Below are 114,971 nucleotides of genomic sequence, written 5' to 3'. Positions count from 1 at the left end.
AGGTAACGTTAACTTCACCGACGTACCTGCTGGTAGCTATTTCCTAAAAGCTGTAAGAAAGACAACTGGTTGTGCTTCAGGGCTGGCTCAGGTAACTGTGGGTACTGATGGATACGAACCTGTATTCCGCACTCCTATCATTGCTCACGACAACTTCTGTACAGGCGGAAATGGTGAGGTTTCGATTATTCTGGAAGACCCTGCTAACCTTGGCACGGACCTACCTGCCGGACAATATGCTAACTTCGACTTCGACTGGTCCTACCATGGTACTGCAATCACTAACCCAGCGGTTGCCCAGCCTGCTCTCAGCGGTAATGGAATGTTCTCTGCCACTGGACTGGCTGCTGGATTCTACACGATTGTCGTAACCTCAAACGTTCAGCCGGGACAAGGTTGCTCCGATCAAATCGTGGTGCAAGTAGAAGATAATCCTGACCAAGTACTCATTCGTGCTACCGACATCGCAAAAACCGATTCGCAGGATTGTGACCCGGACGAAAATGGCACAATCACCGTAAATGATGTATTCCTGAATGGTGCTTCCAATGGAACAGGTGGGTACACATTCAAGCTTTGGCAAAAATTAGGTAATGGCACATTCACTGATACATTCATTGGTACTGTTGTTCCCTTACCGACCTTCGCTGTTAATACTGTTTCAGATTTGCCTTCTGGTACCTACTTCGTGCAAGCCACCAGCACATCTGGTTCTGGCTGTACTTCCAACTTCAGGCAGGTGATTATTAACGACGTTTCGGTGAAGCCAACGCCATCAATTAGCCAGGTACGACCAAATACATATTGTGATCCTGCCAACTTTGACGGTAGCTTAACAGTGACTATCGGCAACAACGATGGTGGGGCATACCTCTACCAATGGCACAAAGGCTCGATTGGAGTTGTCAACCCAGTAGCAGTGGGCAATGGTGGCCAAACTGCTACCATCTCAAATGTTGAGGATGGACAATATTGGGTGCAGGTAACTGACAACCAGTCCACTGGTTTGAACTGTGCAGCTACGGCCGCTTTCAACCTCCAGTACGTGCCAGTAGTAATCACCCTGCAGGCAAGCAGCACTGATGATACGTCTTGTGATGTTGAAAACGGCTCTGTTTTCTTCAACGGCACGACGGACTTCATTACTATCACAAGTTCGGGCAACCCTGCGGACAATGCGACGGTTAATACTACAGCCAATATTGATGCGAACTATACGCTCCGTTTGTACAACGCTAGCTTCTCATTGCATGGAGCCGGCGTGTTCACAACGGCAGCGCTTGCAGCAGAGCCCCTGGCTCCTGGTCGCTACTATGTGACTGCCACACACAAAACCTTCCTGTGTGCCTCTGAGTTCTACCCTGTCGATATAGAAGATGCCAGGGAGATGCCTGAATTGGAGTCGTCTACTATCACAGCCGACATCAACTGCACAGGCGACAACGGAACCATCACCTTTGGATTGAAGACTGGTGCCAGCAATGCTGGGCAGACCTACGGCCTGACCTGGACATACCAGACAACTTTATCTGCCGCAGCTGGTGCCTTTGTTCCCGGTTCGATCAGCGGAGATGGTAACTCGGGAACTGAGTTTGTGGTATCCGACCTTGCTGTCGGCTTCTACACGGTAATTGTGGAAAATACTGCTTCTGGTTGCGAAACGACAGAGCGGTTCCAGGTTACTCAGAACCTCGTAACCCCAGCGTTTACTGCAGCGGCTTTGACACACTCTACATTGTGCACTACTCCGGCTGGTAACGGATCATTCGAACTGAGAAGCAATAAGATCACCAACGGCGTTCAGGATCTCCAGGCATATACCTGGAGATTGTACCAAAGCAACAAAACAACCCAGGTAGGTGCCAACTTGGATGTAAGCGGGTCAACCACTGTTTACAATCATACGAGAACGCTTGGCCCTGGCGAATACTATATTCAAGCAACCAGAAACTCGACAGGTTGTCCTTCGGCATTCATTAAGCTGACTATTGAAGACCACCACGTGAATCCTTCACTGACAGCCGTAGTTACTGAAGACCAGGGTTGTGTGGGTGGAACGCTTGGCGTGGGAGCAATAACAATCACTCTGGCTGCACAGGATACGGACGGCGATGCTACAACAGATGGCACTACCATCACTTGGGCCAATACTACCGGAGCACTGCCAGCCTTCAATGGCCTGACAAGCATCACCGGTCTCTCAGCTGACACTTATACGGTCACGATAGTTAACAATGTCTCGACATGTCAAGTGTCCCAGCAAATAGTTGTTGGTACGCAATCTCTCCCAGTCGTAGTAACCGCAAGAACAACTACTGACCAAACCAACTGTACGCCTAACGGTGCTGCTTCGGTAGACGTAGTTACTCTGGGTGGCGCTGCAAGTGCTTTGGCAGACTACAACTTCACTTGGAAGGATGTAGACAATGCCACTACCCTTGTCAACAATGTGGCTGGGCAGAACAGCATCAGCAACCTGAGCGCTGGAGCTTACACTGTCACTCTAACACATGCCGTTACAGGTTGTGCGCAGACACTTGAATTTGTGGTAGAAGAAGAAATCACTTACCCTGTGGCCGACATCACGTTAGTGCAAGTCGATCAAAGCTGCGATCCTTCCACTGCCAATGGCGAGTTGAGTGTAATAGTAGATGATCCAAGTGCTGTTGGCTACGATATCAACAACTATGTAATCACCTGGTACGAAGGCAGTGGTGTAACAGGCACTAACCTGGGCAACACGCAATCCATTAGTGGTTTGGCTGCCGGGCCTTACACCGTTGAGGTATTGAATAACCTTACCGGTTGCACAAGCACCGCAGAAATCACGTTAGAGAACGTGCCGGTAATACCGCAGTTGCTTTTTGATGACATTGAGGTGTTGCCAATGACAGTATGTGACCCTGCTGATGGCTCTATAGAGATCAACGGCATCACGCCTGGCGTATTGGCTGATTATACCTTCGAGCTTTGGAATGTAAACCCGGCTACGGCGGGTGCATCACCAATAGCAACAGCTGCCGACACTATCTTCACAGATTTGGAAGCTGGCATCTACTACATAAGAGCTGTGGACAATGCCTTCGGATGTAGCTCCATAGAAGTAGAAGTAGAAGTGGAAGACGCTTCAACACCGCCTGTAATCAGCCTGGTAAATGTTGAGGTGCAAACGAACTGTAACCCTGCCATTCCTAACGGCTTACTCGAAGTAACAGCTAATGGGTCAAATGACACAAATGCCTATACTTTCGCCTGGTACAGGGGCACTACAGCCACCGGCACGCCGCTTCTGACAAACAACCCTGTCCTCAGTGGTATTGCTGCCGGTATGTACACCGTGCTGGTCACAGACCTTGCCACAGGTTGCAGCTCTGTTGAAACTTATCCAATGACGGACGAGTCAATCAACCCACTGGAGGTAACAACTACGGCGACTGTGAACGACAGATGTATAGCACCATTCGATGGAGTGGTAGCCGCTAACCTGATCACCCTGCCGTTTGGTAAGGAGATTCAGGACTATAGATTCCTATGGAGAGCTGGTTTGGTGGCTCCTGGTTTCAACGCCGGAGAGTTCGACTTTGAAGGACAGTCGTGGGAGAATTTGAACAGCGGCACCTACACGTTGATGGTCTATAATATCGACGACCCGCTGTGTCAGTCACAACCTATTCAGGTGGTAGTGCCGGATGCAACTACCATTCCTGACGTGATCGTTGCTGAGACACAAGCACTGACGATATGCTTCGAAGACCAGCCTAACGGCGAATTGAGTGCCATCCTTGCCGACAGCACTGTAACCGGTCACACTTTCGAGTGGTACACTGGAACGTTAGTTGATCCAGCTGCTAAAATCTTCGACGGGCCTGTGGTTGGCAATCTGGCTGCTGGTCCCTATACACTGAGAGTGACCAACACAATTACTGGTTGTCAGTCTACCCAAACAGTAGAGGTGACTGATCAAACAGTAACGCCTTCTAACCCGACTCTGACACTTGTGAGTAATATGACAAGTTGTGCCGCTCCAAACGGTGAAGCAAGGGCGACAGTAGAAGGTAATATTGGCAACTATCAGTTCGACTGGTACGAAGCAACGGATACTACGACAATCATCCACACAGGCTTCGATCCTAAAGGGCTGGGAAGAGAAGGCGAAACCGTAGAGTACATTGTGATCGCTACTGATCTTCTGACAGGTTGTGTATCTGAAGAGTCAAGAATATCAATCAGCGATGCACGCACAGAGCCTCAGTTTGTGGTGGATGTGCAAGACTCACAGTGTCTGGTGCCAACAGGAGTTGCGCTGCTGGTGTTCCCTGAGCCAATAGAACTTGATAGCGTAGTCTGGACTCACCTTGCCACAGGCAACACAACTTTTGAAGGTGGATTGTTTGAAGCAACATTTGGTGACTATTCGGTGACCATTTGGGATGGCAACGGATGTACAGCGACACAGGAATTCACTATCGGAGCGGATATCGTGATCTACAACGGCGTCTCTGCCAATGGCGATGGACTGAACGACTTGTTCATTATGGATTGTATCGATCAGTTCCCTAACAACAATGTGAAAATTTTCAACAGAGCTGGAGCCATTGTGTGGGAAGGGGATAGTTACGATAACACAGATATATACTTTGATGGTGTCAGTAACAAGGGAATAGTAGCTGGAAGCAGGCTGTTACCTGCGGGTACCTATTTCTATCTCGTAGACAAAGGTGATGGAACTGATCCACTTTCTGGCTATCTTGAGCTCATAAGGTAATGTTAAGTATGAAGATTGTAACTAGATTATTGTTCTGTGTAGTGGTGTTGTTGGGCAACTGGGACGTATTCGCCCAGCAACGCCCGGTCATTTCGCAGTACATGTACAACGGAATGGTGCTGAATCCGGCCTATGCAGGAAGCACCAACGAATTCAGTGCTGCGGTTATACACCGGGATCAATGGGTCAATATTGATGGTGCACCATCATTCCAGACGTTCACTGGCCATACACCTTTGTTTAGTAATCAGATCGGCGTCGGTCTAACGGCAACGAGAGACCAGGTGGGTATTCATACTGATTATGGATTTTATGCCAGCTACGCCTACAAAATCAAGCTAGCGACAGGCTATTTGGCAATGGGGCTGCAAGGCGGGTTCAACGACAGAAGGTCAAATTTCGACCTGCTAACTATCAGGGATGAAAATGACAACATTCTTTCAGGAGTTGCCCGAAAGTTCAGCCCGAATTTTGGAACAGGTGCTTACTATTACAATAAACGAGTGTACCTGGGAGCATCGATCCCCCACATTGTAAAAAACAGGGTTGTCGATGTAAGCTTGGGTAAGGGGACGGAAGCCAGAACACCCCGTTACGTATATTTAACCGGAGGAATGGTTTTCCCGCTGACCGACAACATCAATCTTCTTCCGGCTGTGCTGATCAGGTACCAGGACAACCTGCCATTGGGTATCGACCTTAACTGCAATGTGATATTTGAAGACATTGTTTACGCAGGTCTCTCCTACCGTAGCGGTGATTCAATGACGTTGATCACCCAACTTGTATTGAACGAGAACATCCGGCTTGGCTATGCCTACGACATGGTTACATCGAACCAAAGGCAATACACTAACGGAACGCATGAGATCATGATCAACTATAGAGTATTAATAAAGGCTCTTTCTAAAGATCCTTTATGCCCGGTTTATTATTAATCAACCTAACTTCCTCGAAAAGCCAAACAGCATTGTTTGGCTTTTTTTTTGCCCGGGTTCACTGCCTTAAAAGTGATAGAGGTATTATTGAAGTCCAACTTAATCTCCGAAAGAAATCCCTAAGCCTCTTGCTGTTTTCACTAGGTAGGAATCAGTGTTAACATAGTTGTAGGTACTAATGGCCTCCAGCAAGGGAACGTCCACGATGTCGTTGTGTTTATAGGCCACCATCCTGCCAAACTTCTGTTCCAGCACCATTTCAAATGCCTTCACGCCAAATTGCAAGGCAAGCACCCTGTCAAAGGCTATAGGGCCCCCTCCTCTTTGGATATGACCCAATACGGTCTCACGAATGTCGGCCTCACAGCCCGCATCTTTCAATTCTTGAGAAAGCCGGTAAGCACATCCTCCCAACCGGATATTTTTATACCCCACCTCGCTGCTTTTAGTGGCGACCACATCACCCCCAATCGGCTTAGCACCCTCAGCCATCACAATATGAGCGAAACCCTTCCCATTATGGTAACGCTGATCAATTCGTTGCTTGATTTTCTCTACATCATAGGGAATCTCTGGAATAAGACAAACCTCTGCCCCACCAGAAATGGCTGTATGAAGGGCAATCCAGCCAGCTGCCCTGCCCATCACCTCCATGATCATTACCCGGTGGTGGCTTTCGGCAGTGGTCACCAGCTTGTCGAGGCTATCGGAAGCAATTTGCACCGCTGTTTGAAAACCAAAAGTAAAATCGGTGCCCGAAAGATCATTGTCAATTGTTTTCGGGACGCCTACGATGTCCAGACCCCGCTCATAAAGCTTCTGTGAAATGCGCTGTGAACCATCGCCGCCTATGCTAATTACCGCAGTTATGCCGAGGGCGTCAAGGCGGTTGAGTAGGTCATCGGAGCGGTCAATGCTGGACCAGCTTCCATCTTCATGCTTCACGGGCCAGGTAAACGGCCCTCCTTTATTGGTTGTTTTTATGATAGTGCCGCCCTTTACATGGATGCCGGCGATGGCCTTGTTGTCCAACCTGACAATCTCCTGGGGGTCGCTCAGCACGCCATTATAGGCTTCTATACTTCCGTACACCTCCCATTCAGGGTTTTGCTGCGACCTCTTTACAATCCCCCGCAACACGGCGTTGAGACCGGGGCAGTCGCCGCCGCCTGTTAGCACCAGTAGTTTCTTCTTGCTCATATTTCCAGATTTCAAATGAATCTAAGCAATCCACAGGAAATACAAAGCGGTTCTTTATTGAGCATGCCATTGGGAGGCCGAGTGGTCAGGCTTGTGAAAATCAATTCCGCTTAAAAAAGTCACCTAAATAGCTCAATAAAAAGACAGGCGGTGTTAGTACTCCCACACTTTCAATCCCATCCAGCCAGCATCATAAAGAAATAACGTGACAATGACACAGGAGAAGGCCAGCAAGATATAATACACGGAGAAAGCCTTCTTCTCCCCCAACTTAAAGTTCATAATGCCGAAGCGGGTGCTTAAAAAAGCACTGAATAATATGATCCAGCCTCCCAGGTAAATAAGCCAGCCATTCAAGGTCGGTTCGCCTGCTTCACTTAGCTTATTAATGGTTCCGAGGAGCCCGGTAGAAACCATAACCAAACCAACCACCACCAACGACGGCACCATTCTCCGAAAGAACTCCTGCCAGGGCAACGACTTTCTGATCGCAAAAATCAACCACACCAGCGTAGCAAAGCACGAACTGGCCAACAATACCAACGACACCACCAGCAGTACCCGCTTGGTGACAACACTCGAGTATTTCACTCTCTCAAGATAGTTGCCAACTACTGCCGTAGCCAACACAGGCTCACCTGTGTCGGTTGGTACAAATACATGACTGGGAACATAGTCTTTGAGCCCGGCAAAAAGATAGCCCTCCCCATTTGAATTAGTAACTGGCACCACTGGAAAGCGATCCTTCATAAACTGCTTCAGGTACAGGGTGTCGTTGTCGATGGTCACCTCACAGGTGCTGAATATCCGATCGATAAAGGCAAAAATCTGGTTACGGGAGGCTTTGAAGAGGTAGTAGCCTTCGTATTGTTTCATTGTTTCAACATCCAGTGCCTGAGCAGCTGGCTTTGCAACTGATATGTCCTGCACCAGAAACTGCTTGACAAGGTTGACCAAATCTCCCATGCCCTTGCCTGCATTGTTGGAAATGGCAAAGCCTATTCCATACTGACTGTTGTAACCGAAAGACGATGAAAAACCATCAATCCCGCCATCGTGCCCATGAAACGAAACAGGAAGCTGCGTATCAAAAGTATAGTTTCCCAGGCCATAGCCAACTGGTAAGCCGGCCTGATTGGCAATGGTGTAGACTGGTCTCTCCATCAGGTCAAGTACCTTTGAGGCAAAAACTTGCACAGAATCTACCCTTCCCCTTCTGATCCAAAAAGAAAGAAACCGTGCCATATCGTTGGCATTGCTATTGAAGGCTCCTGCAGGGCGATGATAGATGGGAAGAAAGGGCACTTCCTTTCCGGTTCCGTCATATCCTTTAGAATAAGCTTGTCCCTCAGGAACAGACTTAAAATTAGAGGTCTTCATCCCGATTGGGCTGAGTACCGTTGCGGTTATGAATTCATCGTAGGGTTGCTCTGCATACTTTTCGATAAGGTAACCGGCCACTGTCCAGCCAGGGTTGCTGTAGGCATAGCGGGTTCCCGGCTGCCACCGCACTTTAAGCGTTTTTTTGTGCTGCGCCAGCACCCTCCCTAGAGGGTAAACAACAGTATCTGAGGTGTTGTACACCTCATTCAGGTGCATGTCGTCGAACCCTGCTGTGTGTGAAAGCAGGTGTTTTACCCGCACAGGGTGCTCCGGCTCGAAGCTGTTCTCAAAGTCGATTTCCGGTGCCAAATCCTTCACTTCGTCTTCCAGTGTAAACTTGCCTTCTTCCACTAACCTGAGCACGGCCAACGCCACAAAGCTTTTGGTAATAGACCCCAACCTGAACAGGGTAGACCCATCAACCCCAGAATTTGCCTCTTTGTCTTTCACGCCCAGTCCGCCTGAAAAGATGGCGCTGTCATCTTTTACAATGGTCAGCATGATACCTGGGATGTTGTTCCTTTCCATCAGCAGTTCAAGGGAGTCTGTCAGCTGCCGGGGCGTTAGCGGCGTGGCGGAAGGCTGAGCTGTGGCAACAAAAAAGCTAAAAATAAGAGCGGCCGAGAGTTCAAACGCATGCTTCATTCCTTTTTTCTTTTTAGACGACTAGTCAAATGAGTTTCGAAATAGCAATTTAAGTCTGAAAAATGACTTCTCTGTCTGGCTAAACAATATCTAAGTATTTACTTTTGTTGATGGCACTTCGGTGAAAGGCGTTGACTTTACCCGGGGGTACCAATTGATTTACTATTCGCCAGCTCACATAGCTTTTCAACCAGTATTCAATGAGATTGTCCTTATTTATCCCTATTTGCCTCTTGACTTTTGGTCTAAAGGCACAAACCACTGAAAATCCCGTTGGGCTGGTCAATACGCTCATGGGAACAGACTCAAAAATGGAGCTGTCCAATGGCAACTCCTACCCGGCAGTTGCCGTGCCGTGGGGCATGAACTTTTGGATTCCCCAGACCGGCAAAATGGGCGACGGTTGGGCCTATACTTACGATGCCGACAAAATCAGGGGATTCAAACAAACGCACCAGCCATCGCCCTGGATGAACGACCATGGTCAGTTCAGTCTTATGCCAGGCACAGGAACGGTTCAGTTTGACCAAGACAAAAGAGCCAGCTGGTTCTCCCACAAGGCCGAGATAGCCCAACCACATTACTATAGCGTGTACCTGGCTGATGCCAACATTACCACCGAAATAACTCCCACTGAAAGGGCAGCTATTTTCAGGCTCACCTATCCGGAGGCAGACAGCGCCTGGCTGGTAATAGATGGCTTCGACAAAGGTTCTGAAGTAGTCATAGACGAAGAAAACGGCAGAATAACCGGCTACACAGTGAGAAACAGTGGTGGCGTGCCAGACAATTTTCGCAACTATTTCGTCATTGAGCTGGATAAAAAAGTGAATTGGAGCGTTTCCGACACGCTCAAGAAAGGGCATGCTGTGGGAGCCGTTGGCTTCCCAACAAAAAAGGGTGAAGTAGTTCACCTCAAGGTAGCCTCCTCCTTCATAAGCCCTGAACAGGCCGTCATCAACCTCAAAAGGGAAGTGGGCAGCAAAACCTTTGAGCAAGTAAAAACCGAAGGAGAAAAAGTGTGGAACGAAAAGCTTGGTGTAGTGGCTGTTGGGGGCGGTTCAATCGATCAGATGCGCACATTCTATTCATGCCTCTACCGCACACTCCTGTTTCCGCAAAAAATGTACGAATTGGATAAGCAGGAAAAAATCGTTCACTACAGCCCCTATAACGGACAAGTACTTCCCGGCTACATGTTTTCTGGCACCGGATTTTGGGACACCTTCAGGGCACTTTATCCCTTGCTCAATCTCCTTTATCCATCCATCAACAAGGAGATGCAGGAGGGGCTCATCAACGATTACAAAGAGGGTGGCTTCCTGCCCGAATGGGCAAGTCCGGGATACCGAAACGTAATGGTAGGAAACAATTCAGCATCTGTCGTGGCTGACGCTTACTTAAAGGGCCTCAGAGGATATGACATTAACACGTTGTACGAAGCGCTGAAAAAGGATGCCAATACCGAAGGGCCCATGGACGCTGTAGCCAGAAGGGGTGCTCCTTACTACAATAAGCTAGGCTACGTACCCTACAACGTAGGCATTAACGAAAATGCGGCACGCACTTTAGAATATGCTTACGATGACTTCACCATTTATCAGCTGGCAAAAGCACTGAATAAGCCTCAGAAAGAGATCGATCTCTACAAAAAGCGCTCGCAGAACTATAAGAACCTTTTTGACAGTGAGACAAAACTCATGCGGGGCAAAAACGAAGACGGCAGCTTTCAATCACCTTTTAATCCACTCAAATGGGGAGATGCATTCACCGAGGGCAACAGCTGGCACTATACCTGGTCTGTTTTTCATGACATTGAGGGGCTAAAGCAACTCATGGGCGGCGACAAAATGTTTATTAGCATGCTCGACTCCGTCTTTGCCATGCCACCGCTCTTTGACGATAGCTACTATGGCTTCACCATACACGAAATCAGAGAGATGCAAATCATGAACATGGGACAATATGCGCACGGAAACCAACCCATCCAGCACATGACCTATCTGTACAATTATACTTCCGAACCCTGGAAGGCACAGTATTGGATCCGGGAAGTAATGAACAAACTGTACACCCCTGCTCCGGACGGTTACTGTGGCGACGAAGACAACGGGCAAACCTCCGCCTGGTATGTATTCTCAGCTATGGGTTTTTATCCGGTATGCCCCGGCACAGATCAGTATGTATTGGGAACTCCGTTGTTCAAGGAGGTAATGATTTCTTTGGAAAACGGTAAAAACATTGAAATTCTTGCACCCGAAAACAATCAGGCGAATTTTTATGTTAATAAGGTGGTCTACAACGAAAGTGTATATGATAAAAATTGGCTCGCTCATGCCGAGTTGGTGAAAGGGGCTAAAATCTCATTTGATATGACGTCAAAACCGAATACAAAAAGGGGTTTTTCCGCCATTAGCTGGCCATTTTCAATGACTTTAGACAAGAAATAGAGTTGTTTTGCACCCTATTTTAAAAAGCGGTAAGAGCTCTAGATTAATAATAGGACTTAAGCAATAAAAAAAATAATTATAAGGGGTTACCTTTGTAGGTGATGTGATATCAACACTAGTGAACATTATAAACTTACACGAGTAATTTTAGTTATCCACTTTTGTTTTTTCTGTTGTACTAGTTTGTAACTGCGCCGCCTGAAATATTTTGTTTTACCGATTTATAAACATTTTGATCGAGCGACGTTGTATTTTTTTTTGAAATTGAGATTAACTGATTTAGTCGACCAGCATGATTAAGAAGCTATTAACCGTAGGAGTCCTCTTCGTCGTATTTTTTAATGGGGAATCGAAATCCCAGGAGAAAGCGTCCGACGCAGATTCAGCCCAGTATTGGTGGGGCAAAGGGTATGTTAGTGCCGTTAAGGGAGACTATGAAGCAGCCATTGTAGATTATGACAAATCCATCAAACTATATGGACTGAAGGGGGAAGTGTATTACGATAGAGGTAATGCTCGTGCCGAATTAAAAAACTACGTAGGTGCCATCGAAGATTACACCAACGCCCTGAAGTACCTGATTGACGACCCTGACAAGTTAAAGACTTACTATGTGAGAGGAATGGCAAAGATTGAGACGCTAGACCTCAACGGGGCCATAGAAGACCTCACCGAAGTAGTAAAACTCTCTCCGAACCACGAGGAGGCATTTTACTACCGGGCAACCGCCAAAGACAAACTGAAAGACTACAGAGGTGCCATAGAGGATTTCACAAAAGTCATTGAAATCAACCCTCAGTCGAGCAGGGCTTATAAACTTAGAGGCATCGAGAAGATCAGACTCCGTGACAAGCAGGGCGGCTGTAGCGATTTATCGATGGCCAGTGAGCTTGGCGACACCAAAGTGGCCAGCGTGATGGAAAAGCTCTGTGGTTCATCAAACTGACCTAACACCCGGCACGGAAAGGTAAACCCTGAATTGCTAAAAGCCTCGGGCAGCGTCATCTACCCTTCCTTTGAACGCCTCGTACGGCCAGGGCTGTCCAGGGGTCATCGGGCCAGGAATGCTTCGGATACCTTCTCTTAAGATCCTTTTTCACTTCAAAATAGGCATTGCTCCAGAAGCTTTTGAGGTCTGACGTTACCTGCACTGGCTTGTATCCCGGCGATAGCAGATGCAGCACCACCGCTGTTTTCCCGCCGTTTATTCTTGGGGTTTCAGCAAGCCCAAATACTTCCTGCAGCCTGACCGATAACACCGGGGACTCCCCGGCGGAAAAGTACTGAAGCTTAATTCTTGATCCGCTCGGCACCTCAATATGTGCTGGGGCTAATATCTCAAGCTCTTTTTGAGTGTCCCAGTCCAGCGAACTATAAAGCACCTCAACAAGGTCAATCTTTTTCAGATCCTCCGGCTTCTTTATGCCCGATAAATAGTGCCCAAGCCACTCTCCGTTTGTCGCCAACAGTGAATGAGTACTTACATCGGGCCAGCCCTGCTCCGGATTCCATTTCCTTAAGCTCATTACCCGGCTCTGCCATTGAACGAACTTATCGCCAAAGCTTAGAAGCGCCTCCCCTTCCTTAGCTATGACTTCACTTATCGCTTGTATCAACTGGCCTTCATCGGGTGTTGGCAATGGTTTCGAACGAAGGACGATGCTTCCAATCCTCAAATCGAGTGAGGCTATGAGGCCTCCCTTTCTGGTGTCCCAGGTCACTATTTCCTTTTCTTTCACCAGGGGTGTGAGATCTTTAGGATTAAGCGGAGCAGCCAGAAAAATCTTTCCCATACCATCACGGGCGTCGAGGTGAGCCACTGCCAGCCATGGTTCGTGAGCCAGATCGTCTTTATGTGAAGCCATGGCATACTTGCCGTTGGCAAGCTGAAACTGGGCATTATTGCCCGGCCTGGCGCAGGCAATTCTTTCAGGGTACGCATAAGCCAGCAACAAGCCAACCTCATAGGGGTCGAAAACGCCATTATCCACTTCAAGGTCAAATATTCTCCGATACGATTCCGCCACTTTTTCTATTCTCCCAAACTGTTTTCCCTGTCCGCCATTATCCCGAAACCTTCGCAAGGCCTCAATCCGCAGGGTGATATCGATGCCAGTCTCTCGTGGCAGGGGGTCTCGTTCTTCCAGCACGGCAGCCAGGTCGGTAGCCAACTCCACCTTCTCTGATTCTTTCGCCATTAGCAACATGTGGGCTATTCTTGGGTGACAAGGCAGCTCATGCATCTTCTTCCCATGAGATGTGATTTTGGTATTTTCAAGGGCATCCAAATGATGCAGGGTATCTGAAGCCTGGGCCAGAGCGCCTTTAGGCGGTGGTGTTAACCAGGTAAGCTGTTTAACATCCACAATGCCCCATTGTGCCATATCCAGCATGAGATTGGCCAGGTCAGCTTCCATGATCTCAGGCGTTCGGTGTGGCTCCAGCCGCTCCTGTGTGGTCTTGCTCCACATCCGGTAGCAAGCGCCTGGGCTCAGTCTGCCAGCCCTGCCCGCTCGTTGGTCGGCGGAATCTTTGGATATCTGTACGGTTTCCAGCTTTGAAAGTCCTGAGCGGGGGTCGAACTTCGACGTGCGGCCGTAACCCGTATCAACCACCACTTTGATGCCTTCAATGGTCAAACTGGTCTCCGCTATGGATGTAGCAAGCACCACTTTTCTGCGCCCGTCTTTACCGGGCATAATGGCGGCGAATTGCTGGCTTTGTGGTAGCTGACTGTAAAGCGGGTGGATGGCGAAATCAGCCATTTCCTTTCTGAGCAGCTCCTCGCATTTTCTGATCTCCCCTTCTCCAGGAAAAAAAGCCAGGATATCGCCTTCTCTTTCCCTCGATGCTTTGAGAATGATTCTGGCAGTCGTTTCCGGCAACATCATCAGGTCCTGCTCGCCGGTGTAGATCACCTCCACAGGATATTGCCGTCCTTCACTCACGGCCACAGGTGCTTTCATGAGCGCTGGCAGCCGTTCCATGTCCAGCGTAGCCGACATAATCATGATGCGCAGATCGGGCCGCAACACCTGCTGCACCTCTCTGCAAAGCGCCAGTGCCACGTCAGCATGGAGGCTCCTTTCATGAAACTCGTCGAACACGACCATCCCAACACCCTCCAATGCATTGTCGGAGTGGATCAATCGGGTGAGAATGCCTTCGGTAAGCACTTCGATTTGCGTCTGATCTGATGTTCTATTTTCGAACCTGATCCGGTAGCCTATTTTCTTTCCGAGCTCATCATTCAGCATGGAGGCCATTCTGGTTGCAATTGACCTGGCCGCCAGGCGCCGGGGCTCCAGCATCAATATCTTTTTACCAGCCAGCCATGGTTCGTTCATCAGCGCCAGTGGTAGCAGCGTGCTTTTTCCAGCTCCGGGAGGTGCATTGACGATCAGGGTGTTTTCCCTGTCCAGACTCTCCTTTATCTGTGGAATAATGTCGACAACAGGAAGATCGAATGCTAGTGGATCGAAAGACAAACTCAAGGATTTTGAGATATTCAGACTATTTAGACACAAAACTACACACCACAAGCCGATTTCCTTTTATCCAATTTCTAAGTTTCTACATTTGCGTCAAAAAAACATCCATGACCAAAATCACAGTAAACAATAATGGCTCTCTGAAAATTGACGGGGATTTTGAAATCGTAGACAAAGAAGGCAATGCATACGGCCTTCAGGGAAGAACGATTGTCTCATTGTGTCGTTGCGGAAAATCCGCCAATAAGCCATTCTGCGATGGGTCGCACAAAGAGCACTTTGAGCATGAGGCTGTTGCTTTTGACTTGCCTCCTAAAAAGGTATAAGGCTTTACATATTCCTCCTGTACTGCCCACCCACTTCGTACAAAGCATGGGTGATTTGCCCTAAAGAACAGTACTTCACGGCTTCCATCAGCTCCTCAAACATGTTTTGATTGCTGATGGCGGCCTGCTGAAGGCTTGAAAGCACCGCCTGAGACCTGTCTTCGTTGAATTTCTGCAGGCTATTCAAAGACTCAATCTGAAACTCCTTTTCGTCTTTCGTGGCCCTTATTACTTCCATGGGCGTGATGGTCGGCGAGCCTTTTGATGAAAGGAAGGTATTGACGCCAATGATCGGGAAGTCTCCGTTGTGCTTCATTGTCTCATAATAAAGGCTCTCTTCCTGGATTTTGCTCCGTTGGTACATGGTTTCCATAGCACCCAGCACTCCCCCTCTTTCAGTGATTCTGTCAAACTCGGCCATTACTGCTTCTTCTACCAAATCGGTCAGCTCTTCGATAATGAACGAGCCCTGCAATGGGTTTTCATTTTTGGCCAGGCCAAGCTCTTTGTTGATAATCAACTGAATGGCCATAGCCCGGCGCACGGACTCTTCCGTCGGCGTGGTGATGGCCTCGTCGTAGGCATTGGTGTGTAGCGAGTTACAGTTATCGTAAATAGCATAAAGAGCCTGAAGCGTCGTTCTGATGTCGTTGAAGTCGATCTCCTGTGCGTGTAGCGACCGACCACTGGTTTGGATATGGTACTTCAGCATTTGAGAGCGCTCATTAGCACCGTATTTCAGCTTCATAGCTTTCGCCCAAATCTTCCTGGCCACTCTGCCAATCACGGAATATTCCGGATCGACCCCATTACTAAAGAAGAAAGAAAGGTTAGGAGCAAAATCGTCGACATGCATGCCACGGCTGACATAGTATTCAACAAAGGTAAACCCGTTCGACAACGTGAAAGCCAGCTGAGAAATAGGATTGGCACCAGCTTCAGCAATGTGATAGCCCGAGATAGATACGGAGTAGAAATTCCGAACATTCTGATCGATAAAATACTGCTGCACGTCACCCATTACTTTCAGGGAGAATTCCGTGCTGAAAATGCAGGTATTTTGTGCCTGGTCTTCTTTGAGGATGTCGGCCTGTACTGTGCCTCGCACTTTTGAAAGGGTATCAGCTTTGATCTTTTGGTACACATCAGCAGGCAGCACCTGATCTCCCGTTATGCCCAACAGCATTAACCCGAGCCCATTGTTGCCTTCGGGAATCGCCCCACTGTACACAGGCTGTGTCATTCCTTTGGCCTTAAAGAGTTCCGTGATTTTCTCCTTCACCTTCGCTTCAATGCCCTGCGCTTTGATGTATTTCTCGCAGTTCTGGTCTATGGCGGCATTCATGAAAAACGCACAGATCGTAGCTGCAGGCCCGTTGATGGTCATTGAGACAGATGTAGTTGGATCAATCAGGTCGAAGCCTGAGTAAAGCTTCTTGGCATCGTCCAGCGAGCAGACACTCACGCCGGAATTGCCAATTTTGCCGTATATGTCGGGCCGGTGATCGGGGTCTTCTCCGTACAAAGTCACCGAATCGAAAGCAGTCGACAACCTGGCAAACGCATTGTCTTTCGACACATAATGGAAGCGCTTATTGGTGCGCTCGGGGCCGCCCTCTCCGGCAAACATGCGGGTAGGGTCTTCAGTGGTGCGCTTGAACGGAAACACGCCGGCGGCGTAAGGAAACTCTCCCGGCACATTCTCCTGCAAGTTCCACTTCAGCACGTCGCCCCAGCCGTCATACCGGGGCAAGCTTATTTTTGGCACTTTGGTGTGTGAGAGCGACTCCGTATGAGTAGGCACTTTAATCTCCTTCCCTCTTACCGAATAAACATATTCTCCGCTTTTATACCGCTGTACTTTTTCAGGCCATTCCTCAATCACTTTTAAGTTTTTGGGGTCAAGGTCAAGCGACGTCTTCTCGAAAAGTCCATCGAGCTTCTCTCCCAACACCTTGTCCTCTCCGGCTTTCTTTGCGGCGGCTATGGTTTTTTTGATGCCGTAAAGCGTTTGGGCCACTTCCTTTTGCTCCTCCACCCACTCATTGTAGTGCCTGATGGTCTCAGTAATCTCCGACAAATAGCGGGTACGCTTGGGAGGAATGATGAAAATCTTTTCTGAGAGTTCGTCCGACGATGTAGAAGCAGACGCCAGCCCAGCACCTGTTTTCTCTACAATCTTATCCATCAGCTTCCTGTACAGCGTGTTCATGCCGGGGTCATTAAACTGGCTGGCAATGGTGCCAAATACTGGCAATTGGTCGTCTGGTGTTTCCCAAAGGCCATGGTTGCGCTTATACTGTTTCTTCACATCCCGCACGGCATCGAGGGCGCCTCTCTTGTCAAACTTGTTGATAGCGATCATGTCGGCAAAGTCGAGCATATCGATCTTCTCCAGCTGAGTAGCTGCACCGTACTCCGGCGTCATCACATACAACGACACGTCGGAATGATCAGTGATTTCTGTATCCGACTGACCAATGCCAGAGGTCTCAAGAATAATCAGGTCAAACTCGGCGGCTTTGAGAATGTTCACAGCTTCCTGCACATGCTTCGACAGTGCCAGGTTCGACTGCCGGGTAGCCAGCGACCGCATGTATACCCTGGGGTGATGGATGGCGTTCATGCGAATCCTGTCGCCCAGCAAAGCACCCCCGGTTTTTCTTTTGGAGGGGTCAACCGACACCACTCCGATATGCTTGCCCTCGAAATCAACTAAAAACCGACGCACAAGCTCATCAACCAAGCTGGATTTGCCAGCGCCGCCAGTGCCTGTGATACCCAACACCGGCACCTTGCTTTTTGCAGCCTCAGCATCTATCTTTTGTAGCAGCGGCTGAGCAACGTCTGGAAAATTCTCAGCGGCCGATATCAGCCTGGCCACCGACTTTACATCTTTCTTCTTCAAGCTACCAAGCTCACCGTTGAGGTGATCGCCAATAGGGAAGTCGCTCCCGGCAATCAGGTCATTGATCATTCCTTGCAGACCCATGGTGCGCCCGTCGTCCGGCGAATAAATGCGATTGATGCCATAGGCATGCAGCTCTTCTACTTCCGTTGGCAGGATGGTTCCGCCTCCCCCCCCAAATATCTTGATATGCCCGGCTCCTTTCTCCCTGAGCAGGTCGTACATGTACTTGAAAAACTCTACATGCCCACCCTGGTAACTGGTGATGGCAATCGACTGCACATCTTCCTGAATAGCGCAGTCGACAATTTCCTGCACTGACCTGTTGTGGCCCAGGTGAATCACCTCTACACCTGTGGCCTGAATAATCCGGCGCATGATATTGATGGCAGCATCATGGCCGTCGAACAACGAAGCAGCAGTGACTATCCTTATGTGATTTTTCGGCTTGTAGGGTGATTCGGTATGTGACATAAAAGTTAACGAAATGGATATTGGGTCAATGATTTCTTAAAGTTAACCAAAGTGATCGACATGCTCGCCCGTTTCTACCCAACTGATATTGGCCAAATAAAGCTGAATGAAGAATTTTATTTTTAAGGTTGATTCATATAATTTCCAGATGGCAATCGCAAATGCGAATAAGGGAATCATTCTTTGGTTTTTCTTAAGCATTTTTAACATAAAAAGCAGTGCCGAAGGAAGCATTAAATCTGAAATCAGCAATATCAAATCAGTAATTCGTTTGAATGAAAGACTATAAAAAATACTACATCGTACCGGCTCTACCAGAAGAAGTATTCGCCGCTCTTACACACCCCGCCTCCCTTCACGCCTGGACAGGTGAAGAAGCAGAAATGTCGACCGAGCCAGGCTCAGAATTTTCTCTTTGGGAAGGAAGCATTGTTGGGAAGAACCTGGAGTTTGAGCCTGGAAGAAAAATTGTGCAGCAGTGGTATTTTGGCGAGCAGGCAGAAGCGTCGATTGTCACCATTATTCTTCACCCACACAAAAACGGTACCTCAGCCGAGCTGCGCCACAGCAACATTCCCGATGACGACTACGACGACATTGTGGAAGGTTGGAATACGACTTATTTTGGAGCGTTGATTGACTTTTATGAATAAAAAAAGGGACTTAATCCCTTTTTGATGCTTTCTTAGCTTTCTTCTCGGCCCTCTTCTCTTTCAGGTTCTTGGTGGGCTCCTTTTTCTCGTTACCTTTTTGGGGTGATGTTCCTTTTGCCATGGCTATTTGCTTTAGTTGTTGAAGTCTGCAAGAAATGTAGTGTTAATGCCAATAATATCCTTCAAAAGAATGAGATTTTAATTGCCGGATGAAGACTGAAGTGTGGATGTTCTCACTTGGGCTCCGTTCTGGTGAGTGTCTTCACTCACCCGTCCCCGCCGCCTTGGCGAGTGTCCTCACTCGCCAACTGACACCGCCACATACCCTACCGCCTTCTCAGCGCATTTCTCTCCATCAATAGCAACTGAGATAATGCCTCCTGCGTAGCCAGCACCCTCTCCGCAAGGATCAAGGTCTTTCACTGATTTAGGCCCCAGAGTCTCTTTCAAATGATGGATGAGGCCGTATCCAAAAAGTAAGCTGCCAAGGCAACTCTGAGTAACCTACCTAGATAACTGGCAGGTACTGAGACATTGAAGAATGAGGGCCAGATTGCCTATGGAGAGATACAGAAGCGTTACACTGTCAGGAAAAAGGGATATATTGAGTTCTCGCTATCGTATCATAGCGGGCAACGACCGAATGAATTTCGTTTTAATTAAACCAACGAATAGAATGGAAGAGAATTATGAAAAACCGCTTGTGCTTGTTGGCAAGATGCCGATAGCGAAGCTTTATGATCATTTGAGTGTTGAGTTACAGGAAGAGCTCAATCTTAAAGAAGGGAATCACGAGATGGAGTTCTTTACTGATATCAATGCAGTGAAGTTTGCTCATGCGATTCCTGGAGAGCCAGATAAATGTGTTATCGTTCTGGAGCAGGGAAAGTATGAGGTAGACATTCCTTTTAGTTTCTTTCTTCAATGCAAAGCAAAGCGTGCCAATATGAGGTACTTCACGGAGTCAGATCAGAAATTACATGGTGATAAGTAACGGCCGGGCCGTTTCTTTTGCAAGGAAATATAAATTATCAATTTTATCAAACCACCGCCCTGGCGAGTGTCTTCACTCGCCAACGGCCGCCGCTACATACCCTACCGCTTTCTCAGCGCATTTCTCCCCATCAATCGCAGCCGAAACAATGCCGCCAGCGTAGCCTGCCCCCTCTCCGCAAGGATACAGTCCTTTGACGGAAATATGCTCCAAAGTTTCAGGATCACGGGGAATGCGCACCGGAGATGAAGTGCGGCTTTCAGGCGCATGTACCACCGCCTCATTAGTCAGGTAGCCCTTCATGGCTTTACCAAACTCCCTAAAGCCTTCCTGAAGGGTTTTGTAAATAAAATCTGGCAGCACACTCCCCAGCTCTACCGAAGTGACACCAGGCTTGTATGAAGTTTCCGGTACATCGGCCGATCGTTTACCATTGGTAAAATCAATCAGTCTTTGTCCGGGTACCCGCTGCGTCTGCCCGCCTTCTTTCCAGGCAAGTTGCTCAATGGATTGCTGAAAAGCCATGGCTGCCAACGGCCCTTTGCTGGCAAATGCCTTAAAATCTTCCGGCCTAAGCTCCACCACAATGCCCGAGTTGGCACTTGGCTGATCTCTTTTCGAAGGTGACCAGCCGTTCGTCACCACCTCGCCTGGGCTTGTAGCACAAGGGGCAATCACACCTCCCGGGCACATACAGAAAGAGTAGACCCCACGGGTGTTGGTACCGCTACCTACCTGCTTCACGATGCTATAGGGAGCAGGGGGCAAATAAGTCCCCCTATCGTCGCATTTGTACTGTATCGTGTCTATCAGAGATTGCGGATGCTCCACCCTCACTCCCAGGGCGAATGGCTTAAGCTCGATGCTAATTTTCTTTCTATCCAGCAGCTCAAATATATCCCTGGCAGAGTGACCGGTGGCCAGAATAACTTTTTTCGCCTTAATAATATCGCCAGAAGCGGTACTAACACCCTCAATGGAATCGCCTTTGAGCAGGATGTCGGTTACTCTGGTATTGAATTTCACCACACCACCATGGGCAAGGATGCACTCCCGAATATCAGTAATGATCTCCGGCAGTTTGTTGGTACCAATGTGTGGATGGGCCTCCACCAGAATTTCTTTTGTTGCACCAAAGCCCACGAGGAGCTTCAAAATGCGCTGTACATCGCCCCTCTTCTTGCTCCGGGTATAAAGCTTCCCGTCGGAATAGGTACCGGCTCCTCCCTCCCCAAAACAGTAGTTGGAGTCTTCATTGACAATATGATCGATGTTAATCGCTTTCAGGTCACGGCGGCGGTCACGTACGTCCTTTCCTCTTTCAAGAATGACAGGCTTTTTACCTAACTCAATGCACCTCAGCGCTGCAAATAGCCCGGCGGGCCCGGCACCGATGATGATTACTTCTTCCGCTGTGGATACATCAGGATAGTCTGGCAGCCAGACAGGCTCCTCCTTAAAATCTTCGTTGACGTACACACGAACGGACAGATTGACTTTGATGATTCTTTGCCTTGCATCGATGGATCGCTTGAGCACCTCCACATGCCTGATGTCCGTGAATGGAATATAGGACTTTTGACTCGCCAGCTTATAGAGTGCTTCCTTGTCGGCTGCTTCTTCGGGCAGTACCTGAAATTGAAATTCTTTTTGCAATGAGTATCTTCTTTAGCCCCCAAAGATAGGGAATTAGACCCAGCGAATTGAGTTGGCGATGTTGCCTTCAGCTTTGCTTTCAGGTCAAAAGCCCAATAAGCAGGAAGGAAAGATCATCTATTTCGAAATCGTCCTGTCAGGATTCAGCCAATTTCCACCCAAAGGAAAAGATCATCCCAATATTGGTCAAATCAACCACTGGCTTGGGAAAGGGTTTTAAATTAAGCGCCAGGTGCTTATTATTCACTATATTGTTTGCACCCTACTCACCTGCTTAAATGACCGACAACTCCTACCTCATCAGTGCGGCGACGATCAAAGAACCGCCCACCACCTTCTTTCAGCGTCTTAAATTCCTTGGGCCGGGCTTTATCCTGTCAGCTTCTATCGTTGGATCAGGCGAGCTGATCGCTACTACAACCCTTGGTGCGTCGGCGGGTTTTACTGCCTTCTGGATCATCATCGCCAGCTGTCTCATCAAAGTGGCTGTGCAATTAGAGTTCGGCAAGCATACCATCCTAACCGGGGAAACCGCCATGCAGGCGTTAAAGCTGCTGCCGGGGACAAAGGCTGGTAAGGGCAAATGGTCTGTTGTGACCATACTCGGCCTGATGTCGCTCAAAGTATTCCAGATTGGGGGCATGATGGGCGGCTCCGCTCTGGTGCTGAGCATGCTTTTCCCTTCGGTAGCCACCATGATCTGGGTCATTTTTGTTGCTTTGCTGGTGGCCAGCATCATTTTCAAGGGCTACTACCTACCTGTGGAAAAAGCCTCACTGGTGATGACGGTGCTTTTCACCTGCCTTACCATTGCCTGCCTTATTTTCCTTTCCGAAACCCAATACAGCATCTCCATGGCCGATATATGGAGTGGCCTGCAGTTCGACCTGTCACCTGCCCTGGTGGGCGTAGCCATTGGTGCCTTTGGCATTACGGGCGTGGCCAGCGACGAAATACTCGCATACACCTACTGGTGCAGGGAGAAAGGCTATGCTGCCTACACTGGCCCTCGTGATGACTCCGACGACTGGCTACGCAGAGCAGAAGGCTGGACCAAAGTCATGTACCTCGACGCCACTGTTGCCATGATTATTTACACGTCAGTAACTGCTGCTTTCTACCTACTGGGTGCTGCCGTGCTTAATCACAGCGGCAATGTGCCTGAAGGGCTCAAAATGGTGGAAACCATTGCCACCATTTACACAGAGTCGCTTGGGCCTGGCTTCAAAACGATCTTCCTTGTTGGCGCCTTCTTCGTACTGTTCTCCAGCGTTTTCGCCACCCTTGCCTTCTGGACGAGAATGTATGCAGATATCTTCGGACAGCTTGGCTGGATTGACTTTTTTGACATGGCAGCCAGAAAAAGAACCATCGCTATGCTGGCGTGGGTTTTCCCTACTGCCTGGGCTCTTGCCTATTTCTTTGTAGAATCTCCTGTGCTAATGATTCTTTCAGGTGGCATTGTCGGCTCTGTTTTGCTGCTGCTGGTGGCTTTTGCAGCCATTCATTTTAAGTACAAAAGAGAGCAACCCATCACCTCAGGAAAATTGTACAACATCACCCTCTGGGTCAGCATCGTAGCCATTGTGGCCGTTGCTATATATGGTTTGGTCAAGCTGATCTGAGATCAGGCCAAACCGTTTCTCATGCAAACTGAAATGTGACCGGTGGCGGCAATGCATGTGCATTTATTCATTATATTGAGTAATCACTAACCCTCATTTCTCATGGGTACAGTTGTGCTACGTTTTCTTTGTTGCATCTTTCTCCTGGTTCCTCTCATAGGTAAATCAGCGTCTATTCTCATACCTATGGATGCCCGCCAAAAAAACCATCTCAAGGCCTACGGCATCGCCTACCTGTCTCTCCAAAGTGAAATACCGATCAACTGGCTGCTCAACTACCGGGGCGGCAGCTTTCTCTTTCCCTACGACCCTCTAGTGGAAAATGAGTGTAGCATTAGGGGCGTGTCGTTCGACGTGATCAGCGATGGAGAAACCGCCCTGCTGATGAAAGAAATTGAGAGCCCTAGAGTGAATATGAACTCGGTGAAAATGGAAAAGGAACCCCGAATCGCCGTTTACTCTCCCAAAAATGACATGGTGGAAGACAATACCGACGCTGTGATCACCGCCCTCGATTACGCAGAAATTCCCTACACCATCATTTACGACACGGAAGTGCTCTCCGACAGTCTGGTACATTTCGACTGGCTGCACTTGCATCATGAAGACTTTACCGGGCAATTTGGCCGGCATTTAAGAAGACAGTCGTCGCAGATTGAGGCGAAGATACAGGAAGCTACAGCGGCCTCTTTTGGGTACAGCAAAGTATCCGACATGAAGCTGGCAGTAGCCAAGAAGATTCAGGGGTTCACACTGACCGGCGGCTACCTTTTTGCCATGTGCTCCGGTGCTGAAACCTTCGACATCGCTCTTGCAGCTGAAGGGGTAGATATTGTGGAAAGCATGTACGATGGCGACGGAATGGATCCACAGGCACAGCAAAAGCTTGACTTTAGCAAAACCTTCGCTTTTACTGATTTCATTCTTGACCCGCCCAACTCGAGAAGGTTTTCAAATATCAACACCTCGGAAGGCCGTCGCTATTACTACGACGAAAGCTCGGGCTACTTTTCACTGTTCGATTTCTCAGCCAAGTGGGACATTGTACCTTCCCTACTTACCCAAAACCATACAGCTGTTGTTAAATCCTTTTTTGGCCAAACCACAGCATTTGCGGCCCCCACCGTTAAGTCCGATGTGCTGATCCTGGGCGAAAATGCGGATGACGGGGAGGTGCGCTACATCTACGGCGAAATGGGCTACGGGCATTGGACGTTCTACAGCGGCCACGACCCTGAACGTTCCCCCGGTGGCTGGCGGGAACAGACCAACCTCGACCTCTATCCCAACTCGCCAGGCTATCGGCTCATCCTGAACAACGTGCTGTTTCCTTCGGCACAAAAGAAGAAGCAGAAGACGTGAGTGTTCCTTTCTAGCTTTGCGCCTCTGCGTCTTTGCGTGCTTATTCCTCCTCTTCCTCCTCCGCCTCCAGCAATTCCTTCAACCTCATCAGCGCCTGCTGGTTGCTTACCAAATTGATATTGTCGATAATGTTTTTCTTCTCCCTGGTCGTCAGGTGCCAGTTGAGTGAGGCCCGCTCATTTTGCTTTCGTTCGAGCAGGACTTCTTCCGGCAGGTTGCTCTCCCCCTGAAACATGGTATTGGTGTTATATTCCACCTCTATCTGATACAGGTTGCCTTTGAACCATTCGGTAGCAAACTCAATGCGGCTGTCGTTGTTAAGATCCTGAATATTGCCAAGGTTGTTGTACACACTGCTGATGGGCGATGAAAACTTCTGCACGATAGACTCCGACGCCTTTTTCTCTATCTCTGCATTCTTCTGATGATCCCTCACAGAAAAAATCACGACGCCAGAGGTGTTTTCCTCAATCCACTCCCGGAACACATAAACGAATCGCACGGCATCCGATATGCCATAGTTGTCGGAAATACCCGCATCCATAATTTCGAGCGGCGGATCACTGGGCAGTTCAATATTGGGGGTGATATAGGGAAAAGTAGCACTCATTCTCAACGCACTCAAAAACCGAAGCTCATCAGCATTTTGCTCTTTAAAGAAGCTTCTGAAGTCCACCCCTCTCACCTTGGTAACCAGTTCCGCATTGGTGCTTGCAGCATTGCTGGTCATAAAGCCAACGTCTTGCGTGGAGATATAAAGCTTCCGTCCATCATTCACTATCGTAGGAGCCATCAACAGCAAGGGCACTTCTGCATTGCTTTCGGCTTCCTGATAGTCTTTGAGCTTCTTTTCCATGATCATGTCGGTGTTCCGATTGAGCTGGTTCTCAAAAGCGTACCCTCTGTCCTTCAGGTAAACCTCTCCGTCGTACCTGAAATACTGGAACCTGATAAACATATCGTTCACAAGCAGGCTGAAAATCATGGGATTCAGGTTGTCCATGGCGATTTTAGACAGGTACTGATCCTCCATACGGTTCTCGATCTCACCACTCTTCTCCCGCAAAAAAAGCTCCCGGTAATAAGCCGCTCCCACAATGCCTCCTGAAGCCCCGGTGATCATCATGGTGTTGTCGAGCAAAGTCCCATTCAAAAGGCTGTCCATCTGCTGCATCACCCGCATGGTCCACAGTGCCGCCCGCTGCCCTCCTCCACTTACACATAGAAAGACCATCTTGGGCTTTCCAGCACCCTTTTGCTTAGCCTTCCACTTCTCCAGCACCGGCAGCATCGATTCCACATCTTGGTTGTACACCTCCGGCGTGTTGCGATCACTTAATGTCTTGATAGAATACTCAGCTCTGCTGCCTTTATAGTTGAGCCCGAAGGCAGGATTGAGGCTCCGAAAAACGTCCATTTTTACCAGGAAATTGAGCAGCAGAAATGCCGTAATACTGAAAATGAGTCCCCAGCTACGGAACCAGTAGCTAATGGCACCACTAAGCATAATGAAAATGGTGCCAAAGAGGATAGCGCTGGCAGCCGCCGGTATCTGGAAATAGGGATTGTCCATGAAGAAGCCCAGCAGCAAAACAACGACAATGATAAGAAGCTCAATCAGCACCAAATTGAAGTGGTTTTGATCAAACACTTTTAAGATGGCTTCCTTGTCATAGAAATCGTTGATATAGGCAGTCGGTCTTAGCCTGAATTTTTCGTCCCAGTAGAAGTCGACCCTGTTTTTACTCTCTCTTACTTCCTTCAGCTTATCCAACGCCCTTTTGCGGTTGACTTTCACCTTTTTCAGGCGTTTATCCACACTACCCGTCAGGTATTTGAAAATGTCTTTATTGGTCAACCTGAAATAGGTATACAGCACGGCAAGCATGCCCAGAAAACCAGCCAGATAGCCAAGGATTTTCCAGAACAGGTCGCCAGGCCCTCTGAATTCATTTTCCATTTGAAATTGAAAAATAAAAACCAGGTAAGCCACATTCACAATGATGGGCAACAGGCTGTTGTTGATAGAAAACTTGGTAAAAGGGCGCTCAAGCACACCCAGAAAGGAATACTCATGGCCGTAAAGGATATAACAGGAAATGTTGAAGGCTGCGGTAAAGCCGCCCATACAAAAGCCGACTATGAAAAAGCTCCAAAAATCCACTCTGTTCAGGTATTCCGGATCGAGAAATAAGTAAGGGATACCCAATATTCGCCCGAAGTTGCCGGTAAACACTGCCACCAGGCTCACCCAAAAGAATAGCATAAACAGGTTACGCCTGACGTGCATAACCAGTAATTGTACAGGAAAGGAATAAATGAGTTTATTCCACATCTTTCAACCAGCCCATGCTGCGTTTCACGGCGCTTTTCCACCCGTTATACAGGCGTTTTCTATCATCCTCCTCCATCTCGGGAGTAAAAACCCGATTGATTTCTCTGTTTTTCACAATCTCCTTCTGACTCCACAGCCCGACTTCAATACCGGCCAGAAAAGCAGCGCCCATGGCCGTAGATTCAATGATACTGGGCCGCTCTACATTGGCACCTAAAATATCCGCCTGAAACTGCATGAGAAAATTGTTAGCAGTAGCTCCACCGTCTACCTTAAGGGTTTTCAAGGATAAACCGGCATCTTTTTGCATCGCCTCCAGCACATCTTTGGTTTGGTAGGCCATCGACTCCAGCGTAGCTTTTACCAGGTGGCTCTTGCCTGTGTCTCGGGTCAAACCGAAAATGGCACCTCTGGCATACATGTCCCAATAAGGCGCCCCCAAACCGGCAAATGCAGGTACTACATACACGCCTTCCGAGTCGCCTGCCTTCACAGCAAAGTACTCCGAGTCAGGTGCTTCATCAATCAGCTTCAACCCATCCCGAAGCCACTGTACGGCTGCACCAGCAATGAAAATACTGCCTTCGAGCGCATAGGTCACCTTACCTTCAAGCCCCCAGGCTATCGTGCTCACCAGTCCTGAGTGAGACAGCTGCATCTTCGTGCCCGTGTTCATCAGCATGAAGCAACCGGTGCCATAAGTATTTTTGGCCATGCCCGGTTCAAAGCATGCCTGCCCAAACAAGGCGGCTTGCTGATCGCCGGCAATTCCTGCTATCGGAATTTTGACGCCGTCCATTTCCAGGTCACCAAAGTGATGTGATGAGGGCTTCACCTCAGGCAGCAGCGACTCCGGTACCTTAAGTGCTTTCAGCAGCGTGCTGTCCCATTCCAGTTTCTTGATATTATAAAGCAAGGTTCTGGAAGCATTCGTGTAGTCTGTCACGTGTTTCTTTCCATTAGTCAGCTTCCACACCAGCCACGAGTCGATGGTACCAAAGGCCAGCTCGCCCTTCTCTGCCCGCTTCCTGGCTCCTTCCACGTTGTCGAGGATCCATTGCACTTTTGTACCGGAGAAATAGGCATCTACCACCAGTCCCGTATTCTCCCTGATGTATTGCTCGTGACCATCGGCTTTCAGCTTTTCGCAAATCTCCGCCGTTCGCCGGTCCTGCCACACAATGGCATTAAAAATTGGCTGACCGGTCTTTCTATCCCATACCACGGTGGTTTCCCTTTGGTTGGTGATGCCAATGGCGGCAATCTGCGACGGGGCTACCTTGTGGTCGGCAAGTGCCTTTTTGAACACTTCCCATTGTGTAGCCCAAATCTCGTCGGGGTCGTGCTCGACCCAGCCTGGTTTGGGAAATATTTGTCTGAATTCTTTCTGAGCGCTGCCGAGAATGCTCCCATCAGCATTGAAGATGATCGCACGTGAGCTTGTGGTGCCCTGGTCGAGGGCTACGATATACTTTCCTTGCATCATTCGGGTGTATTAGGGTAAACTTTTGCGTCAAAGTAATAAAAAAAAGATAGTCAGACGTATCTTCACGGCAGTTATAAATGGCTAAATACAGAAGTGGCTGCATGACCGAGGAATCTTACGACATAATTTCCAGGGACGGACTCAATCTAAAGGGTCGCTCCTGGTTGCCTGACATGGAGCCATCAGCTTTGATCTGCCTTGTGCACGGGCACGGGGAACACATAGGCAGGTATCAGCACGTTGCGGAATTTTTCACTCAACAGGGCATGGCTGTGTTTGGCATGGATCTTCGTGGTCATGGACATTCCGAAGGCAAAAAAGGCCACACCCCCTCCTACGACCTGCTGCTGGAAGATGTTGAAGACTTGATGAAATCCGCCAGGGTGGAGTTCATAGAAACACCCATGTTTCTCTACGGACATAGCATGGGTGGCAACATGGTCGTGAACTTTCTGACATCAAAAAAGACGCTCGAACTACACGGAGCTATTCTGTCCTCACCTTTTCTGAGGCTGGCAATGTCGCCTCCGGCGATCCTATTGAAGTTGGCGAAAATGATGCGAAATATCTGGCCTGCCTTCAGTGCGTCCAGTGGGCTCGACCCCAACGGAATCTCATCGATAGCGGCAGAAGTAGCAAAATACAAAAATGACCCCCTCGTGCATAGCCGGATCACTTCTCAGCTTTCATTGAGCTTAATCGAAGCGGGAGAAAAGGCTATTGGAAAGGCTGGCGAGCTCAATATACCTGTTCTGGCGTTTCACGGTGGGCAGGACAAAATCACCAGCATGGAAGCAACAAAGGAGTTTGCTTCTAAGGCACCACGCTACGTTACTTTTCATTTGTGGGAAACGTCTAAACACGAGACGCACTACGATGTAGACCGGGAAAAGGTGCTTCACCTGGTAGCTGATTGGGTTCAGCAACAGCTTGCTTAGCCCGGCTGTCCGGCAAACTCAAGAAAGCCCTCTTTAAGCTGCTTCTCAGGCAGGCTATCTACATTCTTCAGCAGGTAATCGACCACCCCCTTTTTGAAGCCCATCTTTTTGGCTACCTCGTACATAAACGTTTGCTCCTCAGGCTCAACAACTCCGTCGGCCACGACAACCCTGCCGCAACTCAACATCAGCTCCATTTTCTGCGTCAAATTCAGCATTTCGAGTGAACCTGTTGGTGTTGGGTTGTTGATCATTCGGGCAACCTCGGCATTCTTCGCACCACGGCTGGAAGCAAACTTCATCAGGTAAGCTTTTTCACTCAAGTCAAATTTATTATCAGAAAGAGCGAGTTCAATCAGCAGACTGATCTGCTTTCTTAGTACGTAATCCATACAGCCAAAAAATGATTTATTTAAAGATAGGCAAAAAAATCAAATTGAAGGGAAGATGGTATTTGGCTGCAATGGGTGGTGTAGTCTGTATTTTGGTTCTCGCTAACCCCAACTGGCCGGTTATTGCGCTTGTCCACCTGCTGGCGAGAGCGAGCAAATAAAAACCCTAACTCGGACGTCATTGCCTTTATACTTGTATGGCATAAAAATTCTAAGAGTTAGCTTCCATGAAAAGAAACCGACAGGGTGATCCATCGGTAACCCGAGTAAAGAGGTCGCTCTATCCTCCAGCACAAGAGCGCCCTCTTTACTTCTCGCAAGAAAGCGATCGGTACGGAGCCAGCTCCAGGCTCTCTATGCCACCACTCTTTGAGCGACTGAAGCAATCTGTTCATTCCAAAGCGGTATTCTAATGGACAGATTGCCACGTCACTCTACCAGTAGCCACACAATCAACACTTAGAACAGTGACTCGCAATCACCGGCAAGTGGTATTATCGGCCTCGACCTACTCCGTTCTCAGTGTATCCACCGGATTGATCTTCGCAGCAGCCAACGCCTTGAACGTAACCGACAAGAGTGCAATCACCAGGCTGAGCACAATGGCTACCAGGTATACCAAAGGCTGCACCTCCACTCTGTACTCAAAACCGTCCAGCCACTCTGAGGTATAGTGGAAAGCAATGGGCGCTGCTGCGACAAATGCAACCACCACCAGCACGACGAACTCTCTTGAAATAATATAGAAGATGTTAAACACCCCCGCTCCAAGCACTTTCCTGATGCCGATCTCCTTCATGCGCTGGTTAGTGACAAATGAAACCAGCCCATACAACCCAAGGCAACCGATAAAAATGGCGATACCAGTAAAAACGCCTATCACCTTTGCCAGCCGTTGCTCAGCCTCATAAAAACTCCTGATTGTTTCATCCAGAAATTGATACTTGAAGGGCTCGTTAGGAAACATAGCACCCCAGATTGTCTCTATGCTGGCCAGCGACTCTTTTGCTTGCGACATATTGAGCTTAATCCCAACCTCCACAAAAGACTCCGGGTTAGTGGAGATGTAGCCAGCTTTGATAGGCTCCCTCAGCCCATTGGTGTGATAGTTCTCTACTACGCCCACAATAGGCACACCGGATTCACCTGATAATATTTTTGCATTCAAAGCCTCTTCAGGGCTGGCAAAGCCCATTTCTTCGATCATCTTCCGGTTAGCGACAATTTCAGTAACGGTATCGTCCCGCAGGAAGCCCCGTCCTGCCAGAAAGGTGAGCTGGTACATATCGATATAATCTTTATCGCCGAATTTCAGCTCTGCAGAATATGGTGTGTCCTCCGATGAACCCTCGAAAGAATAGGTACTCACCCAGCGACTTCTCGAGCTGGGGCTGGCGTTCTGCAACGTCACCATTTCCACCCCACTAACGTTCTGTACAGCACCTTTAAAGGCTGCACCTTTACCTTGTTTTCCTTTTGGAAACTGAATATTGATAACGCCTTCTTTGGCAAAGCCCATATCCTTGTTGATGAAGTAATCCATCTGAGAAAAAATCACAAAAAGGCCGATGATCAGCACCTGCGAGATCAAAAACTGGAACACGACAAGTATTTTTCGTAACAAGCTCCCTTTGCCTGCTTTCCCGGTCAACCCGCTTCTGATAACTTGCGAAGGACGAAACCTTGCCATGACCAATGAAGGATACAAACCGGAAATCAACACTACTGCCACAAGCAGAAGCGTCAGAAAACCGAGCGCCATAGGATCGTTAAACAAGCTGAAGTGAAACGGAAACCCGATGAGGTCTTCCACATACGGCTTCAGTAGATAAGCCAGGGGAATTGACAGCGCAAGAGAAATGAGCGCCAGCAAAGTAGTCTCACCAAGAAACTGCCCTATCAGGTCACCCGAAGAGCTACCGAGCACCTTCCTGATGCCTACTTCTTTGCCTCTTTTCATCGCATTGGCTGTGGCCAGGTTGATAAAGTTGATACAGGCTGTAAGCAGCAAAAAGGCCCCCAGCACCATCATGCCGGTGATGGTAGTGCCGGAGATCGTCCTTGAGTTGTAGTTGCTAAAATGATTATCGAAATGCACCTGGCTCAAAGGCTGTAGTTCGAAATTAAAGAACCTGGCAAAGAAAGAACCTGCATTTTTGGCTATCAGGGTGTCGATCTGCGACTGAAACCCTGTGGTATCTGCCTGCTCTGCCAGCATGAAATACGTGTTCATGGAATTATCGAGTCTATTCCATGAGCTGAAATCTATCTGGTCTTTGAGTGTTTCGGGTGACACCACAATGGTAAAGGGGAAATCCGTATTCGCCGGAAAGTCTTTCAGAATTCCCGCCACCGAAAGCGTGAAGTCGTTGTCCATTCTCAGCGTTTGGCCTACAGCTTCTGATGCATCGCTGATGGCGAAAAACTTTTTAGCAATCGTTTCCGAAAGAAACACCTTGTCAGGCAGGTTGAGGTCATTTACATCCCCGGAGAGCACCTCAAAGCTGAACATCTTAAAAAAGGAAGGGCCCAAAAGTGCCACTCCTTCCGCCTCAGTAAACTCCCGCTTTTGCCCATCGGCTTCTATCACAAAGTTACCCGCCCGACGATAGTAGGTGCAGGCGCTTTCTTCCACACCTGGCACTTCGGCTTCGAGCGCCTCCCCCAGCGGCCCGGGCGTAGCTGTTAAAAAGGAAAAGCCTCCCTTTTGGCTGGTTTGGCTGTTGACCCGGTAAATCCTTTCAAGGTTCACATGAAACTTCTCATAGCTCATTTCCTGCTTCACCACCAGAAAAATGATGATAGCCGACATGATGCCGAGAGTCAGGCCCAGAATATTGATGAAAGTAAAGGCTTTGTCCTTTTTGAAAACCCTGAAGGCGGTGCGTAAAAAAGTGGTCATTGGCAGTTCGATTAGTTGCTTCCAAGGTACAATACCGGAAAATCGACCAATGTTAATGACCGGTTAAAAAGCGTTAAAGAGTGTTAAAAGCAAACGCTGAAAGTAAAAATCCCCGGGCTGTGGATCTACACACGACCCGGGGATCATTGTTAATTGACTAACGACGTAATGGTATTCACCTTCTTCAGCAGTTGTTGCGATCCTTTTATTCCGAAGCCCAATCCCGTTGGAAGCCACCAACCACCGCCTGCTCGTCACTTCGAAGCGCAACGCAGTGGAGCGAGAAGTCCCCGGGAAAAAAGAACAATCTCATCCCGCCAGCATCTTAAGTTCGGGAGATTTCTCAGTGACGTTAGGCGGTAGGCAAACGAACTGCATACATCACACCCTACTCCATCGTGCCTTCATAAATAGCATTGAAGATCAGCTTATAAGTAGCCCTTGGCTGGCCTCTGAACTGCGGACGGAAGGCAAACAGCACAATGCTGCCGCTACCATACCCAGCTTTGATCACAGCTGCTTTAGAACCAATATACTTGTCCTGCCCCATGGCCCACCCGCTCATCAGCAGCTTGTCTTTGGCATAGGTGGCCACTATCTCCAGCGGCGGCTCAGGTGCTTCTTTCACCGACGGCTCCTTGCCTCCCTCACCTTCATTGTCCTTCACCACTCTGCTGTAAGCACGGCTCTGGTTAAATGACGCTGCCACTTCAGCTTGAACGCCATACGCCAGGCTGTGATTGGTATCCACGTTCGTTCTGATGAGTGAGCCGGGGATAAAAAAGGTGTTTGGTGACAACCCATTCGTTGTGCTGCGCAACGACAGCCCAAACTGATCCACAGCAAAGTCACTGGCCTCATCAAAGGTAATCAGCTGACCACCATTGGCCACATAGTTTTTGATGGCCGCCAGTCCGTCGATGCCCATGCCGCCTGTGTACTCCGGTGGCATGAATCCAAACGAATAACCGTTTAGAATTCCATCAGGACGCTGGTCAGGGATGATGATGGCGTCGTACTGCGAAAGGTCTTTGGTGCGCACATCGTTGTCGTGCAGCGTATCCAGTGGGAAGCCGTAGTCCTGCAGCAACCAGCGGGTCCAGCCTTCGTCCATATTGGCCTGCCAGGTTTTGTAAAGTCCCACTTTTGGCAGCTTGATGGCTTTCAGCGTGCCCGCAGGCTTGGCGGCAACACCAGCGAAGTCCACGCCATAGGTTTTCGACGCTTCTGAAACATTGGCATCGGTAGAGCTGCCTTTTTCAACAACAAAAGTACCAGCAGCCATGTCGCCCTGCTTCGCAGCCAGGCGGCTTACCTTTTCGCCCTTGGCCAAAAGGAAGTTAACGGCCTTGATCGCAGAATTTTCGTTGGTGGTGAGGCTATAACCGTAGCCCGACTTACCTGCTACTTTACCAGCCGTAACAGGCTCTCTGGTTTTAATTTCCTCTGTGCTGGCGGTAAACTTCTCCATTACCTTGTCGACCGTCACGCCCATTTGCATAGGCAATGTCCAGCCTGCCAGGTCATAAGGAGGGATTGGGGGGCCTCCCGGGCTGATCCTAAGATCAGGATAGCTTTGCTTCTCCATCAAATCGACCAGATAAGGGCGGAACGCCTGTGCCGAATAAGCAATATATGTGCCGGCGGCATATTGCTTCCCATTCGCCATAAACGACTTCGTCGCCTTGTGCATTTCCACACCACCCTGGCGCAAAATATTCACCAGGTTGCGGGCCTCCCCTTTATCGAACTGCTCAGCAGGGATCACGTAGGCAAAGCTATTTTCTAAGAGTTTAGCTTCGATAGCATCCTTGCCCATGCTGTAGATATTGTAGAGGTAATGCTCCTTGCGGTCGGCGGCAAGGTCAAGCACGGCCAGCGATCCAGTGATCATATAGTCCACAGCGTCTCTGAAATGCGACTCCCCACCCTTCCATGGGTCGGAGTAGAAAATGTGCGTGCCATCGGTAGGCTTGGAACCACCCAGGCCACGGATATACTTGGGAATAGAATCGGGATCGTAGAAACGGGGCGTTGGCGTAGCATGGCCTGTTTCTGTCAGAATACCAATCATATTGTGGAAATAAGGCACGGTACGCATGCCACCGTTCCACCACATGCTGAAGGTGTGGTTCGAAATCACACCGGGCTTTCTTTCCAGCGCAAAGCGGTTGGCCATGGCAGTGCCTACCAAATTGGTGCCCGTGGTAGCACCGGGGTGAATATTGGGGTTCACCGGGTTGTCAAATGGCGGTAGGAAAATCCTCGCCCAGCCTGGTGAGGTCTGGTGCTGGTTGTACACGATCTGCGGATACCACTCGTTGTACAGCACTTCGTTCACATGGTAGCTCTCCGGCATGTTGTTCATGAACCAGTCACGGTTGTTGTCGTGACCAATAAAGTGGTGGTACAACCACGGCGGGTTTGTAGTTTCCCATGGCGTGCCCAGGTTCTTTTTGTACCAGCTCTCCACGATGTTCAGTCCGTCGGGGTTCATGCTGGGCATCAAAATGAAGATGACCTCCTCACGGATTTTCTTCATCTCCGAAGTTTCCTCTGTCGCCACCCGGTAGGCCAACTCCGGTGTCATTTGCGCACCGGCACGCTCGGTAGCATGCAGGCCGCCATCTATCCAGATGATCGCCTTGCCTTCCTCGCTGTATTTGCGGGCAGTAGCTTCATCTACCCGCACCCGGGCCAGGTCTTCACTTATCTTTCGGTATTTTTCAAGGTTTTTGATGTTGTCTTCACTCGAAATGAACACCACCACCATCGGTTTGCCGAGCGTGGTTTTGCCAATCTCCTTCATCAGCACCCTGTCCGACGCTGCATCCAGCTTCTGGAAGTAATCCATCTGCTGCTGGTGATTGAACAGTTTGTAGTCGGCGCCCACCTGGAAGCCGAAATGTGACTCTGGGGTGGGGACTTGAGCAAATGTTGTGTTGACCATCATCAGGCAAAAGGCTGATAGCATGGCCAGGAATCCTCTTTTTAGATACATAAGATTATCAAGTAGTTAACGAATAATTGCTGTTTATCTGGTGCCTGAAATAAGAGCCTGCCGCCTTCATATCCAAAGAATGGAGGGAGAATTGGAACAGCGGAGGATATGGCGAATTTTGCCGGTAATTTGTTTTGTGGGCGGGTTGGTGAAGGAGGTTGTGTTTGTATAGTCACTACCCGATACACCAGCCACCGTTGATCAGGTTACCAACCCGAGATAAAACTAGTAGCAAACCTATGGAACAGCTCTGCATTTCGATAACAGCCATTTCCTGTAAATCAGTCGGCTGTAAGGCGGGTTTCTAACCCGCAAAGGCAGGCTGAACAGCGCTGCACTTCGCTAACAGCCGTTGCCCCTAAATCAGTCGGCTGTAAGGCGGGTTTCTAACCCGAGATAAAAGAAACAGGTTGGAAACCTATGGAACAGCCCTGCACTTCGCTGACAGCCGTTGCCTCTAAGTAGGTCGGCTGTAAGACGGGTTTCTAACCCAAGAGAAAAAAACAGGTTGGAAACCTGTGGAACAGCCCTGCACTTCGCTAACAGCCGTTGCCCCTAAATCAGTCGGCTGTAAGGCGGGTTTCCAACCCGAGATAAAAGAAACAGGTTGGAAACCTGTGGAACAGCCCTGCACTTCGCTGACAGCCGTTGCCTCTAAGTAGGTCGGCTGTAAGACGGGTTTCTAACCCAAGAGAAAAAAACAGGTTGGAAACCTGTGGAACAGCCCTGCACTTCGCTGACAGCCGTTGCCCCTAAATCAGTCGGCTGTAAGGCGGGTTTCTAACCCGAGATAAAAAGAAACAGGTTGAACGCCTGTGGAACAGCGTTGCGTTTTACCGACGCCAGCGGTTCCATAAACCCACCATAAACTATTTACCTCGCCGCAAATGGCATCAACAAAACACTTTTCCTCGTATATTTATCAACATGCGCTGTTTTCTGCTCATCGGCTTCGTCTTCCTTTGTATGGCTGCCTCAGCCCAGGATACACCTGCGCCCAAGCCTCCCACAGGCCTGATCCAGAAGAGCATCTTCTTTGGGGGTGGCAGCTACTATGTGGACGAACAGCAAACCCAGGAGCTGCTACAGCTACTCGACACCATCCCCAATATAGAGCTTTACCAGATCAGCATCTACAGCCACACCGACAATATCGGCGGACAGCTCTACAACAAATGGCTCTCCGAAATGCGCAGCCAGGCCGCCCTGCAAAAGCTCATCATCATGGACATCCCCCTCGAAAACATCTCCATCAAAGCCTTCGGCCAGGAAAACCCCTACTTCGACAACAAAAAATGGGAAGGCAAGCTGCTTAACCGCCGGGTGGATATCATCTTCTGGCCGATTGTTTTTTAACCCGTTCAATTCGGAGAATGCAAGCCCAGCCTATTCCCCTCCGAATCAAGAAACATGGCGAAGTATCCGCTTTCGTCGGCATGCAGTGTTTTGCCAACCAATACCTTCCCCCCATTCTTCTCCACCTTGTCTAAAACAATTTGAAGATCGTCTCCACCATTCAGGTAGATAGCTACGCCATCAGCCGAGGGCTGAAACCCTTCACCCTGCACGATAACGCCGGTAACCATTTGTCCTTCGTACGGCCATATACCCATTTGCATGCCCGGCATGTCCATTTTCTCAATTTGAATACTGAAAATCGCCTGATAAAAATCGACGGCTCTTGATAAATCTGTGGCTGGAATTTCAAAAATCGAGACAAAGCTTTTCATATCAATGTTGGTTTGGTGGTAGGTTGAATCAACCTTTTGTGTTTGTGAATCCGATGTAGATTGGCTGTTGCAAGCCATACAACTGATGGCAAGCATGGCGGTGGTAACGTGCAGTAGGGTTCCTTTCATTTTCGCTCTGTTTAAGTTCGCAGAGCAAAGTTGGGCTGCCGCCGATGGAGAAAATTGTAAAAATGCGACACCCCTGTTGTCTATTTGTAGAACAGAGTAGAAAGGGCCATGCTTTCGTTGCCTAAAAACTCCCCGGGGTTGGTGCCTGTAAACTCCCTAAAGTCTTTGATAAAATGTGCCTGGTCATAGTATTCGCTTTCGTAAGCAATACTAGTCAGGTTTTCCGCCTCTTCGCTGAGTAGCATTTTCAGAGCGGTTTGCAGCCGGATCACTTTGCCCAATTGCTTTGGGCTAATCCCTATCTGCTTCAAAAACTTTCTTTCTAGCTGTCGTCTTTTTGATAAATCTTCTTTGAGAATGGTGTTGATCGCCGCACTGCCTTTTGTCGACAGCAGCGCATCAATGGTGGTTTTAACAATGCTGTCAATAGTGGCTTTGTTGTTTAATTTATCAAAGAGAAAGCTTTCTACGATAGCTATTCGCTCGGCGCTGTCTGCTGCCTCCACTATCTTTTGTGCCAACTCTTTCGCTGGCCTTTCTCCAAACAAAGATGCTAATGGCGTTTCTTTATTAGCTAGGGCCTTAATGGGCGTGGTGATGAAATTGGAAAAACCATAGGGGTAAAAACGAACAGCAAATGTATCGACATGCCCTGTTGGTTCTATGTAGAACGGCTCAATGGTTTGGCCGAGCACCATGGCACGGGGCTGTAGGATAAAATCATCGCCGGTGGTGTATCGTTTTATGTCATCACCAAGAATAAATGCCATTTCAATACAACCGTCGGGCACAATCCGTTGCTTTTGTGTCTCAGCTGCCGCCGGCACTTCCAGCGTCCAATAGCAGCCAATAAGAGAGGCTAAATCGGGATGCGGCTGAAATGTCTGGTAATTCATTGGCGGCTAATTTATGTCAATTTAGCACCGGCATCAGCGTAAAAAAAAGTGGTGACCTGAGCTGCCGTGCAAACACTCCCCGAATCAAAAGTATAAAACCTTGGTCCGGCATTGCCCATGTGCATTGGCCAGCCCCCAAATACGCCCCCTTCACTCTATTCCGTGGACTGAATACAGGTAATCAAATGCGCCTTCCAGCACGCTGTCAACCGAAGCGTCAATGTCCGATGCTGTGTTTTTTATATAAACAGCCGGCACATGCCCTACGCCATCGAGACTGGTGCCATTTGGCAGCAAAAATTTTTGAATGGAATAAACATAAGTCCATCCATTGGGCAGAAACCGCATATTGCTTACTGTGGAAAAATCACCGGCGGTGGTGTCCCCAATTTGGGTAACATGGGCAAACGACTTCATGTGTAACAGGAAAATCTCCCCCGCACTTATCGTTCTTCGGTCAGTCAACACAACAACCGGCCTTGTGTAAGGGTTTGCATTGTCGTTCCGGGTGTAGTACAGTTTCTTTTCATCAAAATCATCATGCCCAGGCCCATTCCTGGTTTGCACAGTATAGATCAAATGCTTACCATCAGCAAAAGCCTGAGCAATTCTTGCCGAGTACCTGTCATCGCCGCCCGTATTTTGCCGGACATCCAAAATAATGGCCTGGTAGCTATCCAGCTTTTGCAGCACCTCATCAATCACCCCCGGGTTGTCGCCATTCATCGATCTCAGATAAATATAACCTATCTCTTTGCCTTTCACTTTTCCATAATAGAGCTCGCTTTCTGTTGTCACCTGAGTGGCACCCTCCACATATTTTGAAGTGATCAGGTCGGCATCAAACCCGGCTATTGACTGCTCGTTTAGCGCATACCCAGACTTGTATCTTTTATCACCATCGTAAAGTGTGGTGTGGCTGTCGTCCAAGTGCTCGATCAGGTTGGACATCATCGTCCACAATTCGTCTTCCGACAGGTCGTCGTTGACTTGCGGGCGGTAGGTTTGGTACAGCATATCCCAATCAATATTTCTTACCGTGAACAGGCTGTAGTGCTTGTCCAGGTCGTTCCAGAAGATCTCAAAAACATTGGTGTTGCTATTTTCCTCCTCCTCACCCAGAAACGCCGTCTCACAAGCGACCGAAAAAAAGGAAATGATGGACAGGAAGGCTCGTTTTTTCATGGTTAAAAATTGACGGCAACGCCGGTTGTTACCGTATTCGACAGGCTTTTGAAACGGTTAGTTGCCATTACTGTTTGCATGTGCAGGCTGTAATTGGTGTGCCAGGCTACCCGCTCAGTGAGCTTGTATTTATAATCGACACATAACCCTAAAGCAAAAAAATCATTCAATGAAGACGGGGTGCCACTGAAAATTATGTTGGCAGGGCTGTCCTGATTTTCTATAATAAATTCATCGATGCCATTGTAGGGTGGCCTTGCCAATAACTGGAAAACAGGAAGTGAAAGCGTGGCCTGAAGCAAGTGCTTCTCCTTTATATGCTTTGAAACCATCCCCTTGATGCCAACACCGTGGGTAGCCACATAGCTGAACGCCTCCAAATCGTACCAGTCGAGATAGAGCACCCTTGTGCTGTTGGCTGGCCCCAAAAAAAACTGAAAGGCGTTCTCATCCGGTGTTAGCTTAAAAAGGTATTCCAGCTCCAGGTTGGCATTGATAAATGAGGTGGTAAATCCGCTGGTAGGGCCTGAATGAATATTGCCCGAACTGAATTGGAAATTCACCCCAAAAACATTTTTTGAAATTCTCTGATACCTGGCCGAAGTAGCCAAACCGCCGCCTGCCTGATTCAAGGGAGAAAAATTATCGTCTTTCAGGTAGCTGTGCTGATAGCCAACACCAACGCCCACTTGGTTTATCGACGCCTCCTTCAGGTGCTGCCCGTGTGCATTTTTCAGAAAAAAAAGAAGTGCTATAAAAGCGACTGTGTACTTATTCATTGGTTTCTATTGCCCTAACAACCGGCTCAACGACGTTTGGCTGGTTCACCCCGTTACCCGCCTTCAAGGTACCACCTGTTTCATCGCAAAAAAAACGATGTCGGCAGCACTCTCCACGCCGGGGCTTCTATTCGTCCGACCACACCGCCAAGGCTTGTGTCCACGCCGCCGCCGTGGCTCGTGTTTTGTTTTCCCTCAGAGTCTCTCGCCGAAGACTCTGAGTATTAGTGTGGTGTTTTCTTACTCAGCGTCCCTTTCAGGAGGCTCTGAGGAAAAAAGAGAGGTGGGTTGCTCAAACTAGCTGGTTTTGTTTATCCGATTGGAACTTTAAATTGTCTAAGTTTTTTTGCAAGTATGTCGTCAATGTTTTGCAAGTCAGCGTCTGTTAGTTCTATCAATGAAAGTCCTTCACGCTTATATATCTCTATCTTTTTGTTTTTTCGTGCTGTGTATTTCGGGTCGTTTTCAAGTCCCCAAAACTCAATGTAAACTGCTTGAGGTCTGCCGTTTCCCGAAGGAATATAAAAGTCACAATAAACATCTTCGTCAATCGGTAATTTCCGTTCGTATGCGTGAACAAGCCCGTATTGATAAAGCCAATTGTCAATTAGCATTTCTGCTTTGCTTCTCACATAGTGTCCGTCTATAGTTCGATGTTTAGCTTCAAATTTTTCACGGAAATTGTCCTTGTTAATATTGGCAACCTGGGTTTCCGTCTGAGGTGATGAAACTGTTGCAGTTTGTACTTGAGGTAGGTCTGTTGAGTTTTCTTTGAATACTTCTAAAAGTCTTTTGTAGTATAAAATACTCTCAGGCCATAAAACATAATTTGCACCTGATGTTTCGTGTTCAAATTGTCTACCACCAATACTCTTACCCAGTTTTGTGATTTCCCAACCCGCTGCAAGATCTTTCTCTATTAAGCCAAGTTCCGATAGGATAAGGTTTAGTCGCTGAGACGAAATGTCAAAATGTTTTCCAATTGCTGTCGCATTAATTTGTTTTGGTCGATCTCTTTGTTGCCCGCTGTGAAGGGAAATGTTTTCTGGCCAAACTACAAATTCTCCAAATTTTGGATTGGATCGTGTCTGTCCACCTTTTTGTTTTCCAATGTCAGTTAAAACCCACTTGTCATTTTTCCTTTCTATCCAACCAAGCGTTTTCAGCTTGTCGAACAGGTCGCTGGATTTGATGTCAAGTTCGTTTGCAAGTGCTGATGTTGAAATATATTCCATATAATTTTCTAGCCTTTGTTTCGTCTCACAAAATGCCCTATAAAGCGTAGGTAAAATAAGTGTGGGAGAATTTGGCGACTCCGCTTCCACTAGCACTTAGCCACGCTTTGTTAACCGTTGCTTCAGCGAAGGCTGCCAATAATAAATATATGCTTTGTAGCAGACATTCCAAGCGAGTAAAGATTGAAAATCAATGAAGCCACCATTCATGGAAGCGGGAGCTAGCACCTTTTAGAGGTATCTTTCTATTTGGCTAATCATACGAGACTCCGTCCGGGCTCAAGCCGACACCGCCCTTCCTTCACTGGCTATTCGATCTTAGCTGCCCGGGCCGGGGGGCTTTGTTTTACGCTTGCCGCAAAATCTTCTCCATCTTCCTGCCTTTTGCCAGTTCGTCGACCAGCTTGTCCAGGTATCTCGCTTGTTTTGTCAGAGGAGTTTCGATGTCTTCTATCCGATAGCCGCAAATCATTCCTGTAATCAGGTGCGCATTGGGGTGCAACTTTGCCCTTTTAAAGAACGTCTCAAAAGTTACTTTTTCATCAATCAGCCCTTGCAGCGTCTTGTCATCAAAGCCAGTCAGCCACTGTATCACCTCATGCAATTCTTCTTTAGTCCTCCCCTTGCTTTCGACTTTTGTCACATAGTGCGGATATACCGATGAGAAAGTCATCTTTACAAATTTCGCATCGTGCTCGGGTGTAGTAGTCATAGGTTATGATTCAAGTAAAAGTTAATCTGGTTAACGGTGCGGGGTGCGGCTTTCGGGCAGAGCCCCCACCAGTATTCAGTGCTGGTTGCGAGGTTGGTTGCCCGGACTAGCGAGAGCCATTGATTATGCACGCCGTTAGCTGCTGCACCTTGTCGTCCCCATTAAAATGGCTTGGCTTCCTGTAGAGTGATGCCTCGCCGACCCAAAAATATAAAACATTAGCTCCGATATTACAACAGTAGTTGCAGCCGGCCACCACTACCACGGAATCTCCCCCGTTTCAGGATTGGTTTCTTCGCTGAAGAATTTGCCTGTGGGGCCGTTTTGGTCGAGTAGTGCGTATTTAACAATGCGCTTCCCAGCCACTTCCACTTCGCCGCCCACATGGTTAGTGAAGTCCGTTTTTGTGTAGCCCGGACAAACCGCATTTACTTTAAAAGCCGTGTCACGCAATTCGTAAGCCAAATGAACAGTATACATATTCATGGCTGCCTTTGATGCACCATACACCGCATATTTTGCATAGTCATACGCAGGCCAGGCCGGATTGCTCTGCAACGAAAGGGACCCCACACTGGTACTCACATTTACAATTCGTGGTGCAGCCGACTTGCGCATCAGGTCGATGAAAGCCTGCGTAACCCTTGCCACACCAAACACATTGGTATCAAATGCCGCAATCATTTGGTCTGCGCTTGCCTCAAGTGCCGTATACGGCATGCCCCCGTTAATACCTGCGTTATTGACAAGCACGTCCAGTGCGGCCGATTTCTTGCCAATCTCTTCTCTGGCAGCTTTCACAGAGCTTTCGTCTGTTACATCCAGCTGCACGGTTTCTACATTGGTGAGCCCTTCGGCTTTTAGTTTTTCAACCGCATCAAGTCCGTTTTTCAAATCACGGCTCCCGAGAAAAACGTGAAAACCATTTTGTGATAATTGCTTCGCTGTTTCAAAGCCTATGCCCTTGTTGGCTCCTGTAATTAGTGCTGACTTCATTTTTATGATGTTTTAAATTGACGAAGCAAAAGAGCATCGTATAAAAATGAAGCCGTTTACCATTTGGTAAAAAGCGACTCAGCGAATACTTTTTCTTATTCTGCTTAGCGATTGCTGTGTAACACCCAGGTAAGACGCAATATGAACCAATGGAATGCGGTTGATCAGCGATGGGTAATTTTCCATAAACTCCAGGTACCGTGTGGTGGCGTCTTGCGAAATAACCGGGCTTTTTCTGGATTTTTGGTACAGGCACTTCTGCACCATCTTGCTTTGAATGCTCTCCCAGCCCACAATGGTTTGAGAAAGCTCCTCCCAATTTTGTTTTGAAAACACCACGAGCCGGCAGTCGGTGCTGGCCTGCAAATACTCAGAAGAGGCTGTATTAGCCTCAAAATTAACATAATCAACCGCCAAACTATTTTCGCTGATAAAGCAGCGTGTGATTTCCTCTCCCTTGTTGTTGTAATAGCAGCCACGAATCACCCCTTCCACCACAAAGCCAACTTGCTTAGGGATTTTTCCTGCTTCCGAAAAGTACTCGTCCTTGCCAAGTGCTATGGCTGCGGCTTTTTTCTCAACAAAGTCTATTTGTTGCTTGTTCAGCGTGCCAAACTGCAAAATATACGCTATCAACTCTTTCATTGTCGCAAGTTGCACAAACTCACTTTGGAAGCATTTATCATATGGTAAAAAAGGTCGGCTACCGCCGCAGACCGTGTCCACCGCCGTGGCTCGTGTCTTCACGAGCTACCTCTCGTTGGTCATTACCAAAGAGCTAGTGGTTGGTTCGTGGGACACATACCAAGGGGAAAGACTATTAACGGCGGTTCCATTTACTACGGCAGCACTCCAATTTCGTATCGGTAATTAGTTGTTGAGTTTTGGGAATTGGCATAGTCGATAACGTAGGCATGCACGTATAGCGTTTTTCCACTGTCAACACCGTCCCCTACAACGTTTGTCTTGAAATGCGATGTTAAAACTGGCTGGCTTGAGGAGCAATTGTTGCAATTGAATTCGTTCATGCAGCAGTAGTAAGTCTCCCATCCGAAATTAGAGATATTGCCAAAATCCTCATCCGCCGTGGTGAAATTGAAGGAGACAATTGAGCCCAACTCTCCTGAACTAGTGGCAACATCGAATTCTACCTCAACAACATCGGTGTAGGTTATTTTGGGATTTGAAATGGTCACAACGTCTGGTGCTAAAGAAAAACTGATCTCCGTATTAGCCAGAGTATTAACATCGCCCAAGTCTTCCACCTCAATTTGTAATTTGATCAGGCCATCATTGTCGGGGCTAATGATGGACGATAATCCAAAAAGAGTATCAGGCACCGCATCGTAATAGATAGGGTTGTCATTAAGCTCGAATATTACAGAGCCATTTCCCGTAACCTTGAGGTGCTTTCCATTTTCTTCCGGGTCACTTAGCAGGAAGACCATATAATCACTTTGGCTAATTGACGTTATGTAATTGAGCTCATCGGCCCTGGGGTATAAAATTTCTATTGTTGCCGGCGTGTTCTCAGCGTCCTTGTCTGAAGGGTCTTCGCCACCACAACTCATGTATAGTAGCGGGCAACCAAGAAGAATTAACTTGTAAAAGTGATGTTTTTTCATCGTAACGATCTGCGTAGTAATAAATGATAGTATGCCAAAAATTAAAAAGTAAGTATCAGTGGGCATTTTTCCTTCAATTCCGTACCCTCCATTACCTATAGCTGCCTAAACAGCGTTCCTCACATTAACCTCCTCAATATACCCTCTGGTTAGTTGGGAAAAAAGTACTTTTTCTACGGGTTCCACGCCCGTCTCCCCGCAGAGGACTCACCCGCCGTGGCTCGTGTCTTGTGGTTGGTTCGTGGGACACGAACCAAGGGGGAGGAATATTAATCAAACTATTCGGCTTGTGAAATCCATGCAGCTGCCAAATTAGCCGGTGCGTATTATGTGTCAGGGGTAGTGTCTTCACCGTTTGGGGGTTGTGTCTTCACAACCCGCCTCAAAACCCAGTGAACACAAGCGCCGCTAGATTCCCGCTTGGCTTTCTCGCATAGCGAAAATGGCCAACCATAACGAGCGGATGCAGCACCCGGTTGACATCACTTGATCAGTAGCAAGCTGCTTTTGTGCTTTGCATTTATCCAATGCTTGATTCGTGGTTCAATGTTGACATAATCGCCAGCCGTCAACGGAAGTTTAACCCCCTCCTCATTTTCAAAAACCACCTCGCCAGTCAGGCAAAGCAACAATGCCGGCACTTTTGAAACATGTTCCTTTAATTGCTCTCCTGCTAATATTTGCATGGAGACGGCACTACCTTCCGGCGATTTAAATAACGCAGCTGTGGAAACCGCTTTTGTGTCCTGATGCAGATCTTTAATGTTCATTTTCTTTTGTTAATGGTGAAATAAGCAAACAGCGCAAATGTTAACGTCAGGGCAATTCTGAATACCATTGCACCAACAGTTTTGGCTTCGTGAATACCGCCCGATTGGATATAAAACAGGAAGCCAACAAATGTGGCAGTCAATAGGGCCGCCGAAAGCCCCAGGGTTTTATACGTCCAGTTTTTTGAGGCTAGCAGGCCATAAACGGCGATAAGATAAAGGAAGCTGCTGATGAAATTTGACCAGACAACGAACAACACATAGTTCCCTTCTTTTGCTCTGATGCCAAATAAATCGAAGATGACTGACGTACTTAAAAAGAGCGTCAATAGCCCAAAGGCTGCCAATACAGTACTTACCAGGTAAAGGATGACCTTTTTCATGATGGCGCTAGCGATTTCATGTTGAGAAAAGCCAAACCAAGCCAAACTACCGACGCCGTCATGGCGATGGCCCCTACCAATACTAAAGCAGGTGGCAAGCCAAAATACACTTCGGACAGAATGCCAATAGGCATCAGCAAGCCTGTTAAAGCCAGCCAGGAAACGGCTTTCACATTTTTCAGGTTGTCGCCAAAGCGCAGCAGTAAGTAGCCAATAAGGATATTTAGAAATGCGAACAGGTTGCCATGCACGTGTGCCAGGCGGGTTTCAAAATGTTTGCCAATACTGTAAGAGTTGACCCACTCCTCTTTCCCCGGAGCAAAGTCCCGGAGATAAATCAACAGAAAACCATAGGCCATGAAGAAGCCCATTGTCAAAAAACCTATTGCGATGTTGTTTTTGCCATTCATGATGCTCTTTTCTGAATTAATGTTTCAGAAAAGTACCTCTATCAGGCTTGATATAGAATGACAAACGTCATGCTTCCAATATGATAAACACTTCACCACTGAGTCGGCGCAACGAGCTGGCCTGAAGGCAATACCGAGCGAGGTGTTCACGCAGCAAGGCTTGGTGGAACATCTCCATCAAGGTCTTCGGGCAGGAAAACCCCTGCTTCGACAACAAAAAATGGGAAGGAAAACTGCTTAATCGAAGAGTAGAAATCATCTTTTGGCCGATTGTTTTTTTGGAGAAGCCTTAAAGTACATGTGTCCTCTCGAGATCAGCGTCATACTTGCCTGCCGCAACGAAGTGTAGGCGTGGTCGATTGCGGTTCCTAAGGCAGCTATCGGGAGAGCGAGCCGACGTGGAAGTTGTGTATTCAGTTTAGGGTTGTGTATTCACAACCCGTCCGAAATTTTGGAGTTGCATCTCCACACCCCGCCCAAATCTCCTCCGGGTTTTGGGGTGCTGGTGAGTGATGGCAGCACCTTTTACAGCCTTTTCTGCTTAACCTCCCGTGTCACCACCACAAACCACCACCGCCACGTTGCCCACCTTGCGCCCCGAGGCCACATAGGTATGCGCCTCAGCGATGTCAGCCAACGGAAAGCTCCTGTCGACCACCGGCCTGTAATGCCCTTGCTCAGCCAGCCCTTTCAGAAAGACCAGGTCCTCCCTTTTCCAATAAAAGTTTGACGACGCTATCACTACCTTTTTGCGCTTAAAAACGGAGCTGTACATGGCCGCCAGCATGTGCCGCAGGCCAAACTCGGTCAACAGGTATTTGCCCTTTGGGGTCAGCAAGTTCATGCATTCCTTCATGGAAGTTTTGCCCACGGCGTCAAACACTATGTCATACCGCTTGTCGGTGTCAGTGTAGTCATCTTCAGTGTAGTCAATCACTTCGTCTGCCTCAATCGACTTCACCAGTGCAAGGTTTTTGGTGCTGCACACCCCCGTTACATGGGCGCCGAAGTACTTCGCCAGCTGAACGGCGGCAGTGCCCACCGAGCCCGACGCACCGTAAATGAGCACCCGGTGGCCTTTTTCTATTTTGCCCTTTTTCTTCAAATACACCAGCGCCGACAGTGGACCGTTCACCATGGTAGCCGCCTCAGCGAATGATAGGTTTTGAGGCTTCAAATGCATCAAAGCACTTTCAGGCAGGCATTTGTATTCGGCATAGGCACCAAAGCTGAGGCCTGTGTAGCCAAACACCTGGTCGTTTATCTGGTAGTTTTTCACCTTGCTGCCGATGGCCTCCACCACCCCGGAAAATTCGATACCCAGCACTGGATTCTTTGGTTTTCTGAACCCAAACATCAGGCCCACCGGCAGCTTCAACAGAGGTGGATGATCGAAGGCTCTCATCTTAGGGTCTTCAGCTGTTACCGAGGTAGCGTATATTTTAACGAGTACCTCATCGCTTTTAGGCACGGGCTTTTCCACCTCAGCCATTTGCAGCACGTCAGGTTTTCCGTACTTTTTGAATACTACTGCTTTCATCTCCGCATTATTTGGTTTTTAAAGCCACATGCTCCGTGGCTTTCTCAAAATAACGGGATTCGACAAGGCAGGAATTTGACTTAAGTCAAATAATCACTCGGACGAAACCTTCGCCCTGATGCGGGACAGCGTTTCCAGCGAAACGTTCAGATAAGAGGCAATGATGGTGACGGGGAGGAATTGAACGATGTGAGGTTCCCTTTCGAGCAGCTTGAGGTAGCGCTGGGAGGCGTCGAGGGTTTGAAACTCCCTGAGCCGTTGTTCAAACCAAACGGCGTAGTACTCGATAAACATTTTGTCGAGCATCATTACCTCGGGGTAGGTGTTTTTCACTTTGCCAAAGCGGCCGTAGTCAATAATAGTTACCTCCAGCGCTGTTAAGGCCTCCACATACACATCGCCGGGCTTCTGCATGATGTAGCTGTCGAGCGACACGGCCACATCGTCGTGAAAGTAGATCTCAGTCGTGATCTCTTTATGGTTGTGCAGGTAAAACTTCCTCGCTATACCCTCCTTGATCAGCAGGTGAGCGGTGCATACCTGCCCGGGTCGCAGCAGGTGAGCACCTTTTGAGAACTTTTTATCAACAAACACTTTCTCTAACTCTGCGTGGATCTCAAGATCGAGCTTGTAGGATAAGTCTTTGATCCGTTTTATGTATGGGTTCATTTATCGCTCTCGGGTTTTATCAAAATAACATAGCAACCGAATATACGGAATCTCCTCTGGTTTGTGTTTTGGCTTTTCGGGGTTTTCGGCGAAGAAAGGTATGTTCAAATTCCATCGCACTCGCACAATCTTATTTGAATTCTATAACTTTACATCATGGACAAACCGCTGACCCTCGAGGAACTCTACCGGAAGAAACTCCGCCGCCAGCCTGAGAGCATTCAGGGCGGTGTCGGGCAGTTCAATGTGTTCAACTATCAGGACTTCATTGGCCCCGATCCCAAGCCGGTGCCTTATAGCCGGCGGGAGTATTATAAAATCAGCTTCCTGATCGGCAGCATCAGGTACTTCTATGCTGACAAAACGGTTGAGGTAAAAAACGCAGCACTGGCATTTGCCAATCCTATGATCCCCTACAACTGGGAACGTCTGAGCGACAATCAGACTGGGTACTTTTGTGTATTTACAGAGGAGTTTTTCACCAACTTCGGAGCTATCCGAGACTACCCCATTTTCCAACCCGGCAGCACACCCATTTACGAAGTAGACCCGGGCGACATTGAAGAGATCAACAGGTTTTACCTTCAAATGATAGAAGAAATCAACTCTGATTACGCCTACAAGTACGATCTCATTAAAACGCTGGTGATCCAGCTGATCCACAAAGCGATCAAACTCAAGCCGGCTGAGGCCTCTCTCTACTCACATTCTACTGCCAACGACAGGATCTCCTCCCTTTTCTCCGAATTGCTTGAACGCCAGTTTCCGATTGAGTCTCCCATCCAGCGAATGAAGCTAAGAACCCCAAACGACTTTGCCAACAACCTCTCGGTGCACATCAATCACCTGAACCGGGCACTGAAAGCGACCATGGGGCAGACCACTTCGCAGCTGATCTCCAGCCGCATTATGCAGGAGGCCAGAATTTTGCTCAGGCACACCAACTGGCAAATATCAGAAATTGGTTATTGCCTTGGCTTTGAAGAGCCGTCGCATTTTATCTCGTTCTTTAAGAAAGCGGAGAACGTTACTCCCCGACTCTACCGCACGCAGTAGCAATTGTTTGATTTTCGATATTTTTTGATTGAAGCGGGCTATAGCCAACCGGCCTGCTCTGCCCACCTTTGTGATGCTGCTTCATACTGCATGCACACAATGTCGTTTTGTTAAGAGGTTCAGTTGCTCAATTCATTTTTTACTCCAGCCCTAAAGGGAGACGAATCATAATTAGCAGAGCCCTTTAGGGGTGCCCGGCTTAGGGAATAAAAGGGTAGAATGCTCTTAACAAAACGACATTATGCGCACGGAAGCTGATAGAGCAGCTAAGACAAATTTTTAAACACAAAACCAATTACAATGAACTACAACTATATCGGCGATACCGGACTAAAGGTATCGGAGCTATGTTTTGGCACCATGACCTTCGGTGGCCAGGACGCCGGCATGTGGAGCAAATTAGGCCAGCTGCAGCAAAAAGAGGTGAACGATATGCTGGGTGCTGTAATTGAGTCGGGCATCAATTTTATCGATACAGCCAATGTGTATTCCTTTGGGCAGTCGGAGCAGCTACTGGGCCAGGGCCTAAAGGACATAGGTGCAAAAAGAGATGAGGTAGTGATTGCCACTAAGGTGCTGGGGCCTATGGGCTCGCAGCCCAACAATGTGGGCCTTTCCCGCTACCATATATTCAATTCGGTGGAGGCCAGCTTGCAAAGGCTGCAGGTAGACCACATCGACCTGCTGTATGTGCACGGCGTTGATCCACGAACATCCATTGAAGAAATAGTAAGGTCGCTCAACGACATTGTAGACAGTGGGAAGGTGCGTTACATCGCCATTTGCAACTGGCCTGCGTGGATGGTGGCCAAAGCACAAGCCGTGGCCCACTATAACGGCTGGCACAAGTTCATAGGCTTGCAATACCATTACTCTGCTGTGACGAGGGACATCGAGCATGAGCTGGTGCCCATGGCGGCTGACCACAAGCTGGCAATCTTCCCCTGGAGTCCGCTGGCAGGTGGCTTCCTCTCCGGCAAATACACCAGAGAAGGCAGCAGTGACGCCAACGGTAGAAGGGCCAATTTTGACTTCCCTCCACTGGACAAAGAAAAAGCTTATGATTTGGTAGAGGTAATGGGCGGCATTGCGAAAGCGCATGGCGTGACCACGGCCCAAATAGCCCTGGCATGGGTGCGGCATCAGCCCGGCGTCACCAGCACCATTATTGGTGCCAAAACCCAGGAACAGCTAAAGGCCAATATCGGCTCTACCGAAATAGTGTTAACAGCCGACGACCTGGCAAAAATAGAGGCAGTCAGTCCGCTGGCTTCCCAGTACCCAGGGTGGATGGTGGAGCGGCAAGGTGAGTACAGGAAGTAGAAGCAAGGAAAGACTTACTTGCGTTTCGCACAGAGAAGATAAGGGCCGCCATTGTTTGGCGGTCTTCTGTGTTTCTATCAAGCTAATCGTTCGAATTAGTGGTTTTGATTGTTTTGCTTTTTTACTCGTGTGAAAACAAACTACCGATGCCGCAAGTGAGCTACCGGCACCTTCTATTTGGGCTCAAGAGTCATGACGTAGTCATAGCTTTCGTTCAAATACTTTGCTAAGTTGTCCAGATCACCCAGCATCACTTCTGGAATTAATACATAGCCATGCATGATCGAGTTATATGACTTGAAGACACTGGAATCGAATTCTTCCATGTACTTTTTCTGCACTTCTTTCGAAAAGCGGATGCCTATTTCACCAGCTTTGTTGAGCAGCGAAAACATGTATCCATTAGCCGAAGTGTAAGGCATTGTTTTACCCTTTCTTTCAAATCTTGGGCATTTGGAGACTAGCTCTTCATACGTTCTTAATCGCTCCTCCCAAATGGTTTGGTTTTTCTGCTTATTCATCAGCTTGTGCCCTTTCTGTTTAACCCTAATTGACGACCGCCTTTTACCAATATACCAAAAGATGGTAATGATTCCGATCATCCGGCTGCATTGGCCCGCTTGTCAGGCACTTCTTTTGCCTCTATTTGACACGAAAAAGCCCCCACCAAGCCTAAAAGGTCGGTATAGGGCAGTATTTACAAAACGAGCCAGGGCAATGGGCTACTCAAAATACAGCAAAGCCCGGCGGCAACTTTCAGCAAATATCTTACTTATGGTTCTCTACTATCAGTTTTTTGATCAAAGAAATCTGCCCCAGGTGGTAGTAGCAGTGCTCGATTACCCCTTCCATATTGCGCCAGTAGGTGCCATACTTTTCGTCTACGAAAGCTTCGTCCAACTTCCCGTCGGGCATTTTGCCCAAATGTTCCACAAATTTTTCAGCGTTCTCCAGGAAGTCCTCAACCAGGCGTTTCCAATCAGCTTCCGATGTTATAGGTGGCAGATCAAAGCTGTACTTGTCCCTGATTTCGAGGCCGCCACCTCCAAACACATTCAGTATCCCAGCCAAATAGTAGTTGACATGATAAGTGAGCAACGCAATGGTGTTGAGGTCGCCCACTTTTTGTATGGCCTGCTGCCATGTCACGTTTTCTATTTGCTCCTTGTAGTTGGTGTTCGCCACCCAGCGTCCATCCAGCAATACTTCACGCAGTCTGTTTGCGGTAAATTCACTTCTTTTCATTGCATAAGCTTTTGTTCAACATCTCATAACGCAGCAGTGGCCAAATTTAAGCATCTCTTACTTTTCGTCCATCAGGCTGAGAGTGCCTTATCAGTAATTCCATTTAAAATCTTACACCGACGCAACCATTTCTACAAAATCCGTTAAACGAGGCATATAACACATTATGCGTCGACTGGCACCCAATTTACTTGATGTTAACAACCGGATATATGCTCACCTACTGTTTTGGGTGGCGTACTATTTCTACCGGGTTTACATGTATATCGAGTACTATGAGTACTCTCCCATTACGCAATTTGTAGAGCTCCCTGTAAAAGTAGCCGTTGTTTACGTGCATATGTACTTCCTCATGCCGAAGCTACTCAGCCACAGAAAGTACTTTTACTATGGCATCAGCTTGATCTGCCTTGTTTTTGTGGCCACCGTGCTGCAATCAGAGGTGATCAGGGGAATGATAGCTTCGGGCATTTATCGTTTCAACCCCGACTTGCTCTACGCTCCCCGCAAGTTCAGCTCAACGGCCAGCCACATCACAATGATCCTTTTCGTGACCTCGGCCATCAAAATACTGAAAGACCAATACCTGCAGCAGCAAAAGCTGCAACAGGTAGAGCAGCAGCGCCTCCGCAACGAGCTCACCTTTCTGAAGACGCAAATCAACCCACACTTCTTTTTCAACACGCTGAACAACCTCTATTCCCTCGTATTGAACAAGTCGGACAAAGCAGCCGATGCCATTCTGAAGCTCTCCTCGCTAATGGAATACGTTATTTATGAGTCGGACAAGAAGAAAGTAAGTCTGCAGTCGGAGGTGAAACACCTGCACGACTATGTGGAACTGGAGAAGCTCAGGTTCGGCAATGAGTTGAAGCTGGAGATGGCGCTGCCGGAAGAGGTTGCGGGATATGATATTCCACCAATGTTGCTCATCCCGCTGGTAGAAAACTGTTTTAAACACGGAAAACCAGATAGAAACGGCCTCTTTACGATCAACATCGAAGCAACTATAAAAGGGAAGTACCTTTCCTTTAGCACTTACAACACCAAAGCGCCCCAACCTATCGAAAGGGGAAAAGCCACCTCACACTACGGGGTAGGCCTGCAAAATGTGATGCGCCGAATCGAGCTGATATATGGAAAAAGAGCCAATTTTAAGCTCAAAGAGCTTCCTGAAAGCTTTTCACTGACAGTGCAGTTGCCATTGGAAGACCAAAGAAAGGAGGCTGCTCTTGAAGCTTAGCTGCCTGATAGTGGACGATGAGCCGCTGGCCATTGAGGTCATCCACAACTACGTGGAACGACTCGACAATCTTGAGCTTGTCGCCAAATGTCGCCACGTGGCCGAGGCCAATACCTGGCTGAAAAGTACGTCAGTCGATGTGGTGTTTCTCGACATTAAAATGCCGGAAGTTACCGGACTTGAGTTCGCCAGAACGCTGGGAAAAACGCCGATGATTGTTTTCACCACTGCTTCCCGGGATTTGGCCGTGCAGAGTTATGACACCCATGCCATAGACTACCTGATCAAGCCGATTAGCTTCGAGAAGTTTCTCAAGGCAGTGAACAAAGCATTTGACAGAAAAAAGGAGCTCGACCTGATGGTCGGCTCAACGCAACAAAAAACGCTGCTTGTAAAAGCCGAAAACAAGACCTTCAGGATTGACGCTGGTGACATTCATTTTGTGGAAAGCATCCGTGACCACGTGGTTTTCCATTTAGCAGATGGGGCCTCTGTTGTGTCTTACACCTCCGTAACTGCCATTGAAAAGGACTTACCTGAGTTGGACTTCATACGAATCCACCGTTCCTACCTTGTGGCCATCCGACACACCAAAGCCTTTAGCAATTCTCACATTGAACTACCCAACACTACCCTGCCCATTGGCCGCACCTACAAAGAAGAGGTGCTGCGGCGGCTGACCCTGCACGATATCCGTTGGTAGGGTGAAACTTGTCGTTCTTCAGTGGAAACCCACTCTTCAAAGGTGCACTGAAGCAAATACTCCCCTCCCACGTTCAATGAGTATGGTCAACTCAGAACAACATGAACTGGATTTTTTCATCTTTAGCCGCAGCACTTATATGTAGCAGCGCAGCGGGCCGCCAACTAAGCATCTACTCAACAGGCTTCGGCAACAACGCAGAGCAAATCATCGAACAAGCCAGGTTTTACGCCGATGAGCTAAACATTGCATCCGGGCAGCCTCTCATCGTTATGGTGATGCTTTCTCACAACTTGCCGGACAATATCAGCGGCATGATGGTGCACGATGAAAATGAGGTGCTGCACCTGCGAAACGTAATGATCAAGCTCAATGCAGCACTGCCTATTGACGACCTGAGCCGGGCGCTGGCCCACGAAATGGTGCATGTGGCGCAATACGCACATGGAGATTTGATGCGGATAAACAACACCATGTTTCGCTGGCAGGGGCAGCTGATATTTGATTCGGCAAGCATCCCCTACCGACAGCGGAAATGGGAAAAGGAGGCTTTTGCCAAAGAAGAAGAATTGAGAAAGGCTTACAAAAAACTAATCTCTCGCCAATAGAAGCCTATTAACCGGAAATGACATTTTTTTGGTTGTTAGATGTGATGTGACATAGGTATATTCAGCGTTTAGTTGTTAATATACCATGTCACAATCACTGAAACCTATCCTGGCGCTATTGCTGCTCGCACTTCCTTACATGCTCACCGCTCAAAAGGAGGCTTACCTGAAAACAAAAGACATCCTCTATTACGGTGCCATTCACGGCCTGGAAAAGCCGAACCCCAACAAAGTGACTTTCGAGTTTAACAACGGCAATAAGAAAGATTTTACGCCGGAAGAAGCCCTCGAATTTGGCCTGGCCGATGGCAGGAAGTGGGTAGCCAGAGACCATAACGACAAAAGGCAATTTTTCGAAGAGCTGGAAGATGGAAAGGTATCGTTGCTGCTTCAGGAGCAGGGCAAAAGCAAATCTTATCTACTTGAAAAAGATGGGGAAATAATCGCCCTGGATGAAGAAAATGGCTCCGATAATTACTATAAAGACGTGCTTTCAACGCAATTGGAAGACTGCTACCTGACAGAGAAGACGATTCGGCTCGCCAAATACAAGTCGGCCAACCTTACATATTTCATTTCACAGTACAATGACTGTGTGCACAAGCCCTTCCCTAAGTTCAGGATAGGCCCGGCCGTCGGCGTCCGAATGTACCAGAACGTGATTGAAAGCAAATTCTTTCCTAATGTTCCCGAAGAGCACATCGCTCCGTCAATTGGCGCTTATATTGAACTGCCGCTTTCCTATAGGCCTCAAATTTTCTTAGTCACCCAGCTAACTGTAGCCCATTATTCATTTAGTACCCAAAACCAGTTCAGCAATATTGAAACTGGTATCACCTCTCAAAACACGCACTACCTCAAACACACCGACCTCGACATCCCGCTGATGTTGAAGTACCGGTTTCCCTACTATAAAATCTCACCCTATATCCAGGCTGGTCCCGCCTTTCAAATGGGCCTTTCTACCAAAGCTTACTCTCTTACTGACCGTTACCAATTCCTCAATGGACAAAACACCCTTATTGAGGAAGATGGTTACGTCGACTCCGGGGCGCTCAACAACAAATACTTCGGGGCTGTGGGTGGAGCAGGTGTTGAAATCCCCATCAATCCTTATATTACTTCTGTCGTAGGTGTCAACTACTCTGTCTACACAGCCGATGTAAACACGGGAAGCAATAAGAAAACCTACCCTGAGTTCTTTGTAGCCATTACTTTTTAGCCAATACCTAATTTTCTTAGGCATTCACTTGACAATACATAAGACTTCTATATATATTTGCCTTATGTATTCGAAAGAACTATTAAAAGGAACACTTCAAACCATCGTTTTGAAGCTGCTCGCTGAAAACGGCAGGATGTATGGTTACGAAATCACTCAAAAAGTGAAGGAGCAAACCGAAGGTAAAATACAACTTACCGAAGGTGCTTTATATCCTGCTTTGCACAAACTTGAAGCCGAGGGGCTGCTGGTCACCGAAACCATCAATATTGGCAAACGTATCAGGAAGTATTACTCTCTGACACCGAAAGGCGACGTACAAACTGCCAGCAAGCTGGAGGAATTTTCCAGCTTTATCAGCACGATGCAATTTTTATTGAACCCTAAAACCTCTTAAGTCATGAGAGAACTCACAGAAACACAAATCAAAAATGTGGAGCAGGCAATTGCTGCTCAGTGTGGAAACACAATCCTTGGCAACGAGCTGCTTGATCATACTTGCTGCGCCATTGAAGCATACATGGAGGAAGGGCATTCATTTGACCTCGCTATGAGTATTGCCATCAGCACATTTGGCACCAACGAAATGAAAAAAGTAAGCAAGCAGGTGAAGAGAACTCGCCGGTATTACCAGTTGAAGAAACAGCCCCTGGGGTGGATCACGCCCATGATGGCCATAGGTCTGCTCTTCATTGTGGTGAATGTGGGTGCTAAAGACCGCCCCGACAGAAAGCCTACAGACCAGGATTTCAGGGTTAGTTCAGCTTTTGGGCAAAGAAAGGATCCCTTTGATAAAAAGACCAAGATGCACCTTGGTATCGATATCGTAACGCCTACGGGCACTGCTATTGTAGCCACGGCAGACGGTATGGTTGAAAAAGTGATCAACGACCCCGATGGCTATGGCATTATGGTCACCCTCAAGCACGACGAAGGCTATCAGACAGTATATGCCCAGCTTTCTGAAGCCAAAGTGAAAGTGGGCGACAGTGTGAAAAAAGGGCAGTTGATAGCTTTATCAGGCAGCTCTGGAAGATCTACAGCCCCGCACCTCCACTACGAAGTGATACACAACGGAAAAAGAGTAGACCCATCGCAATACCTCGGAGAAGCAAAATAAGCCGCATATTCTTCACTGATTAATCAAGTTTCCGATGATTGATACCATGCCTGCCAAAGCGGGCAAACAGAAGAAGTCTGCCCTGAAAGACTGGGGAGAGTCCATCCTGTTTGCCGTCGTGGTGGCCACGCTGTTCCGCTGGCTGCTGTTCGAGCAGTTCATTATTCCCACGCCCTCCATGGAAGGAACCATGCTTGTAGGCGACGTGATTGTAGTGAGCAAGCTGCATTACGGCACCCGCACCCTGGCCACTCCTATCCAGTTTCCGCTCACTCATCAAAACTTCTGGGGCACCGAAGTCCCCTCCTACCTCAACTGGATAAAGCTGCCCATGTACCGGCTGCCCGGCTTGAGGCAGGTGAAACGGATGGAGCCTGTGGTGTTCAACTATCCGTACGAAGACCAGCACCCCACCGACTTGAAGTCTCATTGGGTGAAGCGATGTGTGGGGCTGCCTGGCGACTCGCTGAAAGTAGTAGATGGCCTGCTGACAGTGAACGACAGCGTTATGCCGTTGCCAGCTCACCTCCAGTCAAGCTATTTTATTGCTGGCAAGCAGCCACTGAAAGACCGTTTCTTTGAAGCCAACAACATAAGCGAGCACCAGGAAGTGAACGGCGGCTACTACGTGCAGACCGAACCTGCCACCGCTGAGGCCATACAAAAGCTGCCGTTTGTTTCTAAAGTAGAGCATGTGGAGATGAACTACAATTCGGGTGGTTCGGCCAGCTTTCCAAAGGCTGCGCCTCACGGCTGGACAACGGATAGTTTTGGCCCGGTATGGCTGCCTGCCAAAGGCCAGAACGTTGTGATAGATGAGCAAACCTTATCCGTCTATGGAGGAGTCATCGTCCGCTTTGAAGGCTGGAAAAATGCAGAGGTTGTCGATGGGAAGCTCTATATTAATGGCTACGAAACGACCACTTACACTTTCCAACAAAATTACTACTTCATGATGGGCGACAACCGACACAACTCCGAGGACTCAAGAACCTGGGGTTTTGTTCCCGAAGATCATATCGTAGGAAAGCCCGTCATGGTGCTCTTCTCGTCAGAAGAAGGGTCCTGGTACACACTGCCTGCCAGAATTCGCTGGAGCCGACTATTTAACCTGATCAAAGAATGAAAAACAAACTGCTTGCCCTACTCCTATTTGCTGCCCTTGGTGCGGTGGCACAGCCTAAAACAATGGCTGTCACCATCGACGACCTTCCTGCACAAATGGGTGGTCATGATTCCGTTGCGTTGGTGGAATTGAACAAAAAACTCCTTGCTCACCTCACCGAAAGAAAGGTACCTGCCATTGGGTTCGTTAACGAGCAGAAGCTATACCGTGGCGGCAACATCATTGACTATCGCTACGAAATGCTGGCCGCCTGGCTCAGCAGCGGGCTCGAGCTGGGCAACCACACCTACAGCCACAAGGACTACAATCAGCTGACACCAGAGCAATTCTTCGAGATCATTGAAAAAGGTGAGCCCGTTACCAAAAAGTTAATGGCTGAGGCTGGAAAAACCTACCAATACTTCAGGCATCCCTACTTGCATCGGGGAAACACCGAAGAGAAGGTAAAAGCGTTGGAAGAATACCTGCCAGCCCACGGGTACATCGAAGCGCCCGTTACCATCGACAATTCAGAATGGATTTTCGCCAGCGCCTTCGACAAGGCATTCAAAGCGTTGGACAAGGCCATGATGGACAAGGTAGGCACTGCCTACATCAGCTATATGGCCGAAAAAGTAAAATACTATGAGCAACAAAGCCTGAAGCTTTTCGGCAGGCCCATTGCCCACACCCTGCTCATTCACGAAAACATGCTGAACGCACATTACCTCGGGGAGTTGCTAGACGCCTATCAGGGCATTGGCTATACCTTTGTCAGTCTTGGGGAAGCCTTGAAAGACGACGCCTACACAACACCCGATCATTTTGTAGGAAACGGCGGCATCTCCTGGATGGACAGATGGGCAGTTACACAAGGCAAAAAAGGTGACTTTTTTAAGGGTGAACCCCGCTGCCCCCAGTTTGTACTCGACTATTCCGGACTCTCAGAATAAGAAAAAAATGAAAACCATATTTCTTCTCTTTTTACTCTCCTACTCGGTAGCGGCCTACGCCCAAATCGATGACGAAACGATTATCAGGAGGAATATCGCAGCCTTTTCTGACGCCATAGTCCACAGGGACACAGAGGCCATTGCCAATGCCTACACTCCAGACGCATCGATCTTCCCAAACGGGTTTGACATCATCACAGGAACGAAAGACATTAAGTCGTATTGGACACCAAGGTCAGGCACTACGACCACTTTTCACAAGATATATCCGGTGGAAATCGTCGTTACCGGCAGCACCGCCTACGACCACGGCTACTACGAAGTAAGCGGCATCAACGATGGCAACCCGTTTCAGGGCGTGAGGGGAAAGTACGTGATAGTTTGGAAAAAGCTGGATGGACAATGGAAGATCTACCTGGACATATGGAACCGGGCTGTTTCAAAATGATCTTTCCAGCGTCTCCTGCTGCCGCCTTCCTTCCTCCGCCCGGCTTATATATTTTCATCAGCCTCTCCAACTTTTTTGGACTATTGGTGAATTAGCCTACCTTTCGGCGACATTAACCACATTAGAAAAAAGCCTCTGTTTGATGAAAATTGCCATCCTGTCTCGCAATGCAAAACTCTATTCTACCCAACGACTGGTCGAAGCTGCCCTACAACATGGGCACGAGGTGGATGTGATCGACCATCTGAAATGCATCATCATCACCGAACAAAAGAAACCGGCCATTTACTACAATGGGAAGTACCTCGAAAACTACGATGCCGTCATTCCAAGGATAGGTGCATCCGTGACCTTCTACGGGTCGGCTGTGGTCAGGCAATTCGAAATGAAAAAAGTGTTTTCCACTGTGGAATCTCAGGCGCTTATCCGTTCGAGAGATAAACTGCGCAGCCTGCAGATACTCTCCAGAGACGGACTTGGCCTGCCTAAAACGGTCTTCACCAACTACAGCATGGATGTGGATGAGATCATCTCGGAAGTGGGAGGTGCACCTGTCATTATTAAGCTTTTGGAAGGAACTCAGGGGCTTGGTGTGGTATTGGCAGAAACAAAGAAAGCAGCTGCTTCAGTTATCCAGGCCTTCCACAACCTGAAAGCCCGGATCATTGTGCAGGAGTTTATTAAAGAATCTAAAGGCGCTGACATCAGGGCGTTTGTGGTCGATGGCAAGGTGGTGGGAGCCATGAAAAGGCAGGGGAAAGAAGGCGAGTTTCGTTCCAACTTGCATAGGGGCGGCAGCTCCGACATCATCAAACTGAGCAAGGTAGAAACTGCTGCAGCCATCAAGGCAGCCAAAGCACTTGGGCTTCAGGTAGCTGGTGTCGACATGCTCCAGTCATCCAGAGGACCATTGATTATAGAGGTGAATTCGTCACCTGGTCTCAAAGGCATTGAGTCAGCTACCGGCGTTGACGTCGCCGGCAAAATCATCCAGTACATCGAAAAGAATGCCCCTCTAAGCAAAATTCAGAAAGACAAAATCAACGCTTAACGACGACGGTCGGGGTTGTCTGATTTGGCACTCAGCTCATTCAGCATAGAATTGATGATGGAGAGAATAAGACTGAAGGCAAGCGCCCACCAGAAGTTGTCAATGTAGAAACCATCGATAAAGTAGTCGGCAATCATAATGATCAGTGCGTTGATCACTAAAAGAAACAACCCCAGCGTTAAAAAAGTAATGGGGATGGTAAACAACACCAAAATTGGCTTCAGTGTCACGTTGAGCAACGAAAGAAACACTGCCACCAGAAAAGCAACCCAAAATCCTTCGACAGTAACCCCCGGCAATAAGTAAGAGGTAAGGATTACTGAAATAGCTGAGAGTAGAAGCTTGATAAGGAAATTCATATGTTTATAGTCCGTCCTTTATTTGTTTAATTCTTTCGTTAAAAGTAATCAAAGTATGGTCAAATCCCTCAATGGAGGCGGCTTTCAGGTAGTTTTCGATCACTTCCGGATGATCCGCTGACCTGCCTTTCATTACATCGATATAGCGAAGATGCGTCCATAGCACTGTCTTGAGCTGCGTCTTTTCCTTGTTGAGCATCACATACTCTACCAGCACATTCTGCTTGTCGTGCCATATAATCCTGGAGATCAGCGTTACCCACTCCCCCATCATCGCCGCCCTCACATAGGCGATCTGGTGATTGTACACCACCCACGACTGCTTGTATTTGATGAAAATTTCCGACGGTTCGATATCGTAAAGCTTCGGCACCTGGTCTTCCCTTGCATTGAAGAAATAGTCGAAGTATTTGGCATTGTTCAAATGCTGTAGCGGGTCGCAGTCCTGAAAGCGAATGACCGCCTTCATTTCTGTCTCCTTAGGGTATTTCCTATCGGGGTCGTACTTAAACATAGGCTAAAGGCCGTAACGTTCTTTCAATATGTTCATATGGTGCTGCAAATGGCCCGCAGTAATGAATACAATCGCTGCCACACTGACTGATTTCCCGTTTGAAATTCCCGTCCTTGCAATGGCCTCTCTGGTGAAGGAAGAATAAAGCAGAATATTAGCCTTCCTCAGGTAACTAAACTGCAACAGCAGGCTTTCAGGACTGACCTCGGCAAGGTCACTTTCTTCAACATAGGCGTTCTCATCAAACCCCGGAAGCTCATTTTTATCACCCCTGGCGAAAGTGGCCGCTCTGAAAGCAAACACTCTCTCGGCGTCGATAATGTGACCAAGTACTTCCTTTACTGACCACTTACCTTCCGCATAACGGTAGTCCCATTGGCCCTTTTCGATCCTTTCGAGCATGAATGTAAATGTGTGCAGCTGATCCTCAAGAATATGCAACAGGTTGCCTGAGGGGAGAGCATCCACATACTTGTGATAGAATGGTGGATACTCCTCATAAGCTGGCCTTTGATCCAGCACCTGCGAAACTAAATATTGACTCATAGCAACTCTATTTAAACCATTCTGAATACTTGATGTAATTACCAGCCGTGCGTGTGAATACCTGACGAAGTTCGTCGCTTACGGGTTTTACCTTCCTTGCAGGAACGCCTGCGTAAATAAAACCACTCTCCACTCTTGTTCCCTCCAGCACCACGGCCCCTGCGGCAATCAAAGCCTCCGACTCCACCACAACTCCGTCCATCACTATGGCGCCCATGCCCACCAGCACATTGTCGTGTATGGTGCACCCGTGTACAATCGCATTGTGCCCAATCGAAACATTGCTGCCAATGGTGGTTGCAAACTTCTGGTAGGTACAGTGAATCACCGCACCGTCCTGGATATTCGTATTGTCACCTATTTTAATGACATTCACATCACCCCTCACCACCGCATTGAACCACACCGTACAATTGTTTCCCATTTCTACTTCACCTACAATGGTTGCATTCTCTGCAAACCAGCAGTTAACTCCGAAGCTGGGGTATTTGCCTTTTACGGCTTTGATTAATGCCATAGGAATGACTTTGCTGAACTTTTTCTTCTCAAGAAATAATATAATACCGCAAACATAATTGCGCCCGGGTAGTTTACCAACCAAGCGCCATTCTATTATAGGCGATAAGTAATAAGAAATTGCTCTGTGGGTGTCAGCAAAGCAAGCGCAACTGAGTTTTAGGTAGGTTTAATTATTTGATGTATGAAAATAAGAAGGAGGCTTTTTGTCTCCTTTTTATTTTACTGCCATTCTGTCATTTTCATGCCCAATTGTTAACTTTGCACACTTATTGAATGAGGTGCTGCTTTTGCGCTCCCAGTTTGTGTTTAAAGCATATGGATCAAATAATTAACGACATAGATATCATCTCTCCGGAGGTCGCCGCCTGTGAGACTGTCAAAATATCAAAGGAGTCGAACAACCCCACTGCCAGGAAAATGTACATCGAGTCATATGGCTGTCAGATGAACTTCTCGGATAGTGAAATAGTGACTTCTATTCTAAAAAAGGACGGCTTTGACACCACTTCTTCTTATGAGGATGCTGACCTCATTTTGCTAAATACATGCTCCATTAGAGATAAAGCCGAGCAAACTGTCAGGCATCGCCTTGGTCAGTTCCAAACGGTGAAAAAGCGCAAACCTGAAGTAGTTATTGGCGTGTTGGGCTGCATGGCTGAGCGACTAAAGTCAAAGTTACTGGAGGAAGAAAAGATCGTGGATTTGGTAGTGGGTCCGGATGCTTACAGAGACCTCCCGCTGCTGGTGGGGCAGGCCGAAGAAGGCGAAAAGGGCGTTAACACATTCCTTTCGAGAGAAGAAACCTATGCCGACATCAGTCCGGTCAGGCTCAATTCCAACGGTGTAACGGCCTTCATCTCCATCATGAGGGGCTGCGACAACATGTGCTCATTCTGTGTGGTGCCGTTCACCCGTGGCCGAGAGCGCAGCCGTGACCCTTACTCTATTGTGGCTGAAGCCACCCAACTGTTCAGCGATGGCTACAGGGAAGTGACGCTGCTGGGCCAAAATGTAGACTCCTATAAGTGGTCACATTTAGAAAACAACAAGGCAAGACTGGAGAAAGAGGGAATAGCCGACGTTGTCAACTTTGCGCATCTGCTCGAAATGGTAGCGGAGGCACACCCAGATTTGAGGATCAGGTTTTCGACCTCCCACCCAAAAGACATTACCGACGAGGTGTTGCATACAATGAAAAAGTATGACAACATCTGCAAATACATTCATTTACCAGTTCAAAGTGGGAACTCAGCCGTACTCGGCAGGATGAACCGCACCTACGACCGTGAGTGGTACATCAACCGGGTGGATGCCATTCGCAGGATACTGGGTGAAGATTGTGGCATATCGTCAGATATGATTGCAGGCTTTTGCCACGAAACCGAGGAAGAACATCAGGATACGCTGTCGTTGATGGACTACGTGACCTACGACTTTGCCTACATGTTTTACTATTCAGAACGGCCTGGCACATTGGCAGCAAAAAAGTATGTAGACGACATACCTCTGGAAGTGAAGAAACGCAGACTACAGGAGATCATCGATAAACAAAGGCTCCATGCACTGGAAAGAAATCGGCGGGAGTTGAACAAAGTACACACTGTACTGATTGAAGGAGCTTCCAAAAAGTCTGATTTACACCTTCAGGGTCGCAATTCAGCCAACAAAGTGATCGTTTTTCCAAAGGAGCATTTCAAAAAAGGACAGTATGTAGAGGTGCTCGTAAAAGAATGCACAGGCGGAACACTTCTTGGCGAGGCAATTAAGTAATCACACTTTTATTTTTGTTCACAGACGTTGATGGCAGTGAGAGACGAGGAAATTCAAAGTATAAAACAGAGGTTTGGTATCGTTGGCAGTAGCCCTTCGCTCAATCATGCCATTCAGGTAGCCTCGCAGGTGGCCCCCACCGACATGAGTGTGCTCATCACCGGCGAAAGCGGCAGCGGCAAGGAGTCGTTCTCGAAAATCATTCATTCGCTCAGCCACCGCAAGCACGGCCAGTTCATCGCCATTAACTGCGGCGCCATTCCGGAAGGCACCATCGACTCTGAGCTTTTTGGGCACGAAAAAGGCTCATTCACTGGTGCGCACGAAGCAAGAAAGGGGTATTTCGAAGTAACCAACGGCGGAACGATATTTCTTGATGAAATCGGTGAAATGCCCATGAGCACGCAGGCCCGGCTTCTCCGGGTGCTGGAATACGGGGAATTCATTAAGGTAGGCTCGTCAAAAGTGCAAAAAGGCGATGTGAGGGTAATTGCAGCCACCAATGTTAACCTGCTGGAGGCCGTAGAAAACAAAAAATTCAGAGAAGATCTCTATTACAGGCTTAATACAGTTCCGATATATGTGCCTGCACTTAGGGAGCGGGGCGAAGACGTCGATCTGCTTTTCAGAAAGTTTGCCGCCGATTTCTCCGAAAAGTACAGGGTCACCCCTATTAAGCTAACCCCAGAGGCTAAAATCGTTCTGCTCAAATTCAGGTTTCCCGGCAACATCAGGCAGCTCAAAAACCTGGTAGAGCAAATGTCGGTGCTGGAAATGGAACGGGAAGTGACTGCGGAAAGGCTGGCCACCTATTTGCCCCAAAATGAGTCAAGACTTCCCGCATTGCTGCGGTCGCAGGTGAATGGCGAAAGCTCATTTTCCGAAAGAGACATCCTCTACAAAGTCCTTTTTGACATGAAGAAAGACATGTCGGAGCTCAAAAAACTTGTTTTCAGGTTACTTGATGACAGCGAAGGCAGCAAGAATGACATCTTAAGAGATCATCAGAATCTATTCGAAGATATGGATCAGGAGGTTGAGGAAATAACCGACGAGCCCTCTACTCCCTACCTTATCCAACCATCTCAATCTTCTTCGGGCCATTCGGGCAAGTATGACCCCAACAGGATCGAAGACATTACCCACGAGGCAGAGGAGACAGAAAATGAGTCACTTTCTTTAGAGAAGAAAGAAAAGGAAATGATCATTCGGGCGTTGTTGAAAAACAACAATAAGAGAAAATATGCAGCACAGGACCTTGGCATTTCGGAAAGAACACTCTACCGCAAGATCAAACAGTATGAGATTGAAGAATAGCGCCGGGCTCTGTTTGCTGCTATTGCTTGGTGGTCTGTCAGGCTGTGGTGTCTATTCATTCACCGGTGCCAACATTTCACCTGACGTAAAAACGGCGTCCATCCAAACCTTCTACAACAACTCACCACTTGGGCCATCCAACATGAGCGTGTTGTTTACCGAAAAGCTGAAAGATTACTTCACCAAGAACACAAGCCTTACCCTCGTGCAGGACGAAGGAGATTTGCAGTTTGAAGGCACTATCGAAAATTACACATTAACGCCGGTTGCACCGCAAGCCAACAATACGTCCGGGCTGAGCTACTCTGCCTTGACCAGGATCACAATTTCAGTGAAAGTTTCCTACACGAACACCAAAGACGAAACCTTCAACTACCAAAGTAGAAACTTCTCTTTCTACAGGGATTTTGACCAGAATAGCACCAACCTCTCATCCGAAGAGCAGTCATTCGTTGAAGAGATATTTGACCAGATCGTTCTCGATATATTTAATAGTTCTGTGGCTAATTGGTAATTTTTCATAACTTTCAATTGCCATAAACCTATTTACAGTGAACAAAAAAGAGGTACTGCAAATCATTCGCAATCCTAAAGCCATCACGATCGGTCAATTGAAAGACATTGAGGAGATGGCTGCAGACTACCCCTATTTTCAGGGAGCCCACACCCTCGTTGCGATTGGCAACAAGAGCCAATCATCCCCCGACACTCAAAAAAGCGTTGTGAAAGCTGCGCTGTACGCAACCGACAGGATGTACCTGAAAGAGCTCCTAGCAGGCAACATCAGCCAACCGGAGACCGCCGTTGTAGAGTCTCCCCCGGTCGAGGCTTCGCAGGAGGAGAAGGCACCTTCCGAAGTAGTTGAAGAGCCTGCCTCAGAAGCACCGCAGGCTCCTCCAGAGGCAGCGCCAACAGTAACACAAAAGGAGGAAGTTGAGGAACCGCCTTTCGAGCCAGACCCTGCATCATCCGACACCGACTACAGTTCACATGAGCACCTAAGCGACTCCGAGCACGACGATCTTCTGAAGCAAGTGTTTGCCAACCTGGAGGCATTAAAAAAGACCAAGTCGCACTACCTTGAAGTGGAAAGAAAGCTTGAAGATGCAGAGTTTGAAGAGGCCCAGGCCAAAGCAGTAAAAAAAGCAACCAGCAATCAGGCGAAACCTAAACCCAATCAAAAAAAAACGGTTAAAACTTCCGCCAGGGACGCTTCGGCTGCCAAAAAAAAAATAGCTAAAACTGCCACATCAGGGCAGGCAAAGCAAAAACCAACGGGAGCTGCTAAGACTAAGGCAGCGGGCTCATCAAATTCAAAAACAGCAACGGCCGATGCGGTTGCTAATCCAATAAAAAAAAACGATCAGGCAAGCATCATTGACGCTTTCATAAAGACCAACCCATCGATCAAGCCACAAACACAGGAAAGCCAGAAAGTAGATGCGAAAGACCTCTCGGAGCCTTCACAGAAGCTGAAAGACGAGTTGGTGACGGAAAACCTGGCGCTCATTCTTACCAAGCAAGGGAAAAATGAAAGAGCCGTTGAGGTTTATGAGAAATTAATTTTGAAAATTCCTGAGAAAAAGGCGTACTTTGCGGCTCGTATTGCAGATTTACAAAAATAACCCTTCATGTTAGCAGTAATAATAGGTTTAACAATACTCGCAGCACTATTGCTTGTATTAGTAGTATTGGCACAAAATTCTAAAGGTGGCGGTCTTTCCAGTCAGTTTGGCGGAGCAGGTGCCAGCCAGGTAATGGGTGTGAAGAAAACTGGTGACATTCTTGAAAAAGCAACATGGGGACTGGCTATAGCTATTATGGTTTTGAGCCTATCTACCAACTTTTTCCTTGACACAACAGCCAGAGATTCTGGAGTAAATAGTCCAAACATTAACAGGGCACAGGAGAAAACGATCATACCTGGTATGCCAACGGACGGTGGCGCTGAAGAAGAGGCTCTTCCTTTAAACCTGGACACTGACACTACCCAGCAGTAAAAAACACCAAAAAAAAAATAGAAGCCCAGTCGACTTGCGTTGGCTGGGCTTTCTTTTTTAAGAGATGCTGATATTTCGCACAAGTAGCCTTTTGGCTATCGGAAGTAGTGTTTCCGGCAGCGGGAAGAATTGTTTGCTGACAATGGCGTAAGTGGCCGGATTGGGCAAGTTGGCAAACTTCTTCACCAGCTTGAGCTTGATGTGTTCGAAGGTATTTGAAAGAGTTCTTTCTTCTCTCTTCAGAAATTGAGTATTGATCCCCCTGAACTTCTCATTCGACTGCTCAAAGAAAGTGAGCTGATACTGGTATATGTTCACGTCGCTGCTCACATCCTGACTCAAAAACAAATAGCCTTCGTTGGTGTAAATGGGCGTAACACCCACTGGCACAAACTCCAGATTATTCTCCACAAACTCATAAATTTCCTTCCCAACCTCCAGCGCATTCTGAAACTTTGGCATCGCAAACTCCACAATGCTCTCTATTTCAAGCATCAGGTCGTCGTCCTCCACCAGCTTTTGATAGGTAAGCTTCAGCTTGCTAAAATCAGCTTTGGAGATGGACTTAGGGAAGTTTTCATACAGCAACGACTTGTTGCTCTTTATGGTCATCAGGTTTTGGTAGTGAAAAACCATGTCTGACATAAACGGATAGAGCTTTTTGTCGTCGAAATTTGCTCTGACGTTCTTGAGGTAGGCCAAAAGCACATACTTCTTGTACTCAAAATCAATCAATCCATCGGTTAACCAATCTACTTTCAATTGTTCCATATTCATTGATTTTTTTATCACACATCAAAATATAAAAAGCTTGAAGCAACGAGTCAAGTAGATGCAGAAATGAAGCCAACTTTTTCGCCCCGGGCTGACATTGCCTGCCGAGATTATGCCATGCAATGAAAATTTGTCAGGCATCCTGTCATCTTTTCAAGCCAACACTGACAGTTGAGGCACAAAATGGTTCAAATTGGCATGACTTGGCAGTCAAAACGTGAGTGGCACAAGATGTGCAAGCGGTGATACATAGAATTTAAATAACCACTAAAATTCAAAACCAATATGTCAAAAGTAAATTTCAAACCATTAGCAGACAGAGTGCTGGTGGAGCCAGCACCTGCAGAAGAAAAAACAGCTTCTGGTATCATCATTCCCGACACTGCTAAAGAAAAGCCACAAAAAGGTCAGATCGTGGCTATTGGCACTGGCAAGAAAGATGAGCCTATCAACGTAAAAGTTGGTGATCAGGTACTATATGGCAAATACTCTGGCACTGAGATCGCCATTGATGGCAAAGACTACCTTATCATGAGAGAGTCTGACATTTTTGGCATTATCTAATTAGACAACAAAAAATTATCTGTAAAGAGTAAAAACACAGAAAACTATGGCAAAGGAAATTTTCTTTAATACCGACGCAAGAAACAAACTGAAGAAGGGCGTTGACACACTTGCAAATGCAGTGAAGGTAACGCTTGGACCTAAAGGTCGGAACGTCATTCTTGACAAGAAATTTGGTGCTCCTACTGTAACGAAAGACGGTGTGTCAGTAGCCAAAGAAATCGAATTGAAAGACCCTATCGAAAACATGGGTGCTCAGTTGGTGAAGGAAGTGGCTTCCAAAACTGCTGACGCTGCTGGTGACGGTACTACCACTGCGACTGTTCTTACCCAGGCGATATTCACAGTAGGTATCAAAAACGTTGCGGCTGGTGCTAACCCAATGGATCTTAAGCGTGGCATCGACAAAGCAGTATCTGCGGTTGTTACCCACCTTAGAGGCCAGTCAAAAACTATCAATAACTCTAGCGAAATTGCTCAGGTAGCTGGTATCTCTGCTAATGGAGATGCTGAGATCGGTAAAATGATTGCCGATGCAATGGACAAAGTAGGTAAAGACGGTGTGATCACTGTTGAAGAAGCCAAAGGAACGGAAACTGAAGTAAGAACTGTAGAAGGTATGCAGTTTGACCGTGGTTACCTTTCTCCATACTTCGTGACCAACACGGAGAAAATGGAAGCCGACCTTGAGAACCCTTACATCCTGATCTACGACAAGAAGATCAGCAGCATGAAGGAATTGCTTCCAGTACTTGAAGCAACTGCTCAAACAGGCAAGCCACTTGTTATCATCTCTGAAGATGTAGACGGCGAAGCATTGGCTACACTTGTAGTAAACAAAATCCGTGGTGCGCTGAAAGTGGCTGCTGTAAAAGCTCCTGGCTTCGGTGACCGTAGAAAAGCGATGTTGGAAGACATTGCTATCCTTACCGGTGGTACTGTAATCTCTGAAGAAAGAGGCTATAAGCTTGAAAACGCTACACTTGACTCACTTGGAAGAGCAGAAAAAATCAACATCGACAAAGACAATACTACTATTGTTAATGGTGCTGGTACTGCTGCCGACATCAAAGGTCGTGTGAACCAGATCAAGGCGCAGATTGAAGCTACTACTTCTGACTACGACAAAGAGAAACTTCAGGAAAGACTTGCTAAGCTTTCTGGTGGTGTAGCTATCCTTTACATTGGTGCTGCCACTGAAGTGGAAATGAAAGAGAAGAAAGACAGAGTAGATGACGCTCTTCACGCTACAAGAGCCGCCGTTCAGGAAGGCGTAGTAGCTGGTGGTGGCGTTGCACTTATCCGTGCCATCGAATCTCTTGACAAACTAAAAACTGACAACGAAGACCAGGCGATTGGTGTGAACATCATTCGTGTAGCTTTGGAGTCTCCTTTGAGAACCATCGTTGAAAACGCTGGTGGCGAAGGTTCAGTGATCGTTCAGAAAATCAGAGAAGGCAAAAATGACTTCGGTTACAATGCTGCCACTGACACGTTCGAAAACATGTTCAAGGCTGGTGTAATTGACCCAACCAAAGTAACTCGCCTTGCCCTTGAAAATGCTGCTTCTATCGCTGCTCTTCTGCTTACTACCGAAGCTGTAGTAGCTGAAAACCCAGAAGATGAGAAGGGCATGCCTCCAATGCCAGGTGGCGGAGGAATGGGCGGAATGATGTAATCATTCATCAACATTCATATATTTGCAAAGGCGCTGAAATTCAGCGCCTTTCTTTTTTTCCGCTGGTCGAAACGTCAACCGCATAGGTTTTCACAACTTATCTTGTATAATTTGTGTCATTTTTCAACGTTACCTAACGTCAACCTACTTTTTTACCATGAGATACCTGCTACTTTTTAGCCTTTTATGTGTTACAAGTATCATCTTTGCTCAATCGAACACTATTTCAGGTTACGTAAGAGACCGTGAAACAGGCGAAAGCCTGATTGGTGCCAATGTTTTTGACAAAAGCACTTTGAAGGGTACCACCACCAATCATTTCGGCTACTACACGCTGCCACTCTCCTACTCAGAAGTTCACCTGGTTTTTTCATACGTCGGCTATTTGCCGATAGATACGCTCATCACTCTCAAGGGCAATGTGGAGCTCTCCATCCGGCTGGTTCCACAAAGCATGCTTGATGAGATAGTGGTGACTGCCGAAGAAGACCTCGTCGACATGCCTCAGATGAGTAAAATTGGCATACCGGTAGACCAGATCAAATCGCTCCCTGCCCTGGCTGGCGAGGTCGACATTTTTAAAGCATTGCAGCTCATGCCCGGCATTCAGTCCGGTTCCGAAGGCAGCAGTGGTTTGTATGTGCGTGGTGGCGGCCCTGATCAAAACCTTATCCTTCTTGATGGCGTGCCGGTTTACAATGCCTCTCACCTGTTCGGTTTCTTCTCCGTTTTTAATGCGGATGCCATCAACAACGTGGAAGTAATAAAAGGTGGGTTTCCTGCCAGATATGGAGGCAGGCTATCCTCCGTGATTGACATTTCGATGAAAGAGGGTAACAACAGAGAATTAAAAGGCACCGGCTCTATTGGTCTTATTTCGTCAAAGCTTACGCTGGAAGGCCCGCTGAAAAAAGAAAAATCCTCATTCATCGTTTCGGCCCGAAGAACCTATATCGACATTCTGGCAAGGCCCCTTATTAAAGCGAACACTGATGGCGATGAAACTGCCGGCTACTTTTTTTACGACCTCAACGCCAAGGTCAACTACACCTTCTCCGACCGTGACAGGATTTACCTCAGCACCTACACAGGTGACGATAAAGCCTACGCCAGAAGCAAAGACTTTTATGTGTCGGACAATACGAGGTACGACTACAAAGATGAGTTTGGTCTCAAGTGGGGCAATATCACTTCGGCCTTCAGATGGAACCATGTTTTCAGTCCCAAGATATTCAGTAATGTGACGGCCACCTACAGCAAGTACCAGTTCGACATCTTCCAGGAATACTATAACAAAACAACCACCCCCACCGAAACTACCGAAGACAGCGGTGCTACCCGGTATTTTTCAGGCATCCAAGACCTGGCCCTTAAAACAGACTTTGAGTTCACCCCTCACGTCGATCATCAGTTGAGAGCGGGAGCCAGCGCTATTCATCACACCTTTAATCCCGGCATTCTGGCCTACACTGCCTCCAACGATGCAGACACCACGCTGGGCTCCACCAAAACCAGAGGACTTGAGCTGGCCACCTACTTTGAAGATGACTGGACTATTTCCAAAGCGATCAGGGTCAATGCGGGAGTTCATTTTTCCGCCTTCAATGTCAATAATATCTGGTATCAGAAAGCGCAACCCCGGATCAACGCCCGCTATTTGTTCGACAACGGCCTGGCTATTAAAGCTTCTTATGCCACCATGGCACAGTTCATTCACCTGCTCACCAACAGCAGCATAGGGCTGCCCACAGACCTGTGGGTGCCTGCCACCAAAAACATCAAGCCTCAATACTCCTCTCAGGTGGCCATAGGTGTGGCTAAAAACATCACCAAAACCTATGAGGTGAGCATTGAGGCATACTACAAGGACATGACCAACCTGATCGAGTACAGCGAAGGTGCCAGCTACCTGGACCCTCAGAAAGACTGGCAAGACAAAGTATCGACAGGCAATGGAGTAAGTTATGGTACAGAATTGCTTATCCAGAAAAAGACCGGAAGGTTCTCCGGGTGGATAGGTTATACGCTTTCAAGAACGGAAAGAACCTTCCCAGACTTGAATTTTGGAAAAACCTACCCCTACAAATACGACCGGCGCCACGACGTGAGCCTCGTTGGTATTTATAAACTTCGGGACGACTTTGAGTTCAGTGCTACCTGGGTGTATGGCACCGGCAATGCTGTGAGTTTACCTGAAGAAAGGTATGCAGGCCGGGGGCAATCGTACAACGCCGGGCCTGGTAGGCCAACCTATTATTTCTACGATGAGCTACTGTATTACCCATCACGGAATAACTATAGAATGAGGGCTTACCACCGCCTCGATGTGAGTGTAAGTAAGACAAAGAAAAAAAAGTGGGGGCAGCAAACCTGGTCTTTTGGTGCATACAATGCCTACAGCCGTGCCAACCCTTTCTTTATGGACATTGGCTACGATAGAAGTGGCAACAAAAAGTTTAAGCAGTACAGCTTGTTCCCGATTATCCCATCTGTTCGTTACAACTTTGAATTTTAAACTATGAGATATTTATTCGTCCTACTCGCAGTTTGTGCGATATCGTGTGAAGTTGTGGTTGATGTGGATATTCCTATTAAACCCGCTTCCATCACAGTTCATAGCACTATCAACCCCGACAGCACTTTTCAGGTGCAACTTACTGCGAGCCAAAATATCCTGAGCAATAATGAGTTTTCATTGATACCAGACGCAACTGTCAATATCTATGAGGGTGAGATTCTTGTGGAAACCCTCGTGCAGAATAGCGAAGATGGCTACAAGGGCACATTAAAACCTTTAAAGGGGCACACATACACTATAGAAGCGTCGAAAGATAACTATAAGACCGTTCAAGCTACCGACACTATCCCCAGTTCCAATATCACAATACATAGTGTATCGTTTTCGAAAAACTTAAAAGAATACTACAACCAGGAAGTGTATACTATGGCCATTGAATTTGACGATCCCAATGATAAAAACTATTATGAGATCGGCTTGTACGGTCCACAGTTCACATTCGACAGGAGCGTCAGTCCACCGGTAATAACCGACACACTACTTGTTCAATATTATTTGAGGAGCGAAGACCCGATTTTTGCAGACACTTACCGCAACTCCAGTGGCTTTTGGGCTTTTTCTGATGCGCTTGTGGATGGAAAAAGGGTCAAAATCAACTTCAGCATTCAATTATACCAGCTAGTCTCTGTTGATGAGATAGAAGTCACTGTCGTCTTGAGAGAAATATCTCGCAATTTATACACTTACAAGCAAACGGCAGGCTTGCAGCAATCGCTTAACGGAGACCCATTTGCCGAGCCAGTGCCTGTCTACAATAATGTTAAGAATGGCTACGGCATCTTTGGCGCCTATCAACAGACAACAAGCACAGTTACAGTTCGCAAAGAAGAATAGTCCGACCCGAAACGACACTTATTCAGTATCCAGTCAGGGGGAAACCTCCTGCTTGCTGCAATACCTGATTTAGAACTAGTCTTACTTGCTCACCTTCGCTATTCTGGCTACCTTTCTACCTGAATTCTTCTTATGAGAGCCAAGCTAATCACCCTCATTGCAATAGCATTTACCTGCTTTCAGGCAAAGGCAACAACAGGCCCCAAAAAGGACACAACGAAAGTGCTAACTGAAATAGAACTTCAGATGCTAAAGGCAGATTCGCTGAAGCAGATGAATCAGTTTGAGCTGGCGCTGGAGTATTGGGAATTTGTGTTGACCGACTTCACCAGCAGCCATATGAATCGGCTGAGAGCGCTTAACGAGAGTGCAGACTTGTATAGGGAACTTGACTTAAAAACTAAAAGCAAAGACCGGTTAACCGAGGCCAGGGCGCAACTTCCCTCCAATACAGAACATAAAAACCTCAGAAGTGAAAACTTGCTCTTTTGGGGAAGGTATTACAGTGATTCCAACCAAAAAGACTCTGCGCTGCAAAGCTTTAGGAACGCTGCATTTTTGGCAGAAGAGATAAATGACAACAAGCTCAAATTCCTCAGCTGGGTTGAGCTTGGCAATTTTTACAGAAACACTGTCAACAACGATTTAGCGGCTGTCTATTACTACAACAAAGCCGTCTCCCTATCGGAAGAAGGTAAAGTTAACATGCCAATCATTGAAGCTCGTACGAGCTTTGCAATGGCGGAGACTGCCAATGAATTGAATGAAAAAGAAAAGGCCATTGATTACAGTCAGGAAGCCCTTCATCTCATGGACTCGTTGGAAGCGTCTGTACATTATGATTTTATTGCCGATCTGAATTACCTGATGGCGACCCTCTATATTGGGTTGAACGAACCTGAAGATGCCATCAAGCACCTGACCCGGGCTATTGATCTCCGTAAAAACTATAGTCCCGAAGATCAAACTTACAATAAGACCTACTACTACCCCACTCTGTCGATGGCCTATGAGGCTACACACTCGTTCGATTCGGCAATTTTGATAGAAGAACGCTTAAGCTCGCTAACGTCATCAGACGACATCAATACCAGACTGGAAACGCAATACAGGCTTGCCGCTCTTTACCTCAAGCAAGGAGACCTATTACAGGCTAACAAGCTTAGCTCTGCGTACCTCAAATATCATATAGCAAATTCTGCCCCTTCAAGTCCGGAAGTTTTCAAAGCACTTATAGCCAGGGCCGACTACTTTTTCGCCGCCAATTTGCCCGATTCGGCTTTCCACTTTTACACCCGAAGTTTGAAAACAATTGATGGAGGTCTTACCATTGACAATTTGGCTGAAAAAGTAAGCGAAGCACAAATCTCAGCACATTTACTACCACGAGTTATGGCTGCTATGGAAAAAATTGCCATTGCCATCGTGAGTGAGGAGTATGTTTCGACAGAAAGACTGACCAATGGCTTGAGCATGCTGGAAGCGACACTGGCGTATACGAGATACAACTCACCCTACGGCCCGGAGGAGCGGGTAGTCCTCGACAGAATAGCTAGCTTTCATCTCTTGACTGAATATGCACTTGGTGCGTCGTATCAGCTCTACGAGCGAACCAGAGAGAAGTTATACTGGACAAAAGCGTTGCAGCTCATAGAAAATGACAAGCTCATACGCATTCGAAAGGAAGCTGCCGAGGCTATGTTCCTCAACAAAGCAGGACTTCCCGATTCACTGGAGTCAACTTTCGCCGATCTCAACCAAGAAATATTGGATCGTATTGACGAACTGGAGCTCGCCATCAACGATGTTGAAAGAGTAACCAGAGAGGATTTATTGATTGAAAGCTTTGGCAAAATGGTGAGTTGGAGGGCAAAAGCGCAAAATTATATGAAGAACAGTAGCACAGAGTATTCACTGTTCGATGATGTTACCTTCATGGACTTCCACAACCATTCTAACATTCACCTAATCGAATATTTTTATGGAGTTCGTCACGTGTATGGACTCAGCGTAAGTGACTCATCCAGCATGTTCATTGAAAATGAAGTAAATCCTGAGTTTGAAGCCAAAATACAACGATTCCTGTCGCATTTTTGGATCACACCATCCGAATTTTCCCAGGATGAAATGGTTGACTTTATTGAAAGCTCGAACATTCTGTATAATGAGATCGTAGCACCATTGCTTCCAAACCTACCAAGCGAAAAAACGATTGTTTTGGCTCCTGACGGGCTCATTAAATTGATCCCCTTCGAGACGCTGCTAGTAGAAGTGCCTTCCAATCCAACAGGCTATAACACTTTGCCCTATCTCGTCAAATATACCTCGATCTCGTATATTACTTCGGCTGAAATGCTTCTCGATCACCCTCCGGCATTGCCAAAACACAATTCCCAATTGACCTCTTTTGCATTGAAAAGCAGATACAACACCAGCGACACAACCTCCAGCTACATCATGCAGGAAATCAAAAACTCCAGGCTCTATTTTGAGGGCTTGACATTTCGGGGTGAGCAGGCAACAAAAGATGCCTTCATCAGAATAGCTCCCCGATTTGAAATTCTCTATCTGTTGATTCACGGTGATGCGATTGACTACCCCAAGCTAATATTCAACCCGGGAAAAACCACTAATATCGAACGAAACCTTTATAGCCACGAGATTTATAATCTTGACCTGTCAGGCAATGTCATTGTATTAACTTCGACAGAGACAGGCATGGGGCTGATACCGCACGGCGAGGCGGTTATTAGTATGGTGAGAGCTTTCCTGTCTGCCGGCAGTGGCACGGTGGTTTTAGGCCTCTGGGAAGCCCACGACGAGCACAGCAAAAATATTATAGGCAGCTTCTTCAAAAAGCTGTCTCTGGGAAACAACACACTTCAAGCGCTGAGGGATGCCAAACTTGAGTACTTGTCTACCGCTGACAAGCTGTCGGCCCACCCTCACAACTGGGCGGAACTTATTTCGTATGGAGAACCCGTGCAGGTAACCACGGAGAAAGACAACGCATACCTTATGTGGGTGCTTCTTTTTTTCTTTATCCTCCCAATTCTCGTCACTATCTCATCTGTAAGAGAGAAATACATCGACAAAATAGAAGCTGAAGACAATGCCCGGCAGCAGGTTCACCACTAGTGAACTTCTTTCATCCATTTCTTCAGCCAGGGGCTCAGCACCACCACCAGCAGCGCAAAGCCAAATGACACGTAGGCGATCTTTTCGAAGCCGTTGAGGTACACATCAAGCGTGTCCCAGCCTCCCACCTGATCGGCCGACTGGCTCGATTCAATGGCAAGGTACTCTCCAACAATCCCGCCGATCTGGAAGGCAAAAGCGGATGACATAAACCAAACACCCATCATAAACGACTTGATTTTGAGAGGTGAAAGGCTGGTTATTTTTGAAAGACCAACGGGCGACATGAAGAGTTCTCCTGTAGAAATGAACAGGTACATGACGACAAGAAAGATAAAAGGAACGAATCCGTTGTCATCCGCAAAACTCTTACTCAAGCTGATAATGAAAAAACCGACGCCTAGCTGGGCAAGCCCCATGGCAAATTTATAGGGCGTTCTTGGGTTCTTTCCTTTTTTCGAAAGCCACATCCACACAACCGGCATCACCATTGAAAACACAACTATAAAGAATGGATTCAGTGAGTTGGTACCGGCTGCATCCATCCACACCAGGTTCACATTTCTGGCGGCAAACAATGTAATGATGCTGCCCGATAATTCATGAAAGCCCCAAAAGAAAGACATAAACATGGTGAGGAAAACAGCCACGACCAGCTTCTGCCATTCCTCCTTTGGAAGCTTAATACTTACCCAAACCAGGTATCCGATGATCACAACCAACAGCACATAAAAGAAGAGTCTTACTATTGACCCTTCAAAAATGTTCCCAATGGTGTAAATAGTGTAGTCGGAGATCATGAGTGTGATCACAGGAACGGCAGCAAATGACAAAAGAGGCACCCAAACACCGACCTTCAACCCTGCCCACTTTTTTTCTAGTTTTTCTGGTTGCAAGGGGTATCCCCTATCACCGAACACTCCGCTTCGGGAGCCATAGACAAATGTAACAAGCCCTAACACCATCCCCACGCCTGCCGCACCAAAACCATAGTGCCAGCCATAGGCGCTTGCAAGCCACGCACACAGCAGCGGCGCTGTGAAGGCGCCGATATTGATCCCCATGTAGAAGATGGTAAAACCGCCATCCTGTCTCGGATCATTTTTTTCATAAAGCGTGCCCACAAAAGTTGAGATATTTGACTTGAAATATCCCGTGCCGATGATGATTAAAGCAAGGCCAGCAAAAAAAGTTGCCTGATTGTCGATGGCCAAAACGAAATGGCCGATTGACATCATGATCCCGCCAAGAATAATCGACTTTCTGTTACCTAAAAGAGCATCTGACACCCTACCGCCAAGCACGGTACTTGCATAGACCAGACTTCCGTAGGAAGCATAAATAATAATCGAACGGGTATCTCTGTCTGCAAACGCTTCGAACAACTTATTGACCATGTAGAGCGTCAGCAACGCCCGCATGCCATAAAAGCTAAAACGCTCCCATAGCTCAGCAAAAAACAGATAAAATAACCCTTTAGGATGGCCAAACATTTGTGGCGTTGCGGTACTCGCAGAATCATTATTTGACATATGCTTCTTCTTTTTCTCGAGGTAAAAAACCTAAATTGCAATCGTTTTCGGTGGGTAAAATTAACGCAAGTAATGAAAATATTGCCTACATACAAAACCTGCAAATAATCTGTTGCCGAGCTGACAATCGTCAACATTTTTGACTGAAGAGCTAGTTACATTGAATACAACATATAACCCAAAAATTCCTTATGCAAGATGTAATCTCAAAAGCCCCTGAAGTTTTTACATGGGAGCCACATTCCGGGTCGCCGATGGAAAAACTCCAACGCACGGCTAAAGAACTAAAATGGAACCTCAGCCCGGCCGAGTTGATTGAGGAAGCACTGTCGAATCAGGAAGGTCACCTCACCAGTACTGGAGCGTTTATGTGCGACACAGGCCAGTTTACAGGTAGGTCTCCGAAGGATAGGTTTATTGTGAAAGACGAAAAAACGGAGAAGACGGTCTGGTGGGGAGACATCAACATCCCTATCTCAGAAGCCCATTTCGAGAAGCTATATTATAAGATGGTCACCTTTCTGGAAGGAAAGAAGGTTTACATAAGGGACGCTTACGCAGGAGCCGACAAAGACTACCAACTAAATCTGCGAATCGTGAATACCCTTGCTTGGCAAAATCTATTCTGCCACAACATGTTCCTTCGCCCAACAAAGGATGAACTCAAAAACTTTGCTCCCAATTTCACCATCATTTGTATCCCGGAATTCAAAGCCGACCCCAAAACTGATGGTGTCAGGCAGGAAAACTTTGCCATCCTCAACATGAGCAAAAAAGTGATTCTGATAGGCGGCACAGCGTACGCCGGGGAAATGAAAAAAGGTGTTTTCTCAGTTTTGAATTACCTGCTGCCACACGACCACCACGTGCTGTCGATGCACTGTAGCGCCAATATTGGCAAAGAAGGAGACACAGCTATCTTTTTCGGCCTGTCCGGCACAGGCAAAACCACCCTCTCAGCTGATCCTGAAAGGATGTTGATTGGCGATGACGAGCATGGCTGGACAGACAAGACAGTTTTCAATTTTGAAGGCGGATGCTACGCTAAAGTCATTAATTTAACCCGGGACGAAGAGCCCGAGATATGGGATGCCATATCGTTTGGTGCCATTGTAGAGAACACCAGGTTCTTTCCCGGCACGCACGAAGTTGACTACACGGACAAAACGGTCACGCAGAACACCCGAACAGCCTATCCTATTAGTCACATAAAAAGTGCTGTTTCCCCTTCCATTGGAGGTATTCCGAAGAATATATTTTTCTTAACAGCTGATGCTTTTGGTGTGTTACCTCCTATTTCCAGGCTTACTAAAGGACAGGCTATGTATCATTTCATCTCAGGGTATACGGCAAAGGTTGCTGGTACTGAGACGGGCGTCACCGAACCACAAATGGTATTCTCGGCATGTTTTGGTGCTCCGTTCATGCCCTTGCACCCTACAGCCTATGCAGAAATGCTTGGAGAAAAAATGGATAAGCACCAGGTCAATATTTGGTTGGTAAATACAGGTTGGACAGGCGGCCCCTTCGGCGTTGGGGAACGCATGAAGCTCAAATACACAAGAGCGATGATTTCGGCGGCACTTGAAGGCAACCTCGACCATGTGGCTTACAAGCCCCATAGTATATTTGGCACCCTCATTCCTCTGGAATGCGCCGGAGTACCCTACCAGGTGCTTAGCCCAAGGCAGACATGGAATGATGATGAGAGGTATTATAAAAAGGCCAATGAGCTGGCAAGAGCCTTTGTCGATAATTTCAAAAAGTATGAGAGCTTTGCCAACAGGGAAATCCTCGAAGGGGCTCCTAAACCCAACGATAGTTAACACTAAAAAATGTAATTTTAAGCCCTTTTTAAATCAAAAGGGCTTTTTTATGCAACTCAAAGAAATTCTTTCAAAACATAAATCCAGCTTTCATGAGGTAATGAAAGGCGTACACGACACCTCCAACCTGAAAAAGGTAGACATGTCCAGCTACAACAAGGAGTTGATGGCTGTCGATGTCAACAACACAGCGGTGTTCACCGAATGGATGGAAGACCAGCTGGATGGAAAAATCGGTTGGGGTGGATATATGGAGCACAGGGAAATATACCGGAGAAGTAAACACTTCGACGGGCAAGGTGAGCCCAGGAGCCTTCATCTCGGCATTGACCTTTGGGCACCTGCTGGCACCGCTCTTTATTGCCCGCTGGATGGCTTCGTTGAGAGCTTTGCTGACAATATCGGCTTCGCCAATTACGGACCCACGATCATTTTGAAACACCTGCTGGATGGCCATGTCTTCTACACACTCTATGGCCATTTGAGCCGGTCGTCATTAATCAGGTTATCTATCGGTGAACAAATCCAGCGAGGATCAAGATTTGCTACACTGGGCGACAACGAAGAAAATGGCAACTGGCCGCCGCACCTGCACTTTCAACTGATCACTGACTTGATGGGGAAAGTTGGAGATTTTCCGGGAGTTGCAGCCGTATCCGACAGAGCCCTCTTTGAAAAAAATTGTCCCGACCCAAACCTTCTGTTAAACTGCCAATGAAAGCAGGGCGGGCTTGCGATCCAAAACATCTCTTAGCAGAAGATAATTTGTTTCGTATTCAGGCATAACATGGTAGCCGTCGCCGCAGATACATTCATCCAGGCGAGTCAAAACCGCTGGCGGTATCTCAAGAAGAAAAGTTCTAAGTTCAACCAGGTTTTGATAAGACAGCACATATTTACACACCCGGGCGTTGATGTGAAAAATGTCTTTTCCGATGATTGTAAGAATATCATTAACTGAAGCAATTGATGTGTTGTTGATGTCAAACTCTACCGACGCCGGGAAGTCTCCTTGCAGGGAGCCTACGTAAGCAAAGACTACTTCGTCTACTACCCCCGCTATCGTGTCTGTCATCTTTCTTTCATGAGCCCCTGTTACCCGGAGGTCGTCTACCAAAATCAATTTCTTCTTTCTGAAAAGATGATCATCAATTGTAAGGACATTCCTATCCATGAGTGAGAACCTGTCTGCCGCCGACATCGATCCGTAATCATTAGGGAATACGGTTTCTCTTCCAACCTTTACTTTTTGAAGGAAGGGAAAGTAGGTTTGAAGAGCTTCATACACCAATTGAGCAATGGCCTCTGCGGCGGTGGGTGCTACTTTGTAAGCCGAGGCACACACAATCACTTGTTCATTTTGCCAATGTCCATAGTCGAGTAGAAGTTGCGCTGCGATTTGGCTTGCATACGCCTGGGCACTCTCGTGGCAGCCGTATTTGAATAGGCTATATTGTCGGGTATCGAACAAAAATCCCTCCTGATCATAGAACGTATCAGATCTGTATGAAAGTTGATAGAGTGAAAAACTGTTCACGGTCATTTCAGCGAACGATGATTGTTAAATTTTCCGTGAAGTACCGGAAAATTTCGATCAGCCAACAGCCCTCAATATGAAATAAGTTTTACGGATTAATAAACCACCAGGGCACCGGCGATAGTGCCGGTCATCATGCAAGCCAGCGTGGCCGCAAGAAGTGCTCTCATTCCTAGTTTGGATAAGTTACCCTGCTGGTTAGGGGCCATTCCACCTATGCCCCCCACCTGGATAGCAATACTTGAAAAGTTAGAAAAACCGCAGAGCGCATAGGTGGAAATGACAATCGCTTTTGGGGAAAGTAAACCGGCGGTTTTCATCTCCGACAAGCCCAGGTAGGCAACGAATTCGTTGATAACTGTTTTCTGTCCAAGTAAGCTTCCCACTGCCAGCGTCTCGTTCCAGTCTACGCCCATTACAAAGGCAAAAATTCTAAAAACCTGGCCAAGGATATATTCCAGCGAAAATCCGGTAAAGCGACCGTCGGTGCTTGAAGAAATTATAGCATTTAGTCCGGTAATATCGCCTACCACATTGGATAGAAAGTAATTGATAGCCGCAATCACAGCGATGAACGCAAGGAGCATCCCACCGACGTTTAAAGCAAGCTTCAGCCCTTCAGAAGCTCCATTCGACAGCGCATCAATCAGGTTAACCCCCAGAGACTCCTGGTTCACCTTCAGCTTTCTGTCAATCTTCTCAGGTTCCACTTCGGGAATTATGATTTTAGAAATAACAATGGCAGCGGGGGCGTTCATGATGGAAGCACTAAGCAAATACGCAGCAAACTTGGTTTGCATCACCGGGTCATTCCCGCCAAGGAACGCCACGTAGCCAGCCAGCACTCCTCCAGCTATCGTCGCCATACCTCCAGTCATCAGACACATCAGCTCCGACTTTGTCATTTTTGGTACAAATGGACGCACCAGCAACGGAGCCTCTGTTTGTCCAAGAAAGATGTTGCCAGCCGCTGACAGCGCCTCAGAACCAGACAGTCTCATCGTTCGTGACATGATCCAGGCAATCCCAAAAACAATCTTTTGCAAAATGCCCAGGTAATAAAGACCAGCCGAAACAGTGGAAAAGAAGATAATGGTGGGCAGCACCTTAAAGGCAAATATGACACCGAAGGTGTCGCCAGCCAGGTCACCAAAGAGAAAGCGAGCACCGTCGTCAGAAAAGCTTAAGAAGGTGACAAAGGCACCGCTAACACCATTGAACAGGTGCGCCACCCAGGCAACTTTGGTGATTAACAGGCCAAATACTATCTGAAGGGAGATGCCAATCCCCACGAGTTTCCAGTCGATGGCTTTTCGATTGTTTGAAAAAAGGAAAGCAAATGCGGCAATAAGCAGAATTCCGATCAGGCCTCTCAGATAGTCCATTCAGTAGTTGTTATGGCAAACCTGCCAAAAATAAAAAAGTCACCCATTTATTGGGTGACCGCTATTCCAATATTTTGAATAATAATCAATTTCTCTTATTCATCTCATCCCTGATCTTTGCAGCCTTTTCATAGTCCTCTTTGCCAAGCATTTCCGTCAGCAACTCCTGAAGCTTGTCCATAGAAAAGTCTTTCAGTTTGTCCATGAACCCTTTAGGATTAGCCTTGGAAGCGGATGCCTTAGCCTTTGGTGCCTCATCAGTTTCCTCTTCATCTTCCTCACCCAGCACTATGCCAGCCTCAGCCAGTATCGCTTCATAGGTGAAAATCTCGACACCAAAACGTAGTCCGATAGCAATGGCATCCGACGGCCTGGCATCTATTTCTACTTCTCTGAACCCATCTGAGCAAACTATTTTCCCGAAGAAAACGCCTTCCTTCAGGTCGGATATGATTATCTCCTTTATTGTGAAATTGAAATTATGAGCAAAAGACTTAAACAAGTCATGTGTCATTGGCCTATTGGGCACAATTTTCTCAATTTCAATAGCAATTGCCTGAGCTTCAAACATGCCAATGATAATGGGCAACCTTCTGTTTCCACCAACCTCACCTAAAACAAGCGCAAAAGAGCCAGATTGCGACTGGCTTGAAGAAAGACCTAAAATTTCCAGCTTTAATTTATCCACAAAAAATCAGTTGTTTAACGCTTTAATAGCTTCAGTTAGTTTTGGAACTACCTCAAATGCATCGGCAGCTATACCATAATCAGCCGCTTTGAAGAAGGGAGCCTCAGGATCTTTATTGATCACCACAATATACTTTGACGAATTAACTCCTGCAAGATGTTGAATAGCGCCTGAAATGCCTATAGCAATATACAAAGATGGACTTACTTTCACACCCGTTTGTCCAACGTGCTCATGGTGAGGTCTCCAGTCCATGTCAGACACCGGTTTACTGCACCCCGTAGCTGCTCCAAGTGCATCGGCCAGCTCCTCTACCATACCCCAGTTTTCAGGCCCCTTCAAGCCTCTTCCGCCCGACACTACTATGTCGGCCTCCGGCAAAAGCACCTTGCCTTTGGCCTTTTCCTGCGAAGTAATCTTTGCCTTGAAGTCGGCATCACTAAGAGAAGGGGCGAATTTTTCTACTACAGCGGCACCACCATCAGTTTTTAGCGGAACTGCATTCTTCTTTATGGCAATGATCTTTTTGCTGCCCTTTAGCTCAACATTGGCAAAGGCCTTGCCTGTATAGATGCTGCGTTTTACCTTATTGCCCTGAGGAAGCGCCACGACGTTGGAAACCAGGCCTGCCCCTATCTTTACCGATAACCTGGCGGCTACAGCATCACCCAGCGACGACTTAGCTAACACAACAGTATCGGCCCCAGCTTTGCCCACAGCCTCGGCCAGTACACTTGCATAGGCCTGAATTACGCCTTCGTTCAGTTTGGCATCGTCGGCGTGAAGCACTTTGGTGCCGCCGCTTGTTCCAATTTTCTCCAGCTCGCCACCTTCCACCTGGCCCAACACCACTGCAACGACATCGCCGCCCATAGCCGCAGCATAACTCACAGCCTCAAGTGAGGATTTCTTTATCTTTTTATCGGCAGTTTCTACAAAAACTAATATTGCCATATCTAATTTCTTTTCGGGTTAATAAACAATTAAATCACTTTTGCTTCTTCTTTCAAAAGCCTGACAAGCTCTCCTACATTGTCCTTGTCTATCATCTTCACCTGGCCTTTTGCAGGCGGCAGCTCGTAGTTTTCAGTCACTGTGAGACCGTCAACCGCTGAAGGTTCAACTACCTTCAGTGGTTTGGTTCGGGCCGACATAATTCCTCTCATATTCGGTATCTTCCATTCGGCAATAGGCTCCTGGCAACCTGCTACCAGAGGCAACTCTGCCTCAAGCAATTCCTTTCCGCCTTCTATTTCTCGTGTCATTTTTACCTTGCTACCCTCCACATCCAGCTTCATTACCGGCGATATCGAAGGAATGCCAAGCAGTTCGCCTACCATCCCGTGCACCATGCCCCCGTTAAAGTCAATAGATTCTCTTCCCATCAGGATCAGGTCAAAGCTCTCAGCTTTAGCAACTTCAGCAATTTGGGCCGCAACAAAAAATGAATCAGCCGGAGCCACATTCACCCTGATGGCTTCGTCCGCCCCTATTGCCAACGCTTTGCGAAGCGTAGGCTCGGTTTCAGCAGTACCTACGTTTAAAACAGTGATGGTTCCCCCTGTTTGTTCTTTCAGTTCAACTGCCCTCGCCAACGCATAGTCATCGTAGGGGCCAATGATATACTGTACTCCATTGCTGTCAAACTTGGTGTTGCCGTCTGTGAAAGCAATCTTTGAAGTGGTGTCGGGTACGTGGGTAATGCAGACTAATATCTTCATATCTGGTTTTATTATTCAGGCTTCGGCTAGTGCCTCGCAGGCGCTTTGAAATTTACGAGCGGTCTACCATTTTCTGGCGCAAAATGAGAGGCTTGCCAATTCCTTAAATGAGTTGATGTTGCTTAATTGTATAAACACTAATTTCGTCGTGAAGTTAACCAATTGGGGTAAAAATAAAAACGAGTGAACATGGGTAACGAAAGGATAGAAAAGCTGTTAATTTTCCTTAAAGAAACACCACAAGACCCTTTTTTGTTATATGCGCTTGCCACAGAATATAGAACTGATTCTCCCGTGAAAGCCAAAGAATATTTTGATCAGTTATTGGAGGCACACCCCGACTATTTAGCTACCTATTATCAGGCGGCCCACTTGTTTTGGGAAATGGGGCTTACGGAACAGGCCACAGCAACTTTCGAAAATGGCATCAACCTGGCCAAAACTCAAAAGGCAACCAAAGCACTGTCAGAACTGCAAAATGCCTATATGAACTTTCAAATCGAAGAAGGTTTGTAAATCAGAACGTAACAACCAGCTTTCCGAATTGCTTCCTTTGCTTCATTTTGTCAAAGGCCGCCACCACATCAGAAAATGGTCGGACAGAATCAACCACAGGAAGCATTTGAGTTCTGTTCACATAATCAACCATTTGCTCGAACTCCTGATCATTGCCCATGGTGGAGCCTTGAATAGTTAGCTGATTCCAGAAGATCCTGAACACATCAAGTGTTTTGGGGATTCCTGAACTGGCACCATAAATAACTACCCGGCCTCCATGCTTTAATACTCTGAGGTATTGGTTAACCATTTGTCCACCAGTGCTGTCCACAATCAGATCAAATCCACCGGAAGATTTCAGCGCTGTTTGCGCCCACTTTTCGTTGTTGTAATCAAAGCCCTCCACCGCACCAAGGGCTACTGCCTGCGTAATTTTGCTTTTGCTGCCGGAAGTGACATATACATTGGCACCTGCCAATTTCGCAAACATCAACGCATAAACAGCCACTCCACCACCCGCACCAGACACCAGCACATTTTGCCCTCTTTTTAGCTTACCACGAGTAAAAAGCGCCCGATAAGCGGTTAGCCCACACAAAGGCAGCGCCGAAGCTTGTTCTGGAGTTAAATGCGTTGGCTTTTCAAACAACCGATCAACGGGCACCACCACATATTCCGCCAGTGTGCCATTGTCCGGCATCCCAAGAATCCGATACTGAGCAGATTGCACCTCTGGATTGCTTCCCCAGTTGATATTGGGGTTAATAATCACCGACTTGCCCTTCCAGGTTTCGTCAGTATCAGGGCCGAGCTGCTCAACCACCCCACAACCATCGGAGCCCAGCACCACGTCAAATTTGATATTGGGGTATTTTCCCTCCCTGCACCACTGATCCCGATGATTCAGGGCAGCTGCCTGCATCTTTATCAATACTTCGCCTTTTCCGGGTGTGGGCTCAGGCATATCGACCAATTTAACATGGTCGGCGGTTTCGTTGACTAGTTTAAGTGCCTTCATACAGCCAATATCTAAAATGGGGGTGAATTATCCTCAAATGTATGATCATTTTCGGAATCTCCATCAGGAGAATTCGCTCTGCTTTGCAGGGTAATGGTGCTTGAAGGATCAGGCGGTAATGGGCGGAAATTACCAGAAGGTGGTAAACCAAATCCGCTATTGTCTTCGAGGTCAGCAAACTTGGTAAATTTGCCAATAAACTTGAGCTGCACAGTATCCAGCGATCCATTTCTGTGCTTGGCTATGATTACCTCACCCACATTTTGGGTAGGCATGCCATTTTCATCTTGAGTAATACCATAATATTCGGGGCGATAGAGGAAAATTACCATATCCGCATCTTGTTCTATCGAACCAGATTCACGCAAGTCAGAAAGCATTGGGCGCTTGTCCCCTCCCCTGGTTTCCACGGCCCGGCTAAGCTGCGACAGTGCGATAACCGGCACATTCAATTCCTTAGCAATGCCTTTCAAGGCCCTTGAAATAGACGCAATCTCCTGTTCACGATTGCCGGAACCCCCTTTAGAGGTGTCTCCCTTCATGAGTTGAAGGTAATCGATGATAATCATCTGAATATCATGCTTGGCCTTCAGTCGTCTCGCCTTGGCACGCAACTCCATGATACTCAACGCAGGCGTGTCATCTATAAAAATTGGTGCCTTGCCCAGTCCGTCCGTTTTGTGGATCAGCTGCGCCCATTCAAATTCTTCAAGGGAACCCTTTTTGATCTTTTCGCTGGGAAGCTCTGCTTCAGCAGAAATGAGACGATTTACCAGCTGAATCGACGACATTTCAAGAGAAAATATCGCCACCGGTTTTTGAAAGTCGACAGCTGCATTCCGCATGGCTGAGACTACAAATGCAGTTTTTCCCATACCCGGCCTTGCTGCCAGAATAACGAGGTCGGAAGGTTGCCAGCCTGATGTCATCCTGTCGAGTGCCGTGAAGCCGCTAGGTACACCGGTGAGTCCGTCCTTATGGTGTTTCTTGGCTTCCAGCTCCAGAATGGCCCTGTGCATCAGGTTATCCATCCCTTCAAAGTTCTTCCGGATATGCGATTCTGATATCTCAAAAAGGTGCTGCTCTGTTTTATCCAGAAGCTCAAACACGTCCACCGTTTCGTCGTAGGCATCCCGCTGCACCTCAGAGGAAATTTGTATCAGGTCTCTCTTGATACTTTGCTCAGTAATGATCCTGGCGTGAGTCTCAATATTGGCTGCCGAATTGACCTTGGTTGTGAGCTCGGTGACGTAGTAAGCCCCGCCAGCCATTTCAAGTTTCCCATTTTTCCGAAGCTGGGAGGTAACAGTGAGCAGGTCGACCGGCTGAGAGTCGTTGAAGAGCATCAGAATAGCTCTGTATATCTCCTGATTGCCTTCTTTGTAAAAGCTCTCCGGCTTGAGTATGTCTACAACATTGGTGAGTGCGTCCCTTTCAAGCATTAAAGCTCCCAAGACGGCCTCTTCCAAATCTATAGCTTGCGGTGGTAGTTTGCCGAGTTGCGCCGACAATTCATTGACTGAAACTCTTCTTTTTCCGACCGGTTGCGACCGGGAAATTGGTAAACTATCCATTCAACTATTTTGGTTTTTCTCAGGTGAAAATTAAGGTTGACAAACCTATAAATTAACCCGCTTTAATCGAACCTGAACGAGCTCAAGTTATCCCTATCTTAATAACAACTTATTAACACTCACAAGGGTCATATCATTGTCCATACATTCAATTTAATTAAGGAAGTCCTTTTTGGGCAAAGTAATATTTGCTGACAGCCCTAATTATTCTATTTTTGGTTTTGCTAAAATTGATACATGAGCGCTGAACTTCACAGGATACATTTTATTTCAATCGGTGGTGCTGTCATGCACAACCTCGCTATAGAACTTAAAGAGAGAGGACTCGCAGTAAGCGGTTCGGACGATGAAATTTACAACCCTTCGAGAGCTAATTTAGAAAAACATGGTTTGCTGCCAGCGACTTTTGGATGGGATGCCGGCAGGATAACGAAAGAGCTGGATGCCGTGGTAGTGGGCATGCATGCCAAAAAAGACAACCCGGAGCTGGCCAGGGCTCAGGAGCTGGGAATAAAGATATACTCGTACCCTGATTTCATACTGGAGCAAAGCCGGGCAAAACAACGAATAGTGGTAGCGGGCAGTCACGGAAAAACCACCGTTACGGCGATGATCATGCACGTGCTTAAGCACGCCAAAAAGCCTTTCGATTACGTGGTGGGTGCTCATGTGCCGGGTTTTGAACGCACCATCAGGCTAAGTAACGCTCCCATCATCATTATAGAAGGCGACGAATACCTCGCCAGCCCGCTTGATCCGACGCCAAAGTTCTTAAGATACGATCATCACATCGGCATTATTACAGGTTTGGCATGGGATCACATGAACGTGTTCCCGACTTTCGACGACTATGTAAAGCAGTTTGATAAATTTGCCGACGCCACCCCAAAAGCCGGCACACTTATATATAATGAAATGGATGACCTGGCAGTGGTTATTGCAGGCAAGGAACGTACGGATGTAAAACGAGTGGCCTATGGCACGCATCCTCATTCTGTCGTCAATGGCAAAACGGTGGTTAACTACGGAGGCAAGGAGCTGGAACTCAAAATTTTTGGCGACCACAACATGAGCAACATGCAGGCTGCTTTGTCTTTGGTAAAACTGCTAAGTATTCCGAAAGACACCTTTTATGAAGCGATGGTCACGTTCACTGGCGCCGAAAAAAGGCTTAATAAGGTTGCTGAGAGCAATTCTACGACGGTTTTTTACGACTTCGCACATGCTCCATCCAAAGTGGATGCTACCGTTAAAGCGGTAAAAAAGATATACCCCAACCGGAAACTGGTAGCTGCCGTTGAGTTGCATACGTTCAGCAGTCTTAACAAAGATTTTATCCCCACCTATAAAAACACCCTTAATGCAGCCGACAAAGCTGTGGTGTTCATCAATCCCCACGTCCTTGAAGCCCGGGGTATTTCCGAAATTGACGAGACTTTTCTGCGCAAATCATTCAACAGAAATGACCTCACGTTCGTTACTAACATCAATAAACTGAAGACGCTCCTCGAAGAGTCGAAAGGTGCTAATACAAATTTTCTTTTTATGAGTTCAGGCAATTTTGAAGGAACCGATGTGAAAGCCTTCGCCAATGAACTTACTCAACCCTAGTAAATGACACTCAAACTTAAGAACCCCCTGGCGTTTTTTGACCTGGAAACAACCGGGATCAATATTTCGAACGACAGGATTGTAGAAATTTCCATTGTGAAACTACTTCCCTCCGGAGAAAGAGTTACGAAAACACAGAGGATCAATCCGCAGATGCCTATCCCGCTTGAAAGCAGCCTTATCCATGGCATTTATGATGATGACGTAAAAGACGCCCCCACATTTAAGGAAGTGGCCAAGTCGTACGCTGCCTTTCTGGAAGGATGCGACCTGGCCGGCTTCAATATTTTACAGTTCGACGTGCCATTGCTTGTGGAAGAGTTCCTGAGAGTGGACGTTGACTTCGATCCAAGTAAAAAGAAGCTCGTGGATGCTCAGAAAATTTTTCACCTGATGGAAAAGAGGACACTGGCAGCAGCTTATAAGTTCTACTGCGGAAAGGAACTATTGGACGCACACAGCGCTGAAGCCGACACCATGGCCACTCTGGAAGTACTTTTGGCTCAGGTAGAAAGATACGAAGGGCAGGAAGTAGTCAGCACTCGTGGTGAGCATCTGGGAAAAGTAGCAAACGACGTGGCTGCTTTGCACGAAATCACAGCCAGTAACATGGTCGACCTGGCAGGCAGAATTGTCAGGAACGATGCAGGCACTGAGGTGTTCAATTTTGGAAAGCACAAAGGCCGTGCAGTTGAAGACATTTTCAGTCAGGAACCCTCCTACTACGACTGGATGATGAGGGGAGATTTCCCAATGGACACGAAAAAAAGGCTGACCGAAATAAAACTTCGGGGATTCAACAAAAAGTAGTTTCGGTTAGTTACTTCCTAACGAAAAGAATAATAATTGCTATTTTTATAATAATAGAGCTAAAAATTGAGTTTTAGAAAGCTTTACTCTTTTGGCGTTGCCTTTCTTTGTATATTAGTGATCTACAAAATAAGCAGCCTCTAAGTATGCCAAAAACCATTATTGTTTCTAACCGTCTTCCGGTCAAAATCAAAGTTGAAAAGAATGAATTTAAGACAAGACCAAGCGAAGGAGGCCTGGCAACAGGCCTGGGCTCTATCTACAAGAAGGGAAACAATATTTGGCTGGGGTGGCCCGGGCAACCAATAAAGAAAGAGTCAGATAAGACGAAAATCACAGCCCAGCTCAAGAAAGACAACATGGCACCCGTATTTCTCACTCAAACGGAGATTGAGGAGTTTTATGAGGGGTTTAGTAATGAAACGCTCTGGCCCAACTTTCACTATTTCAATCAGTTCGCTGTCTACAACACCGGTCTGTGGAAAGCCTACCAAAAGGTCAATAGAAAGTTTGCCAAAGAAATAGCCAAAATTGCTTCACCCGATGACACCATCTGGATTCACGACTATCAGCTACTGCTGGTGCCTCAGATGGTTCGTGAAATGTTTCCACGGATTAGCATTGGTTTCTTCCTCCATATCCCCTTCCCTTCTTTCGAGTCGTTCAGGCTGTTGCCCTGGCGCCGTGAGCTGCTTCTTGGCATGCTGGGCTCCGATTTTCTCGGATTTCATACCTATGACGATATGCGGCACTTCCTGTCGTCGGTAAACAGGTTGGCAGGTTTTGGTAATTCAAATGGCAAAATGACGGTCAATAACCGAATAGTAATGGCCGATGCATTGCCCATGGGTATTGACTACGACAAATACGCCAGCGAAGCCTCCCACCCAGACACACTTACAAAAGAAGTGAAGTTCAGAGCCTCGCTGGGAGATGTAAAACTTGTGCTTTCCATTGATAGACTTGATTATTCAAAGGGAATCCCTCAACGACTTCGGGCCTTTGAAATGTTTCTTGAGCGGTACCCCGAATGGCGTGACAAAGTATCTGTTGTCATGATAGTGGTACCTTCCAGAGATCAGGTGGAAATGTATAAGCAACTGAAAGAGGAAATTGACCTGTTGGTTGGCCGAATCAACGGAAAATTTAGCAGACTTGCCTGGACACCTATTCACTACTTCTACAGGTCATTTGAACTTTCATCTTTATCGGCTTTCTACAGAATGGCCCATGTTGCTTTGGTAACGCCTATGAGAGACGGCATGAACCTGGTGTGCAAAGAATTCATCGCCAGCAAACTCGACAAAAAAGGCGTTCTTATCCTTAGCGAAATGGCGGGCGCATCAAAAGAGCTCTCCGATTCTATCCTCATCAATCCTAACGATATGGAGGAACAGGTAGAAGCGATCCATCAGGCGTTAACGATGCCTGAAGGCGAGCAAATTACCCGGATGACCAGCATGCAGGAGTCGCTCAAGCGGTACAATATTCACCATTGGGTCAATCTGTTTTTCGACCGGCTTGGGCTGGTAAAAGCTGAGCAAAAAAGTCTCGAAACGAAACTTGTTGACAAGGAAACTTCGCAAAAGCTGTTCAAAGACTACAAAAAGGCCTCCACCAGGCTTATCTTCCTCGATTACGACGGCACGCTGACCGGGTTTTCTGACAATCCTCAGCACGCTATCCCCGATGCCGAGCTTCACAGTATTGTCAAGTCGTTAACGGCCAACAAAAAGAACAGGGTGGTCATCATCAGTGGCCGTGACAGGCAAACACTGGAAGGCTGGTTGGGCCGATACCCCGTCGACTTCATTACAGAGCATGGTGCGTGGCTGAGAGAAATCGGCTCTGAATGGGAAACTATTGCTGCCATGGACGCTTCCTGGAAAAGAAACATCATGGAAGTGATGGAAGGGTACGTCAACAGGACGCCGGGCTCATTCGTTGAAGAAAAAGAATTTTCCCTGGTTTGGCACTACAGAAAGGTAGAAACCGGGCTTGGAGAGTTGAGAACACGTGAGCTGACCAGCCACTTGAAATACATCACTGCCAATATGCCCCTGAATGTGCTGGAAGGCAACAAGGTGGTGGAAGTAAAAAACTCAGAAATTAACAAAGGCCGGGCAGCTACCCTTTGGCTGGAAAAATTCCCAAGCGATTTTGTACTCGCCGTGGGCGATGACTGGACCGACGAGGACACCTTCAAGAGCATGCCCGACAAGGCATACTCCATAAAAGTAGGCAGCACCTATTCTGCAGCCAAATTCAATATCCCGTCCGTTGAAGACGTACGCAAGCTATTAAAACAACTAGCGGATATTGTTTAAAGGAAACTAGGGCTATCTAGCTTTCTCGCAATTCTGTTAGCGGCATTCAGGAGTCCCACATGGCTATAAGCCTGTGGGAAATTGCCCCACATGCTCCCATCACTTTCTGCCACATCTTCGCTCAGCAGTCCCACATGGTTGGCATAAGCAATTGTGTTTTCAAAAGTCTTGATCGCTTCATCCAGACGGCCTACGCAAGCCAAGGCCTCTACGTACCAGAAGGCGCAAATAAGGAAAGTGGTTTCTGGGCTACCGAAGTCGTCCACGTGCTTATACCTGTAAAACAAGCCACCTTTTCCCTTCAATTCGGCCTCCAGGGCCATCAGGTGGTCGTTGGCCCGCTTGGTGTCTCCTTGAAAATAATTCATCATGATGAGCTGCAAGGTACTGGCATCCATCCTTTCGACACCAATGGCCTGGGCATATCCTTTCTTTGACGGCACATAACACTCTTCTATTTTTTTGGCTGACTTTTCCATCAGCTTCTGAGCCTTCACTCCCATTACCTGATCGCCGTTGTGCTTGGCTATCTTGACTGCAGCAGCGCTTCCTGCCCAGTGAAACAGATAGGTGTAGCAGTGTTTCTGCGCCAGATTACGGAACTCCCACAGGCCTGCATCCGGCTCGTCCATGGTGTTTTCGATCATTTCAAGGGCTTGGTAAACGAGCTTCAATGAATCGGAACGCTCCTTTCCTATAAACCGACGATCCGTGTACAGCGGCAACAAAGAAACCAGTACCTGACCGTAAACATCATTCTGAATATGTGTGTAGGCGTCATTGCCTATCCTAACCGGCCCATTGCCCATGTAACCTTTGAGTGGCAGTATCTCTTCAATCAAATTAGAGCTCTCACTAATACCATAAAGGGGCTGAAGCCGGCCTTTGTGTGTAGCGCTTGTATTAAGAATATACTGGAAGTATTTTTCCAACTCCTCAAAGTGACCAATACTATTAAAAGCAGTGAGGGTGTAGTAGGTATCCCGCATCCAGCAGAATCTGTAGTCCCAGTTTCGGCCAGTACCGGGAGCTTCAGGCAAACTGGTTGTACTGGCAGCCAAAATGGCGCCCGTATCTTCGTATTGATGTATTTTTAAAGCGAGCATTGACCTGATCACCTGAGACTGGTAAAAATCATAGATCGACGTACTCTTTACCCAATTTCTCCAATAGTTAATCGTGCGGCTCAAAAAAGCTTCTACAGTTGCTACCAAAGGGGCTTCAAGTGGGGGGCCAAAAGTAAATACAAGGTATTTGGTTTCATTCAGCACAAACGCCTCATCCTCCATTACATAGGTAAGTGGGATATTTGTTGTCAATCTCACATTGCCGTCGAGGCCCAAAAACCTGATATGATTGCTTCCCTGGCTTTGTTCTGGCACTATTTTTCCGTAGTCACCTCTGGGCTCACACTCCACCTTTATCCTTGGATTTCCCTGAATCGGTTCAATTTTTCTTACCATCATCAACGGCTTGTAATACCTGTCGTTCTGGTAGAATCTGGGCGCAAAATCAGTTACAAGAAATTTGCCATCAGCCGCTTCCACTTCCGTGCAAAGGACATTGGTATTCTCAATATAGTACTGATTAAACGACGCATCTGGCTCACATGGGATTACAGAAAACTCCCCTCCCTTTTCCTCGTCAATCAGACTTCCAAAAATGAAGCTGGAGTCAAATCTTGGCCAACACATCCAAACTATATTAGTGTTTTTGTGGATGTGAGCTGTGAAAGCGCAGTTTCCAATCACTCCAAAATCATACGTATGTCTGTTCATTTCAGTTAACGGTCTTTTAAACGAATTCTTAAAAAGGGGCTTTTTGACTAAAGATACAAGCCTTGATTGCAAAGAGTAGGTGAATGACCTAATTTCACTTTTATCGAAAGTAAAATAATGGTCGAACTGGTCAATATTACTAAACTCTACCACAAAAAACCTGTAGTAAACGATGTTTCTCTTTTAGTTCCGAAGGGGCAGACACTGGTGCTACTCGGCAAGAGTGGTTCCGGCAAAACCACTCTCCTGAAAATGATTAACCGATTGATTGAACCCGATGAAGGAAATATTCTCATCGATGGAGAAAACATTGCCAACCGGTCAGTGGAGGAACTCCGCAGGAACATTGGTTACGTGATCCAGGCTATTGGCTTGTTTCCGCACTGGACTGTCGCCCAAAACATAGCAACCGTGCCGGCTTTGATTGGCTGGCCGAAAAACAAAACCTCGTCAAGGGTATCGGAGCTACTGGAGCAAATGGGACTACCGCCACGGTTCGCCTCGAGGTACCCGCATGAGTTGAGTGGTGGGCAGCAGCAACGAATCGGTGTAGCCAGGGCCCTCGCCGGCAACCCATCGTTGCTTCTCATGGACGAACCTTTCGGAGCGCTAGACCCAATCATAAGAAAGGAGATACAGTCCGACTTTCAACACCTTAGCATCTTCAAAGAAATGACGAAGATCGTGGTCACTCACGACGTCAAAGAAGCTTTCTATCTGGGGGATGAGGTAGCACTCATTGACGAGGGGAAAATCATAGAAAAAGCCACACCCAGAAACTTTCTATTCAATTCAACGAGCAACCTGGTTAAGGGCTTCATCGGGGAAGATGCATGGTCACTCAAACTTTCACAAGTGGCACTTTCAGAAGTCATTTCCTTTCTGGCATTTGCGAAGGACTCCGCAGAAGAGGTATTGATTTGTCATACAGATGAAAAGCCATTCAGCCGGATATTTTCTATGGTAAATTCTGACCAACAACAAGTAAAAATAATCGACGACAGCGGGCTTGTAGGGCATGCATTTGTGGGCGACTTAAAAGCTTCATTTCTCAAATTCGAAAGCCAACTGGCAGCAGACTGATGATCGAGTTTCTAAAAGAGAATATTGGTGAAATAGGTGATCAAGCAATGGAGCACTTGTGGCTTTCGGGGATTTCTATTTTTCTTTCCTGCGTTGCCGGAATAAGTCTTGGATTGGGTCTCACCAGGAGTCAGAAATTGGCAGGCTTTTTCATTGGTGTCACCGGAGTCATGCAAACCATCCCTAGTCTTGCCATGCTTGGCTTTTTCATTCCCTTCCTTGGCATTGGAAAGCTGCCTGCCATTGTAGCGCTGTTTTTATACGCATTGCTACCCATTGTAAGGAACACTTACACGGGCATTCAGAATATTGATGCAAATATCAGAGAGGCCGCCGTTGCGATGGGCATGACACGCTATCAATTACTGATGAAAGTAGAGTTTCCCCTGGCGCTGCCGGTGATTTTTGCCGGAATCCGAACCGCCACGGTAATCAATGTTGGTGTGGCTACCTTGTGCGCACTTATTGGTGCCGGTGGACTTGGAGAGTTTATTTTTAGGGGGATCACTCTCAACTCTACTTCTATGATCCTCGCTGGGGCCATTCCGGCATCGCTATTGGCCATTTCTCTTGACTATGCACTATCGCTTGTGCAGAAAAATGTAAGAAAGAGGTTGTGGCCATTTATTGCGGGAATGGCTATTGTGGTAAGCATCTACCCCGTCTGGGCCAGCCTGAGTCAAACCAACAATAAAGTAGGCCTGGTCGCTGGCTTCAACTCGGAATTTATGAACAGGGCCGATGGCTGGCCTGGGCTAAGCGAAGCTTATGACCTGCAACTACCAGCAGTAGAGCTGGAAATAACACTGATGTACGAAGCGCTGAAGAACCGGGAAGCCGACGTCATTGCTGGGTTCACCACTGATGGCAGAATTCAGTCCTACAACCTCCGGGTACTGGAGGACGACCTGCATTATTTTCCTCCCTACTATGCCGTGCCCATTGTCAAGCTAGCAACGCTCAAAGAGTATCCACTGCTGGAAGCTTCTCTTGAAAAGCTGGAGGGCAAGATACCAAAGGAGTTGATTGCGTACCTTAACCTGAAGGTCGATCAGCATGAGTTCACCATCGAGCAGGCTGCCGATAGCCTGCTTTCAGCAGTAACAAAGGGAGTTTTTGTTAACAATCGTTCTGCGTCCAGCAAAGAAAGGCTGGTTATTGGTTCCAAAGCTTTCACGGAAAGCTACATCCTGGCAGCTTTTCTTTCGAGGTATATCGAAGCCACTACCTCCTACCGAACCGATCTAAAGCTAGGCTTCGGAGGCACCAAGTTACTTTTCGATGCCTTCCTTAGCGGCGACATCAATCTTTATCCCGAATACACAGGCACAGCTTTGCTGGTTTTCGTTCAGCCCGACAAAACTGTTATTGACTCCTTGCTTCAATCACCGGAAAAGATTCATACTTTTACCAATAGAGAATTAAAAGAAGACTTTGGTGTTGTAATGCTGCCTTCGTTTGGGTTCAACAATACAACGGCCCTGATGATGAGAGAGGAGTTGGCAAATCAGCTTGGCATTGTCTCTATCAGCGACTTGAAAAATTACATCAATCGTTTTGATCAGTAGGGCAATAAGTCATATTTTAACAACCTGATACCTTAAAAAATGCGGAAGACAGTTCCGAGCTAATCGACCAAAAGTGGCTGCTAGAGATCAACAGAATAAACACCTAAAACATGGCCTTGAAATTGCAGGAGGGCTAGTGATCTATTTTATCCTGATAGCTCTGCTGGTGGAATTCGAAAATGACAGCAATCAGGCCTCGATAACAAACTTTTCAAATGCCATCTGGTTCTCAATAGTCACACTAACTACCGTTGGTTACGGAGACATCTATCCAATAACTATTTATGGAAGAATTGTTGGCTATATATTCCTCTTTATAAGCCTGGGTATTTATGGTCTTTTAATTGGTCAATTCACAACACTTATGACAACTATTAAAGAAAATAGCAAATTGGGCTATGGCGGCACTTCCTTCGAAGATCATGCTATTATCATTGGATGGAACGATTTTGGAAAAGCAGTCGCAGATCAGCTCGTTGGGGTAGGGAAAAAAGTAGCTATCATAACTGACAAAGCCACTGACATCGATATTATTAAGGAGAAGTACCGGAGCGCCAGACAAAACATCTACACGCTTTATGCTGACTATCAAAACCTCGATATGTTGTCGAAAGCGAATATTGAAGACTCTTCAATCGTGTTCATTAACTTTGAAAATGACACAGAGAAACTGGTCTATGTACTGAATTTGAAAAAGCTGTACTCCAGCTTACGGTTTGTTGTGACACTTGACAATGCTAACCTGCGCAACACATTCCTAACGGCAGGAGTAACAAACACCATCTCCAAAAACGAAATAGCCTCCAAGCTACTTGCCAGCTACATGTTTGAGCCAGATGTAGCTGAATACAGCGAAGACATCATGTCGATTGCTGAAACTGACGGAGACTACGATATCAAGCAATTGATTGTAACCGAAAAGAATCCATACCTCAACAAACCCTATCAGGCAGTATTTTTTGACATCAAAAAGCGATTCAATGTAATCCTGATCGGCTTGAGCAAACTGGAGGCTGGTGGCAAGCGGAAGCTCCTTAAAAACCCAACTGATGAGCAGAAAATAGAAATGGGAGATTATATGATTATGATCCTCAACAAGAAGTCATATCAAGCCCTCCGCAATGTCTTCCAGATTGACGAAGGCTATGTTAAAAAACTATGATCCTATGAAGGCATTCAAAATCGCACGACTATCGCTGGCTTTGGCTTCACTTGTCCTCTTAGGATGTGAAAACAGAGATGCTAATCCAGAGACCAGCATCTCCATGGGGGAAATTCGTGAGGAGGGAGAATATCACTTCACTGTGATTATGGTCGACAACTGCGAATATCTGATGCTGATGATGGACAGAAATCACCCGCATGAAGGGTTTGGATTTATGGCACACAAAGGGAATTGTAGAAACCCGATTCATATCTACAACCCCGATGTTCCCTATGTACCTACCGTTTACGACTCATCTGTCGTCGTCGGCAGACCACTTAAAATCGACAAGTAGTTTTCCCTTTAAAGCGCCGCAATGTGCTCTTTTACCTCCTCCAGAGAACTGGCAACTTCAGGAGGCAATCCACCTGAATGAACCGAGTCTTTAGCAAACTTGATGGCATCGATAAGCTCATCTTTGTCGCTAAACACTTCGTCAAGAATCTCCAGACTCCCCAGCAATGAAGCAAGAATGACGAATGCCGGAGTTGGCTTCACTCCTTTCAATACAATTGACTTTAACGAATCTCTGATTTCCTTCTCGTAGGCATAATTCGCATTGTCCATACGCTCAGAAATAGGTATCCAAAGCAAGCGGGTTGCTTCCCTCTTCAAAATACCTCTGCCAATCAGTAAATCGATACACATCTCATAGAGAGATCTCATTTGAGGTGCAAGGCTCACAACCGTGTCCTTTACTGATTTGCCCCCTTGGCCGACGCCGCTCAGTATGTGGTCGAGTATTTTGTTGCCTGAGGAAGTCGTGTCTTTGATGGTGATTTTACCTCCCTCAAAACCAATTTTACGAAGCAAGTTCAGTTCAAAAATCCCTGCGGCTACCAAAGCGTCTATGATGCCTTTTTCGGCATCTGCCAACAACCTGCCCTCATTGTCATCGAGGGCGATTAACAATAGTCCTTCTGCTAAACTTAATCTCATTTTATAATTAATGTTACTATGCTAAAAACACTACAAAGTAAATGAAAATCACTATGACTTTATAAGTTTTCCAATGGTTAAACCTTGTACAAGTATGGAGAATACAACCACACAATAGGTACAAGAAAGTATAAGATCCTTTTCAGCGATAGAATCGGGAAGAGAAAGAGCCATTGCTACTGACAATCCGCCCCTCAACCCTCCCCATGTGAGGATGGCTACGGTGTTCTTTTCAAAGTGTCGGAAACGTTTCATAATGCCTATCGGCAAGGCCACGCCGATAAACCTGGCAGCCAGTACGATCGAAATTGACATTAGTCCGAGTGCAAAATAATCGACCACAAAGCTTTGACTGATAACTATCATTTCGAAACCGACCAAAATGAACAGAATGGCGTTCAATGATTCATCGAGCAAGTGCCAGAATTTATACACGTATTCTCCCGTGGCACTGGCAAACTCATCTCCCCTGCCTTCGTTGCCCACAAATAGTCCCATGATTACCATTGCCAGTGGGCCAGAGACATGTAGCATTTCTGAAAGCCTGGCGCAAACCAGCACCATAGAAAGGGTTACCAACACCTCAAGCTCCACATGATCATTATCGATGAAGTCGAGTAGTTTGAGGCCCATGTAGCCAAAAACAGCTCCGATACCCAATCCGCCAATTACTTCTCTCGCAAATAGTCCCGCCACCTCAAGTGCATCAAACGAATCAGCCCCTCCTCTTTCATCAATTCCCATGATAGTGAGAAACACAACAACGCCAATGCCGTCATTGAACAGCGATTCTCCTGCTATCTTAATTTCCAGGTTTTTGGAAAGATTGGCTTTTTTAACCAGGGCTAGGACTGCAATAGGATCGGTTGGAGATATTAGCGCACCAAACAGATAACAGTGCACCAGCGTGATTTCAAATCCTACAAAGGTAAAGGCGTAATACATAAGGGTGCCTACAATAAAGGTAGACACAAGCACACCTATGGTTGCTAAAATCAAAATGGGCCACTTTTCCTGTAAAAGCATTCGCAGGTTAATCGACATGGCCCCAGCAAATAGCAAAAAGCTAAGCATCACATTCAGCAGCACTTCTTTGAAGTCGAACTCCTCCATGATGTGAATGGCCAGATCGCTTACTGAAGGGAAAATCAAGCCAAGCAGTAATATCACGACAGACATCACAAGCGCAATAGCCATCAAACCGATGGTATGCGGTAGTTTAAGGTAGGTGATATTTACTAGAGTGAAGGCTGCTGACAGGAAAATCAGCAACGAAATAAGGTCTAATATATCCATACTCCTGTTTTAGTCGATAGGTCTAAGCAATTAAAAATTAATACCATCTAGAAAAGATTCTTTTTAAACACGGCCTTTTATTATTTGAACCCATTCGTTTTCCTTTCGAAAGGAGTTCCATGTAACAAAGCGCCACTTTTTGCTGGTGAATAAAAAGCTGCAGGAATATTGGTGGTAATCGCCGGGCAAATATATAGAATTAACCTCTATCTATTAAAATTAATGTAAAAAAATAGGTGCTTTACCCTATCCAGGGCTTTTGTCATGCGCAATCTGTTTGAGCAAAGGTAAGCACCTACGGAACCTACCTGACCAAGAATAAGGCATAAAAAGCTAATATGTCAGTTTAGCTACTTCCGAAATTGGCATAGCATTGGCAGCACTAGTGACTTCACTTTCGGTAAAGGCCCCATCAAAGTCCACGGTGAACAGCGACTGATTAAAGGGAATCTGAAGAGTGTAACCTCCTACAGCTTGTGTTGCATCTTTTCTTTGCAAAAGTGCCTTGTACCCGCTCACCTTAACCACCTTCTGGCTACCATCCGAACTATTCATAATCATAGGCATGGCCAAAAGACTGTTAATACCGGCCAGCATGGGCGAGTTGTCCATCAAGTCAATGGCGACCGACTTGGTGGTGTCACCATAATCACGGTGAACAAACAATCCCCCAAAAGACGAAGAGTTGCCAGCGACATTATCGTTTGCCTCAACAAACGAAAAACCAGCAATGCTTTTGGGCAGTATTTCCAGAATCTCCTTTCCAATCTCTTTATCCACCTCAGCCAGCGACTGCTGCAGAGCAAACCGAGCTTCTTCTAAATTGCCCGCCTTATACTCATTCTTTGCAGTAGCTGTTGATGCAGTAAAATCATTTTGCGCACTAGCAGTAAGACCAAACACGGTTACTATCAATGCAAGTATATATATCTTCTTCATCTTAAATCTTAGTTAATCTTATCGCCCAACTGTTTTTGAATGCCTGCCAAATCAAAGGCGTCCGATACTTTTAGCGCAGCTGTTTCGTCAGCAAAATTTACCATTTTCATGATCGCTATGCTTGTTTGCCCGAGAGGCACCGACAGTTTGTAACCATCGTATTCGGAAAACTCCAACACACCCTTAAAACCCTGCACCGTCACTGATTTGATGTTCTCCTGACCTGAAGTATAAGCCGGATTGGCCAGGTACATATTGGCCGACATGAGTAAGGCAGAATTATTGGCAACAGTTATATCTATGGCTTTGTCGTCGTTGTAGTATTCCCTGAAAATGGTTAACCCGACAAAAGCCATTCCGGTACTTGTGACCTTATCGCTCTCCTTGACAAAGCCTATGCCAGCCACTTTTTCAGGAAGAGACTCCATTACCTTGTTGCCCATTTCCATTTCTATCCCCACAATGGCCTGTTGTAGTGCATACCTGGCTTCGCCATATTTCTTACCAGAAAATGAAGACTCGGCTGTTGCAATGCTCTTTCCTACATCGGGCGGGGTTGTGATAAGGCCTCCGGACGTGTTATTCATAGGTCGCCCAGATCGTTCATCACCTTCAGAAACACTGGGTGTAGACGGTGCGTCATTGTCACCAAAAATGGCGTTGGCAGCTTTGTTCTTGGCTGCTGATTTCACTTTGTTCAATATGGCTTGCGCCTCTGTTTGGTAGTTTAAAAAGCAGAGCAGCGCCAGCGCAACGGCTCCTTTTAATTGAAGTTTTAGCATACTCATTTGTATTAAAAAAAGAATCGGCAGCAAGATAATACGTTGAATCCAATTCAACGTTTCCTTACTGCCGATATAATTTTGAGCGAAGCGGTTATTTTTGTGCTTTCAGCAAATCTCTGATCTCGGTGAGTAGCTTCTCCTCATTGCTGGGTGCTAGTGGAACTGCTGGAGCCGGAGCTTCTTCCTTCTTCTTCTCCATCCGCTTGTAGGCCTTAATGACCATAAAAATAGAGAAGGCAATGATGATGAAGTCAATCACAGTCTGGACAAAAACTCCATAATTGATCGTTACAGCGGCTTGCTCTCCTACTGCCTCCTGAATCACCACGTTTAGTTCTTTGAAGTTCACGTTGCCCAGCAAAACTCCCAGAGGTGGTATCAGAATATCATTAACGAGAGATGAAACTATCCTGCCAAATGCCCCACCAATGATGACTGCGGTGGCCAGATCGATAACATTGCCTTTCATGGCAAAGTCCTTGAATTCTTTTAAAACTCCCATGCTCACGGTTTGTGTTGGTGGTAAATCCGAAAAAAGATGTCCTACAGCTTTTTGTTCTCCAGCAGGCTGAGAATGACAATAATAGCAAAAAAGATTACCCCGGCAGACAAAAACAAGCTTACCTCATCATTAAATAAGAAATTGTAAAGCGCTGCGCCGGTCGCACCCCCAGCCAATGGCCCCAGCACTGGCACCCAGGCATATCCCCAATTAGATCCGCCCTTTCCGTTGATAGGCAATACCGCATGTGCTATTCTCGGCCCCAGGTCTCGGGCTGGATTGATGGCAAATCCCGTGGTTCCTCCGTGCGACAAACCAATTGCAGTGATTAACCCTCCTACTACCAATGGGTTCAGCCCTTCGGTAAACTGATTAGCACCTATAAACAACAGAGCAAAGATCAGGATAAAAGTGCCCATAAATTCCGAAAGTATATTAGCGCTTGTGCTCTTTATAGCCGGGCCAGTAGAAAACACGCCCAACTTGGCAGCGGCATCGTCCGTTGCCTTCCAGTGAGGTAAAAAATGAAGATAAGCTAAACAGGCTCCACAAAAAGCACCAGCCATTTGAGCAAGCATATACCCTGCTATCATGTCGGCAGGAAACTCACCTGCTGCATACAAGCCAAGCGTAACAGCTGGATTTAAATGAGCTCCGCTAATGCCGCCTACAGCATAAATACCGAGCGTTACCCCAAGCCCCCAGCCAATACAGATGGTGAGCCAACCTGCATTTTGTGCATAACTTCCTTTAAGTGTTGTTGCGGCGTTCACTCCGTTGCCAAAATAGAGCAAGACCATCGTTCCAATAAATTCTCCTAGGTATGGGTTCATGTGTTGTCTTTTTGCGAAAATATACGAAGATGATTTGGAACCGCCATTCGCTCGGCTAATTTTACGCCCAGCGCTATCTAACCACGCAAATACATGAAGCCAGCCGCCTTATTGTTCGACATGGACGGAGTAATAGTAGATAATCATCAATTTCACCTGAAAGCGTGGATGGAGTTTTCAAAGCGGCATGGCTTCCACCTTGACGAAGCCGAGTATAAAAAACACATCAACGGAAGAACAATTTCGGCTACTATGACCCACTTTTTCCCTGATGAAAAAAACCCAGATGTGATCCAGTCCCTTGGTGCTGAAAAAGAGGAGATTTACAGAGAGCTGTATGCTCCTCATCAAAAGCCAACACCCGGCCTGATTGACTTCTTGCGCCTGGCCATGGATGCCGGGATTGCTGTGGGCGTCGGCAGCTCAGCACCTCCGGAGAATATTGCCTTCACTTTGGATGGCCTTGATCTTCGGAAGTACTTCGCCGCTATTGTAAATGGCAGTGAAGTGAGCGTGGGCAAACCTGCGCCTGAGGTGTACTTGAAGCTGGCAGAAAAGCTTGGTGCCAAGGCGCAAGATTCCATCGTGCTGGAAGATGCCCTGTCGGGGATTGAGGCCGGAAAAAACGCAGGAGCAAAAGTGATTGGACTGGCTACAACCCACCCAGCCCATGAAATCAGCCATTCAGACCTTGTGATAAACGATTTCAACGGACTCACCGTTGATAAGCTAACGTCTCTTTTTAAGTAATTATGAAGAAAGTTTTCTTTTTGGCACTTATCATGTTGAGTTTCGGCGCTATCGCCCAGCAGGACAACACAATGAAAATTGCCAAGCTGAAATATCACGGGGGTGGCGACTGGTACGCCAACAAGACTGCACTACCAAACCTGGCCAAATTTTGCAATGAAACCCTGGGCACTGCCCTTGCGCCTTCCGAAGATGCTGTTGATGTGGGCAGTCCTGAGATTTTTCTATACCCCTATGTGTACATGACCGGACATGGCAACGTGCTATTTTCCGATCCGGAAGCAACCAACCTCAGGGAATACCTTGTTTCAGGTGGCTTTTTACATATCGATGACAATTATGGTCTCGATCAGTTTGTTCGCCTTGAAATGAAAAAGGTTTTTCCAGAGCTTGAGTTTATAGAGCTTCCTTTTTCACACCCCATTTACCACCAGAAATACCAGTTTGCTGACGGTCTGCCAAAGATTCATGAACACGACGGCAAAGCACCCATGGGTTATGGACTTATTTATGAAGGAAGGCTTGTTTGCTTTTATTCTTACGAATGCGACCTGGGAAATGGCTGGGAGGATCAGTCGATCTACAACGACCCGGAGACTGTGCGGCTAAAAGCCCTGCAAATGGGTGCCAACATTATCGCCTACTGTTTCACCAGTTTCTAATCAATATTTTCTGTTGAGAATTTCGCCAAGGATGATGGCCTTCTTGGCACCGTGCTGATCGGAAAGCATATCTACAATTTCGTCCCGAAAAGCTGAATTGTCCTCTTCTTTGATCTCAAATTCTTTGAACCTGCTTTTGGCTCTTTCAAGCTGCGCTGAAAGCTCGTCGTCTTTGCTGTGATCGATATGGATTGATTCCTGATAAATTCTTTTTGTTTCTTCATCAGAAAAAAGCCTGGTGTGGCTACCCTCTTTCACAGTCACAATTTCCTTGTCTTCCCACTCATCATGCACGTCTTCATAGTTTTTTCCATCTGAGGGAAATTCGAAAGATCGGCTGGGCTCAGGAGCGGGTTGTGGTACCGGCTTTGGCGCTGTTTGACCTCCACTGGTGAGCTCCTTCAGCAGGTCCTCGAAGCTCATGGGTGGCGTGGACGCCGGCTGCTGGCTCTCATAGTCATCATCGCCTTGAGACCTTCTCTCCTGAACCTCAGGTGGTTTTGGCTTCTTCTTCAGGTTTCTGACCACAAAATAAATAATGGCCATAACAATGTAAATGATGACGTCTCTATCCATATACCTCAAATATAAGTCATTGAATGTTATTTTTGCTGTCTACCCCAAAAAAGAGGACAAGTATCAGCGTAATGTTGATAACTAGCCCCGTTTGAGCCCCATTTTGTTGATAACATTTAAAGGTTAATGAATATTTTTGCCGCATGCAGTTGACGAAACTTGAGATTCGGGGGTTTAAGAGCTTTGGGGATAAAGTGGTGATCAACTTCGATGAAGGCATCACCGGCATCGTTGGTCCAAATGGCTGCGGCAAGTCCAATGTGGTTGATTCTATTCGCTGGGTGCTTGGCGAGCAGAGATCACGCATGCTCCGTTCCGACAAAATGGAGAATGTGATCTTTAACGGAACAAAAAAAAGAAAGCCTACCAACCTTGCCGAGGTTTCTCTCACCTTCAACAACACTAAAAACCTCCTTCCTACCGAATATTCTCAAGTCACCATCACCCGCCGCTACTACAGGTCGGGTGAAAGCGAATATGAATTGAATGGCGTTACCTGCCGACTGAAAGACATTTCCAATCTTTTTCTTGATACTGGGATAGCGTCAAACAGCTATGCCATCATTGAGCTTAAGATGGTCGACGATATCCTCAACGACAAAGACAACTCAAGGCGTGGTCTTTTTGAAGAAGCAGCTGGTATTTCGAAATTTAAAGTAAGGAAGAAGGAAACGCTGCGGAAGCTCAGCGACACCGATGCTGATCTTGCCAGGGTGGAAGACCTTCTGTTTGAAATAGAAAAAAACCTGAAAAGCCTTGAAAAACAGGCCCGTCAGGCACAACAATACTATAAAATTAAAGAGGAATACAAAGAGGCCAGCATAGCCCTCGCCAGAAAAACAGTTGAAAAACATCAGCAATCATTTCGGGATGGGAAGAGCAAAATAGAGACTGAAAACGACCTGAAGCTAAGCCTGAACCGTCAGCTTGCAGAGAAAGAAGCGGCTATTGAGAAGTCTAAAGCCGATTTGATCGCCAAAGAAAAGCAGCTCAGCTCAAGACAAAAAGCGCTGAATGAGCACGTAGGCAAGATAAGGTCGTACGAAAGTGAGAAAAAGATCAAGAACGAAAGGCTCCGCTTCCTGAATGACAAAAATGAAAACCTCAGAGAGCAAATTGAGCAGGACAGGAAAAGCAACGAGCGGGCATCCTTTTCTATTGAAAGTCTTACCAAGGAAAAGCAGGTAGCCGATAAGATCCTATCGGAAGTAGCGGCGAAGCTCGACCGGCTCAAAGGTGAGTATGACCACCAGAAAACAGAAACAGCGGCTCTTCAGGAGGAAGTTAACATCCTCAACCGAAACTTCCGGCAGAGCAGGGAAGAGGTGTATCAGCTTACCAAAGACCTGGAGATCAAACAAATCCAGCTATCCACGCTCAAGCAGGAACTGGACAAAGCAGCTTCCGACACGACGGAGCAATCGGCCAACCTGGAAGAGTTTGAAATTAAGTTGCAGGAAGTAGGTGAACTGAGGGCCGAAAGACAAAAAGAAATCGACAAGCTTAAGTCGGAAGAAGAAGCTGTTCAAAGTAGAATTGAGAGTATAAGCAAAACGCTGGAAGTCATCAAAGAAGAGGGCACCCAGGTTAGCCGAAAGCTTGACGCCCGGCAAAACGAATATGCGCTCACCAAATCGCTGGTCGAAAACCTGGAAGGCTTCCCTGAAGCTATCAAATTCCTGAAAAAGAACTCTTCCTGGGGAAAAGATGCTCCCCTCCTCTCTGACGTTATCACCTGCCCTGAAGAATACAGGGTGACAATCGAGAATTTTCTCGAGCCTTACATGAACTACTACATAGTAGAGAGTGAGGCAAACGCCTATCAGGCCATCAATTTGCTGAGCGACGCTGCCAAGGGAAAAGCCCATTTCTTTATTCTGGAAAAGTTCGACAAATTCAAGCCAACCAGCACCAAAATCATTCAGAACGCTATTCCTGCCACGGAGGTGGTGGAGTTTGACGGCAAATACAAGAAGCTTGTTAGCTTCATTCTTGACAACGTTTACATCTCTACCAACCACCACACCGACCTGCCAGATGTAGATGATGCTATCTTCATAACAAAAAATGGAAAGGTTACCCGCCGTCACTATTCGATTTCGGGCGGAGCAGTTGGCCTTTTCGAAGGAAAAAGGATTGGTCGTGCCAAGAACCTTGAAAAACTCGCTGTTGAAATAAAAGCACTCAACAAAAAGTTGGATGAAATTCAGCAGAGTATCGAAAGCAATCAAGCCGACCTGAATGCGCTGAAAGCTTCCAGCAAGAAGGAGAGAATTGAAGCGCTGCTTCCCGACCTGAATCAGATCAACGAGGAGTATGTTTCTATAAGAACCAAGCAGGAGCAGTTTTCGAAAATGCTCACCTCCAACACCACTAAGAGGGAAGACATCATCGACAGGATTGAGGTGCTTACCGAAGAATTGCGCACCCTGCAACCAAAAGCAGAGCGTGAACAAGACTTGCAAAAAAGCGACGAAGAGAACCTGGCTTCAAAGAACAGTGAACTACAGGTTTTTCAAGAAATCTTAAGTCAAAAGTCGGCAGCATTCAACCAGGAAAACATTTCTTACCATCAGCAGGAGAACAAGGTAGCGAGCATCGCTCAGGAAATCAGCTTCAAGGAAAACACCTACGAAAGCTCCAAAGAAAGGATTGAGCGCAACCAAAGTGAGCTGAAGCAAACCGAGGAAGAAATTAAAGCTCTCGTGGAGAAAGCGGAGATGAATGACGATGAGTTGGTGGCCATGTACTCCGAAAGGGAAGCGATAGAAGTAGGTGTTAATGAAGCAGAAAAGGAATACTACAGCAGTCGTGGGCTGATAGATGAGCTGGAGAAAGAGAGCAGGGAGATTCAACGTCGCAGGGAAAGTACCGACCTGATGCTGATGGAATTCCAAAACCAGCTAAATGAAACTAAACTACAACTGAGCGCTGTAAAAGAGCGTCTTTCCGTCGAATTCAATATTGACCTCGACGATTTGCTGAAGGAACAAGCTCCGGTAGAAGGAGAAGAAGTGAAAGAGAATCCGTTTGCCGACATTTCGGACGAAGAGCTTCGGGAGAAAGTCTCCTGGTTCAAAACGAGAATTGACAATATTGGCCCCATCAACCCCATGGCTATGGAGGCTTTCGAGGAAATCAAAGAGCGCTACGACTTTATCATCAAAGAAAAAGATGACCTGATCAAAGCCAAAGAGTCGCTGATCAGTACTATAGGCGAAATTGACGCTGTGGCCAGGGAAACCTTTCTCGATGCTTTCGAGAAGATCAGGGACAACTTTATCAAAGTATTCCGATCTCTCTTCACAGAAGAAGATGACTGCGAGCTGAAGCTACTCAACCCCGACGACCCGTTGGAAAGTCCGATTGAGATTATGGCCAAGCCAAAAGGCAAGCGGCCATTGACCATCAACCAGCTTTCAGGTGGTGAAAAGACGTTGACGGCTATTTCCCTCCTATTCTCGATTTACCTGCTGAAGCCAGCTCCATTCTGTATTTTTGATGAAGTGGATGCCCCTCTCGATGATGCCAATATTGACAAGTTCAATAACATCATCCGAACGTTCAGTAAGGAATCTCAATTCATCATTGTGACACACAACAAGCGCACGATGTCAAGCACCGACATCATCTACGGTATCACCATGATAGAGCAAGGTGTGTCAAGAGTGGTACCTGTGGATTTGAGAGAATTGGCCTGATCTAGTTACGGTAGATCAGGAAGCCCGTATAGCCAACAAATGCCACCAGAAACATCACAGCTTCTACTCTGTCAAGTTTGTTGCGGTTAAAGGTGAACATGAAAAGCAGCAGCGCAATGGATCCGAAGAAAATCACAAAGAAATCCATGTTCAACGTTGCGTTATAGGGAATTTCCCGGATGCCTCCGTTGATTCCCAAAATGAGCAGGATGTTAAAAATGTTGGATCCCACCACATTACCAATGGCAATATCTGTATTTCGCCTGTAGGCGGCGACGGCCGACGTGGCCAGTTCAGGAAGTGAAGTGCCTGCTGCCAAAATGGTCAACCCTATCAGCTTTTCGCTCAGCCCGAAGCTTGCTGCAATGGCTACAGCATGATCCGTCACAAGTTTACCTCCTCCTACCAAAAGCGTAATCCCTACGGTGACAAACAAAACCGATTTTAGCAAGGTCATCGTTTGTATTTCTTCTTCTGGCTGCGTTTCGTTTTTTGCCTGCCTGACAATGTAAGCCATAAAAAGACCGAAAAAGACCAGAAGCACCAATGCATCTATCCGGCCGAGTGAGTTGTGATCAGCACCAAAGAACATGGCGTCGTTGACCAGAAAGAAAAGAAGCAGTGCAGAAAACAAAGAGTAAGGAATTTCGTATTTCACAGTCGTCCGCTGCACACTCAATGGGTAAATAACGCCGGCAACTCCAAGGATGAATAACAGATTGAATATGTTACTCCCTATGATGTTGCCGAACATGGCATCGTTCAGTCCGCTGGACGAGGCAAAGAGGTTCACAGTGAGTTCAGGGGCAGACGTTCCGAAGGCAACTACTGTAAGTCCAATCATCAAATTGGAGACGTTGATTCTTTTAGCGAGGGATGAAGCACCACTAACCATCCAGTCAGCCCCTTTTATGAGGATAGCGAATCCTACCAGTAGCAGGATAAAGTGAAGAGTCATAAGGTCGATTAATTAGGTTAAAAGCTAAGAAATGTAAGAAGAAAAACGACTAGATTATCTTCGAATAGATTAATTTTTTTACTGAATAATTCAATTTTTTAATAATTGGAGATTTTACACTCCCAACAAGGAATAATTTTCGAATATCGCATCGTGAATACACATGAATGACTAGAGTCCTAACGCTTTACAAAAATGCCTTCGGTGGGCTCTCAAGAGCAGCCTGGATTTTGGCGCTTGTGATGCTGATCAACCGCAGCGGATCAATGGTGGTACCCTTTCTTAGTGTGTACCTCACAGCCTCTTTGGGCTTTGATTTAGAGCAGGCTGGCATCCTGTTAAGCCTCTTCGGGGTTGGCTCTATTACCGGTGCATTTGTCGGAGGATGGCTCACCGATAAAATCGGTCATTTTTGGGTGCAATTTTTCAGCCTCGCAGGCGGCGGTAGTTTGTTCTTTTTTGTTGCCAACCTCACAGAGTTTTTTCCTTTGTGCGTTGGCATATTCACTATCAGCGCTGTGTCGGAAATGCTGCGACCAGCCAACTCGTCGTCAGTGGCTCACTACGCCAAGCCAGAAAATGTAACACGGGCTTTCAGTCTCAATAGAATGGCGATCAATTTGGGTTATTCTTTTGGGCCAGCGGTTGGAGGGATTTTGGCCACCTTCTCTTACAACCTTCTTTTCATTGTTGACGGAATCACCTGCATATCGGCTGGCATTCTTTTCTTCTTCTATTTCAAAAACAAAAAAGGGCATGAACAGAAAGAGGACGAAACAAAAGCTACTTCTTCCCCTCTCAATGCATTAAAAGACTGGCGATTTGTGCTTTTCGTTCTGTTAGTGCTCTCTTTTGCTACAGTGTTCTTTCAATTGTTCATGACCCTTCCTCTGTATTATAAAGAGGTCTACCAGTTGCCTGAGTCACAAATTGGATTGCTGATCGGGCTCAATGGCTTCATCGTATTCCTGCTGGAGATGATTATTGTGTACAGCGTGGGTGAGCGATTTAGCATCAGGAGACTGGTGATGATAGGAAGCCTGCTCAACGGACTAGCCTTCATTATTCTCAACCTGTTACACAGCGAGCCCATCCTTTACCTGGCAGTGTTGATCATTAGTGTCGCCGAGATTATGGCGATGCCGTTTATGGCCACCTACACGGTACAAAGGTCGGGGCCAAAAAACCGGGGAATTTATATGGGCATGTACTCCTTTGCCTATTCAGCGGCATTTGTACTGGCACCTGCGTTAGGCACAAATATTGTCAGAGCATTCGACTTCACCACGCTGTGGTGGGTTTGCGGGGTTCTTTCAATTGGAACATCGGTCGGTTTTTTTCTATTGCTGGCACCGCAAAAAAAGAAAGCCTAGTCTTCGTTTTTGGCAGGCTTGGCATTCCACTCCTTCAAAAAGATAGCATAGGCATTGAGTGAAGGTACCTCTTCCAATATAATTTTCACAATTCCGACGAGCGGAATGAAAAGTATCATTCCAGATACGCCCCATACCAGGGCCCCAACAATAAACGATAAGAAAACAGCAAAAGCGTTTATTTCGGTTGATGAGCCAACCACCCACGGCCTGATTACATTTTCCTGTATCATGTTAGCCAGCCAAAGCAGCCCGACAAGGAGTAACGGCGTGAGTAGTGAGTCTTTGGTTACTAGTGCGTAGCCCACCACAATGATCATTGCAATTAGGTTGCCCACGTAAGGGATAAGGTTAAGAATGGCCACCAAAATGGCGAAGAACAGCGCATACTCAAGCCCGAGCGACAGAAAGATAATGATGTCCATGGCTGCTGTAATAGCTGTAAATAAGCTAATACCTACAATGTAACTGCGAAGCACTTTCTGGATTTTGCCAAAGACCTTCCTGATTGTCTCCTGATTTGATTCGCTATATTTTTTTTCGATGAACCGGGAGGGAAGATCCCTGTAGAGAAGAATGAAATAGATGTAGATGGGCATTAGAAAAAGGTCAAAGAAAGACTGCCCAACTGATGAAATATTGCCAAACAGCCATTTCACGACTTCCTCGAGTTGACTGCCTATCATGCTCTTTAGCTCCTCGGTATCATCTGCAATGCCCAGGTCTTCAACAATAAAGTGCTGAACCCTGGTAATGCTGGAAGAAAATCTCGTGGAGATGGAGGGAAGATCCTTGCTTATGGACACTACTTGCGCTGAAAGCGTTGCCAGAATTCCTATTATGACTGCGGTGAACAAAAGTACGGCGATGATAATTGCCAGGCCCCTCCTCATTCGCTTACTTTCCATCCATTCGACAAAAGGCATCATGAAAATGGCAAAAAAAGATGCCCAGGCCAGTGGCACCAGTAATCCACGGGTAATCATAAGCACCCAAATGATTACAACTATCAGTGCTATGGTATAGAACTGCCGTTGTATTCCACTGATTTCTTTTTTAGCTGAAGGAGCCATTTAGTTTGCCTTTATTTTACCTATGAAAATATCACTCAAAGGTCTTTAAATTTAACGATCCAGCCACATTTTAAAAGCATTTACTTTTTCCCTGGCGACGACAACGTCCGTGTCGTCGCAGTTGTGCAGCACCAGCCTCAATCGGCTGTTGGACCAGGCAATAATGTCTTTGATAGACTTGAACGACACGATATACTTTCTGTTTATCCTAAAAAACACTAACGGATCGATCAGCGCTTCGGCCTGATCAAGGGTAAAGTCAATGATAAACCTTTTACCTTCCCGGTTTTGGGCAAAAGTGGCTTTCTCCTGGCTAACAAAGTGATCTATGTCGGCCACCTCCACAGACTTCAGATGGTCGCCCACCTTAATAATAAACCTTTCTTTATAGCTCTTTGTAAGCCCCGCCAAAAGGTTTTCCAGCTTATCAATCGGCAAAGCTGAGGAACCGCCAGATGGTTTAGTCAAGGTTTTAAACTTCCTGAGAGCCGCTTTCAGTTCATCATCGTCAATGGGCTTTAACAAATAATCAACGCTATTCACTTTGAAGGCCTTGATGGCGTATTCATCGTAGGCGGTAGTAAAAATGATTGGAGCCCTCACCTCTACCCTCTCAAATATTTCAAAGCTAAGTCCATCGGCCAGCTGAATGTCGAGAAACAACAAGTCGGGCGCTGGCTGGTTGGTCAGCCATTCCACCGCTCTCTTTACTGAATCGACCTGGGCGATAATTTCTACATCAGGCACAATCTTTCTGACCATTTGGGCCAGCC

Annotated in this window: 100 protein-coding genes (1 of these 100 only partly in view); 48 read left to right on the top strand and 52 right to left on the bottom strand. The window is 47.1% G+C overall.

Annotated features, from left to right (window positions below; all coding sequences use genetic code 11):
• On the top strand, positions 1–4,765 hold a 4,765-nt coding region (locus tag RIF36_RS12925), incomplete at its 5' end, for a T9SS type B sorting domain-containing protein (RefSeq protein WP_350121352.1).
• Positions 4,766–4,773: 8 nt separating this feature from the next.
• Complete coding sequence (locus RIF36_RS12920; RefSeq protein ID WP_350069228.1) at positions 4,774–5,703, top strand: PorP/SprF family type IX secretion system membrane protein; 930 nt, start codon at positions 4,774–4,776, stop codon at positions 5,701–5,703.
• Positions 5,704–5,802: 99 nt separating this feature from the next.
• On the opposite strand, the gene RIF36_RS12915 is transcribed toward RIF36_RS12920, so the two are convergent.
• Entirely contained in the window at positions 5,803–6,903 is a 1,101-nt protein-coding gene (locus RIF36_RS12915) for a 6-phosphofructokinase (protein ID WP_350121350.1), read from the bottom strand.
• 153 nt (positions 6,904–7,056) lie between these two features.
• A complete protein-coding gene (locus RIF36_RS12910) occupies positions 7,057–8,931 on the bottom strand; it encodes a serine hydrolase domain-containing protein (protein WP_350069222.1) in 1,875 nt (624 codons plus the stop codon).
• Between the two features lie 200 nt (positions 8,932–9,131).
• On the opposite strand from RIF36_RS12910, the gene RIF36_RS12905 reads away from it, so the two are divergent.
• Both RIF36_RS12905 and RIF36_RS12900 read left to right on the top strand, forming a co-directional pair.
• Positions 9,132–11,381, top strand: a complete 2,250-nt coding sequence (locus RIF36_RS12905; protein ID WP_350121347.1) for a GH92 family glycosyl hydrolase — start codon at positions 9,132–9,134, stop codon at positions 11,379–11,381.
• Positions 11,382–11,673: 292 nt separating this feature from the next.
• A complete protein-coding gene (locus RIF36_RS12900; RefSeq protein ID WP_350069216.1) occupies positions 11,674–12,327 on the top strand; it encodes a tetratricopeptide repeat protein in 654 nt (217 codons plus the stop codon).
• Positions 12,328–12,382: 55 nt separating this feature from the next.
• Here the strand turns inward: RIF36_RS12900 and hrpB are convergent, their stop codons facing one another.
• A complete protein-coding gene (hrpB, locus tag RIF36_RS12895) occupies positions 12,383–14,869 on the bottom strand; it encodes an ATP-dependent helicase HrpB (RefSeq protein ID WP_350121344.1) in 2,487 nt (828 codons plus the stop codon).
• 110 nt (positions 14,870–14,979) lie between these two features.
• Here hrpB and RIF36_RS12890 point away from each other — a divergent pair, with 110 nt between their 5' ends.
• A complete protein-coding gene (locus tag RIF36_RS12890; RefSeq protein ID WP_350121341.1) occupies positions 14,980–15,198 on the top strand; it encodes a CDGSH iron-sulfur domain-containing protein in 219 nt (72 codons plus the stop codon).
• Positions 15,199–15,202: 4 nt separating this feature from the next.
• On the opposite strand, the gene RIF36_RS12885 is transcribed toward RIF36_RS12890, so the two are convergent.
• Both RIF36_RS12885 and RIF36_RS12880 read right to left on the bottom strand, forming a co-directional pair.
• The gene (locus RIF36_RS12885) at positions 15,203–18,580 is read right to left on the bottom strand and encodes a methylmalonyl-CoA mutase family protein (RefSeq protein ID WP_350121338.1); all 3,378 of its coding nucleotides are present in this window, start codon (positions 18,578–18,580) and stop codon (positions 15,203–15,205) included.
• Positions 18,581–18,622: 42 nt separating this feature from the next.
• Entirely contained in the window at positions 18,623–18,838 is a 216-nt protein-coding gene (locus tag RIF36_RS12880; protein ID WP_350121335.1) for a hypothetical protein, read from the bottom strand.
• A gap of 17 nt (positions 18,839–18,855) precedes the next feature.
• Here RIF36_RS12880 and RIF36_RS12875 point away from each other — a divergent pair, with 17 nt between their 5' ends.
• Positions 18,856–19,233, top strand: coding sequence for an SRPBCC domain-containing protein (locus RIF36_RS12875; RefSeq protein ID WP_350097301.1), 378 nt, complete (start codon positions 18,856–18,858; stop codon positions 19,231–19,233).
• Positions 19,234–19,530: 297 nt separating this feature from the next.
• Here RIF36_RS12875 and RIF36_RS12870 read toward each other — a convergent pair whose 3' ends face one another.
• Positions 19,531–19,683, bottom strand: a complete 153-nt coding sequence (locus RIF36_RS12870) for a hypothetical protein (RefSeq protein ID WP_350121332.1) — start codon at positions 19,681–19,683, stop codon at positions 19,531–19,533.
• 226 nt (positions 19,684–19,909) lie between these two features.
• Between RIF36_RS12870 and RIF36_RS12865 the strand changes: the two genes are divergently transcribed.
• The gene (locus tag RIF36_RS12865; RefSeq protein WP_350121329.1) at positions 19,910–20,227 is read left to right on the top strand and encodes a hypothetical protein; all 318 of its coding nucleotides are present in this window, start codon (positions 19,910–19,912) and stop codon (positions 20,225–20,227) included.
• 72 nt (positions 20,228–20,299) lie between these two features.
• Here RIF36_RS12865 and RIF36_RS12860 read toward each other — a convergent pair whose 3' ends face one another.
• Positions 20,300–21,883: an NAD(P)/FAD-dependent oxidoreductase gene (locus RIF36_RS12860; protein ID WP_350121326.1), complete on the bottom strand. Its 1,584-nt coding sequence runs from the start codon at positions 21,881–21,883 to the stop codon at positions 20,300–20,302.
• A 278-nt stretch (positions 21,884–22,161) separates the two neighbouring features.
• Here RIF36_RS12860 and RIF36_RS12855 point away from each other — a divergent pair, with 278 nt between their 5' ends.
• Both RIF36_RS12855 and RIF36_RS12850 read left to right on the top strand, forming a co-directional pair.
• Positions 22,162–23,508 carry an Nramp family divalent metal transporter gene (locus RIF36_RS12855; protein WP_350121323.1) on the top strand — a complete coding sequence of 449 codons (1,347 nt, stop codon included), beginning with the start codon at positions 22,162–22,164 and terminating at the stop codon, positions 23,506–23,508.
• A gap of 102 nt (positions 23,509–23,610) precedes the next feature.
• A complete protein-coding gene (locus RIF36_RS12850) occupies positions 23,611–24,870 on the top strand; it encodes an asparagine synthetase B (RefSeq protein ID WP_350121320.1) in 1,260 nt (419 codons plus the stop codon).
• 40 nt (positions 24,871–24,910) lie between these two features.
• Here RIF36_RS12850 and RIF36_RS12845 read toward each other — a convergent pair whose 3' ends face one another.
• Positions 24,911–27,160, bottom strand: coding sequence for a patatin-like phospholipase family protein (locus RIF36_RS12845; RefSeq protein ID WP_350121317.1), 2,250 nt, complete (start codon positions 27,158–27,160; stop codon positions 24,911–24,913).
• A gap of 34 nt (positions 27,161–27,194) precedes the next feature.
• Complete coding sequence (gene glpK / locus RIF36_RS12840; RefSeq protein WP_350121355.1) at positions 27,195–28,688, bottom strand: glycerol kinase GlpK; 1,494 nt, start codon at positions 28,686–28,688, stop codon at positions 27,195–27,197.
• A gap of 80 nt (positions 28,689–28,768) precedes the next feature.
• On the opposite strand from glpK, the gene RIF36_RS12835 reads away from it, so the two are divergent.
• Complete coding sequence (locus RIF36_RS12835; RefSeq protein ID WP_350149357.1) at positions 28,769–29,629, top strand: alpha/beta hydrolase; 861 nt, start codon at positions 28,769–28,771, stop codon at positions 29,627–29,629.
• Here RIF36_RS12835 and RIF36_RS12830 read toward each other — a convergent pair.
• Positions 29,626–30,021 (bottom strand): tellurite resistance TerB family protein, encoded by a 396-nt coding sequence (locus RIF36_RS12830; protein WP_350069181.1) that lies wholly within the window; start codon positions 30,019–30,021, stop codon positions 29,626–29,628. The two genes, RIF36_RS12835 and RIF36_RS12830, sit on opposite strands and share 4 nt — an antisense overlap.
• A 227-nt stretch (positions 30,022–30,248) precedes the next feature.
• Here RIF36_RS12830 and RIF36_RS12825 point away from each other — a divergent pair, with 227 nt between their 5' ends.
• The gene (locus RIF36_RS12825; protein WP_350121308.1) at positions 30,249–30,434 is read left to right on the top strand and encodes a hypothetical protein; all 186 of its coding nucleotides are present in this window, start codon (positions 30,249–30,251) and stop codon (positions 30,432–30,434) included.
• Between the two features lie 95 nt (positions 30,435–30,529).
• Here RIF36_RS12825 and RIF36_RS12820 read toward each other — a convergent pair whose 3' ends face one another.
• Positions 30,530–32,923: an FtsX-like permease family protein gene (locus RIF36_RS12820; protein ID WP_350121306.1), complete on the bottom strand. Its 2,394-nt coding sequence runs from the start codon at positions 32,921–32,923 to the stop codon at positions 30,530–30,532.
• A 388-nt stretch (positions 32,924–33,311) separates the two neighbouring features.
• A complete protein-coding gene (locus RIF36_RS12815) occupies positions 33,312–35,924 on the bottom strand; it encodes a M14 family metallopeptidase (protein ID WP_350121303.1) in 2,613 nt (870 codons plus the stop codon).
• A gap of 927 nt (positions 35,925–36,851) precedes the next feature.
• Here RIF36_RS12815 and RIF36_RS12810 point away from each other — a divergent pair.
• Positions 36,852–37,280, top strand: a complete 429-nt coding sequence (locus tag RIF36_RS12810; protein ID WP_350128103.1) for an OmpA family protein — start codon at positions 36,852–36,854, stop codon at positions 37,278–37,280.
• 5 nt (positions 37,281–37,285) lie between these two features.
• On the opposite strand, the gene RIF36_RS12805 is transcribed toward RIF36_RS12810, so the two are convergent.
• The 14 genes from RIF36_RS12805 to RIF36_RS12740 form a co-directional block, all read right to left on the bottom strand.
• Positions 37,286–37,783, bottom strand: coding sequence for a VOC family protein (locus tag RIF36_RS12805; protein WP_350128106.1), 498 nt, complete (start codon positions 37,781–37,783; stop codon positions 37,286–37,288).
• An 80-nt stretch (positions 37,784–37,863) separates the two neighbouring features.
• On the bottom strand, positions 37,864–38,679 hold the full coding sequence (locus RIF36_RS12800; RefSeq protein WP_350128109.1) for an AraC family transcriptional regulator: 816 nt from the start codon (positions 38,677–38,679) through the stop codon (positions 37,864–37,866).
• A 150-nt stretch (positions 38,680–38,829) separates the two neighbouring features.
• Entirely contained in the window at positions 38,830–39,864 is a 1,035-nt protein-coding gene (locus RIF36_RS12795) for a S41 family peptidase (protein WP_350128112.1), read from the bottom strand.
• A gap of 2 nt (positions 39,865–39,866) precedes the next feature.
• Positions 39,867–40,643 carry a hypothetical protein gene (locus RIF36_RS12790; protein ID WP_350149356.1) on the bottom strand — a complete coding sequence of 259 codons (777 nt, stop codon included), beginning with the start codon at positions 40,641–40,643 and terminating at the stop codon, positions 39,867–39,869.
• A gap of 311 nt (positions 40,644–40,954) precedes the next feature.
• Positions 40,955–41,878, bottom strand: coding sequence for a glycerol kinase (locus RIF36_RS12785; protein WP_350128118.1), 924 nt, complete (start codon positions 41,876–41,878; stop codon positions 40,955–40,957).
• Between the two features lie 346 nt (positions 41,879–42,224).
• A complete protein-coding gene (locus RIF36_RS12780) occupies positions 42,225–42,590 on the bottom strand; it encodes a DUF2200 domain-containing protein (protein WP_350128121.1) in 366 nt (121 codons plus the stop codon).
• A gap of 258 nt (positions 42,591–42,848) precedes the next feature.
• Positions 42,849–43,586: an SDR family oxidoreductase gene (locus RIF36_RS12775; RefSeq protein ID WP_350128124.1), complete on the bottom strand. Its 738-nt coding sequence runs from the start codon at positions 43,584–43,586 to the stop codon at positions 42,849–42,851.
• A gap of 78 nt (positions 43,587–43,664) precedes the next feature.
• A complete protein-coding gene (locus RIF36_RS12770) occupies positions 43,665–44,333 on the bottom strand; it encodes a Crp/Fnr family transcriptional regulator (protein ID WP_350128128.1) in 669 nt (222 codons plus the stop codon).
• 92 nt (positions 44,334–44,425) lie between these two features.
• Entirely contained in the window at positions 44,426–45,211 is a 786-nt protein-coding gene (locus RIF36_RS12765; RefSeq protein ID WP_350128131.1) for a hypothetical protein, read from the bottom strand.
• Positions 45,212–45,693: 482 nt separating this feature from the next.
• Complete coding sequence (locus tag RIF36_RS12760; protein WP_350128134.1) at positions 45,694–45,981, bottom strand: cupin domain-containing protein; 288 nt, start codon at positions 45,979–45,981, stop codon at positions 45,694–45,696.
• Positions 45,978–46,364: a hypothetical protein gene (locus tag RIF36_RS12755; RefSeq protein WP_350128137.1), complete on the bottom strand. Its 387-nt coding sequence runs from the start codon at positions 46,362–46,364 to the stop codon at positions 45,978–45,980. Before RIF36_RS12755 ends, RIF36_RS12760 begins: the two co-directional genes overlap by 4 nt.
• A complete protein-coding gene (locus tag RIF36_RS12750; RefSeq protein WP_350069142.1) occupies positions 46,361–46,774 on the bottom strand; it encodes a hypothetical protein in 414 nt (137 codons plus the stop codon). The genes RIF36_RS12755 and RIF36_RS12750 overlap by 4 nt, the downstream gene beginning before the upstream one ends.
• A gap of 541 nt (positions 46,775–47,315) precedes the next feature.
• A complete protein-coding gene (locus RIF36_RS12745) occupies positions 47,316–48,314 on the bottom strand; it encodes an NAD(P)-dependent alcohol dehydrogenase (protein WP_350128140.1) in 999 nt (332 codons plus the stop codon).
• 93 nt (positions 48,315–48,407) lie between these two features.
• Positions 48,408–48,983: a Crp/Fnr family transcriptional regulator gene (locus RIF36_RS12740; protein ID WP_350128143.1), complete on the bottom strand. Its 576-nt coding sequence runs from the start codon at positions 48,981–48,983 to the stop codon at positions 48,408–48,410.
• Between the two features lie 156 nt (positions 48,984–49,139).
• Here RIF36_RS12740 and RIF36_RS12735 point away from each other — a divergent pair, with 156 nt between their 5' ends.
• Together RIF36_RS12735 and RIF36_RS12730 are read left to right on the top strand one after the other, a co-directional pair.
• A complete protein-coding gene (locus RIF36_RS12735) occupies positions 49,140–50,039 on the top strand; it encodes a helix-turn-helix domain-containing protein (RefSeq protein WP_350128146.1) in 900 nt (299 codons plus the stop codon).
• A 300-nt stretch (positions 50,040–50,339) separates the two neighbouring features.
• Complete coding sequence (locus RIF36_RS12730; protein ID WP_350128149.1) at positions 50,340–51,362, top strand: aldo/keto reductase; 1,023 nt, start codon at positions 50,340–50,342, stop codon at positions 51,360–51,362.
• Between the two features lie 173 nt (positions 51,363–51,535).
• Here the strand turns inward: RIF36_RS12730 and RIF36_RS12725 are convergent, their stop codons facing one another.
• Positions 51,536–51,883, bottom strand: coding sequence for a hypothetical protein (locus tag RIF36_RS12725; protein ID WP_350069127.1), 348 nt, complete (start codon positions 51,881–51,883; stop codon positions 51,536–51,538).
• Positions 51,884–52,130: 247 nt separating this feature from the next.
• A complete protein-coding gene (locus RIF36_RS12720) occupies positions 52,131–52,607 on the bottom strand; it encodes a DinB family protein (RefSeq protein ID WP_350128152.1) in 477 nt (158 codons plus the stop codon).
• Between the two features lie 166 nt (positions 52,608–52,773).
• Here RIF36_RS12720 and RIF36_RS12715 point away from each other — a divergent pair, with 166 nt between their 5' ends.
• The 10 genes from RIF36_RS12715 to rimK all read left to right on the top strand — a co-directional run bounded on the left by RIF36_RS12715 (position 52,774) and on the right by rimK (position 61,060).
• Positions 52,774–53,850 (top strand): sensor histidine kinase, encoded by a 1,077-nt coding sequence (locus RIF36_RS12715; protein ID WP_350128154.1) that lies wholly within the window; start codon positions 52,774–52,776, stop codon positions 53,848–53,850.
• Positions 53,840–54,553, top strand: a complete 714-nt coding sequence (locus tag RIF36_RS12710; RefSeq protein ID WP_350128157.1) for a LytR/AlgR family response regulator transcription factor — start codon at positions 53,840–53,842, stop codon at positions 54,551–54,553. Before RIF36_RS12715 ends, RIF36_RS12710 begins: the two co-directional genes overlap by 11 nt.
• 101 nt (positions 54,554–54,654) lie before the next feature.
• A complete protein-coding gene (locus RIF36_RS12705) occupies positions 54,655–55,161 on the top strand; it encodes a hypothetical protein (RefSeq protein ID WP_350128160.1) in 507 nt (168 codons plus the stop codon).
• An 85-nt stretch (positions 55,162–55,246) separates the two neighbouring features.
• Positions 55,247–56,383 carry an outer membrane beta-barrel protein gene (locus tag RIF36_RS12700; RefSeq protein ID WP_350128163.1) on the top strand — a complete coding sequence of 379 codons (1,137 nt, stop codon included), beginning with the start codon at positions 55,247–55,249 and terminating at the stop codon, positions 56,381–56,383.
• 64 nt (positions 56,384–56,447) lie between these two features.
• Positions 56,448–56,780: a PadR family transcriptional regulator gene (locus RIF36_RS12695; RefSeq protein WP_350128166.1), complete on the top strand. Its 333-nt coding sequence runs from the start codon at positions 56,448–56,450 to the stop codon at positions 56,778–56,780.
• A gap of 3 nt (positions 56,781–56,783) precedes the next feature.
• Complete coding sequence (locus RIF36_RS12690) at positions 56,784–57,503, top strand: M23 family metallopeptidase (protein ID WP_350149355.1); 720 nt, start codon at positions 56,784–56,786, stop codon at positions 57,501–57,503.
• Positions 57,504–57,537: 34 nt separating this feature from the next.
• Positions 57,538–58,629, top strand: a complete 1,092-nt coding sequence (gene lepB / locus RIF36_RS12685; protein WP_350123830.1) for a signal peptidase I — start codon at positions 57,538–57,540, stop codon at positions 58,627–58,629.
• Positions 58,626–59,561, top strand: coding sequence for a polysaccharide deacetylase family protein (locus tag RIF36_RS12680; RefSeq protein WP_350123827.1), 936 nt, complete (start codon positions 58,626–58,628; stop codon positions 59,559–59,561). Before lepB ends, RIF36_RS12680 begins: the two co-directional genes overlap by 4 nt.
• Positions 59,562–59,568: 7 nt before the next feature.
• Positions 59,569–60,009, top strand: a complete 441-nt coding sequence (locus RIF36_RS12675; protein ID WP_350069097.1) for a YybH family protein — start codon at positions 59,569–59,571, stop codon at positions 60,007–60,009.
• A gap of 142 nt (positions 60,010–60,151) precedes the next feature.
• Positions 60,152–61,060 (top strand): 30S ribosomal protein S6--L-glutamate ligase, encoded by a 909-nt coding sequence (gene rimK / locus RIF36_RS12670; protein ID WP_350123824.1) that lies wholly within the window; start codon positions 60,152–60,154, stop codon positions 61,058–61,060.
• On the opposite strand, the gene RIF36_RS12665 is transcribed toward rimK, so the two are convergent.
• Genes RIF36_RS12665 through RIF36_RS12650 form a run of 4 tightly spaced genes read right to left on the bottom strand, consistent with a single transcriptional unit; the run spans position 61,057 to position 62,996 of the window.
• On the bottom strand, positions 61,057–61,419 hold the full coding sequence (locus RIF36_RS12665) for a phage holin family protein (protein ID WP_317491396.1): 363 nt from the start codon (positions 61,417–61,419) through the stop codon (positions 61,057–61,059). The genes rimK and RIF36_RS12665 overlap by 4 nt on opposite strands.
• A gap of 4 nt (positions 61,420–61,423) precedes the next feature.
• Positions 61,424–61,933: an acyl-CoA thioesterase gene (locus tag RIF36_RS12660; RefSeq protein ID WP_350069088.1), complete on the bottom strand. Its 510-nt coding sequence runs from the start codon at positions 61,931–61,933 to the stop codon at positions 61,424–61,426.
• 3 nt (positions 61,934–61,936) lie between these two features.
• Positions 61,937–62,479, bottom strand: a complete 543-nt coding sequence (locus RIF36_RS12655) for a DinB family protein (protein ID WP_350123821.1) — start codon at positions 62,477–62,479, stop codon at positions 61,937–61,939.
• 7 nt (positions 62,480–62,486) lie between these two features.
• On the bottom strand, positions 62,487–62,996 hold the full coding sequence (locus RIF36_RS12650) for a gamma carbonic anhydrase family protein (protein WP_350123818.1): 510 nt from the start codon (positions 62,994–62,996) through the stop codon (positions 62,487–62,489).
• Positions 62,997–63,313: 317 nt separating this feature from the next.
• On the opposite strand from RIF36_RS12650, the gene miaB reads away from it, so the two are divergent.
• From miaB to secG, 5 genes are read left to right on the top strand one after another with little or no spacing between them, the layout of a single operon-like run.
• Complete coding sequence (gene miaB / locus RIF36_RS12645) at positions 63,314–64,768, top strand: tRNA (N6-isopentenyl adenosine(37)-C2)-methylthiotransferase MiaB (protein ID WP_350069082.1); 1,455 nt, start codon at positions 63,314–63,316, stop codon at positions 64,766–64,768.
• 30 nt (positions 64,769–64,798) lie between these two features.
• A complete protein-coding gene (locus RIF36_RS12640; RefSeq protein WP_151999950.1) occupies positions 64,799–66,085 on the top strand; it encodes a sigma-54 interaction domain-containing protein in 1,287 nt (428 codons plus the stop codon).
• On the top strand, positions 66,069–66,599 hold the full coding sequence (lptE, locus tag RIF36_RS12635) for an LPS assembly lipoprotein LptE (protein ID WP_350069079.1): 531 nt from the start codon (positions 66,069–66,071) through the stop codon (positions 66,597–66,599). Before RIF36_RS12640 ends, lptE begins: the two co-directional genes overlap by 17 nt.
• A 37-nt stretch (positions 66,600–66,636) precedes the next feature.
• Positions 66,637–67,710 carry a DUF8458 domain-containing protein gene (locus RIF36_RS12630; protein ID WP_350123816.1) on the top strand — a complete coding sequence of 358 codons (1,074 nt, stop codon included), beginning with the start codon at positions 66,637–66,639 and terminating at the stop codon, positions 67,708–67,710.
• A 6-nt stretch (positions 67,711–67,716) separates the two neighbouring features.
• Positions 67,717–68,085, top strand: coding sequence for a preprotein translocase subunit SecG (gene secG, locus RIF36_RS12625; RefSeq protein WP_151999947.1), 369 nt, complete (start codon positions 67,717–67,719; stop codon positions 68,083–68,085).
• Positions 68,086–68,142: 57 nt separating this feature from the next.
• On the opposite strand, the gene RIF36_RS12620 is transcribed toward secG, so the two are convergent.
• On the bottom strand, positions 68,143–68,856 hold the full coding sequence (locus RIF36_RS12620; RefSeq protein WP_350069073.1) for a hypothetical protein: 714 nt from the start codon (positions 68,854–68,856) through the stop codon (positions 68,143–68,145).
• A 288-nt stretch (positions 68,857–69,144) separates the two neighbouring features.
• Between RIF36_RS12620 and RIF36_RS12615 the strand changes: the two genes are divergently transcribed.
• The 5 genes from RIF36_RS12615 to RIF36_RS12595 all read left to right on the top strand — a co-directional run bounded on the left by RIF36_RS12615 (position 69,145) and on the right by RIF36_RS12595 (position 77,651).
• On the top strand, positions 69,145–69,423 hold the full coding sequence (locus RIF36_RS12615; protein WP_151999945.1) for a co-chaperone GroES: 279 nt from the start codon (positions 69,145–69,147) through the stop codon (positions 69,421–69,423).
• A 46-nt stretch (positions 69,424–69,469) separates the two neighbouring features.
• Positions 69,470–71,101 (top strand): chaperonin GroEL, encoded by a 1,632-nt coding sequence (gene groL / locus RIF36_RS12610; protein ID WP_151999944.1) that lies wholly within the window; start codon positions 69,470–69,472, stop codon positions 71,099–71,101.
• 157 nt (positions 71,102–71,258) lie between these two features.
• On the top strand, positions 71,259–73,616 hold the full coding sequence (locus RIF36_RS12605) for a TonB-dependent receptor (RefSeq protein WP_350123813.1): 2,358 nt from the start codon (positions 71,259–71,261) through the stop codon (positions 73,614–73,616).
• 3 nt (positions 73,617–73,619) lie between these two features.
• Positions 73,620–74,513 (top strand): DUF4249 domain-containing protein, encoded by an 894-nt coding sequence (locus RIF36_RS12600; protein ID WP_350123810.1) that lies wholly within the window; start codon positions 73,620–73,622, stop codon positions 74,511–74,513.
• A gap of 132 nt (positions 74,514–74,645) precedes the next feature.
• Positions 74,646–77,651, top strand: coding sequence for a CHAT domain-containing protein (locus tag RIF36_RS12595; RefSeq protein ID WP_350123807.1), 3,006 nt, complete (start codon positions 74,646–74,648; stop codon positions 77,649–77,651).
• On the opposite strand, the gene RIF36_RS12590 is transcribed toward RIF36_RS12595, so the two are convergent.
• A complete protein-coding gene (locus tag RIF36_RS12590) occupies positions 77,648–79,183 on the bottom strand; it encodes a peptide MFS transporter (protein ID WP_350123804.1) in 1,536 nt (511 codons plus the stop codon). The two genes, RIF36_RS12595 and RIF36_RS12590, sit on opposite strands and share 4 nt — an antisense overlap.
• 254 nt (positions 79,184–79,437) lie before the next feature.
• On the opposite strand from RIF36_RS12590, the gene pckA reads away from it, so the two are divergent.
• Positions 79,438–81,009 carry a phosphoenolpyruvate carboxykinase (ATP) gene (gene pckA / locus RIF36_RS12585; protein ID WP_350123836.1) on the top strand — a complete coding sequence of 524 codons (1,572 nt, stop codon included), beginning with the start codon at positions 79,438–79,440 and terminating at the stop codon, positions 81,007–81,009.
• A 49-nt stretch (positions 81,010–81,058) separates the two neighbouring features.
• Positions 81,059–81,727 carry a peptidoglycan DD-metalloendopeptidase family protein gene (locus RIF36_RS12580; protein WP_350123801.1) on the top strand — a complete coding sequence of 223 codons (669 nt, stop codon included), beginning with the start codon at positions 81,059–81,061 and terminating at the stop codon, positions 81,725–81,727.
• Here RIF36_RS12580 and RIF36_RS12575 read toward each other — a convergent pair.
• The 5 genes from RIF36_RS12575 to RIF36_RS12555 all read right to left on the bottom strand — a co-directional run bounded on the left by RIF36_RS12575 (position 81,713) and on the right by RIF36_RS12555 (position 86,340).
• Entirely contained in the window at positions 81,713–82,552 is an 840-nt protein-coding gene (locus RIF36_RS12575) for a phosphoribosyltransferase family protein (protein ID WP_350090911.1), read from the bottom strand. The two genes, RIF36_RS12580 and RIF36_RS12575, sit on opposite strands and share 15 nt — an antisense overlap.
• 89 nt (positions 82,553–82,641) lie before the next feature.
• Entirely contained in the window at positions 82,642–83,931 is a 1,290-nt protein-coding gene (locus tag RIF36_RS12570; protein WP_151999938.1) for a NupC/NupG family nucleoside CNT transporter, read from the bottom strand.
• An 85-nt stretch (positions 83,932–84,016) separates the two neighbouring features.
• Entirely contained in the window at positions 84,017–84,619 is a 603-nt protein-coding gene (locus tag RIF36_RS12565; RefSeq protein WP_151999937.1) for a bifunctional nuclease family protein, read from the bottom strand.
• A gap of 6 nt (positions 84,620–84,625) precedes the next feature.
• On the bottom strand, positions 84,626–85,573 hold the full coding sequence (locus RIF36_RS12560) for an electron transfer flavoprotein subunit alpha/FixB family protein (RefSeq protein WP_350123798.1): 948 nt from the start codon (positions 85,571–85,573) through the stop codon (positions 84,626–84,628).
• Positions 85,574–85,602: 29 nt separating this feature from the next.
• Positions 85,603–86,340: an electron transfer flavoprotein subunit beta/FixA family protein gene (locus tag RIF36_RS12555; protein WP_350090902.1), complete on the bottom strand. Its 738-nt coding sequence runs from the start codon at positions 86,338–86,340 to the stop codon at positions 85,603–85,605.
• Positions 86,341–86,529: 189 nt separating this feature from the next.
• On the opposite strand from RIF36_RS12555, the gene RIF36_RS12550 reads away from it, so the two are divergent.
• The gene (locus RIF36_RS12550; protein ID WP_350123796.1) at positions 86,530–86,856 is read left to right on the top strand and encodes a tetratricopeptide repeat protein; all 327 of its coding nucleotides are present in this window, start codon (positions 86,530–86,532) and stop codon (positions 86,854–86,856) included.
• A 1-nt stretch (position 86,857) separates the two neighbouring features.
• Here RIF36_RS12550 and RIF36_RS12545 read toward each other — a convergent pair whose 3' ends face one another.
• Positions 86,858–87,856 (bottom strand): zinc-binding dehydrogenase, encoded by a 999-nt coding sequence (locus RIF36_RS12545; protein ID WP_151999933.1) that lies wholly within the window; start codon positions 87,854–87,856, stop codon positions 86,858–86,860.
• Between the two features lie 11 nt (positions 87,857–87,867).
• Positions 87,868–89,430, bottom strand: coding sequence for a replicative DNA helicase (gene dnaB, locus RIF36_RS12540; RefSeq protein WP_151999932.1), 1,563 nt, complete (start codon positions 89,428–89,430; stop codon positions 87,868–87,870).
• Between the two features lie 237 nt (positions 89,431–89,667).
• On the opposite strand from dnaB, the gene RIF36_RS12535 reads away from it, so the two are divergent.
• The 3 genes from RIF36_RS12535 (at position 89,668) to RIF36_RS12525 (ending at position 94,178) form a co-directional block, all read left to right on the top strand.
• Positions 89,668–91,041 (top strand): UDP-N-acetylmuramate--L-alanine ligase, encoded by a 1,374-nt coding sequence (locus RIF36_RS12535; RefSeq protein ID WP_350123792.1) that lies wholly within the window; start codon positions 89,668–89,670, stop codon positions 91,039–91,041.
• A 3-nt stretch (positions 91,042–91,044) separates the two neighbouring features.
• Complete coding sequence (locus tag RIF36_RS12530; RefSeq protein ID WP_350069033.1) at positions 91,045–91,851, top strand: exonuclease domain-containing protein; 807 nt, start codon at positions 91,045–91,047, stop codon at positions 91,849–91,851.
• Between the two features lie 146 nt (positions 91,852–91,997).
• Positions 91,998–94,178 carry a bifunctional alpha,alpha-trehalose-phosphate synthase (UDP-forming)/trehalose-phosphatase gene (locus tag RIF36_RS12525; protein WP_350123789.1) on the top strand — a complete coding sequence of 727 codons (2,181 nt, stop codon included), beginning with the start codon at positions 91,998–92,000 and terminating at the stop codon, positions 94,176–94,178.
• Here the strand turns inward: RIF36_RS12525 and RIF36_RS12520 are convergent.
• Positions 94,175–95,956 carry a glycoside hydrolase family 15 protein gene (locus tag RIF36_RS12520; RefSeq protein WP_350123786.1) on the bottom strand — a complete coding sequence of 594 codons (1,782 nt, stop codon included), beginning with the start codon at positions 95,954–95,956 and terminating at the stop codon, positions 94,175–94,177. The two genes, RIF36_RS12525 and RIF36_RS12520, sit on opposite strands and share 4 nt — an antisense overlap.
• A 117-nt stretch (positions 95,957–96,073) precedes the next feature.
• Here RIF36_RS12520 and RIF36_RS12515 point away from each other — a divergent pair, with 117 nt between their 5' ends.
• The 4 genes from RIF36_RS12515 (at position 96,074) to RIF36_RS12500 (ending at position 100,106) form a co-directional block, all read left to right on the top strand.
• The gene (locus tag RIF36_RS12515) at positions 96,074–97,039 is read left to right on the top strand and encodes an ABC transporter ATP-binding protein (RefSeq protein ID WP_350123783.1); all 966 of its coding nucleotides are present in this window, start codon (positions 96,074–96,076) and stop codon (positions 97,037–97,039) included.
• Positions 97,039–98,607 carry an ABC transporter permease/substrate-binding protein gene (locus RIF36_RS12510; protein WP_350123780.1) on the top strand — a complete coding sequence of 523 codons (1,569 nt, stop codon included), beginning with the start codon at positions 97,039–97,041 and terminating at the stop codon, positions 98,605–98,607. The genes RIF36_RS12515 and RIF36_RS12510 overlap by 1 nt, the downstream gene beginning before the upstream one ends.
• Positions 98,608–98,680: 73 nt before the next feature.
• Positions 98,681–99,769 carry a potassium channel family protein gene (locus tag RIF36_RS12505; protein WP_350123777.1) on the top strand — a complete coding sequence of 363 codons (1,089 nt, stop codon included), beginning with the start codon at positions 98,681–98,683 and terminating at the stop codon, positions 99,767–99,769.
• 4 nt (positions 99,770–99,773) lie between these two features.
• On the top strand, positions 99,774–100,106 hold the full coding sequence (locus tag RIF36_RS12500) for a hypothetical protein (RefSeq protein ID WP_151999925.1): 333 nt from the start codon (positions 99,774–99,776) through the stop codon (positions 100,104–100,106).
• An 8-nt stretch (positions 100,107–100,114) separates the two neighbouring features.
• Here RIF36_RS12500 and RIF36_RS12495 read toward each other — a convergent pair whose 3' ends face one another.
• The 6 genes from RIF36_RS12495 to RIF36_RS12470 all read right to left on the bottom strand — a co-directional run bounded on the left by RIF36_RS12495 (position 100,115) and on the right by RIF36_RS12470 (position 105,105).
• Positions 100,115–100,750 (bottom strand): GOLPH3/VPS74 family protein, encoded by a 636-nt coding sequence (locus tag RIF36_RS12495; RefSeq protein WP_350069013.1) that lies wholly within the window; start codon positions 100,748–100,750, stop codon positions 100,115–100,117.
• 51 nt (positions 100,751–100,801) lie between these two features.
• On the bottom strand, positions 100,802–102,046 hold the full coding sequence (locus tag RIF36_RS12490; RefSeq protein ID WP_350123774.1) for a cation:proton antiporter: 1,245 nt from the start codon (positions 102,044–102,046) through the stop codon (positions 100,802–100,804).
• A gap of 333 nt (positions 102,047–102,379) precedes the next feature.
• Positions 102,380–102,985 (bottom strand): hypothetical protein, encoded by a 606-nt coding sequence (locus tag RIF36_RS12485; protein WP_350123771.1) that lies wholly within the window; start codon positions 102,983–102,985, stop codon positions 102,380–102,382.
• Positions 102,986–102,993: 8 nt separating this feature from the next.
• Positions 102,994–103,767 carry a hypothetical protein gene (locus RIF36_RS12480; RefSeq protein WP_350123768.1) on the bottom strand — a complete coding sequence of 258 codons (774 nt, stop codon included), beginning with the start codon at positions 103,765–103,767 and terminating at the stop codon, positions 102,994–102,996.
• A gap of 94 nt (positions 103,768–103,861) precedes the next feature.
• A complete protein-coding gene (mscL, locus tag RIF36_RS12475) occupies positions 103,862–104,272 on the bottom strand; it encodes a large-conductance mechanosensitive channel protein MscL (protein WP_350123765.1) in 411 nt (136 codons plus the stop codon).
• 41 nt (positions 104,273–104,313) lie between these two features.
• Positions 104,314–105,105, bottom strand: coding sequence for an MIP/aquaporin family protein (locus RIF36_RS12470; protein WP_350068998.1), 792 nt, complete (start codon positions 105,103–105,105; stop codon positions 104,314–104,316).
• A gap of 93 nt (positions 105,106–105,198) precedes the next feature.
• Here RIF36_RS12470 and RIF36_RS12465 point away from each other — a divergent pair, with 93 nt between their 5' ends.
• Both RIF36_RS12465 and RIF36_RS12460 read left to right on the top strand, forming a co-directional pair.
• Positions 105,199–105,855 (top strand): HAD family hydrolase, encoded by a 657-nt coding sequence (locus tag RIF36_RS12465; RefSeq protein WP_350123762.1) that lies wholly within the window; start codon positions 105,199–105,201, stop codon positions 105,853–105,855.
• A 2-nt stretch (positions 105,856–105,857) separates the two neighbouring features.
• Positions 105,858–106,517: a DUF4159 domain-containing protein gene (locus RIF36_RS12460; protein ID WP_350123759.1), complete on the top strand. Its 660-nt coding sequence runs from the start codon at positions 105,858–105,860 to the stop codon at positions 106,515–106,517.
• Here RIF36_RS12460 and RIF36_RS12455 read toward each other — a convergent pair whose 3' ends face one another.
• Positions 106,518–107,093, bottom strand: coding sequence for a hypothetical protein (locus RIF36_RS12455; protein WP_350123757.1), 576 nt, complete (start codon positions 107,091–107,093; stop codon positions 106,518–106,520).
• A 143-nt stretch (positions 107,094–107,236) separates the two neighbouring features.
• Here RIF36_RS12455 and smc point away from each other — a divergent pair, with 143 nt between their 5' ends.
• On the top strand, positions 107,237–110,794 hold the full coding sequence (smc, locus tag RIF36_RS12450; RefSeq protein WP_350123754.1) for a chromosome segregation protein SMC: 3,558 nt from the start codon (positions 107,237–107,239) through the stop codon (positions 110,792–110,794).
• Between the two features lies 1 nt (position 110,795).
• On the opposite strand, the gene RIF36_RS12445 is transcribed toward smc, so the two are convergent.
• Positions 110,796–111,752, bottom strand: coding sequence for a calcium/sodium antiporter (locus RIF36_RS12445; RefSeq protein ID WP_151999914.1), 957 nt, complete (start codon positions 111,750–111,752; stop codon positions 110,796–110,798).
• A 167-nt stretch (positions 111,753–111,919) separates the two neighbouring features.
• Here RIF36_RS12445 and RIF36_RS12440 point away from each other — a divergent pair, with 167 nt between their 5' ends.
• Complete coding sequence (locus RIF36_RS12440) at positions 111,920–113,125, top strand: MDR family MFS transporter (protein WP_350068984.1); 1,206 nt, start codon at positions 111,920–111,922, stop codon at positions 113,123–113,125.
• Here the strand turns inward: RIF36_RS12440 and RIF36_RS12435 are convergent.
• Both RIF36_RS12435 and RIF36_RS12430 read right to left on the bottom strand, forming a co-directional pair.
• Positions 113,122–114,198, bottom strand: coding sequence for an AI-2E family transporter (locus RIF36_RS12435; protein ID WP_350123751.1), 1,077 nt, complete (start codon positions 114,196–114,198; stop codon positions 113,122–113,124). The two genes, RIF36_RS12440 and RIF36_RS12435, sit on opposite strands and share 4 nt — an antisense overlap.
• A 51-nt stretch (positions 114,199–114,249) precedes the next feature.
• On the bottom strand, positions 114,250–114,971 hold the 3' portion of the coding sequence (locus RIF36_RS12430) for a LytR/AlgR family response regulator transcription factor (protein ID WP_350123748.1). The gene runs 43 nt beyond the window's last position; the window shows 722 of its 765 coding nt (coding positions 44–765); its start codon lies beyond the right edge, outside the window; its stop codon occupies positions 114,250–114,252.

Source organism: Imperialibacter sp. (assembly GCF_040222815.1).
Classification (GTDB): domain Bacteria; phylum Bacteroidota; class Bacteroidia; order Cytophagales; family Cyclobacteriaceae; genus Imperialibacter.
This window is presented reverse-complemented; position numbering and strand designations above follow the sequence as displayed.

What these genes read in the sequence shown, in the direction of transcription:
- RIF36_RS12440 (WP_350068984.1), top strand. Translation starts at nt 111,920, where the DNA reads ATGACTAGAGTCCTAACGCTTTACAAAAATGCCTTCGGTGGGCTCTCA.
- RIF36_RS12905 (WP_350121347.1), top strand. Translation starts at nt 9,132, where the DNA reads ATGAGATTGTCCTTATTTATCCCTATTTGCCTCTTGACTTTTGGTCTA.
- lepB (WP_350123830.1), top strand. Translation starts at nt 57,538, where the DNA reads ATGATTGATACCATGCCTGCCAAAGCGGGCAAACAGAAGAAGTCTGCC.
- RIF36_RS12750 (WP_350069142.1), bottom strand. Translation starts at nt 46,774, where the DNA reads ATGAATGGCAAAAACAACATCGCAATAGGTTTTTTGACAATGGGCTTC.
- RIF36_RS12915 (WP_350121350.1), bottom strand. Translation starts at nt 6,903, where the DNA reads ATGAGCAAGAAGAAACTACTGGTGCTAACAGGCGGCGGCGACTGCCCC.
- RIF36_RS12850 (WP_350121320.1), top strand. Translation starts at nt 23,611, where the DNA reads ATGGGTACAGTTGTGCTACGTTTTCTTTGTTGCATCTTTCTCCTGGTT.
- RIF36_RS12480 (WP_350123768.1), bottom strand. Translation starts at nt 103,767, where the DNA reads ATGCTAAAACTTCAATTAAAAGGAGCCGTTGCGCTGGCGCTGCTCTGC.
- RIF36_RS12675 (WP_350069097.1), top strand. Translation starts at nt 59,569, where the DNA reads ATGAAAACCATATTTCTTCTCTTTTTACTCTCCTACTCGGTAGCGGCC.
- RIF36_RS12755 (WP_350128137.1), bottom strand. Translation starts at nt 46,364, where the DNA reads ATGAAAAAGGTCATCCTTTACCTGGTAAGTACTGTATTGGCAGCCTTT.
- RIF36_RS12705 (WP_350128160.1), top strand. Translation starts at nt 54,655, where the DNA reads ATGAACTGGATTTTTTCATCTTTAGCCGCAGCACTTATATGTAGCAGC.
- RIF36_RS12695 (WP_350128166.1), top strand. Translation starts at nt 56,448, where the DNA reads ATGTATTCGAAAGAACTATTAAAAGGAACACTTCAAACCATCGTTTTG.
- miaB (WP_350069082.1), top strand. Translation starts at nt 63,314, where the DNA reads ATGGATCAAATAATTAACGACATAGATATCATCTCTCCGGAGGTCGCC.
- RIF36_RS12765 (WP_350128131.1), bottom strand. Translation starts at nt 45,211, where the DNA reads ATGAAAAAACATCACTTTTACAAGTTAATTCTTCTTGGTTGCCCGCTA.
- RIF36_RS12780 (WP_350128121.1), bottom strand. Translation starts at nt 42,590, where the DNA reads ATGACTACTACACCCGAGCACGATGCGAAATTTGTAAAGATGACTTTC.
- RIF36_RS12700 (WP_350128163.1), top strand. Translation starts at nt 55,247, where the DNA reads ATGTCACAATCACTGAAACCTATCCTGGCGCTATTGCTGCTCGCACTT.
- RIF36_RS12910 (WP_350069222.1), bottom strand. Translation starts at nt 8,931, where the DNA reads ATGAAGCATGCGTTTGAACTCTCGGCCGCTCTTATTTTTAGCTTTTTT.
- RIF36_RS12815 (WP_350121303.1), bottom strand. Translation starts at nt 35,924, where the DNA reads ATGTATCTAAAAAGAGGATTCCTGGCCATGCTATCAGCCTTTTGCCTG.
- RIF36_RS12495 (WP_350069013.1), bottom strand. Translation starts at nt 100,750, where the DNA reads ATGAGATTAAGTTTAGCAGAAGGACTATTGTTAATCGCCCTCGATGAC.
- RIF36_RS12650 (WP_350123818.1), bottom strand. Translation starts at nt 62,996, where the DNA reads ATGGCATTAATCAAAGCCGTAAAAGGCAAATACCCCAGCTTCGGAGTT.
- RIF36_RS12890 (WP_350121341.1), top strand. Translation starts at nt 14,980, where the DNA reads ATGACCAAAATCACAGTAAACAATAATGGCTCTCTGAAAATTGACGGG.
- RIF36_RS12740 (WP_350128143.1), bottom strand. Translation starts at nt 48,983, where the DNA reads ATGAACCCATACATAAAACGGATCAAAGACTTATCCTACAAGCTCGAT.
- RIF36_RS12520 (WP_350123786.1), bottom strand. Translation starts at nt 95,956, where the DNA reads ATGAACAGACATACGTATGATTTTGGAGTGATTGGAAACTGCGCTTTC.
- rimK (WP_350123824.1), top strand. Translation starts at nt 60,152, where the DNA reads ATGAAAATTGCCATCCTGTCTCGCAATGCAAAACTCTATTCTACCCAA.
- RIF36_RS12575 (WP_350090911.1), bottom strand. Translation starts at nt 82,552, where the DNA reads ATGACCGTGAACAGTTTTTCACTCTATCAACTTTCATACAGATCTGAT.
- RIF36_RS12855 (WP_350121323.1), top strand. Translation starts at nt 22,162, where the DNA reads ATGACCGACAACTCCTACCTCATCAGTGCGGCGACGATCAAAGAACCG.
- RIF36_RS12665 (WP_317491396.1), bottom strand. Translation starts at nt 61,419, where the DNA reads ATGAATTTCCTTATCAAGCTTCTACTCTCAGCTATTTCAGTAATCCTT.
- RIF36_RS12715 (WP_350128154.1), top strand. Translation starts at nt 52,774, where the DNA reads ATGCGTCGACTGGCACCCAATTTACTTGATGTTAACAACCGGATATAT.
- RIF36_RS12640 (WP_151999950.1), top strand. Translation starts at nt 64,799, where the DNA reads ATGGCAGTGAGAGACGAGGAAATTCAAAGTATAAAACAGAGGTTTGGT.
- RIF36_RS12580 (WP_350123801.1), top strand. Translation starts at nt 81,059, where the DNA reads ATGCAACTCAAAGAAATTCTTTCAAAACATAAATCCAGCTTTCATGAG.
- RIF36_RS12680 (WP_350123827.1), top strand. Translation starts at nt 58,626, where the DNA reads ATGAAAAACAAACTGCTTGCCCTACTCCTATTTGCTGCCCTTGGTGCG.
- RIF36_RS12660 (WP_350069088.1), bottom strand. Translation starts at nt 61,933, where the DNA reads ATGTTTAAGTACGACCCCGATAGGAAATACCCTAAGGAGACAGAAATG.
- RIF36_RS12920 (WP_350069228.1), top strand. Translation starts at nt 4,774, where the DNA reads ATGAAGATTGTAACTAGATTATTGTTCTGTGTAGTGGTGTTGTTGGGC.
- RIF36_RS12515 (WP_350123783.1), top strand. Translation starts at nt 96,074, where the DNA reads ATGGTCGAACTGGTCAATATTACTAAACTCTACCACAAAAAACCTGTA.
- RIF36_RS12595 (WP_350123807.1), top strand. Translation starts at nt 74,646, where the DNA reads ATGAGAGCCAAGCTAATCACCCTCATTGCAATAGCATTTACCTGCTTT.
- RIF36_RS12805 (WP_350128106.1), bottom strand. Translation starts at nt 37,783, where the DNA reads ATGAAAGGAACCCTACTGCACGTTACCACCGCCATGCTTGCCATCAGT.
- RIF36_RS12760 (WP_350128134.1), bottom strand. Translation starts at nt 45,981, where the DNA reads ATGAACATTAAAGATCTGCATCAGGACACAAAAGCGGTTTCCACAGCT.
- RIF36_RS12745 (WP_350128140.1), bottom strand. Translation starts at nt 48,314, where the DNA reads ATGAAAGCAGTAGTATTCAAAAAGTACGGAAAACCTGACGTGCTGCAA.
- RIF36_RS12900 (WP_350069216.1), top strand. Translation starts at nt 11,674, where the DNA reads ATGATTAAGAAGCTATTAACCGTAGGAGTCCTCTTCGTCGTATTTTTT.
- RIF36_RS12500 (WP_151999925.1), top strand. Translation starts at nt 99,774, where the DNA reads ATGAAGGCATTCAAAATCGCACGACTATCGCTGGCTTTGGCTTCACTT.
- RIF36_RS12655 (WP_350123821.1), bottom strand. Translation starts at nt 62,479, where the DNA reads ATGAGTCAATATTTAGTTTCGCAGGTGCTGGATCAAAGGCCAGCTTAT.
- RIF36_RS12730 (WP_350128149.1), top strand. Translation starts at nt 50,340, where the DNA reads ATGAACTACAACTATATCGGCGATACCGGACTAAAGGTATCGGAGCTA.
- RIF36_RS12735 (WP_350128146.1), top strand. Translation starts at nt 49,140, where the DNA reads ATGGACAAACCGCTGACCCTCGAGGAACTCTACCGGAAGAAACTCCGC.
- RIF36_RS12590 (WP_350123804.1), bottom strand. Translation starts at nt 79,183, where the DNA reads ATGTCAAATAATGATTCTGCGAGTACCGCAACGCCACAAATGTTTGGC.
- RIF36_RS12810 (WP_350128103.1), top strand. Translation starts at nt 36,852, where the DNA reads ATGCGCTGTTTTCTGCTCATCGGCTTCGTCTTCCTTTGTATGGCTGCC.
- RIF36_RS12525 (WP_350123789.1), top strand. Translation starts at nt 91,998, where the DNA reads ATGCCAAAAACCATTATTGTTTCTAACCGTCTTCCGGTCAAAATCAAA.
- RIF36_RS12485 (WP_350123771.1), bottom strand. Translation starts at nt 102,985, where the DNA reads ATGAAGAAGATATATATACTTGCATTGATAGTAACCGTGTTTGGTCTT.
- RIF36_RS12835 (WP_350149357.1), top strand. Translation starts at nt 28,769, where the DNA reads ATGGCTAAATACAGAAGTGGCTGCATGACCGAGGAATCTTACGACATA.
- RIF36_RS12830 (WP_350069181.1), bottom strand. Translation starts at nt 30,021, where the DNA reads ATGGATTACGTACTAAGAAAGCAGATCAGTCTGCTGATTGAACTCGCT.
- RIF36_RS12570 (WP_151999938.1), bottom strand. Translation starts at nt 83,931, where the DNA reads ATGGACTATCTGAGAGGCCTGATCGGAATTCTGCTTATTGCCGCATTT.
- RIF36_RS12875 (WP_350097301.1), top strand. Translation starts at nt 18,856, where the DNA reads ATGAAAGACTATAAAAAATACTACATCGTACCGGCTCTACCAGAAGAA.
- mscL (WP_350123765.1), bottom strand. Translation starts at nt 104,272, where the DNA reads ATGGGAGTTTTAAAAGAATTCAAGGACTTTGCCATGAAAGGCAATGTT.
- RIF36_RS12885 (WP_350121338.1), bottom strand. Translation starts at nt 18,580, where the DNA reads ATGTCACATACCGAATCACCCTACAAGCCGAAAAATCACATAAGGATA.
- RIF36_RS12620 (WP_350069073.1), bottom strand. Translation starts at nt 68,856, where the DNA reads ATGGAACAATTGAAAGTAGATTGGTTAACCGATGGATTGATTGATTTT.
- RIF36_RS12800 (WP_350128109.1), bottom strand. Translation starts at nt 38,679, where the DNA reads ATGAATTACCAGACATTTCAGCCGCATCCCGATTTAGCCTCTCTTATT.
- RIF36_RS12865 (WP_350121329.1), top strand. Translation starts at nt 19,910, where the DNA reads ATGGAAGAGAATTATGAAAAACCGCTTGTGCTTGTTGGCAAGATGCCG.
- lptE (WP_350069079.1), top strand. Translation starts at nt 66,069, where the DNA reads ATGAGATTGAAGAATAGCGCCGGGCTCTGTTTGCTGCTATTGCTTGGT.
- RIF36_RS12460 (WP_350123759.1), top strand. Translation starts at nt 105,858, where the DNA reads ATGAAGAAAGTTTTCTTTTTGGCACTTATCATGTTGAGTTTCGGCGCT.
- RIF36_RS12790 (WP_350149356.1), bottom strand. Translation starts at nt 40,643, where the DNA reads ATGAATAAGTACACAGTCGCTTTTATAGCACTTCTTTTTTTTCTGAAA.
- RIF36_RS12785 (WP_350128118.1), bottom strand. Translation starts at nt 41,878, where the DNA reads ATGGAATATATTTCAACATCAGCACTTGCAAACGAACTTGACATCAAA.
- RIF36_RS12795 (WP_350128112.1), bottom strand. Translation starts at nt 39,864, where the DNA reads ATGAAAAAACGAGCCTTCCTGTCCATCATTTCCTTTTTTTCGGTCGCT.
- RIF36_RS12605 (WP_350123813.1), top strand. Translation starts at nt 71,259, where the DNA reads ATGAGATACCTGCTACTTTTTAGCCTTTTATGTGTTACAAGTATCATC.
- dnaB (WP_151999932.1), bottom strand. Translation starts at nt 89,430, where the DNA reads ATGGATAGTTTACCAATTTCCCGGTCGCAACCGGTCGGAAAAAGAAGA.
- RIF36_RS12845 (WP_350121317.1), bottom strand. Translation starts at nt 27,160, where the DNA reads ATGCACGTCAGGCGTAACCTGTTTATGCTATTCTTTTGGGTGAGCCTG.
- RIF36_RS12720 (WP_350128152.1), bottom strand. Translation starts at nt 52,607, where the DNA reads ATGAAAAGAAGTGAATTTACCGCAAACAGACTGCGTGAAGTATTGCTG.
- RIF36_RS12545 (WP_151999933.1), bottom strand. Translation starts at nt 87,856, where the DNA reads ATGAAGGCACTTAAACTAGTCAACGAAACCGCCGACCATGTTAAATTG.
- RIF36_RS12725 (WP_350069127.1), bottom strand. Translation starts at nt 51,883, where the DNA reads ATGAATAAGCAGAAAAACCAAACCATTTGGGAGGAGCGATTAAGAACG.
- RIF36_RS12470 (WP_350068998.1), bottom strand. Translation starts at nt 105,105, where the DNA reads ATGAACCCATACCTAGGAGAATTTATTGGAACGATGGTCTTGCTCTAT.
- RIF36_RS12510 (WP_350123780.1), top strand. Translation starts at nt 97,039, where the DNA reads ATGATCGAGTTTCTAAAAGAGAATATTGGTGAAATAGGTGATCAAGCA.
- RIF36_RS12825 (WP_350121308.1), top strand. Translation starts at nt 30,249, where the DNA reads ATGAAAAGAAACCGACAGGGTGATCCATCGGTAACCCGAGTAAAGAGG.
- RIF36_RS12445 (WP_151999914.1), bottom strand. Translation starts at nt 111,752, where the DNA reads ATGACTCTTCACTTTATCCTGCTACTGGTAGGATTCGCTATCCTCATA.
- RIF36_RS12490 (WP_350123774.1), bottom strand. Translation starts at nt 102,046, where the DNA reads ATGGATATATTAGACCTTATTTCGTTGCTGATTTTCCTGTCAGCAGCC.
- RIF36_RS12555 (WP_350090902.1), bottom strand. Translation starts at nt 86,340, where the DNA reads ATGAAGATATTAGTCTGCATTACCCACGTACCCGACACCACTTCAAAG.
- RIF36_RS12600 (WP_350123810.1), top strand. Translation starts at nt 73,620, where the DNA reads ATGAGATATTTATTCGTCCTACTCGCAGTTTGTGCGATATCGTGTGAA.
- secG (WP_151999947.1), top strand. Translation starts at nt 67,717, where the DNA reads ATGTTAGCAGTAATAATAGGTTTAACAATACTCGCAGCACTATTGCTT.
- RIF36_RS12775 (WP_350128124.1), bottom strand. Translation starts at nt 43,586, where the DNA reads ATGAAGTCAGCACTAATTACAGGAGCCAACAAGGGCATAGGCTTTGAA.
- RIF36_RS12530 (WP_350069033.1), top strand. Translation starts at nt 91,045, where the DNA reads ATGACACTCAAACTTAAGAACCCCCTGGCGTTTTTTGACCTGGAAACA.
- RIF36_RS12435 (WP_350123751.1), bottom strand. Translation starts at nt 114,198, where the DNA reads ATGGCTCCTTCAGCTAAAAAAGAAATCAGTGGAATACAACGGCAGTTC.
- RIF36_RS12550 (WP_350123796.1), top strand. Translation starts at nt 86,530, where the DNA reads ATGGGTAACGAAAGGATAGAAAAGCTGTTAATTTTCCTTAAAGAAACA.
- RIF36_RS12690 (WP_350149355.1), top strand. Translation starts at nt 56,784, where the DNA reads ATGAGAGAACTCACAGAAACACAAATCAAAAATGTGGAGCAGGCAATT.
- glpK (WP_350121355.1), bottom strand. Translation starts at nt 28,688, where the DNA reads ATGCAAGGAAAGTATATCGTAGCCCTCGACCAGGGCACCACAAGCTCA.
- smc (WP_350123754.1), top strand. Translation starts at nt 107,237, where the DNA reads ATGCAGTTGACGAAACTTGAGATTCGGGGGTTTAAGAGCTTTGGGGAT.
- RIF36_RS12820 (WP_350121306.1), bottom strand. Translation starts at nt 32,923, where the DNA reads ATGACCACTTTTTTACGCACCGCCTTCAGGGTTTTCAAAAAGGACAAA.
- RIF36_RS12465 (WP_350123762.1), top strand. Translation starts at nt 105,199, where the DNA reads ATGAAGCCAGCCGCCTTATTGTTCGACATGGACGGAGTAATAGTAGAT.
- RIF36_RS12455 (WP_350123757.1), bottom strand. Translation starts at nt 107,093, where the DNA reads ATGGATAGAGACGTCATCATTTACATTGTTATGGCCATTATTTATTTT.
- pckA (WP_350123836.1), top strand. Translation starts at nt 79,438, where the DNA reads ATGGAAAAACTCCAACGCACGGCTAAAGAACTAAAATGGAACCTCAGC.
- RIF36_RS12560 (WP_350123798.1), bottom strand. Translation starts at nt 85,573, where the DNA reads ATGGCAATATTAGTTTTTGTAGAAACTGCCGATAAAAAGATAAAGAAA.
- RIF36_RS12535 (WP_350123792.1), top strand. Translation starts at nt 89,668, where the DNA reads ATGAGCGCTGAACTTCACAGGATACATTTTATTTCAATCGGTGGTGCT.
- groL (WP_151999944.1), top strand. Translation starts at nt 69,470, where the DNA reads ATGGCAAAGGAAATTTTCTTTAATACCGACGCAAGAAACAAACTGAAG.
- RIF36_RS12615 (WP_151999945.1), top strand. Translation starts at nt 69,145, where the DNA reads ATGTCAAAAGTAAATTTCAAACCATTAGCAGACAGAGTGCTGGTGGAG.